The sequence below is a fragment of the Actinoplanes sp. NPDC023801 genome, assembly GCF_040639655.1.
Taxonomy (GTDB): Bacteria; Actinomycetota; Actinomycetes; order Mycobacteriales; family Micromonosporaceae; genus Actinoplanes.
The window spans coordinates 141,169-254,640 of sequence record NZ_JBFAAI010000008.1; the positions used below are offsets into that span (position 1 = coordinate 141,169).

The 113,472-nt window shown below is 69.7% G+C and carries 108 protein-coding genes, 4 tRNA genes and 1 pseudogene (2 of these 113 cut by a window edge); 25 read left to right on the forward strand and 88 right to left on the reverse strand.

Features of this window, described 5'->3' with window-relative positions; genetic code table 11:
- From rpsC to AB0G04_RS17385, 30 genes are all read right to left on the reverse strand, one after another.
- Window positions 1-551 carry the 5' portion of a 30S ribosomal protein S3 gene (rpsC, locus tag AB0G04_RS17240; protein ID WP_360983078.1) on the reverse strand. 310 nt of this gene lie to the left of the window's left edge, so the window shows 551 of its 861 coding nt (coding positions 1-551); the start codon lies at window positions 549-551; its stop codon lies beyond the left edge, outside the window.
- On the reverse strand, window positions 551-994 hold the full coding sequence (rplV, locus tag AB0G04_RS17245) for a 50S ribosomal protein L22 (protein WP_360983080.1): 444 nt from the start codon (window positions 992-994) through the stop codon (window positions 551-553). Before rplV ends, rpsC begins: the two co-directional genes overlap by 1 nt.
- 37 nt (window positions 995-1,031) lie before the next feature.
- Entirely contained in the window at window positions 1,032-1,313 is a 282-nt protein-coding gene (gene rpsS / locus AB0G04_RS17250) for a 30S ribosomal protein S19 (RefSeq protein ID WP_014687760.1), read from the reverse strand.
- Between the two features lie 13 nt (window positions 1,314-1,326).
- A complete protein-coding gene (gene rplB, locus AB0G04_RS17255) occupies window positions 1,327-2,166 on the reverse strand; it encodes a 50S ribosomal protein L2 (RefSeq protein ID WP_093618759.1) in 840 nt (279 codons plus the stop codon).
- A 14-nt stretch (window positions 2,167-2,180) separates the two neighbouring features.
- On the reverse strand, window positions 2,181-2,483 hold the full coding sequence (gene rplW / locus AB0G04_RS17260) for a 50S ribosomal protein L23 (protein WP_106315557.1): 303 nt from the start codon (window positions 2,481-2,483) through the stop codon (window positions 2,181-2,183).
- Window positions 2,480-3,127, reverse strand: a complete 648-nt coding sequence (gene rplD, locus AB0G04_RS17265; RefSeq protein WP_360983083.1) for a 50S ribosomal protein L4 — start codon at window positions 3,125-3,127, stop codon at window positions 2,480-2,482. Before rplD ends, rplW begins: the two co-directional genes overlap by 4 nt.
- Entirely contained in the window at window positions 3,124-3,783 is a 660-nt protein-coding gene (rplC, locus tag AB0G04_RS17270; protein WP_360983085.1) for a 50S ribosomal protein L3, read from the reverse strand. The genes rplD and rplC overlap by 4 nt, the downstream gene beginning before the upstream one ends.
- Window positions 3,784-3,793: 10 nt before the next feature.
- A complete protein-coding gene (rpsJ, locus tag AB0G04_RS17275) occupies window positions 3,794-4,102 on the reverse strand; it encodes a 30S ribosomal protein S10 (RefSeq protein ID WP_007073037.1) in 309 nt (102 codons plus the stop codon).
- Between the two features lie 342 nt (window positions 4,103-4,444).
- Window positions 4,445-5,638 carry an elongation factor Tu gene (tuf, locus tag AB0G04_RS17280; protein WP_093618762.1) on the reverse strand — a complete coding sequence of 398 codons (1,194 nt, stop codon included), beginning with the start codon at window positions 5,636-5,638 and terminating at the stop codon, window positions 4,445-4,447.
- Between the two features lie 118 nt (window positions 5,639-5,756).
- Window positions 5,757-7,853, reverse strand: a complete 2,097-nt coding sequence (gene fusA / locus AB0G04_RS17285; protein ID WP_360983087.1) for an elongation factor G — start codon at window positions 7,851-7,853, stop codon at window positions 5,757-5,759.
- Between the two features lie 84 nt (window positions 7,854-7,937).
- Complete coding sequence (rpsG, locus tag AB0G04_RS17290) at window positions 7,938-8,408, reverse strand: 30S ribosomal protein S7 (protein ID WP_360983089.1); 471 nt, start codon at window positions 8,406-8,408, stop codon at window positions 7,938-7,940.
- 1 nt (window position 8,409) lies between these two features.
- Window positions 8,410-8,784: a 30S ribosomal protein S12 gene (rpsL, locus tag AB0G04_RS17295; RefSeq protein ID WP_014440718.1), complete on the reverse strand. Its 375-nt coding sequence runs from the start codon at window positions 8,782-8,784 to the stop codon at window positions 8,410-8,412.
- A 429-nt stretch (window positions 8,785-9,213) separates the two neighbouring features.
- Window positions 9,214-9,732 (reverse strand): hypothetical protein, encoded by a 519-nt coding sequence (locus tag AB0G04_RS17300; protein WP_360983091.1) that lies wholly within the window; start codon window positions 9,730-9,732, stop codon window positions 9,214-9,216.
- 63 nt (window positions 9,733-9,795) lie between these two features.
- The gene (locus tag AB0G04_RS17305; protein WP_360983346.1) at window positions 9,796-10,107 is read right to left on the reverse strand and encodes a hypothetical protein; all 312 of its coding nucleotides are present in this window, start codon (window positions 10,105-10,107) and stop codon (window positions 9,796-9,798) included.
- Between the two features lie 99 nt (window positions 10,108-10,206).
- Window positions 10,207-14,100 carry a DNA-directed RNA polymerase subunit beta' gene (locus tag AB0G04_RS17310; RefSeq protein WP_360983093.1) on the reverse strand — a complete coding sequence of 1,298 codons (3,894 nt, stop codon included), beginning with the start codon at window positions 14,098-14,100 and terminating at the stop codon, window positions 10,207-10,209.
- 92 nt (window positions 14,101-14,192) lie between these two features.
- The gene (locus tag AB0G04_RS17315; RefSeq protein WP_360983095.1) at window positions 14,193-17,633 is read right to left on the reverse strand and encodes a DNA-directed RNA polymerase subunit beta; all 3,441 of its coding nucleotides are present in this window, start codon (window positions 17,631-17,633) and stop codon (window positions 14,193-14,195) included.
- A gap of 599 nt (window positions 17,634-18,232) precedes the next feature.
- Complete coding sequence (gene rplL, locus AB0G04_RS17320; protein ID WP_360983097.1) at window positions 18,233-18,616, reverse strand: 50S ribosomal protein L7/L12; 384 nt, start codon at window positions 18,614-18,616, stop codon at window positions 18,233-18,235.
- 50 nt (window positions 18,617-18,666) lie between these two features.
- The gene (gene rplJ, locus AB0G04_RS17325; RefSeq protein WP_360983099.1) at window positions 18,667-19,212 is read right to left on the reverse strand and encodes a 50S ribosomal protein L10; all 546 of its coding nucleotides are present in this window, start codon (window positions 19,210-19,212) and stop codon (window positions 18,667-18,669) included.
- A 299-nt stretch (window positions 19,213-19,511) separates the two neighbouring features.
- The gene (locus AB0G04_RS17330) at window positions 19,512-20,210 is read right to left on the reverse strand and encodes a hypothetical protein (RefSeq protein WP_360983101.1); all 699 of its coding nucleotides are present in this window, start codon (window positions 20,208-20,210) and stop codon (window positions 19,512-19,514) included.
- A complete protein-coding gene (locus tag AB0G04_RS17335; protein WP_360983103.1) occupies window positions 20,207-21,151 on the reverse strand; it encodes an ATP-binding cassette domain-containing protein in 945 nt (314 codons plus the stop codon). Before AB0G04_RS17335 ends, AB0G04_RS17330 begins: the two co-directional genes overlap by 4 nt.
- A 93-nt stretch (window positions 21,152-21,244) precedes the next feature.
- A complete protein-coding gene (rplA, locus tag AB0G04_RS17340; RefSeq protein ID WP_360983105.1) occupies window positions 21,245-21,961 on the reverse strand; it encodes a 50S ribosomal protein L1 in 717 nt (238 codons plus the stop codon).
- Window positions 21,962-22,119: 158 nt separating this feature from the next.
- Window positions 22,120-22,830: a transcription termination/antitermination protein NusG gene (gene nusG / locus AB0G04_RS17345; protein ID WP_360983108.1), complete on the reverse strand. Its 711-nt coding sequence runs from the start codon at window positions 22,828-22,830 to the stop codon at window positions 22,120-22,122.
- Between the two features lie 61 nt (window positions 22,831-22,891).
- The gene (gene secE / locus AB0G04_RS17350) at window positions 22,892-23,257 is read right to left on the reverse strand and encodes a preprotein translocase subunit SecE (protein ID WP_360983110.1); all 366 of its coding nucleotides are present in this window, start codon (window positions 23,255-23,257) and stop codon (window positions 22,892-22,894) included.
- Window positions 23,258-23,365: 108 nt separating this feature from the next.
- Window positions 23,366-23,438 (reverse strand) — tRNA-Trp (locus AB0G04_RS17355).
- A gap of 81 nt (window positions 23,439-23,519) precedes the next feature.
- Window positions 23,520-23,915, reverse strand: a complete 396-nt coding sequence (locus AB0G04_RS17360) for a MaoC/PaaZ C-terminal domain-containing protein (RefSeq protein WP_360983112.1) — start codon at window positions 23,913-23,915, stop codon at window positions 23,520-23,522.
- Window positions 23,915-24,361 carry a MaoC family dehydratase N-terminal domain-containing protein gene (locus AB0G04_RS17365; RefSeq protein ID WP_360983114.1) on the reverse strand — a complete coding sequence of 149 codons (447 nt, stop codon included), beginning with the start codon at window positions 24,359-24,361 and terminating at the stop codon, window positions 23,915-23,917. The genes AB0G04_RS17360 and AB0G04_RS17365 overlap by 1 nt, the downstream gene beginning before the upstream one ends.
- 134 nt (window positions 24,362-24,495) lie before the next feature.
- Window positions 24,496-24,663: a 50S ribosomal protein L33 gene (gene rpmG / locus AB0G04_RS17370; protein ID WP_014687739.1), complete on the reverse strand. Its 168-nt coding sequence runs from the start codon at window positions 24,661-24,663 to the stop codon at window positions 24,496-24,498.
- Between the two features lie 109 nt (window positions 24,664-24,772).
- Window positions 24,773-24,845: transfer RNA gene (locus tag AB0G04_RS17375), tRNA-Met, on the reverse strand.
- A 48-nt stretch (window positions 24,846-24,893) separates the two neighbouring features.
- Window positions 24,894-24,966: transfer RNA gene (locus tag AB0G04_RS17380), tRNA-Thr, on the reverse strand.
- Between the two features lie 93 nt (window positions 24,967-25,059).
- Window positions 25,060-27,588 carry a bifunctional diguanylate cyclase/phosphodiesterase gene (locus tag AB0G04_RS17385; protein WP_360983116.1) on the reverse strand — a complete coding sequence of 843 codons (2,529 nt, stop codon included), beginning with the start codon at window positions 27,586-27,588 and terminating at the stop codon, window positions 25,060-25,062.
- A gap of 458 nt (window positions 27,589-28,046) precedes the next feature.
- Between AB0G04_RS17385 and AB0G04_RS17390 the strand changes: the two genes are divergently transcribed.
- On the forward strand, window positions 28,047-28,370 hold the full coding sequence (locus AB0G04_RS17390; protein ID WP_360983118.1) for a hypothetical protein: 324 nt from the start codon (window positions 28,047-28,049) through the stop codon (window positions 28,368-28,370).
- A 1-nt stretch (window position 28,371) separates the two neighbouring features.
- Here AB0G04_RS17390 and AB0G04_RS17395 read toward each other — a convergent pair whose 3' ends face one another.
- The 3 genes from AB0G04_RS17395 to AB0G04_RS17405 form a co-directional block, all read right to left on the reverse strand.
- Entirely contained in the window at window positions 28,372-29,187 is an 816-nt protein-coding gene (locus tag AB0G04_RS17395; RefSeq protein WP_360983120.1) for a sulfurtransferase, read from the reverse strand.
- A 95-nt stretch (window positions 29,188-29,282) separates the two neighbouring features.
- Complete coding sequence (locus AB0G04_RS17400; RefSeq protein ID WP_360983122.1) at window positions 29,283-29,576, reverse strand: hypothetical protein; 294 nt, start codon at window positions 29,574-29,576, stop codon at window positions 29,283-29,285.
- A gap of 85 nt (window positions 29,577-29,661) precedes the next feature.
- Window positions 29,662-30,153, reverse strand: a complete 492-nt coding sequence (locus AB0G04_RS17405; protein ID WP_360983124.1) for a YajQ family cyclic di-GMP-binding protein — start codon at window positions 30,151-30,153, stop codon at window positions 29,662-29,664.
- 147 nt (window positions 30,154-30,300) lie between these two features.
- On the opposite strand from AB0G04_RS17405, the gene AB0G04_RS17410 reads away from it, so the two are divergent.
- Together AB0G04_RS17410 and AB0G04_RS17415 are read left to right on the forward strand one after the other, a co-directional pair.
- Window positions 30,301-30,384, forward strand: a tRNA-Tyr gene (locus tag AB0G04_RS17410).
- 463 nt (window positions 30,385-30,847) lie between these two features.
- Window positions 30,848-31,405 carry a Uma2 family endonuclease gene (locus tag AB0G04_RS17415; RefSeq protein ID WP_360983348.1) on the forward strand — a complete coding sequence of 186 codons (558 nt, stop codon included), beginning with the start codon at window positions 30,848-30,850 and terminating at the stop codon, window positions 31,403-31,405.
- Between the two features lie 71 nt (window positions 31,406-31,476).
- Here the strand turns inward: AB0G04_RS17415 and AB0G04_RS17420 are convergent, their stop codons facing one another.
- The 16 genes from AB0G04_RS17420 to AB0G04_RS17495 form a co-directional block, all read right to left on the reverse strand.
- On the reverse strand, window positions 31,477-31,842 hold the full coding sequence (locus AB0G04_RS17420) for a hypothetical protein (RefSeq protein WP_360983126.1): 366 nt from the start codon (window positions 31,840-31,842) through the stop codon (window positions 31,477-31,479).
- Between the two features lie 69 nt (window positions 31,843-31,911).
- A complete protein-coding gene (locus AB0G04_RS17425) occupies window positions 31,912-32,166 on the reverse strand; it encodes a hypothetical protein (protein ID WP_360983128.1) in 255 nt (84 codons plus the stop codon).
- Between the two features lie 102 nt (window positions 32,167-32,268).
- A complete protein-coding gene (locus AB0G04_RS17430; protein WP_360983130.1) occupies window positions 32,269-32,715 on the reverse strand; it encodes a hypothetical protein in 447 nt (148 codons plus the stop codon).
- A 76-nt stretch (window positions 32,716-32,791) separates the two neighbouring features.
- Window positions 32,792-33,163 carry a hypothetical protein gene (locus AB0G04_RS17435; protein ID WP_360983132.1) on the reverse strand — a complete coding sequence of 124 codons (372 nt, stop codon included), beginning with the start codon at window positions 33,161-33,163 and terminating at the stop codon, window positions 32,792-32,794.
- A gap of 5 nt (window positions 33,164-33,168) precedes the next feature.
- Window positions 33,169-33,843, reverse strand: a complete 675-nt coding sequence (locus tag AB0G04_RS17440) for an MOSC domain-containing protein (protein ID WP_360983134.1) — start codon at window positions 33,841-33,843, stop codon at window positions 33,169-33,171.
- Window positions 33,840-34,682, reverse strand: coding sequence for a GNAT family N-acetyltransferase (locus tag AB0G04_RS17445; RefSeq protein ID WP_360983136.1), 843 nt, complete (start codon window positions 34,680-34,682; stop codon window positions 33,840-33,842). The genes AB0G04_RS17440 and AB0G04_RS17445 overlap by 4 nt, the downstream gene beginning before the upstream one ends.
- On the reverse strand, window positions 34,679-35,689 hold the full coding sequence (locus AB0G04_RS17450) for an LLM class flavin-dependent oxidoreductase (RefSeq protein WP_360983138.1): 1,011 nt from the start codon (window positions 35,687-35,689) through the stop codon (window positions 34,679-34,681). The genes AB0G04_RS17445 and AB0G04_RS17450 overlap by 4 nt, the downstream gene beginning before the upstream one ends.
- The gene (locus AB0G04_RS17455) at window positions 35,686-36,099 is read right to left on the reverse strand and encodes a DUF1707 domain-containing protein (protein WP_360983140.1); all 414 of its coding nucleotides are present in this window, start codon (window positions 36,097-36,099) and stop codon (window positions 35,686-35,688) included. Before AB0G04_RS17455 ends, AB0G04_RS17450 begins: the two co-directional genes overlap by 4 nt.
- A 49-nt stretch (window positions 36,100-36,148) precedes the next feature.
- Window positions 36,149-37,405 carry an MFS transporter gene (locus AB0G04_RS17460; RefSeq protein ID WP_360983142.1) on the reverse strand — a complete coding sequence of 419 codons (1,257 nt, stop codon included), beginning with the start codon at window positions 37,403-37,405 and terminating at the stop codon, window positions 36,149-36,151.
- A 103-nt stretch (window positions 37,406-37,508) separates the two neighbouring features.
- Window positions 37,509-38,375, reverse strand: a complete 867-nt coding sequence (htpX, locus tag AB0G04_RS17465; RefSeq protein WP_360983350.1) for a zinc metalloprotease HtpX — start codon at window positions 38,373-38,375, stop codon at window positions 37,509-37,511.
- 552 nt (window positions 38,376-38,927) lie between these two features.
- Entirely contained in the window at window positions 38,928-40,547 is a 1,620-nt protein-coding gene (locus tag AB0G04_RS17470; protein WP_360983144.1) for a proton-conducting transporter membrane subunit, read from the reverse strand.
- A gap of 67 nt (window positions 40,548-40,614) precedes the next feature.
- Window positions 40,615-42,165 (reverse strand): NADH-quinone oxidoreductase subunit M, encoded by a 1,551-nt coding sequence (locus tag AB0G04_RS17475; RefSeq protein WP_360983146.1) that lies wholly within the window; start codon window positions 42,163-42,165, stop codon window positions 40,615-40,617.
- Window positions 42,165-44,096: an NADH-quinone oxidoreductase subunit L gene (locus AB0G04_RS17480; RefSeq protein WP_360983148.1), complete on the reverse strand. Its 1,932-nt coding sequence runs from the start codon at window positions 44,094-44,096 to the stop codon at window positions 42,165-42,167. The genes AB0G04_RS17475 and AB0G04_RS17480 overlap by 1 nt, the downstream gene beginning before the upstream one ends.
- Window positions 44,093-44,464 carry an NADH-quinone oxidoreductase subunit NuoK gene (nuoK, locus tag AB0G04_RS17485; RefSeq protein WP_360983150.1) on the reverse strand — a complete coding sequence of 124 codons (372 nt, stop codon included), beginning with the start codon at window positions 44,462-44,464 and terminating at the stop codon, window positions 44,093-44,095. The genes AB0G04_RS17480 and nuoK overlap by 4 nt, the downstream gene beginning before the upstream one ends.
- Entirely contained in the window at window positions 44,464-45,000 is a 537-nt protein-coding gene (locus AB0G04_RS17490) for an NADH-quinone oxidoreductase subunit J (protein ID WP_360983152.1), read from the reverse strand. The genes nuoK and AB0G04_RS17490 overlap by 1 nt, the downstream gene beginning before the upstream one ends.
- Complete coding sequence (locus AB0G04_RS17495; protein ID WP_360983154.1) at window positions 44,997-45,602, reverse strand: 4Fe-4S binding protein; 606 nt, start codon at window positions 45,600-45,602, stop codon at window positions 44,997-44,999. The genes AB0G04_RS17490 and AB0G04_RS17495 overlap by 4 nt, the downstream gene beginning before the upstream one ends.
- Before the next feature lie 106 nt (window positions 45,603-45,708).
- Here AB0G04_RS17495 and AB0G04_RS17500 point away from each other — a divergent pair, with 106 nt between their 5' ends.
- Entirely contained in the window at window positions 45,709-45,867 is a 159-nt protein-coding gene (locus AB0G04_RS17500; protein WP_360983156.1) for a hypothetical protein, read from the forward strand.
- A gap of 108 nt (window positions 45,868-45,975) precedes the next feature.
- On the opposite strand, the gene nuoH is transcribed toward AB0G04_RS17500, so the two are convergent.
- Both nuoH and AB0G04_RS17510 read right to left on the reverse strand, forming a co-directional pair.
- Window positions 45,976-46,932, reverse strand: a complete 957-nt coding sequence (nuoH, locus tag AB0G04_RS17505) for an NADH-quinone oxidoreductase subunit NuoH (RefSeq protein WP_360983158.1) — start codon at window positions 46,930-46,932, stop codon at window positions 45,976-45,978.
- Window positions 46,932-47,642: an NADH-quinone oxidoreductase subunit C gene (locus tag AB0G04_RS17510; protein ID WP_360983160.1), complete on the reverse strand. Its 711-nt coding sequence runs from the start codon at window positions 47,640-47,642 to the stop codon at window positions 46,932-46,934. Before AB0G04_RS17510 ends, nuoH begins: the two co-directional genes overlap by 1 nt.
- Window positions 47,643-47,700: 58 nt before the next feature.
- On the opposite strand from AB0G04_RS17510, the gene AB0G04_RS17515 reads away from it, so the two are divergent.
- Together AB0G04_RS17515 and AB0G04_RS17520 are read left to right on the forward strand one after the other, a co-directional pair.
- Window positions 47,701-48,231: a sigma-70 family RNA polymerase sigma factor gene (locus AB0G04_RS17515; RefSeq protein ID WP_360983352.1), complete on the forward strand. Its 531-nt coding sequence runs from the start codon at window positions 47,701-47,703 to the stop codon at window positions 48,229-48,231.
- Window positions 48,228-49,226 carry a hypothetical protein gene (locus AB0G04_RS17520; RefSeq protein ID WP_360983162.1) on the forward strand — a complete coding sequence of 333 codons (999 nt, stop codon included), beginning with the start codon at window positions 48,228-48,230 and terminating at the stop codon, window positions 49,224-49,226. Before AB0G04_RS17515 ends, AB0G04_RS17520 begins: the two co-directional genes overlap by 4 nt.
- Before the next feature lies 1 nt (window position 49,227).
- Here AB0G04_RS17520 and AB0G04_RS17525 read toward each other — a convergent pair whose 3' ends face one another.
- Window positions 49,228-50,517 (reverse strand): DUF2252 domain-containing protein, encoded by a 1,290-nt coding sequence (locus tag AB0G04_RS17525; RefSeq protein ID WP_360983164.1) that lies wholly within the window; start codon window positions 50,515-50,517, stop codon window positions 49,228-49,230.
- Between the two features lie 49 nt (window positions 50,518-50,566).
- Between AB0G04_RS17525 and hemC the strand changes: the two genes are divergently transcribed.
- A complete protein-coding gene (gene hemC, locus AB0G04_RS17530; protein ID WP_360983166.1) occupies window positions 50,567-51,487 on the forward strand; it encodes a hydroxymethylbilane synthase in 921 nt (306 codons plus the stop codon).
- A 56-nt stretch (window positions 51,488-51,543) separates the two neighbouring features.
- On the opposite strand, the gene AB0G04_RS17535 is transcribed toward hemC, so the two are convergent.
- From AB0G04_RS17535 to AB0G04_RS17555, 5 genes are all read right to left on the reverse strand, one after another.
- Window positions 51,544-52,839 carry a vanadium-dependent haloperoxidase gene (locus tag AB0G04_RS17535; RefSeq protein WP_360983168.1) on the reverse strand — a complete coding sequence of 432 codons (1,296 nt, stop codon included), beginning with the start codon at window positions 52,837-52,839 and terminating at the stop codon, window positions 51,544-51,546.
- A gap of 121 nt (window positions 52,840-52,960) precedes the next feature.
- Complete coding sequence (locus tag AB0G04_RS17540; RefSeq protein ID WP_360983170.1) at window positions 52,961-53,497, reverse strand: NADH-quinone oxidoreductase subunit B family protein; 537 nt, start codon at window positions 53,495-53,497, stop codon at window positions 52,961-52,963.
- 4 nt (window positions 53,498-53,501) lie between these two features.
- On the reverse strand, window positions 53,502-54,647 hold the full coding sequence (locus AB0G04_RS17545) for a Fic family protein (protein WP_360983172.1): 1,146 nt from the start codon (window positions 54,645-54,647) through the stop codon (window positions 53,502-53,504).
- A gap of 194 nt (window positions 54,648-54,841) precedes the next feature.
- Entirely contained in the window at window positions 54,842-56,254 is a 1,413-nt protein-coding gene (locus AB0G04_RS17550; RefSeq protein ID WP_360983175.1) for an aminotransferase class V-fold PLP-dependent enzyme, read from the reverse strand.
- Between the two features lie 10 nt (window positions 56,255-56,264).
- Window positions 56,265-57,659 (reverse strand): MFS transporter, encoded by a 1,395-nt coding sequence (locus AB0G04_RS17555; RefSeq protein ID WP_360983177.1) that lies wholly within the window; start codon window positions 57,657-57,659, stop codon window positions 56,265-56,267.
- 49 nt (window positions 57,660-57,708) lie between these two features.
- Between AB0G04_RS17555 and AB0G04_RS17560 the strand changes: the two genes are divergently transcribed.
- Window positions 57,709-59,100 (forward strand): gamma-glutamyltransferase, encoded by a 1,392-nt coding sequence (locus AB0G04_RS17560; RefSeq protein ID WP_360983179.1) that lies wholly within the window; start codon window positions 57,709-57,711, stop codon window positions 59,098-59,100.
- 1 nt (window position 59,101) lies between these two features.
- On the opposite strand, the gene AB0G04_RS17565 is transcribed toward AB0G04_RS17560, so the two are convergent.
- The gene (locus AB0G04_RS17565; RefSeq protein WP_360983181.1) at window positions 59,102-60,025 is read right to left on the reverse strand and encodes an NAD-dependent epimerase/dehydratase family protein; all 924 of its coding nucleotides are present in this window, start codon (window positions 60,023-60,025) and stop codon (window positions 59,102-59,104) included.
- Window positions 60,026-60,135: 110 nt separating this feature from the next.
- On the opposite strand from AB0G04_RS17565, the gene AB0G04_RS17570 reads away from it, so the two are divergent.
- Window positions 60,136-60,819: a TetR/AcrR family transcriptional regulator gene (locus AB0G04_RS17570; protein WP_360983183.1), complete on the forward strand. Its 684-nt coding sequence runs from the start codon at window positions 60,136-60,138 to the stop codon at window positions 60,817-60,819.
- Here AB0G04_RS17570 and AB0G04_RS17575 read toward each other — a convergent pair.
- Window positions 60,809-61,120, reverse strand: coding sequence for an MGMT family protein (locus AB0G04_RS17575; RefSeq protein WP_360983185.1), 312 nt, complete (start codon window positions 61,118-61,120; stop codon window positions 60,809-60,811). The genes AB0G04_RS17570 and AB0G04_RS17575 overlap by 11 nt on opposite strands.
- Window positions 61,121-61,182: 62 nt before the next feature.
- Between AB0G04_RS17575 and proB the strand changes: the two genes are divergently transcribed.
- Window positions 61,183-62,295 (forward strand): glutamate 5-kinase, encoded by a 1,113-nt coding sequence (proB, locus tag AB0G04_RS17580; RefSeq protein ID WP_360983355.1) that lies wholly within the window; start codon window positions 61,183-61,185, stop codon window positions 62,293-62,295.
- 12 nt (window positions 62,296-62,307) lie between these two features.
- Window positions 62,308-63,549 (forward strand): glutamate-5-semialdehyde dehydrogenase, encoded by a 1,242-nt coding sequence (locus AB0G04_RS17585; protein ID WP_360983187.1) that lies wholly within the window; start codon window positions 62,308-62,310, stop codon window positions 63,547-63,549.
- Window positions 63,550-63,564: 15 nt separating this feature from the next.
- On the opposite strand, the gene AB0G04_RS17590 is transcribed toward AB0G04_RS17585, so the two are convergent.
- The 9 genes from AB0G04_RS17590 to AB0G04_RS17630 all read right to left on the reverse strand — a co-directional run bounded on the left by AB0G04_RS17590 (window position 63,565) and on the right by AB0G04_RS17630 (window position 74,149).
- Window positions 63,565-64,830: a hypothetical protein gene (locus AB0G04_RS17590; RefSeq protein ID WP_360983189.1), complete on the reverse strand. Its 1,266-nt coding sequence runs from the start codon at window positions 64,828-64,830 to the stop codon at window positions 63,565-63,567.
- A complete protein-coding gene (locus AB0G04_RS17595; RefSeq protein ID WP_360983191.1) occupies window positions 64,827-65,300 on the reverse strand; it encodes a hypothetical protein in 474 nt (157 codons plus the stop codon). Before AB0G04_RS17595 ends, AB0G04_RS17590 begins: the two co-directional genes overlap by 4 nt.
- A gap of 62 nt (window positions 65,301-65,362) precedes the next feature.
- A complete protein-coding gene (locus tag AB0G04_RS17600; protein WP_360983193.1) occupies window positions 65,363-65,836 on the reverse strand; it encodes a hypothetical protein in 474 nt (157 codons plus the stop codon).
- Between the two features lie 240 nt (window positions 65,837-66,076).
- Complete coding sequence (locus AB0G04_RS17605; protein ID WP_360983195.1) at window positions 66,077-66,880, reverse strand: squalene--hopene cyclase; 804 nt, start codon at window positions 66,878-66,880, stop codon at window positions 66,077-66,079.
- Window positions 66,881-66,967: 87 nt separating this feature from the next.
- Window positions 66,968-68,149 (reverse strand): adenylyltransferase/sulfurtransferase MoeZ, encoded by a 1,182-nt coding sequence (moeZ, locus tag AB0G04_RS17610; RefSeq protein ID WP_360983197.1) that lies wholly within the window; start codon window positions 68,147-68,149, stop codon window positions 66,968-66,970.
- 110 nt (window positions 68,150-68,259) lie between these two features.
- Window positions 68,260-70,329, reverse strand: coding sequence for a DUF3152 domain-containing protein (locus AB0G04_RS17615; protein WP_360983199.1), 2,070 nt, complete (start codon window positions 70,327-70,329; stop codon window positions 68,260-68,262).
- Between the two features lie 78 nt (window positions 70,330-70,407).
- The gene (locus tag AB0G04_RS17620; RefSeq protein WP_360983201.1) at window positions 70,408-71,307 is read right to left on the reverse strand and encodes a DUF3152 domain-containing protein; all 900 of its coding nucleotides are present in this window, start codon (window positions 71,305-71,307) and stop codon (window positions 70,408-70,410) included.
- Window positions 71,308-71,495: 188 nt separating this feature from the next.
- Entirely contained in the window at window positions 71,496-72,455 is a 960-nt protein-coding gene (locus tag AB0G04_RS17625; protein WP_360983203.1) for an alpha/beta hydrolase, read from the reverse strand.
- On the reverse strand, window positions 72,455-74,149 hold the full coding sequence (locus AB0G04_RS17630) for a Daple (protein ID WP_360983205.1): 1,695 nt from the start codon (window positions 74,147-74,149) through the stop codon (window positions 72,455-72,457). Before AB0G04_RS17630 ends, AB0G04_RS17625 begins: the two co-directional genes overlap by 1 nt.
- Window positions 74,150-74,449: 300 nt before the next feature.
- On the opposite strand from AB0G04_RS17630, the gene AB0G04_RS17635 reads away from it, so the two are divergent.
- The 3 genes and pseudogenes from AB0G04_RS17635 to AB0G04_RS17645 form a co-directional block, all read left to right on the forward strand.
- Window positions 74,450-75,109, forward strand: coding sequence for a TetR/AcrR family transcriptional regulator (locus tag AB0G04_RS17635; RefSeq protein ID WP_043531207.1), 660 nt, complete (start codon window positions 74,450-74,452; stop codon window positions 75,107-75,109).
- Window positions 75,110-75,149: 40 nt separating this feature from the next.
- Window positions 75,150-75,374, forward strand: a complete 225-nt coding sequence (locus AB0G04_RS17640; protein ID WP_360983207.1) for a DUF3107 domain-containing protein — start codon at window positions 75,150-75,152, stop codon at window positions 75,372-75,374.
- Between the two features lie 239 nt (window positions 75,375-75,613).
- Window positions 75,614-77,092 (forward strand): annotated as a pseudogene (locus AB0G04_RS17645) (DEAD/DEAH box helicase); the annotation flags it as partial.
- A gap of 633 nt (window positions 77,093-77,725) precedes the next feature.
- Here AB0G04_RS17645 and AB0G04_RS17650 read toward each other — a convergent pair.
- Window positions 77,726-78,358 (reverse strand): biliverdin-producing heme oxygenase, encoded by a 633-nt coding sequence (locus tag AB0G04_RS17650; protein ID WP_360983209.1) that lies wholly within the window; start codon window positions 78,356-78,358, stop codon window positions 77,726-77,728.
- A 103-nt stretch (window positions 78,359-78,461) separates the two neighbouring features.
- On the opposite strand from AB0G04_RS17650, the gene AB0G04_RS17655 reads away from it, so the two are divergent.
- On the forward strand, window positions 78,462-79,598 hold the full coding sequence (locus tag AB0G04_RS17655; protein ID WP_360983211.1) for an SAM-dependent methyltransferase: 1,137 nt from the start codon (window positions 78,462-78,464) through the stop codon (window positions 79,596-79,598).
- On the opposite strand, the gene AB0G04_RS17660 is transcribed toward AB0G04_RS17655, so the two are convergent.
- Complete coding sequence (locus AB0G04_RS17660; RefSeq protein ID WP_360983212.1) at window positions 79,591-80,562, reverse strand: hypothetical protein; 972 nt, start codon at window positions 80,560-80,562, stop codon at window positions 79,591-79,593. The genes AB0G04_RS17655 and AB0G04_RS17660 overlap by 8 nt on opposite strands.
- A complete protein-coding gene (locus AB0G04_RS17665; protein ID WP_360983215.1) occupies window positions 80,555-80,767 on the reverse strand; it encodes a heavy metal-associated domain-containing protein in 213 nt (70 codons plus the stop codon). Before AB0G04_RS17665 ends, AB0G04_RS17660 begins: the two co-directional genes overlap by 8 nt.
- Before the next feature lie 97 nt (window positions 80,768-80,864).
- Between AB0G04_RS17665 and AB0G04_RS17670 the strand changes: the two genes are divergently transcribed.
- The 3 genes from AB0G04_RS17670 to AB0G04_RS17680 all read left to right on the forward strand — a co-directional run bounded on the left by AB0G04_RS17670 (window position 80,865) and on the right by AB0G04_RS17680 (window position 83,346).
- Entirely contained in the window at window positions 80,865-81,596 is a 732-nt protein-coding gene (locus tag AB0G04_RS17670) for a hypothetical protein (RefSeq protein ID WP_360983217.1), read from the forward strand.
- Window positions 81,593-82,759 carry a nucleotidyl transferase AbiEii/AbiGii toxin family protein gene (locus AB0G04_RS17675; protein WP_360983219.1) on the forward strand — a complete coding sequence of 389 codons (1,167 nt, stop codon included), beginning with the start codon at window positions 81,593-81,595 and terminating at the stop codon, window positions 82,757-82,759. Before AB0G04_RS17670 ends, AB0G04_RS17675 begins: the two co-directional genes overlap by 4 nt.
- A gap of 125 nt (window positions 82,760-82,884) precedes the next feature.
- On the forward strand, window positions 82,885-83,346 hold the full coding sequence (locus tag AB0G04_RS17680; protein WP_360983221.1) for a GNAT family N-acetyltransferase: 462 nt from the start codon (window positions 82,885-82,887) through the stop codon (window positions 83,344-83,346).
- A gap of 361 nt (window positions 83,347-83,707) precedes the next feature.
- Here the strand turns inward: AB0G04_RS17680 and AB0G04_RS17685 are convergent, their stop codons facing one another.
- Window positions 83,708-85,876, reverse strand: coding sequence for a DEAD/DEAH box helicase (locus tag AB0G04_RS17685; protein ID WP_360983223.1), 2,169 nt, complete (start codon window positions 85,874-85,876; stop codon window positions 83,708-83,710).
- A 592-nt stretch (window positions 85,877-86,468) separates the two neighbouring features.
- On the opposite strand from AB0G04_RS17685, the gene AB0G04_RS17690 reads away from it, so the two are divergent.
- A complete protein-coding gene (locus AB0G04_RS17690; RefSeq protein WP_360983225.1) occupies window positions 86,469-86,867 on the forward strand; it encodes a hypothetical protein in 399 nt (132 codons plus the stop codon).
- A 214-nt stretch (window positions 86,868-87,081) separates the two neighbouring features.
- On the opposite strand, the gene AB0G04_RS17695 is transcribed toward AB0G04_RS17690, so the two are convergent.
- From AB0G04_RS17695 to AB0G04_RS17740, 10 genes are all read right to left on the reverse strand, one after another.
- Complete coding sequence (locus AB0G04_RS17695) at window positions 87,082-87,807, reverse strand: SDR family oxidoreductase (RefSeq protein WP_360983227.1); 726 nt, start codon at window positions 87,805-87,807, stop codon at window positions 87,082-87,084.
- A 123-nt stretch (window positions 87,808-87,930) separates the two neighbouring features.
- Complete coding sequence (locus AB0G04_RS17700) at window positions 87,931-89,739, reverse strand: protein kinase (protein WP_360983229.1); 1,809 nt, start codon at window positions 89,737-89,739, stop codon at window positions 87,931-87,933.
- A gap of 220 nt (window positions 89,740-89,959) precedes the next feature.
- Window positions 89,960-91,453 (reverse strand): fused MFS/spermidine synthase, encoded by a 1,494-nt coding sequence (locus AB0G04_RS17705; protein WP_360983231.1) that lies wholly within the window; start codon window positions 91,451-91,453, stop codon window positions 89,960-89,962.
- A 42-nt stretch (window positions 91,454-91,495) separates the two neighbouring features.
- Entirely contained in the window at window positions 91,496-92,503 is a 1,008-nt protein-coding gene (locus AB0G04_RS17710; RefSeq protein ID WP_360983234.1) for a hypothetical protein, read from the reverse strand.
- 64 nt (window positions 92,504-92,567) lie between these two features.
- On the reverse strand, window positions 92,568-93,341 hold the full coding sequence (locus tag AB0G04_RS17715; RefSeq protein WP_360983236.1) for an SDR family oxidoreductase: 774 nt from the start codon (window positions 93,339-93,341) through the stop codon (window positions 92,568-92,570).
- Between the two features lie 33 nt (window positions 93,342-93,374).
- The gene (locus AB0G04_RS17720) at window positions 93,375-94,202 is read right to left on the reverse strand and encodes an inositol monophosphatase family protein (protein WP_360983238.1); all 828 of its coding nucleotides are present in this window, start codon (window positions 94,200-94,202) and stop codon (window positions 93,375-93,377) included.
- A complete protein-coding gene (locus AB0G04_RS17725; RefSeq protein WP_360983357.1) occupies window positions 94,195-94,641 on the reverse strand; it encodes a response regulator in 447 nt (148 codons plus the stop codon). Before AB0G04_RS17725 ends, AB0G04_RS17720 begins: the two co-directional genes overlap by 8 nt.
- Window positions 94,642-94,643: 2 nt before the next feature.
- A complete protein-coding gene (locus tag AB0G04_RS17730; protein ID WP_360983240.1) occupies window positions 94,644-96,242 on the reverse strand; it encodes an ATP-binding protein in 1,599 nt (532 codons plus the stop codon).
- Window positions 96,239-97,438, reverse strand: a complete 1,200-nt coding sequence (locus AB0G04_RS17735; RefSeq protein WP_360983242.1) for a SpoIIE family protein phosphatase — start codon at window positions 97,436-97,438, stop codon at window positions 96,239-96,241. Before AB0G04_RS17735 ends, AB0G04_RS17730 begins: the two co-directional genes overlap by 4 nt.
- A 127-nt stretch (window positions 97,439-97,565) precedes the next feature.
- Complete coding sequence (locus AB0G04_RS17740; RefSeq protein ID WP_360983244.1) at window positions 97,566-97,910, reverse strand: hypothetical protein; 345 nt, start codon at window positions 97,908-97,910, stop codon at window positions 97,566-97,568.
- Between the two features lie 76 nt (window positions 97,911-97,986).
- On the opposite strand from AB0G04_RS17740, the gene AB0G04_RS17745 reads away from it, so the two are divergent.
- On the forward strand, window positions 97,987-100,299 hold the full coding sequence (locus tag AB0G04_RS17745) for a M28 family peptidase (protein WP_360983246.1): 2,313 nt from the start codon (window positions 97,987-97,989) through the stop codon (window positions 100,297-100,299).
- A gap of 12 nt (window positions 100,300-100,311) precedes the next feature.
- On the opposite strand, the gene AB0G04_RS17750 is transcribed toward AB0G04_RS17745, so the two are convergent.
- From AB0G04_RS17750 to AB0G04_RS17760, 3 genes are all read right to left on the reverse strand, one after another.
- Window positions 100,312-100,599 (reverse strand): Smr/MutS family protein, encoded by a 288-nt coding sequence (locus AB0G04_RS17750; protein ID WP_360983248.1) that lies wholly within the window; start codon window positions 100,597-100,599, stop codon window positions 100,312-100,314.
- A gap of 11 nt (window positions 100,600-100,610) precedes the next feature.
- Window positions 100,611-100,982, reverse strand: a complete 372-nt coding sequence (locus tag AB0G04_RS17755) for a tetratricopeptide repeat protein (RefSeq protein ID WP_360983250.1) — start codon at window positions 100,980-100,982, stop codon at window positions 100,611-100,613.
- A 123-nt stretch (window positions 100,983-101,105) separates the two neighbouring features.
- Window positions 101,106-101,330, reverse strand: a complete 225-nt coding sequence (locus AB0G04_RS17760) for a hypothetical protein (RefSeq protein WP_360983252.1) — start codon at window positions 101,328-101,330, stop codon at window positions 101,106-101,108.
- Between the two features lie 261 nt (window positions 101,331-101,591).
- On the opposite strand from AB0G04_RS17760, the gene AB0G04_RS17765 reads away from it, so the two are divergent.
- The 4 genes from AB0G04_RS17765 (at window position 101,592) to AB0G04_RS17780 (ending at window position 105,760) form a co-directional block, all read left to right on the forward strand.
- A complete protein-coding gene (locus AB0G04_RS17765) occupies window positions 101,592-102,329 on the forward strand; it encodes a response regulator transcription factor (protein WP_360983254.1) in 738 nt (245 codons plus the stop codon).
- Window position 102,330: 1 nt separating this feature from the next.
- Window positions 102,331-103,911: a HAMP domain-containing sensor histidine kinase gene (locus AB0G04_RS17770; protein ID WP_360983255.1), complete on the forward strand. Its 1,581-nt coding sequence runs from the start codon at window positions 102,331-102,333 to the stop codon at window positions 103,909-103,911.
- A gap of 200 nt (window positions 103,912-104,111) precedes the next feature.
- Window positions 104,112-105,176, forward strand: a complete 1,065-nt coding sequence (locus AB0G04_RS17775; RefSeq protein WP_360983257.1) for a 3-deoxy-7-phosphoheptulonate synthase — start codon at window positions 104,112-104,114, stop codon at window positions 105,174-105,176.
- A gap of 227 nt (window positions 105,177-105,403) precedes the next feature.
- On the forward strand, window positions 105,404-105,760 hold the full coding sequence (locus tag AB0G04_RS17780) for a DUF3040 domain-containing protein (protein ID WP_360983259.1): 357 nt from the start codon (window positions 105,404-105,406) through the stop codon (window positions 105,758-105,760).
- Between the two features lie 60 nt (window positions 105,761-105,820).
- Here AB0G04_RS17780 and AB0G04_RS17785 read toward each other — a convergent pair whose 3' ends face one another.
- From AB0G04_RS17785 to AB0G04_RS17795, 3 genes are all read right to left on the reverse strand, one after another.
- Window positions 105,821-106,420: a hypothetical protein gene (locus tag AB0G04_RS17785; RefSeq protein ID WP_360983261.1), complete on the reverse strand. Its 600-nt coding sequence runs from the start codon at window positions 106,418-106,420 to the stop codon at window positions 105,821-105,823.
- Between the two features lie 208 nt (window positions 106,421-106,628).
- A complete protein-coding gene (locus tag AB0G04_RS17790; RefSeq protein WP_360983263.1) occupies window positions 106,629-107,840 on the reverse strand; it encodes a vanadium-dependent haloperoxidase in 1,212 nt (403 codons plus the stop codon).
- A 148-nt stretch (window positions 107,841-107,988) separates the two neighbouring features.
- Window positions 107,989-112,833, reverse strand: coding sequence for an ExeM/NucH family extracellular endonuclease (locus AB0G04_RS17795; protein WP_360983265.1), 4,845 nt, complete (start codon window positions 112,831-112,833; stop codon window positions 107,989-107,991).
- A 447-nt stretch (window positions 112,834-113,280) separates the two neighbouring features.
- Between AB0G04_RS17795 and AB0G04_RS17800 the strand changes: the two genes are divergently transcribed.
- A protein-coding gene (locus AB0G04_RS17800) for a D-alanine--D-alanine ligase family protein (RefSeq protein ID WP_360983267.1) crosses the window boundary here: on the forward strand, window positions 113,281-113,472 show its start. It continues 873 nt past the right edge of the window; 192 of the gene's 1,065 nt are visible here — the first part of the coding sequence; the start codon lies at window positions 113,281-113,283; its stop codon lies beyond the right edge, outside the window.

Consider the following 113,472-nt stretch of genomic DNA (forward strand, 5'->3'; position numbering starts at 1 on the left):
TACTCGATGTTGGCGCGCAGCGTGTGCAGCGGAACGCGACCCTCACGGTAGAACTCCGTGCGGCTCATCTCCGCGCCGCCGAGACGGCCGGAGACCTGCACACGGATGCCCTTGCAGATCGGGTTCTTCATGGCCGACTGCATGGCCTTGCGCATCGCGCGGCGGAAGCTGACCCGGGAGGACAGCTGCTCCGCGACGCCCTGCGCGACCAGCTGAGCGTCCGACTCGGGGCTCTTCACCTCGAGGATGTTCAGCTGGACCTGCTTGCCGGTGAGCTTCTCGAGCTCGCCACGGATCCGGTCGGCCTCCGCGCCCTTACGGCCGATGACGATGCCCGGCCGGGCGGTGTGGATGTCGACACGTACCCGGTCACGGGTCCGCTCGATGTCCACCTTGGAGATGCCGGCGCGCTCGAGGCCCTTGGACATCATGCGGCGGATCTTGACGTCCTCGCCGATGTAGTCCTTGTAGAGCTTGTCCGCGAACCAGCGGCTCTTCCAGTCGGTGGAGATGCCGAGACGGAACCCGGTGGGGTGAACCTTCTGACCCATTACTCGGCACCCTCCGTGCTCTGGGACTCGGCCTTCGGCGCGGCCTTCTTGGCCGTTGCCTTCTTCGCCGGGCGGGCCGTCTGGACCGCCTCGACCGCGATGGTGATGTGGCTGGTGCGCTTGCGGATCCGGTACGCCCGGCCCTGCGCCCGCGGACGGAACCGCTTGAGCGTCGGGCCCTCGTCGACGTACGCCTCGCTCACGAGCAGGGCGTCGGGGTCGAGCCGCTCGTTGTTCTCAGCGTTCGCGATCGCGCTGGCAAGCACCTTGTAAACCGGCTCGCTGGCACCCTGCGGCGCGAACTGCAGAACGACCAGCGCCTCCTTCGCGGGCAGACCACGAACGAGGTTGATCACCCGGCGCGCCTTGTTCGGCGAGATGCGCACGTGTCGCGCAACCGCCCGCGCGCCCGGAAGCACCGGAGCGTCGCCCTTAACTGGCATCGCTGTAGCTCCTAATTCCTCTGATACGTGAATCTGCTTAGCGACGACGGCTCTTGCGGTCGTCCTTCTCGTGACCCTTGAACGTACGGGTCAGAGCGAACTCGCCGAGCTTGTGCCCGACCATCGCCTCGGTGACGAAGACCGGGACGTGCTTGCGGCCGTCGTGCACGGCGATCGTGTGCCCAAGCATGTCCGGGATGATCGTCGAGCGGCGCGACCAGGTCTTGATGACGTTCTTCGAGTTCTTCTCGTTCTGAACTTCCACCTTCTTGAGCAGGTGGTCGTCGACGAACGGGCCCTTCTTCAGGCTGCGAGGCATCTTTTAACTCCCGTTACCCGCGCTTGCGGGTGGCGTAGCGGCGGCGAACGATCAGCTTGTCGCTCTCCTGGCCCTTGCGGCGGGTACGGCCCTCCGGCTTACCAGCCGGGTTGACCGGGTGACGACCACCGGAGGTCTTACCCTCACCACCACCGTGCGGGTGGTCGACAGGGTTCATGGCGACACCACGGACGGTCGGGCGCTTGCCCTTCCACCGCATACGGCCGGCTTTACCCCAGTTGATGTTCGACTGCTCGGCGTTGCCGATCTCGCCGACCGTCGCGCGGCAGCGGATGTCGACACGACGGATTTCACCGGAGGGCATACGCAGCGTGGCGTAGGCACCCTCACGGCCGAGCAGCTGGATACCGACGCCGGCCGAGCGGGCCAGCTTGGCACCACCGCCGGGACGAAGCTCCACACCGTGGACCGTCGTACCGACCGGGATGTTGCGCAGGGGAAGGTTGTTCCCCGGCTTGATGTCCGCGCCCACGCCCGACTCGACGCGGTCGCCCTGCTTCAGGTCCTTCGGCGCGAGGATGTAGCGCTTCTCACCGTCGGCGTAGTGCAGCAGAGCGATGCGCGAGGTGCGGTTGGGGTCGTACTCGATGTGAGCGACCTTGGCCGGCACGCCGTCCTTGTCGTTCCGCTTGAAGTCGATGAGCCGGTACTGACGCTTGTGGCCACCGCCCTGGTGCCGCGTGGTGATGCGGCCGTGGACGTTGCGACCACCCTTCTTGGGCAGCGGTACCAGCAGAGACTTCTCCGGAGTCGACCGGGTGATCTCGGCGAAGTCGGCGACGCTCGAGCCGCGACGGCCCGGCGTGGTCGGCTTGTACTTACGGATTGCCATGATTCACAAACCCCTTAGCTGACCGGGCCGCCGAAGGCCTCGATACGGTCACCGTCAGCCAGCTTCACCATCGCGCGCTTGGTGGCCTTGCGCTGCCCCCAGCCACTGCGGGTGCGCTTGCGCTTGCCCTCACGGTTGGCCGTGTTCACGGTCAGCACGCGGACGTTGAAGATCTGCTGGATCGCGATCTTGATCTGGGTCTTGTTCGCGTCCGGACGGACCTCGAACGTGTACCAGTTCTGGTCGAGAACGCTGTAGCTCTTCTCGGAGACCACCGGGGCGACGATGATGTCGCGCGGGTCGGCGATCGTGCTCACTTGTCGCCCTCCTCGGACTTCTCGGCCCCGCCCAGGAACTCGTCGAGCGCGACCTTCGTGAAGACCACCTCGTCGGCGACCAGCACGTCATAGGTGTTGAGCTGGCCGGCCTCGATGAGGTGCACGGTCGGCTCGTTCCGCAGCGACACCCAGTTCAGCTCGTCCTGGCTGTCCAGAACGACCAGAACCTTGGTGGTCTGGGCGACCTTGCGCAGCGTCGCGACGGCGGCCTTGGTCGACGGCTTCTCGCCGGTGACGAAGGACTCGACGACGAACACGCGGCCGTCACGGGCCCGGTCGGAGAGGGCGCCACGCAGAGCGGCGGCCTTCATCTTCTTGGGGGTCCGCTGGCTGTAGTCGCGCGGCACGGGACCGTGCACGACGCCACCACCGGTGAACTGCGGCGCGCGGATCGAGCCCTGACGGGCGCGACCGGTGCCCTTCTGCTTGTACGGCTTCTTGCCGCCACCGGCGACCTCGCCGCGCGTCTTGGTCTTGTGCGTGCCCTGACGGGCCGCGGCCAGCTGCGCTACGACGACCTGGTGCATCAGCGGGATGTTCGCCTGGACGTCGAAGACGTTGGCGGGCAGGTCGACCGAGCCGGCCTTGGCGCCCTCAGCGTTGATCACGTCAACCGAGCTCACTTGGCACCGCCCTTCACGGTCTTCTTCGCCGCGGTACGGACAAGGATCAGCCCACCCTTGGGGCCGGGCACCGCGCCGCGGACAAGGATCAGGTTGCGCTCGGTGTCGACGGCCTGGATGACCAGGTTCTGCACGGTGAAGCGCTTGCCACCCATGCGACCGGCCATCTTCTGGCCCTTAAAGACACGGCCCGGAGTGGCGCAGGCGCCGATCGAGCCGGGCGAGCGGTGCTTGCGCTCGACACCGTGGCTGGCGCGCAGACCGTGGAAGCCGTGCCGCTTCATGACACCGGCGAAGCCCTTGCCCTTGGTCTTACCGGTCACGTCGATCGGCTGGCCGACCGCGAACGTGTCAACGGTGACTTCCTGGCCGAGCTCGTACTCGCTCGCGTCAACGGTGCGCAGCTCGACGATGTGGCGGCGCGGCGAAACGCCGGCCTTGGCGAACTGGCCGCTCTCCGGCTGGTTCACCTTCCGCGGGTCGATCGCGCCGTACGCCAGCTGGACAGCCGCGTAGCCGTCCTTCTCATGGGTGCGGACCTGGGTCACGACGCACGGGCCGGCCTGCACCACGGTTACCGGGACGACCTTGTTGTTGTCCCAGACCTGGGTCATGCCGAGCTTGGCGCCCAGGATCCCCTTAACTTGCCTGTCCATTGTCCGGTCCCTACAGCTTGATCTCGATGTCGACGCCAGCCGGCAGGTCGAGGCGCATGAGCGAGTCGACCGTCTTCGGAGTCGGGTCGATGATGTCGATCAGACGCTTGTGCGTGCGCATCTCGAAGTGCTCGCGCGAGTCCTTGTACTTGTGCGGCGAACGGATCACGCAGAAACGGTTGATCTCCGTGGGCAGCGGCACCGGGCCCGCGACCTGCGCCCCGGTACGCGTCACCGTCTCGACGATCTTCCGCGCCGAGGAGTCGACGACCTCGTGGTCATAGGCCTTGAGCCGGATGCGGATCTTCTGTCCCGCCATGGTGGCTTCTGTTTCCTTCTCTCGATGCCGCTACCTGCGGAAGCGGGTAACCTCCGCATGCCCGCAGGACGGTTGGTCCTGCGTTGTCCGACCCCCGCGGTCGGGCGTGTCGCGCCTCCGGGCCGATGGAGCCCAGGCAGAGTGCAAGCACTCCAGTCGATCACGGGGATCTGTGGTGTCGGGCGGCAAACGGAACACACCCGGACACCCGGCGAGGGTGGGTAACCATAGAGCAGTGCTAGCTGCCAACGGCTACCCACCCCGCGCGGACGCAACCTGACTAGTATGCCGGATTGAATCCGGCATTACCAATCGGGGTCACCTGAGGGTCGAAACCCTCATTCACTTGTTGATCTTCGTGACCGTTCCGGCGCCGACGGTGCGGCCACCCTCACGGATCGCGAACTTCAGGCCCTGCTCCATGGCGATCGGCTGGATCAGCTTCACGGACATGGAGGTGGAGTCGCCGGGCATGACCATCTCGGTGCCCTCGGGCAGCGTGACGACGCCGGTGACGTCCGTGGTACGGAAGTAGAACTGCGGCCGGTAGTTCTGGAAGAACGGGGTGTGCCGGCCACCCTCCTCCTTCGAGAGGATGTAGACCTGGCCCTCGAACTCCGTGTGGGGAGTCGTGGTGCCCGGCTTCACGACGACCATGCCGCGCTCGACGTCCTCGCGCTTGATGCCGCGGAGCAGCAGACCGACGTTCTCACCCGCGCGGGCCTCGTCGAGCAGCTTGCGGAACATCTCGATGCCGGTGCAGACGGTCTTGGTCGACTTCTCGCGGATACCGACGATCTCGACCTCCTCGTTCGGCTTGAGGATGCCGCGCTCGGCGCGACCGGTCACCACGGTGCCACGGCCGGTGATCGTGAAGACGTCCTCGATCGGCATGAGGAACGGCTTCTCGGTCTCACGCTCGGGCTGCGGGATCGCGGTGTCGACCGCGTTCATCAGCTCGAGGAGCTTGCCGGTCCACTCCGGGTCGCCCTCGAGCGCCTTGAGCGCCGACACGCGCACGACCGGCAGGTCGTCGCCCGGGAACTCGTAGGTGCTGAGCAGCTCGCGGACCTCGAGCTCGACGAGCTCCAGGAGCTCCTCGTCCTCGACCATGTCGCTCTTGTTCAGGGCGACGACGATGTACGGAACGCCGACCTGGCGGGCCAGGAGGACGTGCTCCTTGGTCTGCGGCATCGGGCCGTCGGTGGCGGCCACGACCAGGATCGCGCCGTCCATCTGGGCGGCACCGGTGATCATGTTCTTGATGTAGTCGGCGTGGCCGGGGCAGTCCACGTGCGCGTAGTGACGCGCCGCGGTCTGGTACTCGACGTGCGCGATCGAGATCGTGATGCCGCGGGCCTTCTCCTCCGGCGCCTTGTCGATCTCGTCGAACGGGGTGTACGGGTTCAGGTCCGGGAACTCGTCGTGCAGGACCTTCGTGATGGCCGCAGTCAGCGTCGTCTTACCGTGGTCGATGTGACCAATGGTGCCGATGTTGACGTGCGGCTTAGTCCGCTCGAACTTCGCCTTCGCCACTGGTGTCCTCCTGTGGACTGATCATTACTTTTCGCCCGGCACGCCGATAAGGCGCTCAGGACTCTGTCGACTGCCAGTGCACGTGCGGTCCTCGACGGACCGCACGTGCCTCAACGCGTCAGGCGCCGGTGGCCTTAGCGATGATCTCCTTAGCCACGTTCGCGGGAACCTCGGCGTAGGAGTCGAACAGCATGCTGTAGCTCGCCCGGCCCGCAGTCTTCGACCGGAGGTCGCCGACGTAGCCGAACATCTCCGAGAGCGGAACCAGAGCCTTGACGACGCGGGCGCCGGAGCGCTCCTCCATCGACTGGATCAGGCCGCGGCGGGAGTTGAGGTCGCCGATGACGTCACCCATGTTGTCCTCAGGGGTGGTGACCTCAACGGCCATCATCGGCTCCAGCAGCGCGGGGTCGGCCTTGCGGGCCACTTCCTTCATCGCCATGGAGCCGGCGATCTTGAACGCCATCTCGGACGAGTCGACCTCGTGGTACTGACCGTCGACCAGCGTGAACTTCACGCCGACGAGCGGGTAGCCGGCGAGGACGCCGTACTGGAGGGAGTCCTGCGCGCCCGCGTCCACCGAAGGGATGAACTCCTTGGGGATGCGACCACCGGACACGGCGTTCACGAACTCGTATGTGGGGCCGTCAGCCTCGAGCGACAGCGGCTCGACGTTGACGACGACCTTCGCGTACTGGCCCGAGCCACCGGTCTGCTTCTTGTGGACGTACGTGTGCTTCTCCACGGTGCCGCGGATCGTCTCACGGTACGCCACCTGCGGCTTGCCGATGTTCGCCTCGACGTTGAACTCGCGCCGCATGCGGTCGACGAGGATGTCGAGGTGGAGCTCGCCCATGCCGGCGATGATGGTCTGCCCGGTCTCCTCGTCGTTGAAGACGCGGAAGGTCGGGTCCTCCTCGGCCAGACGCTGGATCGCGGTGCCCAGCTTCTCCTGGTCCGACTTGGTCTTCGGTTCGATGGCGACCTGGATGACCGGCTCCGGGAAGGTCATCGACTCCAGGATGACCGGGTTCGCCGGGTCGCTGAGCGTGTCGCCGGTGGTGGTCTGCTTGAGACCCTGCACCGCGATGATGTCGCCGGCCTGCGCCGTCGACCGCTCCTCACGCTTGTTCGCGTGCATCTGGTAGATCTTGCCGATCCGCTCCTTCCGGTCCTTGGTGGAGTTGACCACCTGGGAACCGGAGTCGAGCGTGCCGGAGTAGACCCGTACATAGGTCAGCTTGCCGAGGTGCTTGTCCGTCTGAATCTTGAACGCCAGACCCGAGAAGGGCTCGTCGTTCGACGGCTTGCGGAGCATCGGCGTCTCGCCGTCGGTGGCCGTGCCCTCGATCGCCGGAACGTCCAGCGGCGACGGCAGGAAGTCGACGACCGCGTCGAGCATGGGCTGAACGCCCTTGTTTTTGAACGCGGAGCCGCACAGGACCGGGTTGGCCTTGCTGGCGATCGTGGCGCGCCGGATGGCGGCCCGGATCTCGTCGATCGAGACCTCTTCGCCTTCGAGGTACTTCTCCATCACGGCGTCGTCGACGTCGGCAAGCGTCTCGATCAGCTTCTCGCGCCACTCGTTCGCGGAGTCGACCAGGTCGGCCGGGATCTCCTCGATCGCGTAGTCCTCACCCTTCTGGGTCTCCCCGCGCCAGGTGAGCGCCTTCATCTCGATCAGGTCGACGACGCCGATGTGGTCGCCCTCGAGCCCGATCGGGATCTGCAGCACGAGCGGCGTGGCGTTCAGCCGGTCGATCATCATCTGCACGCAGCGGAAGAAGTCCGCACCGGTCCGGTCGAGCTTGTTGACGAAGCACATCCGGGGAACGTGGTACTTGTCCGCCTGACGCCAGACGTTCTCGGTCTGCGGCTCTACGCCGGCGACGCCGTCGTAAACCGCGACCGCACCGTCGAGCACGCGCAGCGACCGCTCGACCTCGACCGTGAAGTCGACGTGGCCGGGCGTGTCGATGATCTGGATCGTGTAGCCCTTCCACTCGCACTTCGTGGCGGCGGAGGTGATGGTGATACCGCGTTCCTGCTCCTGCTCCATCCAGTCCATGACGGCGGCGCCCTCGTGGACCTCACCGATCTTGTACGTGATGCCGGTGTAGAACAGGATCCGCTCGGTCGTCGTGGTCTTACCAGCGTCGATGTGCGCCATGATGCCGATGTTGCGAACCTTGGCGAGCGCGTCTGCGGCGGCCACTTCCATCCCTACTTTTCTTCGTCGTCGTCTCTAGGACCGGTACGAATGCCTTGGCCCGGCGAATGCCGGGCCCTCAGCAGGGTCTTACCAGCGGTAGTGCGCGAAGGCCTTGTTGGACTCCGCCATCTTGTGGGTGTCCTCGCGACGCTTCACAGCGGCACCGAGGCCGTTGCTGGCGTCGAGCAGCTCGTTCTGCAGCCGCTCGATCATGGTCTTCTCGCGGCGGGCCTTGGAGTACTGGACCAGCCAGCGCAGACCGAGGGTGGTCTGACGCGGGGTGCGGACCTCGACCGGAACCTGGTAGGTCGCGCCACCGACGCGGCGGCTGCGGACCTCGAGGGTCGGCTTCACGTTGTCCATGGCGCGCTTCAGGATGACCACGGGGTCGGTGCCGCTCTTCTCGCGGGCACCTTCCAGGGCTCCGTACACGATGCGCTCGGCGAGCTGACGCTTGCCGCCGGTGAGGATCTTGTTGACCAGCTGCGTTACCAGCGGGGAGTTGTACACCGGGTCTGCGACCACAGGGTGGCGCGGAGCGGGTCCCTTACGCGGCATGTCAGCTCTTCTCCTTCTTCGCGCCATAACGGCTGCGGGCCTGCTTGCGGTTGCGGACACCCTGGGTGTCAAGCGAACCGCGGACGATCTTGTAGCGGACGCCCGGAAGGTCCTTCACTCGACCGCCACGCACGAGCACGATCGAGTGCTCCTGCAGGTTGTGGCCGACGCCCGGGATGTACGCCGTCACCTCGATCTGGCTGCTCAGCTTCACACGAGCGACCTTGCGCAGCGCAGAGTTGGGCTTCTTGGGGGTAGTGGTGTACACGCGCGTGCACACGCCGCGCCGCTGAGGGCTTCCCTTCAGCGCCGGCGTCTTCGTCTTGCTCGTCTTCGCCTGGCGGCCCTTGCGGACCAGCTGCTGGATCGTGGGCACCGGGTTTCTCCGCTCCCTTCGGCCGCTTCCTGTTTACGGCCGCACCGTGTATTTCTGCCTCTGTGTGCGAGCTCTCCCCGGTGGGGAGTGTCCCGCACCCGCGGTCGGGCGTGTCGTCCGGCTCACGGTCCCATCACGCGTGAAGGTTCACGCGCTCCGGATGTTGTCTGTGTGAACAGGGCCCTTCACCGAGCCCTGCCCGTCGTGGTGCTCTAACCCGTCGCACGTTCCGAAACGGGTGCACGCACGAGTTGCCCGGGCGAGCCCGGGCACGAGGGGAAAGACTACCCACCATGCGCACCCAGGTCAAAATGAGCCCAGGCTCCCACGATGGACATCTCCGTATACCAGTGTACCGGGTACTCCTGCGTGCCATCCTCGCGGTGCCAGATCTCAGCTCCGGACCCCCCGCCGAAGGGCTCCGGAGGCTCACGACAACTGCAACGCCAGCCCCAGTCCGAGCGACAGCAGCGCCAGTGCGGCACCGGCGATACCACAGACAATCCCGCCGGTTGCCAGCCCACGGCCGGTGAAGCGGACGCGGCCCGGCTGCGGAGGCCGCGAGATCTGCCGCCGGCCGATCAACCCGGCGGTCACTGCGCCGGCGCAGGCCAGCACGCTGAGCAGGGTGAACGCTCCGGCAATCCAGCCGCCCCACCCGTCCTCGGCCCCGGTCAGGCCGAAGCAGAGAGCCGCCAGAGCGACGAGGATCGCACCGATCCCGGCGACCAGCGAACCGATGGCCGGACCCGACGTGATCGGAGCCACCTGCAGGTGCACCAGACCGAACCCCGTGCCGGTCACCTGGTCGACCCGCTCCGGCTGCCAGCCCGTGGCGGGCCGCGGCGGAGGCGGGGGCCCATAACCGTAGGACGGCGGCGGGGCGCCGTACTGAACCGGTGGTGGGCCGTACGGCGGTGGGTACGGCGAACCCGGGGGTTGCGTCATACGAAAAGCATGTCACCCGTACGGGCCCGATTGCAGCCCGCCCCGGCGACCACCGTAACCGGCTCAGTCGGTACCGGGGGCGAAATCCTGGCCGGGCGCCGCCGCCAGGTGCAGAAGCCCGGCGATCAGCAACACCACCAGTGCGCCGACGGCCAGCACCAGACCTGCCCAGGCCAGCCCGCGCCCCCGCCGGATCCATGCCGACCCGGACAGATAGCCGCCCGCCGCATACGCCTCACGCGCTGCCTGACGGGCCAAAAGCAACGCCAGCGTGGCAGGGATCACCCCACCGATCAGTGGGCCGGTGAGCAGTCCCACGAGACCGAGGGCGAAGACGGCCCGCGCCTTCGTCGACGGCACCGGTTCCGGGTCCATCGGGTGGCGGGTGGGCACGGCGGGAAGAGTCACCAACCCATCTTAGGAACGCCCATGGGGCGGCCGCGCAATGCGCGACCGCCCCATGTGGAGAAACCCTTAGCGGTACGACCCGAAGTCGAAGTCGTCCAGCGGCACGGCCTGCCCGCTGGCCGGCCCGAAGCCGTAGTCGGTCTCCGGGTACCCGGTCATCGAGTACACCTTGGCCTTGGCCTCCTCGGTCGGCTCGACCCGGATGTTGCGGTACTTGGAGATACCGGTACCGGCCGGGATGAGCTTACCGATGATGACGTTCTCCTTGAGGCCCACCAGCGAGTCGCTGCGCGAGTTGATCGCAGCGTCGGTGAGCACCCGGGTGGTCTCCTGGAAGGAGGCCGCCGAGAGCCAGGAGTCGGTCGCCAGCGAGGCCTTGGTGATACCCATCAGCACCGGACGACCGGCGGCGGGCTCACCACCCTCGCCGACGAGCCGGCGGTTCTCCGACTCGAAGAGCGCCCGGTCGACCAGGATTCCCGGAAGGAACTCGGTCGCGCCGGAGTCGATGACCGTCACCCGCTTGAGCATCTGGCGGATGATGATCTCGATGTGCTTGTCGTGGATGAGCACACCCTGCGAGCGGTAGACCTCCTGGACCTCACTGGTCAGGTGGACCTGGACCGCGCGCGGGCCCATGATGCGCAGCAGCTCGTGCGGGTCGATGGTGCCCTCGGTGAGCTTCTCGCCGACGCCGACGTGGCCGCCGTCCGGGATGCGCAGCTTGACGCGCTTGGAGATCTTGTCGTACACGATCTCCTCGCTGCCGTCGTCCGGCACCACGATGATCTTCCGCGAGCGCTCGCCGTCCTCGATCCGCACGCGTCCCGGGGTGTCGGCGATGGGCGCCTTGCCCTTGGGCACACGGGCCTCGAAGATTTCCTGGACACGCGGCAGACCCTGGGTGATGTCCTCACCCGCGACACCACCGGTGTGGAAGGTACGCATCGTCAGCTGCGTGCCGGGCTCACCGATCGACTGGGCCGCGATGATGCCGACCGCCTCGCCGATGTCGACCGCCTTGCCGGTCGGCAGCGAACGGCCGTAACAGGCCGCGCACACGCCGAGCTTCGACTCACAGGTCAGCACGCTGCGCACCCGGACCGTCTCGACGCCGGCCGCTACGAGCGCGTCCACCATGATCGAGTTGAGGTCGTCGCCACGCGACGCCACGCGGTTGCCGTTGGCGTCGTCGATGTTGTCGGCCAGCGTCCGGGCGTGCACGCCGGTCTCGGCGTGCACGTGCACGACCAGCTTGCCGTCGACCCGCTCGGGGTCGGTGACCGCCATCGGGATCGCGCGCTCGGTGCCGCAGTCCTCCTCGCGGATGATGACGTCCTGCGAGACGTCCACCAGACGACGGGTCAGGTAACCCGAGTCGGCGGTACGCAGCGCGGTGTCGGCAAGACCCTTACGAGCACCGTGCGTGGAGATGAAGTACTCCAGAACGGTCAGACCCTCGCGGTACGACGAGGTGATCGGCCGCGGGATGATCTCACCCTTGGGGTTGGCCACCAGACCACGGATCGCGGCGATCTGCCGGAGCTGGAGGAGGTTACCGCGAGCGCCGGAGTTGATCATGACCCAGAGCGGGTTCTCCTGCGGCAGCGCGGTCTCCATCTCCTTGGAGATCTCGTTGGTCGCCTTGGTCCAGATGTCGATGAGCTCGCTACGGCGCTCCTCGGACGTGATCAGACCACGCTGGTACTGCTTGTCGATCTGGTCGGCCTCGCCCTGGTAGCGAGCGAGGATCTCCGGCTTGCGCGGCGGGGCGATGACGTCGCCCATACCGATCGTCACACCGGACCAGGTGGCCCAGTGGAAGCCGGCCTCCTTGAGCGCGTCCAGGGTCGCGGCCAGGGCGACCTTGGGGAAGCGCTCGGCGAGGTCGTTGACGATCGCCGACAGCTGACCCTTGCGGATCTCGTAGTTGACGTACCGGTAGCCCGGGGGCAGCGTCTCGTTGAAGATGACGCGGCCCAGGGTGGTCTCGACCAGCACCGGGTCACCCTCGACCCAGTCCTCCGCCGGCACCCAGGTCTCACCCTTGGCACCGTTGTCGACACCGACGACCTCACGCAGCCGGATCCTCACCGGAGCCTGCAGGTGCAGTTCGCCCGCGTCGAACGCCATCCGCGCCTCGGCGTCGGAGCTGAACACCCGGCCCTCGCCCTTGGCACCGGGCGTCATGTGGGTCAGGTAGTACAGACCGATGACCATGTCCTGGGTGGGCATGGTGACCGGCTTGCCGTCAGCCGGCTTGAGGATGTTGTTCGACGACAGCATCAGGATCCGGGCCTCGGCCTGGGCCTCGGCCGACAGCGGCACGTGGACCGCCATCTGGTCACCGTCGAAGTCCGCGTTGAACGCGGTGCAGACGAGCGGGTGGATCTGGATCGCCTTGCCCTCGACCAGCTGCGGCTCGAAGGCCTGGATGCCGAGACGGTGCAAAGTCGGAGCACGGTTCAGCAGAACCGGGTGCTCGGAGATGACCTCTTCGAGGACGTCCCACACGACCGGGCGCTGACGCTCGACCATCCGCTTGGCGGACTTGATGTTCTGCGCGTGGTTCAGGTCGACCAGGCGCTTCATCACGAACGGCTTGAACAGCTCCAGCGCCATCTGCTTCGGCAGGCCGCACTGGTGCAGCTTGAGCCGGGGGCCGACGACGATGACGGAACGACCGGAGTAGTCCACGCGCTTGCCGAGCAGGTTCTGACGGAACCGGCCCTGCTTGCCCTTGAGCATGTCGGAGAGCGACTTCAGCGGGCGGTTACCCGGACCGGTGACCGGCCGGCCACGGCGGCCGTTGTCGAACAGCGCGTCGACGGCCTCCTGGAGCATCCGCTTCTCGTTGTTCACGATGATCTCGGGGGCACCGAGGTCGATCAGACGCTTAAGGCGGTTGTTCCGGTTGATGACCCGGCGGTACAGGTCGTTCAGGTCGGAGGTCGCGAAACGGCCACCGTCGAGCTGCACCATCGGGCGCAGGTCCGGCGGGATGACCGGAACGCAGTCCAGGACCATGCCGAGCGGCGAGTTGCGGGTGTTCAGGAACGCCGCGACGACCTTGAGCCGCTTGAGCGCCCGGATCTTCCGCTGGCCCTTGCCGCTACGGATGATCTCCCGGAGGTTCTCCGCCTCGGCGTCCAGATCCATGTTCTGGAGCAGCGCCTTGATGGCCTCGGCACCCATGCCGCCGGTGAAGTACTCACCGAAGCGGTCACGCAGCTCGCGGTAGAGCAGCTCGTCGGTGACCAGCTGCTTCGAGTCGAGCTTGCGGAAGGTGTCGAGCACCTCGTCGAGGCGGTCGATCTCACGCTGCGCCTTGTCCCGGATCTGGCGCATCTCGCGCTCGCCGGCTTCCTTGACCTTGCGGCGCACGTCGGCCTTGGCACCCTCGGCCTCGAGCTCGGCGAGGTCCTGCTCCAGCTTGGCGGCCCGCTTCTCGATCTCGGAGTCACGGCCGTTCTCGGACTGGCGCTTCTCGGCGAAGATCTCGTTCTCGATGGTGGACATGTCACGGTGACGCGACTCGGCGTCAACGCTCGTGATCACGTACGAGGCGAAGTAGATGATCTTCTCGAGGTCCTTGGGAGCCAGGTCGAGCAGATAGCCCAGCCGGCTCGGGACGCCCTTGAAGTACCAGATGTGCGTGACGGAAGCGGCCAGCTCGATGTGGCCCATGCGCTCACGCCGGACCTTGGAACGGGTCACCTCGACGCCACAGCGCTCACAGATGATGCCCTTGAACCGGACACGCTTGTACTTACCGCAGTAGCACTCCCAGTCCCGCTGCGGACCGAAGATCTTCTCGCAGAAGAGTCCGTCCTTCTCGGGCTTGAGGGTGCGGTAGTTGATCGTCTCGGGCTTCTTGACCTCGCCGTGCGACCACTGCCGAATGTCGTCAGCGGTAGCAAGGCCGATGCGCAACTCGTCGAAGAAGTTGACGTCGAGCACTTGGACTATCCCTCGTGTTTCGTTGCTCGGGTGAATTCAAGGCCGGCGGGTGCGGCCCCGGTACTCCTCACGAAGTCCCGGGGCCGCTTCCGTCAGATCTCTTCGACGCTGCTGACGCCCTCGTTCGGGCGCCGGGACAGGTCGATACCGAGTTCCTCCGCGGCCCGGAAGACCTCGTCGTCGGTCTCACGCATCTCAAGAGCAACACCGTCGCTGGACAGCACCTCGACGTTCAGGCACAGCGACTGGAGCTCCTTGAGAAGCACCTTGAACGACTCCGGGATTCCCGGCTCCGGGATGTTCTCGCCCTTGACGATGGCCTCGTAGACCTTCACTCGGCCGAGGACGTCGTCGGACTTGATGGTGAGCAGTTCCTGCAGCGCGTAAGCGGCGCCGTAGGCCTGCATGGCCCAGCACTCCATCTCGCCGAACCGCTGGCCACCGAACTGGGCCTTACCACCCAGAGGCTGCTGCGTGATCATCGAGTACGGACCGGTCGACCGAGCGTGGATCTTGTCGTCGACCAGGTGGTTCAGCTTCAGGATGTAGACGTAGCCGACCGAGATCGGGTCCGGCAGCGGCTCACCGGAGCGACCGTCGAACAGCTGCGCCTTGCCGTCGCCGTTGACCAGCCGCTTACCGTCGCGGTTGACAAGCGTCGACTCGAGCAGACCCTTGATCTCCTCCTCCTGGGCACCGTCGAAGACCGGGGTCGCGACGTTGCTGTCAGCAGGGGACTCGTGGGCGTCGATCGAGCGGAGCTGACGCTTCCAAGCCTCGTCCTCGCCGTCGACCGACCAGCCGGTCTTGGCGATCCACCCGAGGTGGGTCTCCAGAACCTGGCCGATGTTCATACGCGACGGCACACCGAGCGGGTTGAGCACGATGTCGACGGGGGTGCCGTCCTCGAGGAACGGCATGTCCTCGACCGGCAGGATCTTGGAGATGACGCCCTTGTTGCCGTGGCGGCCGGCGAGCTTGTCACCGTCCTGGATCTTCCGCTTCTGGGCGACGTACACCCGGACCAGCTCGTTCACGCCGGGGGGCAGCTCGTCGCCGTCCTCGCGGGAGAACGTCCGGACACCGATGACGGTGCCGGTCTCGCCGTGCGGAACCTTCAGCGAGGTGTCCCGGACCTCCCGGGCCTTCTCACCGAAGATGGCGCGCAGCAGGCGCTCCTCCGGGGTCAGCTCGGTCTCACCCTTGGGCGTGACCTTGCCGACCAGGATGTCGCCGGGGACGACCTCGGCACCGATCCGGATGATGCCGCGCTCGTCCAGGTCGGCCAGCATCTCTTCGCTGACGTTCGGGATGTCGCGGGTGATCTCTTCCGGGCCGAGCTTGGTGTCACGGGCGTCGACCTCGTGCTCCTCGATGTGGATCGAGGTGAGGACGTCCTGCTGCACGAGGCGCTGCGACAGGATGATCGCGTCCTCGTAGTTGTGGCCTTCCCAGCACATGAACGCGACGAGCAGGTTGCGCCCGAGCGCCATCTCGCCCTCGTCGGTGCAGGGACCGTCGGCGATGACCTGGCCGGCCTCGACGCGGTCACCCTCGAAGACGACCGGCTTCTGGTTGACGCAGGAGCCGGCGTTGCTGCGGCGGAACTTGTGCAGCAGGTAGGTCCGGCGGTGGCCGTCGTCCTGGTGCACCGTCACGTAGTCGGCGCACAGGTCCTCGACCACACCGGAGACCTCGGCGACGACCACGTCACCGGCGTCGACCGCGGCGCGGTACTCCATACCGGTACCGACGAGCGGCGACTCGGCCTTGACCAGCGGCACGGCCTGACGCTGCATGTTCGCGCCCATGAGGGCACGGTTGGCGTCGTCGTGCTCGAGGAAGGGGATCATCGCGGTCGCGACGGAGGTCATCTGCCGCGGCGAGACGTCCATGTAGTCGACCTCGGTGCCGGGCACGTAGTCGACCTCACCGCCCTTACGGCGGACCAGGACGCGGTCCTCGGCGAAGGTGTTGTCACTCGACAACACAGCGTTCGCCTGGGCCTTGATGAACCGGTCTTCCTCGTCAGCGGTGAGGTAGTGCACCTCGTCGGTGACGACACCGTTGACGACCTTCCGGTACGGCGTCTCGATGAAGCCGAACGGGTTGACCCGCGCGAACGTCGAGAGCGCACCGATCAGGCCGATGTTCGGGCCTTCCGGAGTCTCGATCGGGCACATCCGGCCGTAGTGGGACGGGTGCACGTCGCGGACCTCGAAGCCGGCCCGCTCACGGCTCAGACCACCCGGGCCGAGCGCCGACAGGCGGCGACGGTGGGTCAGACCCGCGAGCGGGTTGGTCTGGTCCATGAACTGCGACAGCTGCGAGGTGCCGAAGAACTCCTTGATCGCGGCCACGACCGGCCGGATGTTGATCAGGGTCTGCGGCGTGATCGCCTCGACGTCCTGGGTCGTCATCCGCTCGCGGACGACGCGCTCCATCCGGGACAGGCCGACGCGGACCTGGTTCTGGATGAGCTCGCCGACCGTACGCAGACGCCGGTTGCCGAAGTGGTCGATGTCGTCCGCTTCGTAACCGTCCTCACCGGCGTGCAGCCGGCAGAGGTAGTCGACGGTCTTGACGATGTCTTCCTCGGAGAGCGTGCCCCGGACGATCGGGACGTCGATCTCGAGCTTCTTGTTGAACTTGTAACGGCCGACCTTGGCGACGTCGTACCTCTTCGGGTTGAAGAAGAGGTTGTCGAGCAGGGTCTGCGCGTTCTCGCGCGTCGGCGGCTCGCCAGGGCGCAGCTTGCGGTAGATGTCTAGCAGGGCCTCGTCCTGCCCGGCGATGTGGTCCTTCTCCAGCGTCGTCATGAGCAGCTCGGACCAGCCGAACCGCTCACGGATCTGGTCGGCGGACCAACCGATCGCCTTGAGCAGGACCGTGACGGCCTGCCGGCGCTTGCGGTCGATACGGACGCCGACCGTGTCGCGCTTGTCGATGTCGAACTCCAGCCAGGCACCCCGGCTCGGGATGACCTTGACGCTGGTGAGGTCGCGGTCGGAGGTCTTGTCCGGCTCCTTGGTGAAGTACACGCCCGGCGAACGGACGAGCTGACTCACCACGACCCGCTCGGTGCCGTTGATGACGAACGTCCCCTTGGGGGTCATCATCGGGAAGTCACCCATGAACACGGTCTGGCTCTTGATCTCGCCAGTGGTGTTGTTGGTGAACTCCGCGGTCACGAACAGCGGGGCACAGTAGGTCAGGTCCTTCTCCTTGCACTCCTCGATCGAGGCCTTGACCTCGTCGAAGCGCGGAGATGAGAAGGACAGCGACATGGTGCCGGAGAAGTCCTCAATGGGACTGATCTCTTCGAGGATCTCTGCGAGGCCCGAGTTGGCGTGCGGGTCGTCCGTCGTCCGGGCCTGCCAAGACTCGTTGCCGACCAGCCAGTCGAACGAGTCCGTCTGGAGGGCAAGGAGGTTGGGGACCTCTAGCTGCTCGGTGATCCGGCCGAAAGAGACCCGGCGGGGTGCGTAAGCGCTCGACGTACGGCTGGTCTTCGCAGGGCGGGAAGCTGCCAAGATGCGTCCTTCCGAGGACCGGTGCTGCTATGCGGCTGAGTTGCTGGTGCAACTGGTCTGCGTGCACTCCAATGAGCCCCCAAGAGAGTTATCCACATGGATATCTCAGTCGAAGGCAAGGCAGAAGGCAGCGCAAACTAGCAGTGTAGCCGCTCGGCTAACCGCTGTCCAGCCCCACACCTGAGGTGGCCTGCGGAACGTGTCCCCGCCGCCGCTGACCTGCGCATCCGCGGTCAGTGCCGTGACGGGGCCGCTCAGATACGCGGCGTTTCCTCTGGTGCCGGTCCGACGGGTATCGGTGGTGAACCACCGTTACCCATAGGGCGGCTGTCGCAAGCGCGGAAACTTGCTGATGTCAGCGTGCCTGCCCGCCGACACACAGTCAAGGGCTGTGCCGCGGGTCGGACAGCCGCGGTCATCCGCCTGACGCACCAAACGGACCATAACGCATGGTTCGCGAGCTTTGACAGCCTTTGCCGTGCCAGCCGATGACACTCCACGAGGGACGCCATGAGCTGCCCGGACAACATCAGGAACGACGACGGCGGAGACCCGTAACGGGCCTCCGCCATCGAAGCAGAACGCTGTGGAGCGTCAGATCACTTGAGGGTGACCTTCGCGCCTTCGCCCTCGAGCTTGGCCTTGGCGGCCTCGGCCTTCTCCTTGTTGACACCCTCGAGGATCGCCTTGGGGGCGGACTCGACGGCGTCCTTGGCCTCCTTGAGGCCCAGGCCGGTCAGCTCACGCACGACCTTGATGACCTGGATCTTCTTGCCACCGTCGCCCTCGAGGACAACGTCGAAGGAGTCCTTCTCAGCCTCGGGCTCGGCGGCAGCGCCACCGGCGGCCGGGCCGGCGATCGCGACGGGAGCGGCAGCCTTGACGTCGAAGACGTCCTCGAACTGCTTCACGAACTCGGAGAGCTCGATGAGGGTCATCTCCTTGAAGGCCTCGAGCAGGTCTTCGGTGCTGATCTTCGCCATGGTGGCAACCTTTCCTAAGAACTTTTGACGTTTAACGGTTCACGCGAGGCTCAGGCCTCAGCGGAACCGGCCTGCTCGCGCTGCGCCCGCAGAGCCTCGACCGTGCGCACCGTCTTGGTGAGGGGCGCCTGGAACGTGGCAGCGGCCTTGCTGAGGTTCGCCTTCATGGCGCCGGCCAGCTTGGCCAGCAGCACCTCACGGGACTCGAGGTCAGCAAGCTTGTTGACATCGTCCGCCGTGATGGCCTTGCCCTCGAAGACACCGCCCTTGATGACGAGAACGGGGTGAGCCTTGGCGAAGGCACGAAGGCCCTTGGCCGCCTCGACCACATCACCGTTCACGAAGGCGAGCGCGGTAGGACCGGTGAACAGCGCGTCGAGACCCTCGATACCCGCGTCAGCCGCGGCACGCTTCGCGAGCGTGTTCTTGGCGACGGTGTACTTGTTCTCGCCGCCCAGCGACCGCCGGAGCTCAGTGAGCTCCTTAACGGTGAGGCCGCGGTATTCGGTCAACACGGTGGCTCCCGACGCACGGAAGTTGTCCGTGAGTTCGGCCACAGCCGAAGCCTTGTCGGCCCGGACCGGCTTGTCCGCCATGTCCCTCCTCTCTCAGTGCTTCAGCCACTGGTCGAGAGGGTCCGCAAAAGAAAAAGCAAAACGCCCCGGCGCAGGGGCACGGGGCGGATTTCAAAACGCGCGCACGGACGCGGCTTAAATCTCACGAACCGTTCTCCCCTGCACGGGTCGCCCGCTTTCAGCGGGACCTTCGGCCGCGGCATTCGGCGTGACGACGAATGCTGCGGCGACCAGCGGTCTATGGGTGGAACTTCGAGATGTCAGCGTACGCGGACGAGCCGTCGAAGCCAAATCGGCCCGCTCCCGTCCGTTTCGGGAGGTCAGGATCGCCCTCGGCGCAGACGGGCGTAACCGGCCAGGACCACCCCGGCCCACAGCAGTGTCCAGCCGGTGAGCAGGACCAGCGTGCCCGTCGTCGGCGCCACCCGTCCGCCGAGCGCACGGGCCGTCGCCATCACCGGCGGGACCAGCCACGGAGCTATCGAACCGCTCAGACCCAACACGATCGCCAGGATCGACCCGCTGACCAGGACAGCCACCCCGGGCAGCACTCGCCTGGTCACCGAACGGGCGGCCACGGCGCCGAGCGCCATCGCAGCGAGCGCCGACAGGATGTGCGCAAGAACACCCAGGAGCACTCCCGCCGCCAGGCTCGGCTCCAGCGATCCCGGTCTCGGGCCCTCGATCGCACCGAACACCCACGGAGTCAGCATCGCCAGCACGCAGACCACCGCCGCGACGAAGGTGGCCGCCAGCAGCCCGGCGACGGCCTCCCGGACCGGGCCCACGGCCAGGCGGGCCAGCCGGCGCTGGGCATCGGGCTCGGTGTCCAGCAGCAGCTTCGTGAGCCAGGCCAGGATCGGGAAGAGACAGACGGCGGAATACCCGTAAGCGGACGAGGCTGACGACCGGCCACCGCCGTAGAGGACGGAGAGGACCGCCAGCAGAGCGATCAGCGGGGCGGCCGCCCGCCCGCCGCGCAGAAAGCCGGCCAGCCGCATCCGGATCAGCGCGGTCATCGCTCCTCCCCTTTCCCGGGTACGCGTGACGCGCTCTCGGACCGGGCCGCGTGCTTCTCCCGTACCGCAGCGGGCCGGGGCTCTCGGACCCCGGTGACCCGGTGACCGGCCGCACGCAGCCGGTCCACCGCGGAGGCCGCCTCGTTCCGGCGCACCGCCACCTCGATCACCACCTCGTCCTCGCCGATCCCGCTCCCCGCGCCGGAGAGGGCGAGATCCGCGCCGGCCCCGGCGCCCGTATCGGGGAGGGCGAGACTTGTGCCGGCCTCGGTCCCTACGGCCGCGCCGGAGAGGGCGAGATTCGCTGGGGAGGTGCGGCGGGGCTCCGTGGCGGGATCGGGCGGGGAGATGTGCACGGTGCCGTCCGCGACCGTCCAGTGCAGGGCGCCGGGCAGGTTCGCGATCTCACCCCGGTGGTCGCTGACCAGCACCGCTCCCCCGCCCGCTGTCACCTCGGCGACGATCTGCGGGATCAGCACCCGGGACGGGGCGTCGAGACCTTCCCACGGCTCGTCGAGAACCAGCAGGCCGGGCGGGGCGAGCAACGCCTGCGCAAGGCCGACCTTCTGGGCGGTGCCCTTGGAGAGCTCCGGCAGCGGGGTACCGGCGTGCCCCGCCAGGCCGAGCAGCTCGATCCACCGGTCGGCGGCACCGGCGGGCAGGCCACGGATCTCGGCCATCGAACGCAGGTAGCCGAGGGTGGTGAAAGGCTGGGCGGCCGGGAAGCGCTCCGGGACCCAGCCGATCACGGCCGGGCGGTCCCTGATCTCGCCGCCGGTCGGCCGGAGCACGCCCGCGGCCAGCTGGAGCAGCGTGGACTTGCCGGCGCCGTTGCGGCCGAGGACGACGATCGTGCGGCCCGGTTCGACGGTGGCGCCGACGTCGTGCAGCGTCCACGGAGCTCGGCGGGCGTACCGGAACCGGACCTTGTCGAAACGCACGGCCGACAGCCTGCCACAGACCTCGCCGGCAACGCAGGCCCGGAAATACGACGAACCCCCGGGGAAGTCCCCGGGGGTTCGTCGGACTGAATGTCAGGCGCCGGCCTCGCCGCGCAGGTTCTTGTGCACGTTCGGGTCGATCTGGATGCCCGGGCCCATCGTGGTGGCGACGGTGACCTTCTTCAGGTACTTGCCCTTGGCCGCCGACGGCTTGGCCCGCAGGATCTCGTCCAGCACGGCGGCGTAGTTGTCGATCAGCTGCTCCGGCGCGAACGACGACTTGCCGATGATCACGTGCAGGTTGGAGTGCTTGTCCACCCGGAAGGTGATCTTGCCGCCCTTGATCTCGTTGACGGCCTTGGTCACGTCCATGGTGACGGTGCCGGTCTTCGGGTTCGGCATGAGGCCACGCGGGCCGAGGATCCGGGCGATCCGGCCGATCTTGGCCATCTGGTCCGGCGTCGCGATCGCGGCGTCGAAGTCCAGCCAGCCACCCTGGATCCGGGCGACGAGCTCGTCGGTACCGACCTCGTCGGCGCCGGCCGCGACGGCCTCCTCGGCCTTCGCGCCCTGGGCGAACACGATGACGCGGGCGGTCTTACCGGTGCCGTGCGGCAGGTTGACCGTGCCACGGACCATCTGGTCGGCCTTACGCGGGTCGACACCGAGGCGCATCGCGACCTCGACGGTGGCGTCGAACTTGACCGGGTTGGTCTCCTTGACGAGGGCGATCGCGTCCTTCGGCTCGTAGAGCTTCGCGACGTCGATCTTCTCTACAGCGGCGCGGTACGCCTTGCTGCGCTGTGCCATTTCTCTTTACTCCTGTGGTAGATGGCGGGGCCACATGACGCGCTTTCGGCGCGCGGCCCCTCCCACTGACATCGCCGGGGTTCCGGCGATCAGATCTTGGTGACCCGGGTCCGGGATCCGAGGCTCAGATCCTGATGACCTGGCCTCGGAAGCGGGATTCAGATCTTGGTGACCTGGTTGAAGTTGAGCTCCACCGGGGTCTCCCGGCCGAAGATCGACACCAGGACCTTGAGCTTCTGCTGGTCGGCGTTGATCTCGCTGATCGAGGCCGGAAGCGAGGCGAACGCGCCGTCGGTCACCGTGACCGAGTCGCCAACCTCGAAGTCGAGAACCTTGACCTCGGGCTTCGTCTTCTTCTCCTCGGCCTGCACGGCCGGGGCCAGCCACTTCAGCACCTCGTCGAGGGAGAGCGGCGCCGGCCGGTCGACCCGGTCGGTGGCACCGACGAAGCCGGTCACGCCGGGGGTGTTGCGCACACAGGAGTAGGACTCCGGGGTCAGGTCCATCCGGACCAGGATGTAGCCCGGGAAGACCTTGGCCTGCACCTGGTTGCGCTTGCCGTTCTTGACCTCGACCTCTTCGCGGGTCGGCACCTCGACCTGGAAGATGAACTCCTCCATGTCGAGGCTGGTGATCCGGGTCTCGAGGTTGGTCTTGACCTTGTTCTCGTAACCCGCGTAGGAGTGCACCACGTACCAGTCGCCGGGCGCGTACCGCAGCTTCTGCCGCAGCTCCTTGACGGGGTCGTACTCCTCGTCAGCCTCGGGCGCCTGGGCCACGGCCGGAGCGGCCGCCTCTACCGACTCGTCGGTGTCCAGCGACGACTGCTCGTCAGCAAACTGCGCGGTCTCGTCGTCGTACTCAGGCACGCTCGCTCACTTCCAAATAAGGTCTTTTGGTTCAGGATCGCCGGGCCTCAGCCGCGCAGGACTAGCCCAGCGCCCAGAGGATCGCCTTACCGAACCCGTAGTCCAGACCGGCCACCAGAGCCGTCATGACCACCACGAAGACGATGACCACACCGGTGTAGGTCAGGAGCTCCTTGCGCGTCGGCCAGATGACCTTGCGGAGCTCGCTGGTGACCTCACGGAAGAAACCACCGATCCGGCCGATCGGGCCCCGGCCGGACTTCTTGGGCCTCGGGCTCTCGTCCTTGGTGCGCTCCGCGAGGGCGGTCCCACCGCCCGCGCTCACCAGCGCGTCGTCATCATCCGGAACGTCGTCACCGGCGGCAGCGTCGGCGAGCAGCTCGTCGTCGCCCGGGACGTCGTCACCGGGCCGGTCCTTCTCGGCCACTTCGCCCTACTTCCGTCGTCGGTGGTTCTGGATGTTCCTTTCAGAACCCGACCGGGAGCGGAAGCTGTGCGGACCGCGCACCGGCCGGGCACGTCGAGGAGGGTTGCGCAGGGGTGACAGGACTTGAACCTGCAGCCTGCGGTTTTGGAGACCGCTGCTCTGCCAATTGAGCTACACCCCTTCGCGGGACCTGTCGCCTCGCGACTTCAGTGCCCCACGGCGCACCAGTGTACGGGTACGCCCGGCGTTATCCCAACCCGGGTTACCGCTTCCTGACTAGCGCCTGTGCCATGGACAGTACCTTGTCGCCGTTGCATGTCGCAGTCAGGCTCAGTCGAGTGTGTCCCTCGTCGGTGACCTCCTTGACCGCCGCGGACACCACGACCTCGGTGCCCTCGTCGGTGTCGGGTACCGGGACGGGACGGCTGAAACGCACGCTGAACTCGATGACCGCGTCCGCGGCACCGGCCCACGCGGTGACCGCGCGGCCCACGAGGGCCATCGTGAACATGCCGTGCGCGATGACGCCGGGCAGCCCGACATCGGTCGCGATCCGCTCACTCCAGTGAATCGGGTTGAAGTCGCCCGAGGCGCCCGCGTAGCGGATCAGATCGGCCCGGGTCACCCGGAAGGTCTGCGGCTCCAGCTCTGCGGTCATCAGCCCTCTCCTCGCACCACGAGTTTCGACCAGACGGTCACGACCGGTTCGCCGGCCTCGGTCGTCACGTCGGTGCGGGTGGTGAGGAACTCGTGCCCGCCCCGGCTGGTGATGTCCTCGACCGTGTTGACGCACACCAGGGCGTCACCGGCCACGACCGGCCGGCTGTAGACGAACCGCTGGTCGCCGTGGACGACCCGGCTGTAGTCGACGCCGAGCGCGGGGTCGGCGACGACCTGACGGCTGGCCGGCATCGTGATCGCGACCGGGAAGGTGGGCGGGGCCACCACATCGGCGTATCCGAGGGCCCGGGCGGCTTCCGGGTCGTGGTACTCAGCGTCGGTGGCGCCGATCGCCCGGGCGAACTCCCGGATCTTCTCGCGGCCGACCAGGTATGGCTCGGTGGGCGGCCAGCTGCGGCCGACGAAGGACTGGTCAAGAGGCATGTCCACAAACTACCGGTCCTGAGGCCCGCAGTAATAGCACTGTCAGTGCAGAAATATTTCGCATGCCGCCGGCACAGCAAAACGCCGCCCGGACTGATCCGGGCGGCGTTCTGGAAAGCTCGTGTTGCGAGTGCTCAGCGCGTCTCGCGGTGCAGGGTGTGCTTCCCGTCGCGCGGGCAGAACTTCTTCAGCTCCACACGGTCGGGGTCGTTGCGCCGGTTCTTCTTGGTGATGTAGTTCCGGTCCTTGCACTCCGTGCACGCCAAAGTGATCTTCGGACGGACGTCGGTCGCCTTGGCCACGGCGGGGTGCCTTCCTGCTAACGGTTTCTATCTGACGACGAACCAGCGTAGACGCTCGGTCCGCCGCTTCGCAAAGTGGGCCCCGGGTGAGGTCCACAGGAAAGTTGAGTAGCGGTGGCCGGACTTGAACCGGCGACACAGCGATTATGAGCCGCTTGCTCTGCCATCTGAGCTACACCGCCGAGCCAGGTTTACTGTCCAGCGCCAGGCAGGCGGAACGAACCCGGTAGAGCCCCCTTACGGAATCGAACCGTAGACCTTCTCCTTACCATGGAGACGCTCTGCCGACTGAGCTAAGGGGGCTTGCTTGCGATCACTCGCTCGCTTGCAGGAGTAAGACTACACGGCCCCGGAGAAGGGGTGAAATCAGTACCCCCCTTCCCAGGAAACTGCAGCTCAGATCACCGCTCGCAGCCGCCGGACCTCTCCGGTGGGAGTGGACTCGGGCTCAGTTTGAGCGTTCAGCCACGCCTCCAGGCGCTCGAACGGCAGCGGGCGACTGAACAGGTAACCCTGGCCGAGTTCGCAGCCCATCTCCTCGAGCAGCTCGAGCGTCAGCTCACTCTCCACACCCTCGGCCACGACGGTGAGCCCGAACTCACGGGACAGTCCGATCACGGCCCGGACGATCGCGAGATCACCGGAGTCGGTCGCCATGCCCTGCACGAAGCTGTCGTCGATCTTCACCTCGTGCACCGGCCACTGCCGCAGATAGGCGAGCGAGGAGGCGCCGGTGCCGAAGTCGTCGACGCTCAGGCGCACACCGAGATCGCGCAGCCGGTAGAGCGACGGCAGAACCCGCTCGATGTCACTGAGCATGCCCGGCTCGGAGATCTCGAAGGTCACCAGGCCGGGATCCACACCGTGCTCCTCCAGCAACTCCCGGACCAGCTCCGGGAAGCGGGAGTCGAGCAGTATCCGCGCCGACAGGTTCACCGCGATGGCCAGCGGCCGGTCCGCGTCGGCCCAGGCGCGGCACCGGCGCAACCCTGCCACCAGCACCGACTCGGTCAGCTGGGCGAGCTGGCCGGTGTGCTCGGCGACCGCCACGAAGTCCTCCGGGGCGACCTCGCCGTGTGCCGGGTGCACCCAGCGGGCCAGGCACTCGACACCGACCACGTGCCGGTCGGCGAGCGTCACCTTGGGCTGGAAGTAGACCTCCAGCTGGTCGTTGTCGAGAGCCCGGCGCAGGTCGGCGGCGATACCGAGACGGCGCACCGCACGGGACTCCAGGGCCGGGTGGAAGGGCTGCACGCCGTACGGCAGGACCTTGGCGGCGTTGGCGGCCAGCTCGGCCCGCTGCAGCAGAGCCTCCGGATCGGCGCCGTGATCGGGATAGACCGAGACGCCGACGGCTGTGTTCACGTCGAGTGTGAGGGAACCCACCGCCATCGGGCCGCGCAGCCGCTCCCGCATCCGGGTGGCGATCTCGATGGTGGCGTCGATGCTCGGCGCCCGCAGGGTGACCACGAACTCGTCGCCGCCGATCCGGCCGACCAGGGCACCCGGGTCGGCGATGCCCCGGATCCGGTCGGCGGTCTCGACCAGCAGCTTGTCGCCGGCCGCGTGACCCATCGACTCGTTCACGTTCCGCTGGCCGTCGACGTCGAAGAGCATGATCGCGACGACCTCGTCCTCGGCCCGGACCGTCACCGACTCGGCCAGCGCGTCGATCACCCGGCGGCGGTTCGGCAGGCCGGTCAGCCGGTCGTGGTACGCGTCGTAACGCAACCGGTCGACGAGCCGCGAGTTCTCCACGGCGACCGCGGCGTGTGCGGCGATCGTCTCGAGAACCTGCACGTCAGCCTCACGGAAGGTACGGTTGTCGCCGAGCCGGTTGGCCACCTCCAGGGCGCCGATCGTCGCCTGGCCCGACCGCAGCGGGACGACGATGACGTCCTTGAGCTTGGCCGCCCGCAGACCGGACCGCAGGTTCTCGGTGCCGGCGAAACGGCTGCCGACCGCGGTGGCAGCCTGCTTCTCCAGGGCGTGGGCGCGCACCTCTTCCGGGGTGGGCGAGATGTCCAGCAGGCCGCGGTGCTCGACCCGGGCGGTGAGCAGGACCTCCGGATGCCGGCCCTGCGGGGCGAGCCAGAGGGTGGCGTATTCCGACTGCATGAGCGCGCGCACCCGGCCGAGCAGCACGTCGGGCAGGCCGCTGCGGCTGCTCTCGTCGCGCATCGCCTGGGTGAGCTCGTAGACGTCGGCGAGGGTCTTGTGGCGGCGGAAGAACTCCGCGTAGGACCGGAGGATCATGACCAGGGCGGCGACCAGGATCGACAGCAGCAGCGCGGTCCAGGGCGTGGCCTCCAGAGCGACCAGGAAGACCAGGCCGACCACGATGTTGATGCCGGTGACGACCAGGGCGGACAGGCCCGCGCGCAGCGCGTCGCGGCCGGTCCGCAGACCCTGCACCAGGCTCAGCACGCCGACCAGGCTGAGCAGCTCGACGATGGCGACGGTCCCGGCGCCGAGAGCGAGAATGCCCCAGGTGCCGGGGCCGGCGCCGCGGACGGTCGGCAGGGCGGCGATCACCAGCAGCGCCGCCGAGTTGGCGGCAGCCGACTTTGCGGTGTTGAACCACATCTTCGCCGGCTGGGCCCGGGACCACAGTTGCTGAGCGAGGATCGCACCACCCACCACCAGGATGACCATCACCGGTGGGAGGTAGAAGAGAGCCAGCACCAGCGGAACGTCGGTGATGGCGACGAGGAAGGTGGTACGCCAGATGACGATGTTGAAGACATCGCGGTAGGCGAGGAGGTAGATGACGAAGAAGAGCAGCCCGGCGGGCCACTGCTTGAACCAGTCGGTGTCCTGCAGCCAGAACGCGGTGGAGCAGATGATCGCGAAGATGGCCAGCGGATAGGTGATGAGCCATGCCCGTTGCGCGGTGGATCGTCTCGCCACGGGACGCATGACCATCGAGCTTCCTCTCCAGCCGGCGCGACCCGCCTGGCGCGTTAGCGCAATCGGGGAATCAAGCCCATTCGAAGTTCAACGTGTTCTGGACCGCGGCGGTCGCCTCATCCGCCGCGAAGGCCCCGGTGCTCGCGCCACCGACTGCGACGACGAACACGAAAACCAAGCCAGCTAGGCGACTCAGCTTCCTTGCGGACATAGCTCGCTCCTCAAGAAGGGGAAACTCGTAGCAGATGGGGGTCACATGATGGTGCCACACCAGGTGTGCGACAGGGAGCGTTCATCGGCGGGTCGTGGCGGCGCTCCGTCAAATCCTGGCCGAACGGTTGAGCGGGGCATCATGCCGCCTCCCGAAAAATTGATGGCTTTATGAGCGATTTAGGGGGAGATGTGAGGCCAATTCGCGACAGCAGCGTCAGGATGTCTTGACGTCAAGTTTTCCTGACGAAACACTGATCGGTATGACCACGCCGGACGAGTTGGAACAGCGGCACACGCTCATCACGGCGACGAACCGGTACGACGCACTCCGGATGCGGGACGCCCTCGCGGCCATGGACCCGGAGAAGGAGACCGCCCTCTCCCCCGACGAGATCCTCGAGATGCTCGCGCTCAGTGAGGTGATCATCCGCAAAGCGGGGTACGGGCGGCAGGCCACGATCCGCTCAGCCCGCGCTTCGGGTGCCTCCTGGACCCGGATCGGCGGCGCCCTCGGAACCACCAAGCAGGCCGCCTGGGAATCGCACCAGCGCTGGATCGACGAACAGGGAAGACCGCCCGACTAGATCAGCCGCCGGTCGCCGCGGGACGGTCGGTGTGGCTGTACTGCGACCACGAACCCGGGAACAGACGGCCGGCACCCAGGCCGGCGTGCTCCAGGGCGATCAGGTTGTGGCAGGCCGTCACACCGGAACCGCAGTACGAGATCACATCGCCGGAACCGTCCACGCCGACCGCGGCGAACCGCTCCCGCAACTCCGCGACCAGCAGGAACCGGCCCTCGGCGTCCACGTTGCCCCGGCACGGCAGGTTACGGGCGCCCGGAATGTGACCCGGCCGCGGATCCACCGGCTCCGAGTCACCACGGAACCGGGCCGGGTCACGCGCGTCCAGCACCACACCTTCCGCGGCCTCAGCGGATCGAGCGGTCTCGGCAAGTGAAGCGAGCCGGCCGGACGGCCACGGGCGGGCCGTGAACGACCCGGCCGGGCGGTCAGGGACCTCAGTGGTCAACTCGTCCGGCCAAGCGGCCAGACCACCGTCCAGCAACGCCGCGTCGTGTCCGATCGCCCGGAGCATCCAGACCAGTCTCGACGCCACCACTCCGCCCGCGTCATCGTACGCAATAATTTGATCTTGATCGTTGATGCCCGCCGCCGCCATCGCCGCCGCGAAGACCTCCGGATCGGGAAGCGGATGCCGGCCCCCGGCCGGCGACGCCGGACTCGCCAGCGCGGTGTCCAGATCGATGAAGACCGCACCCGGCAGGTGTCCCCGCTCGTAGGCCGCCCGGCCCGAACGACCGTCCAGATACCACCGGACGTCGGCGAGCACCACAGGCCGATCCCGGATATAGGAGACGTCCACCACCGGGTCGATCACCACAGCCCCTTACCTGACACCGAAACCGATGAGGACCATGCCGGTCCCGGCGTCGACGGTACGCCCGTCAGGAGGGCCACGCACGGCAGCCACGGTCAATCGCGATGCTCGGTGTGGCTCACCCGCCGATGGGGCCCCGGCCGGAACCAGACGCCCGCCACCGCGACAAGACCTATCGACAGTACGGCTGCGGTCATCGCGGCCACATCAGTCAGCCACGTCCCCACCGCGAACATCAACACGGCCACACCGCACAACAGGTGGTAGAGGCCCGCCTCACGAGGCGTGCGGAAGGAACGCGCCAACAGAGCCGGAACGCGGCCGGTGACCAGCATCCGCACCCCGAACACCGCCAGCACCAACCCGACCAGGGCCGTCGCCGTGCTCATCGGCCCAGTGTGCGCCACATCGGTCACCGGCGAACCGGAAACGGCGGGACCGGCCCCGGAACACGGGGCCGCCACCGTGATACGCCTAGCGGTAGTTCGTGAACTGCAGCGCGACGCCGAAATCATCCGCCTTGAGCAGCGTGATCACGGCCTGCAGGTCATCCCGCTTCTTACCGGTGACCCGCAGCTGGTCGCCCTGGATCTGCGCCTGCACACCCTTCGGCCCCTCGTCACGGATCTTCTTGCTGATCGCCTTGGCCTTGTCGGTCTCGATCCCCTCGACCACCTTCAGATCGATCTTGTACGTCTTGCCGGACTGCCGCGGCTCCCCGGCGTCCAGCGACTTCAACGAGATGCTGCGCTTGACGAGCTTCTCCTTGAAGACGTCCAGAGCGGCGGCCGCCCGCTCCTCGGTCTCCGAAGTGATCGTGAACGCCTCACCCGACTTGGCGAGCGTCGTCCCCGTCCCCCGGAAGTCGAACCGGGTCGCGAGCTCCTTCTCCGCCTGGTTGAAAGCGTTGTCGACCTCCTGCCGGTCGACCTTGCTCACGATGTCGAACGACGGGTTGGCTGCCATGATCAGACTCCTGCGGCTGGATGCTTGTCGATGCGAACGGCGGGCCTTCACGGACCCGCGACATGCCGACCGTACCCGGTTGTTGATGCGGTCCGCGCTACGGCTATTCTTATGTCCGCCGCCGCGGGAAACCGCGGTGGTTGCCCAGGCGGGTTGCCCGAGCGGCCAATGGGAGCGGACTGTAAATCCGTCGCGAAAGCTACAGAGGTTCGAATCCTCTACCCGCCACCACAGGCACGAAGAAGCCCTTCACCCAGCGGAAACGCCGGTGAGGGGCTTCTCTCGTTGGTCCCGGCGCGTCTTACTCGGGCCGCTTGGTCTCGCTGTTCGTGTCGTATCCGTGTCGGCGATCAGCCCGCGTCCTGGGTGGCTTCTCCGCCATTCCCAGAGCGCTTCGACTCTCTGGCGGGATGCCTCGTCCTGGCTGTAGGTGCACTTCGCGTACCCCGTTTGAGGACGTGGGCGGTGATTCTGACGACCGCGAGAGGCGGCGCAAGAGACCGCGAATGTGATGTTCCGGGCTGACTCCGCTTGTGTAGGCGCCAGACGAATCGGCCGGTGTCAAGCCGCTTCTGATCAGCAGCGCTGGGCCCAGCCGGCGAGGCGATCTCGTATTTCGAGGGACGCTGTGCCGCCTGAGGTGCCGTACCGTGGGAGGAAGTTCTTCCTTGTGATCCTGGGAGTGACGTCGTCGATGAGCGTGGGAGTGGTTGACCACGTCGGTCCATGGACCGAGGACGAGTATTTCGCGCTCGGTGAGACGACGGACCGGATCGAGCTGATCGATGGCAGCCTGGTGGTGAGCCCCGCGCCGAGCATGAGCCATCAGCGCCTCTCCCGCCGTCTGGCGAACGCGCTGGAGGAAGGCGCCGAGCCGGCTGGGCTCTTTGTGTACGAGGCGATCAACGTTCGGTTGCACACCGGCCGCATCGTGATTCCCGACCTGGTCGTCGTGGACGTGGACGAGGACGACGTCACCACGGATGCCAGCCGGGTACTCCTGGTCGGCGAGATCGTGTCGCCGAGCAACGCTGCCATGGATCGCGTGCTCAAGATGCAGCTCTACGCTGCTGCCAGCATCGGGTGGCACCTCCTGGTCGAGCACGAGGCGCCGGACCTACTGACTCTGCGGCTCAACCGCCTCGATGGCCAGCACTACCTCGAGGAAGCCGTCGTGAAGACCGGCGCGAGCCTGACCGCCGAGCGACCGTTCCGGTTCGACCTCGATACCCGGTCTCTCGTTCGTCGCTGACAGGTACAGCCGTCGACAGCGCCGGTCACTCAGGTTGCCGGGTCACCGCCATGATGTCTCGGCGCCGGCCGTTACTTGTCGGTGAAGTCGTCTGATGGTGCGCGGTTGCGCAGCCGGACCACGTCTCGGATCAGCATTCCGTTCATCAGTGCTGCTGCGTCGAAGGCGTCCAGCTGGTACTTCGTCCGGATGGCTCGCTTGGTCTTCTCCAGCGGCAGTACGGAACTCCACCCGAGCGCCACGCCCATGGACATGGCAACGAAGGCCACCGCGAACAGGGGTACCGCCACGGCTTCGGGGAAGCGAAGTAGCGCCAGAAGGAAGATCAGAATTCCTGACAGTACGGACAGGGAGATCATCCGTAGGCCCCAGACCGCGCGACGGTACGCCGGCGTCGCACGCAGACGGTTCCGATCCTCTATCGCGATCTCTGCCACGAGAACAAGCTATCCATGCCGTTCAACGTGCCCTTACATCGCGTGGGCGGAATCCGTCGGCGGGGTAGGTCAGTAGCCGGGGGTGCCGCCGGCGGCGTGGCGGGCCTCAGCCTCGGCGGGGGTGTCGGCGTAGCCGGGGTAGGCGACTGTGGCGGTCTCGAAGTAGTGGCCGCTCTCGTCGTCCGGGTCGTCGTCTGCGAATGGGCGCCACAACGACAGACCGGCCAGTTCCGGGTTCGCCGCAAGGAACAGTTCGTTTGCGGCGTACAAGGTGCCTTTCTCGTACTCGGTCAATGGGGTGTGGTTGTTGATCTGTTTCAGCACCTCGTCGGCCGGAAGGTGGAATACGTCGATTCCCCGGAAGTGGATGGTGTCGTGTTCGCGGGAGCGCCAGACCTCGATGACGTCTCCAGTTCCATCGGGCGATCATCGCAGGGCCAGGCCACGCCGGAGGCCCCGGACCATGCGGCGGGAGGCGTTGCGGCACGTCGCCAGGGTTTCGATCTCCTGGACGGTCAGTTCGGGGCGACGGGCAAGGGCCAGAGCAGCGGCGTACGGGCGTTCACCCGGCCGATTCAGCGACGACCTCGTCTCGCGCAGGACCCGGAGCAGGGTGGAACGGTCGGCGTTCGGGTGGCGGGCCGTGGCCGCGAGGATGTGGTTGCGGGTCCAGCAGTTCAGGTCGTCGACCCGGATGGTCGCCAGGGTGGCGGCGTCGGCGCGCGGTGAGTCGGCTACCGCGCTGCGGACGAAGTTGTACGGGCTGGCCGCCAGCAATCGCAGGATGTCCTGGCCGGCCCTCGGGTCGCCGACGAGTGCCAGGTAGTCGGCGGGGCTACGGGCCGGCGGCAGCAGGTCGTCGAAGGTGGCCACTCGGCAGGCTCCGTCTCGGGTCGCGGCGAGGTCAGCGGATGCGGTCCGGCAGGGCCTTCGGATGCGGTCCGGGCAGTCAGCGGATGCGGTCCGGCAAGGCCTTCAGCTGCTCGGCCGGGTCGAAGTTCTCGGAGCGGGCGGCCGGGTCGTGCCATCGGTGGCCGCCTTCGGCCCACGCTTTCCGGGCCCGCCGACTGCCGGCGAGGGTGGCGTCCGCATAGCCGAATTCGGTGCCGCAACAGACGCAGAACCCGAACGACGGGTCGGTGCCGGCCGGGCCCCACGGCCAGTCGGCGGGTGGCTGGTCGCGGTAGTCGAAGCCGCAGACCAGGCACAGGCTGGGACAGTCGGGGCGAGCAGCCCTCTCCGTCGAGTCCGGCAGCCCGGCCGGGGTCGGCAGCCCGGCCGGGTCCGGGGCGCCGGTAATCTCGGGACGGTCGGCGCGCATGCGGGTCAGCCGGCCGTGCGGGCCAGACGCTTCTCGATGTCGGTACGCATCTCCAGAGGGAGGGCATCGGCCACAAGGATGCGGGCCAGGTTCTCCGGGGTGTGCATGTAGATGCCGAACGCCTCCGACACGGTCAGACCGTGCCCGGGTCGTTCGATCACGTCGATGCGGTCGCCGGGGCTGATCTCGCCCTCCCGCAGGATGCGCAGATAGGCGCCGGTGCGGTTGGAGGCGGAGAACCGTTTGATCCAGCGGGGTTCGGCCATCTTGTGCTGGAACGTGGCGCACGGGATCCGGCCGAAGGTGATCTCCAGGATCACCTGGTCGCCGATCTGCCAGCGCTCGCCCATCACGGCGTTGTAGAGGTCGATGCCCTCGGTGGTCAGGTTCTCACCGAACAGGCCGTGCGTCAGGTCGCGGCCCAGCTCTGCCGACCACCAGGCGTAGTCCTCGGCGGCGTACGCGTACACCGCCTGATCGTCGCCGCCGTGGTGCTTCACGTCGCCGATGTAGTCGCCCACCAGACCGCTGTGCAGGCCGGTCGTCTTCGGGCCGGGGCGGCGGGCCGTGACCGGGTGATCAACCGGGACCTTGCCGATGCCGGTGTCCAGGCCTGAGCCCTTCGCCGGGTTCGGCACGGCACGGCCCACGTTCAAGGAGAGAACGATTCCGCTGGTCATCGGGAGAATTGCACCACCGCTCGGTCTTCGATCGGCCGGTAGCCCAGCCGGGGGTAAAGGGCGTTACTGGTCGGGTTCGCCAGGTCGGTGAAGAGGACCACGTCACTCGCGCCCGCGTCCAGCGCATTTCGGGTCGCGGCGCTGGTCGCGGCGCCGCCGAAACCCTGCCGGCGGTGCTCGGGCGGAGTCCAGACGTACTGCACCCGCACCATCCCGGCCTCGGGCCGGGTGTAGGCGGCCATCGACACCGGAACACCGCCGGACTCCCAGAGGGTGATGCCGCCGTGGGCCATGCGGTCGTCGACGAGCGCGCCGAGATCTTCGGGTTCCTCGCCGATGTACTCGTGGAAGCTGCGGAACCAACTGATCAGAAGCGGACGGTCGGCGGTTGTCGCGAGTCGGTCGGTGCCGGATGGCCACGGGTCCGGCGGGGTGAGTGCCGCCAACTGGAACAGGCGGGTCCGCATGCCGTGGGCGACGGTGCCGCCGTGCCGCGCCAGCCACGCGCCGGTGAACGCGGGGACATCGGCAGCCAGCAGGTTCGCCGCGGTCAGCGGGTGCGGGCCCAGGGCGGTGACCAGTTCGGGGACGGCCTCCGGAGGCACCTCGGTCAGCGTCAGCGGGTAGGGCGGGGTCTGCAGCAGCGCACCCGCGACCTCACCCGACTCCGTCGTCCACCAACCCAGGATCGGATCGCTCTGCCCGTACGCATGAGGGCCTCTCGACCGCAAGGTGCCGGCCACCGTGAGCAGAACGGTGTGCCGGACCGGCGACGAACGCAGGAAATCTCCGGCGTTCCCGGCGAAAGCCGCGACGTCGGAGGTGAGGTGCCAGGTCACCGTGACCACGCTTTCGCGATGCGGGCGAGGCTGTCGACGCGTGTCGCCGGGTCGTGCACGGCTCCGGCGAGCATCAGCTCGTCGGCGCCGGTCCGGGCCACGAGAGCGTCCAGGGCGGCGACCACCTCCTCGGCGGTGCCCGCGTACTGCGTGCCGGGCAACGACTCCAGCACCGAGCGATCCAGATCGGACAGTTTCCGCTGCGCTGCCGCCTCGGGGGACACCAGTGGGCCCAGGTGGCCGGTGCGCAGGCTGAGCGCCATGACGCGGCTGGGACCGGCCAGAAACTGCGCCTCCTCGGTCGTCGACGCGGCCAGCACCGAGGCGCTGACCATCGCCCACGGCCGGGTGCAGCGGGCCGACGGCTGGAACCCGTCCCGGTAGAGGCGCAACGCGCCGTCCACATCGGAGCTGATGGCGAAGTGGTACGCGAAGCAGAACGGCAGTCCGAGTGCGGCCGCGAGCTGCGCGCCGTAGGTGGAGGAGCCGAGAATCCACACCTCCGGGAACGACTCCGCGGCCGGGGTGGCGCTCAGCCGGTCGGCCGGGATCCGGTCGTCGCCAAGCAGGCCGAGCAGCGTCTTCAGGTGCTCCGGGAAATTCTCCACCGTCAGGTACGGCGAGACGCCGCGCAGTGCTGCGGCGGTCGCCTGGTCGGTGCCCGGCGCCCGGCCGATGCCCAGGTCGATCCGGCCCGGATAGAGGGCCTCCAGCAGAGCGAACTGTTCGGCCACCACGAAGGGCATGTGGTTCGGCAGCATCACGCCGCCGGAACCGACCCGGATGTCACGGGTGTGCGCGGCCACCGCGCCGATCAGCACCGGCGGAGAGGTCGACGCGACGGCCGGCATGTTGTGGTGCTCGGCCACCCAGAAGCGCGAGTAACCCAGCTGGTCGGCGGCCCGGGCGACCTCGATGGTGCCGCGCAGCGCGTCGGCGCTGGTGTACCCCTCGCGGACGGTGGCCAGGTCGAGCACGGAGAGCGGGACGCGGTTCGGTGCGGTCATGCCTCTTCCTGGTTCCGATTCCGGATCTTCTGCACTCCCACGGTCACCGCGCCGAGGGCGGCGCCCGGCACCAGCAGCCAGATCGGCCACGGGTGGACGAGCTCCCCGATGGAGAGCGTGACCAGGACGTAGATGACGACGTTGACCGCCGCGATCGCGCCCCAGATGGTCCAGAGAACGATCAGCGCGGTCGGCAGTCGCGGCTTCTCCCCCGGACGCAGCCGCGGCCGGGGCAGATCCTGAACGAGGACGCGGAGTTCGGCATGGGTCCGGGCGGCATAGGCGGCGCCGATGCGTTCGTCGTACTCGTGGAGGGACAGGCGGCCCTCGTCAAGTGCGAACTTCAGCCGGTCGGCGATCCGCTGGCGGTCCGAGTCCGCCGCCCGCATGCTTTCCACCTCTTTGGACATCGCCGCCCCCTCGACTGAACGCCTCGAGCCAGGCTATCCCGGCGAAGGCTCAGACGAGTTCCGTCGCGAGCCGTTCGGCGGCGTGCCGGTCGGCACGTGCCATCGAACCCTCCGGGATCGCGGCGACCGCGGCCGCCACCAGCAGCACGGCGGACGCGAACACGAACGCCCAGGGCAGACCACCCGGCTGGTCGACGATCACACCGGCCAGGGCACCGCCGGCCGCGCTGCCGGTGACCGACACGGTGACCATCCAGGTGTACGCCTCGTTCAGCATCCCGCCCGGGGCGATCCGGCCGACCAGGCTGGTCTCCACGGTCAGCGCCGGCGCGATGGTCGCGCCCCCCAGCACCAGGGCCGCGCCGAGCCACAGCGGGCCCGGCATGAAGGCGAGCACCAGGAAACTGAGCGACACCGCAGCCAGCAGCCAGGCGAACTGGCGGGTCAGGGCCATCGCCGGCCGGCGCGTCCCGAACCAGATGCCGCCGACCACGCTGCCGATGCCCCAGACGCCCAGGAGCACCCCGCCGAGCGCCTCGCCGCCGCCGTGCTGAGCCGCATAGGCGGGGACGATCACGCCGGCCGCGCCGAACGAGGTGCCCAGGGCCGTGACGCAGAGCAGCAGCGGCGGGAACCCGGCCACCCGCAACGGACCCAGACCCTTCGCGGCCGTCACCGGGTCGTGAGCGCCGCGACCGCGCATCACCGGGAGCCGGGCGATCCACGCCGTCCCGGCGAAGGTCACCACGGCAGCGCTGATCAGTGCGGACGCCGGCTCAGCGGTGATCACCATGAACGCCGCGACAAGCATCGGACCGAGCACGAAGACCAGCTCGAACAGCGACGTCTCGGCGGCGATCGCGGCCGACCGCAGCTCGTGCCGGCCGGTATCCGGCGCGGTCATGTCCGTCCAGGCCCGGCGGACCGCCGCGGTCAGCGGCGGGTAGGTCGCGCCGGCCGCCGCGGACGCCACGAAGATCCACTCAAGGGCGTCCGCACCGCCCCGGGCCGCCAGCAGCAGGCCGGCCAGGGCCAGCGGGTGCAGCACCGCGGTGGCCAGCAAGATCGGGCCGGCTCCGATGCGGTCCGCGAGCCGGCCGGCGATCGGGCTCAACGCGGCGCCGGCCAGCGCGAACACACCACCGGCGAGACCGGCGGCCGCATAGCGGCCGGTGGCCTGCTCGACCAGCAGCAGCAGTGCCAGCGGGGTCATCCCGATACCCAGGCGGGCCGTGATCCCGACAACCAGCAGCACCTTCGCGCCGGGCAACTGCCACACGCCCAGGTACTGACGTAATGCGGTCAAGAGAGGGCCTCCGGCTGCCAGGACGGTAACGAGCGGAACGCCCTTCGAGGCTAACGTCGGCAGCCCGGAGGATCACCCGGATAACGGGCCGGTGTCAGCGACGTCACCGGTGCCGGGTCAGGGCCGCGTGCTCGTGCAACCGGCGGACCCGCTCCTGCATCGGCGGGTGCGTGGAGAACAACGCGGCCAGGCCGCCACCCGCGAACGGGTTGGCGATCATCAGATGGGCGGCACTTGTCAAGCGGCCGTCGGCGGGCAGGGGGGCTCCGGCCGTACCGTGATGGATCTTCTCCAAGGCACTCACCAGCGCGAGGGGATCGCCGGTCAGCGTGGCGCCGGAGGCGTCCGCCTGGAACTCCCGGTTCCGGCTGATCGCCAGCTGGATGATCGACGCGGCGAGCGGGCCGAGGATCATCATGAGCAGCAGGCCGGCCGGGTTCGGGCCGTCCTCGTCGTCGCCGCCGAACGGCAGGAAGAACGCCAGGTTCGCGAGCATCGTGATGATGCCGGCCAGGCCCGCGGCGACACTCGAGATCAGGATGTCGCGGTTGTAGACATGAGACAGTTCGTGACCGATCACCGCCCGCATCTCGCGCGGCTCCAGCATGTTCAGGATGCCGGTCGTCACCGCGACGGCGGCGTGCTCCGGGTTGCGACCGGTTGCGAACGCGTTCGGCTGCCTCGCGGGCGAGACGTACAGCCGCGGCATCGGCTGACCGGCCGTCGTGGCGAGCTCACGCACGATCGCGTACAGCCCGGGCAGCTCCGCCTCGGTGACCGGACGGGCTCCCATCGCGCGCAGGGCGATGCGGTCGGAGTAGAAGTAGCTGACGGTGTTCGCCGCCAGCGAGATGAACACGGCGAGCACCAGACCGGCGCCGCCTCCCAACCAGTAACCCACGGCCAGGATGAGGCCGGTGAGCAGACCCAGCAGGGCGGCCGTTCTGAGGCCGTTGTGGTGGCTGGACAACTTGCACTCCTTCGGCTTGCGGGGTTCGTGACCCGCATTCCAAGGAACATCGGCATCCTTCGTGTTCATCCGGATGCTCGCTGTGACTTCACTGAAACCCATCGGTGCGTACGGGGTAGGCGCCCGGCAACCGCAACCACGCGTACCGGGGCCACACCGCGACGTTCCCGCGGCGCCGGGCCCCGACGCGGGCCGCCAGGGCTGAGGCGGCCGCCGGGGCTGGGGCGGCCGGTCACCGGGCCGTCCGTGATCCCGCTGTCCCGGCCAGAAACCAGCGCTGTATCCCGAGCGCCGATGCAGCGCTCAGCTCTGGCCGGACCCTGGCGGCCAGAAAGCAGCGCTCGGGTCTGGCCAGACCGTGGGCGGCCAGAAAGCAGCGCTGTATCCCGAGCGCCGATGCAGCGCTGGGGTCTGGCCGGACCCCGGGCGGCCAGAAAGCAGTGCTGTATCCCGAGCGCTGATGCGGCGCTGGGGTCTGGCCGGATCCTGGCGGCCAGAAAGCAGCGCTGTTTCCCGAGCGCTGATGCGGTGCTGGGGTCTGGCCGGGGTGGGTCAGGTCAGGGCGTTGAAGAGGAGCTGCGGGGCGAAGCCGAGGATGACGGCTACCAGCGCGGCCACCAGCAGGGCGGCGGTGATCGGGCGGGCCACCAGGTGCCGGGGGTGGGTGGCGTCGTAGACCAGCCCGGGGTCGGCCACCGGTATGCCGGGGTGGCTGGGGACGGTGTAGAGCAGCGCTGCCACCCGGACGTAGTAGGCCAGGGCGATCACGGCATTGACGACCACTACGACGGCCAGCCAGATCCAGCCCTCGTTCACCAGCGCTCCGACCACCGTCACCTTGGCGAACAGACCCGCCAGTCCCGGAGGAAGACCGGCCAGCCCGGCCATGGCCAGTACGAACGCGGCACCGAGCCAGGGGTGGCGGCGGGCCGCGCCACGGTAGTCGTCGAGGGTTCCCCCGTCCACGTCGGCGAGGCTCGCGGCGGAATGCGTGTTCCCGGCGGCCGGACCGGCAACGGCGCCCGGGATGCTGGCGGCAATCGGGGCGCCCGGGGTGCCGGCGGCAACCGGGGAGATCGGGGTTCCGGCGGCAGCCGGGGAGATCGGAGCGGCGGCGGGGATCACGGGCTGGGCTGGGCGGAGGGCTACGACGACGCCGAAGGCGATCAGTTCGAGGATGACGAAGAAGGCGGCGTAGGCGAGGGCCGCGACAACGCCGGCGGCACCCATGGCGAGGGCGGCCAGGATGTAACCGGCCTGCGCGACCGAGGACCAGGCGAGCAGGCGGACCATGCGGGTCTGCCGGAGGGCGACCAGGTTGCCGACGGTCATCGTGAGCAGTGCCAGGGCCGACATGACCGCGCCGGCGTCGAGGCGGGACACCACGGCGGCCAGGGCCAGGACGCCGCCCAGCTTCGAGGCGGTGGACAGGTAGGCGGCGATCGGGATGGGTGCGCCGTCGTACGTGGCCGGTGCCCAGGCGTGCAGCGGAACGGCGGCGACCTTGAAGGCCAGGCCGATCACCAGGAGGGCGGTGCCCACACCGGCCAGCGCGGCGAACGGGGCCGGGGCGGCGGCGAGCAGACTCAGGTGCAGGATCCCGGTGGCGGCGTGGTACAGGGCGATACCGAGCAGGGCGATCGCCGTGGAGATGACGCTGATCAGGAAGAACGTGACGGCGGACTGGGCCGGGCGGCTGGTCGGGATCTCGGCGGGCGCGAACCGGCGGAGGCCGACCAGGACGTACAGCGGGAGGGTGAGGGTCTCCAGGCCGACGATCAGGGTGAGCAGGTCACCGGCGTAGGCGACGGTCACACCACCGGTCATCGAGCAGGCGAGCAGGAAACAGAACTCGCCGGCCGGGGCCGTTCCGATCCGCAGTGACGGCTCGGACAGGCCCAGCACGCCGGCGGTGAGGCCGGCGAAGAGGGCGGTGGCCACCGCGGCCGGCCAGGCCGGCACCCAGGAGCAGCCGCCGGCGGCGCAGAACGTCGGATCCCACGCGCCGACGGCGAGCGCGCAGGCGCCGGTGGCGAGCGCGCCGAGCACGGTCGCCCAGACGGTCACCGCCCGCCGGCCGACGAGCAGGTCAGCCAGCAGCGCGAGGACGGCGGTGCCGGCGGCCGCGTAGAGCGGCAGCAGAGCGATGTGATCGACGGCCTGGCTTCTCACCGGTGGACCCCTCCCGGTTCGGCGGCCACGACGAGCGGACCAGCGGCCGGGGGCGGGAAGGCTGTGGTCACGGCTGCACTCCCAGCAGAGTGATCAGAGGCTGGACGGTGTCGCCCAGGACCAGGGCCGGCGCGACGCCCACGGCCAGGGTCAGGAGCACGAGTGGCGCCCAGGCCAGCCATTCGACGCCGGACAGCACCGGGGGCAGGGTGTGCGCCTCCGGGGTGGCGGGGCCGTGGGTGACCCGGCGCAGCAGGCGGAGGAAGTACGCGGCGGTCAGGGCGCCGCCGATCGCGGCGACGACGGCCAGGGTGAGCCAGAGGGGGCCGCCGCGCTGGACGGCGGCCACCACCGCGAACGCCTCGCCCCAGAAGCCGGCCAGACCGGGCAGCCCGAGGGAGGCGATCGCGGCGAAGCCGAGCAGGCCGGCCAGACGCGGGGCGGTCTCCCGCAGGCCGCTCAACTGGTTGAGCGAGCCGGTGCCGGCACTGTCCTTGATCGCGCCGACCAGGAAGAACAGCAGGCCGGTGATCAGGCCGTGAGCGATGTTGCCGACCAGCGCGGCCTGGATACCGGTGACCGAGAGGGTGGCGATGCCGAGCAGGACGAAGCCCATGTGACCGACGCTGGAGTAGGCGATCAGGCGTTTCAGCTCGGTCTGGCGCAGACAGATCAGCGCGCCCGCGATGATCGCGACGGTGGCGAGGATGCCGAGGACCGGGGCGGCCCAGGCCGCGCCGTCGGGTGCGACGCCGACGCCGACGCGGATCAGGCCGTAGGTGCCCATCTTCAGCAGCACGCCGGCCAGGATCACCGATCCGACGGTGGGCGCCTCGGTGTGTGCGTCGGGAAGCCACGTGTGCAGCGGCCACAGCGGGGCCTTCACCGCGAACGCGACGGCCAGCAGGGCGAACACGACGCACTGGGTGGTCCGGGTCAGCTCGCTGGCGCCGGTCAGGGTGACCAGGTCGCCGGTGCCGGCCTTCGTCACGACGATCATGACGCCGAGCAGCAGCAGGACCGATCCGGCCAGGGTGTAGAGGACGAACTTCCGGGCCGCGGCCCGCCGGTTAGCGCCGCCCCAGCCGGCGATCACGGCGTACATCGGGAGGAGGACGACCTCGAAGAAGAGGAAGAACAGGATCAGGTCGAAGGCCAGGAAGGTGCCGAGGACACCCAGTTCCAGGGTCAGCAGCAACGCGGCCAGGGCGCGGCCGGAGCCGCCCGCCGGGACCTTCTTGACCGTGTACGCGCAGCACAGGACCGTGAGCAGGCCGGTGAGCACGACGAGCGGGTACGACACGCCGTCCACGCCGATGTGGAACTCGAGCCCGAGAGACCGTACCCACGGGAGGTCGAGTTCGGCCCAGAGCAGCATCGGCAGACCGTCGCCGGACCTGTACGCGAACCAGCCGAACTCGTTCGGACGGGCGAAGAGGAGCGCGACCGAGAGCAGGAGGGTGACCGTGGCGAAGCCGGTGGCGACGATCCGGGCCGCCCGGTCGCGGGCCGCCGGGAACATCGCCACCGCGATGGCGCCCAGCGCCGGGACGAGGAGCAGCGCGACGAGCAGGATCTGCGGAACGGACCAGGCGGGTTCCACGTAGTCGCGGTACATCAGTAGACCCCCAGCCAGGCGATCATGCCGAGCAGCAGCGCGGTGGCGCAGACCGCGATCGCGGCGGCCGGCAGCGGGAGCCGGTGCGCCTCGTTGAGCGCGTCGCCGGCCCGGGTGGTGCTGGCTCCGGTGCCCATCACGGCGGCGTCGACGATCCGGGTGTCCCCGGCGGTCGCGAGCCGGGCCAGTGCCTCGGCGGGGCGGACCACGAGCTGGTGCTGGACGTCGTCGAGCCGGAAACCGGCGGCCAGGAACGGCCCGGCCCGGCCCAGCGCGAGTGCCGGATCGGCGCCGGGTACCGCCCGCCACAGCCACCAGGCGGTGCCGGCACCGGTCGCGAGCAGCAGCATCGGCAGGGCGACGGCCACGCCGAGGTGCGGGTCGTCGAGTTCGAGGGCGGTGCGGAAGCCGGGGGCGAACGCGGCCAGGCCGAGCAGGGCGGCCGGGATCGCGAGCAGGACGAGTGGCCAGCGCATCGGTCCGGGCGGGTCGTGCGGGGCGGCCGGGACCTGATAGCGGGCGTCGTCGAAGCCGACCTCCCAGGCCGGGCCGTACGGGCCGTGGGCGCGGGACGGGCCGAAGAACGCGCGCAGGAACAGGCGGGTGGCGTACCAGGCGGTGATGCCGACGGAGAGCAGTGCGGCCAGCCAGACCAGCCAGCCGGCCCAGACCGGGGCGGTCTCGCCGCCCTCGGTCGCGTGGGCGGCGGCGGTCAGCACGTTCTCCTTGGACCAGAAGCCGGACAGCGGCGGCAGTCCGGCGAGCGCGCCGAGCCCGATCGCGAACGACCAGAAGGTGACCGGCATGTGCGGGCGCAGGCCGCCCATCCGGGACAGCAGGTTGGTGCCGACGGCGTGGATCACCGCGCCCGCCGCGAGGAACAGCAGGGCCTTGAACGCGGCGTGGGTGAGCAGGTGGAACAGTGCGGCGGCGGGCGAGCCGACGGCCAGCGCGCCGGTCATGTAACCGATCTGCGAGACGGTCGACCAGGCCAGGACCCGTTTCAGGTCGTCCTGAGCGGTGGCCGACAGGGCACCTAGCACGATGGTGATCGAGGCCATCACGGCGAGCACGGCGAGCGCGACCGGCGACTGGTCGTAGAGGCCGTACAGCCGGAAGACGACGTAGACGCCGGCCGCGACCATGGTGGCCGCGTGGATCAGTGCCGAGATCGGGGTGGGACCGGCCATCGCGTCCGGCAGCCAGGTGTGCAGCGGGAACTGGGCGCTCTTGCCGGCCACCCCGGCCAGGATCAGCAGCAGCGCGGCGGTCAGCGTGCCGGGCGGGTAGTCGTGGGTGAGGACGTCGCCGAGGTAGGTGCTCCGCGCCTCGGTGATCAGGACGGCGATGCCGAGCAGGAAGCCGATGTCGCCGATCCGGGTGACCAGGAACGCCTTCACCGCGGCGGCGGGCGCCTCGGGCAGCCGCCGGTCGTGGCCGATCAGCAGGTAGGAGCAGGCGCCCATCACCTCCCAGCCGATCAGCATCAGGATCAGGTCGCTGCTGGTGACGACCAGGAGCATCGCGCCGGTGAAGAGGCTGACCTGGGCGGCGTACGGGGCGTAACGGGGATCGTCGTGCAGGTAGGTGATCGAGTAGATCTGCACGCACAGGGCGACCACGGTCACGGCCAGCGCCACATAGGCGGCCGCCGCGTCCACCAGGGTGCTGAACCGCACCTCCAGATCGCCGAGGATCGCCAGGGTGAGACCGGTGTCCCACGGGTCGGACATCGGGTCGGCCGACGGCTGCGCCGGGTCGAGAACCAGACGGAACGCGAGCAGCAACGCCACCGCGGCGCCGAGGACGCCGAGGCCCGCGGCGATCCGCCTGCGGGTTCCGTCACCGTCGCCCGACGGCAGGAGAAGACCGAGCAGACCCGCGATCAGCGGTACGAGGGGAAGCAGCGGCCCGGCAACGTCGATGCTCACCCGGCCACCCGTTCCTCGTCGTCGTCCAGCCGCACCTCGTCGACCACGACCGCCTTACGCATCCGGTAGTACTGCAGGATGATCGCCAGCCCGACGCCCACCTCGGCGGCGGCCAGCACGATCACGAACAGGGCCAGCACACCGCCGCTGCCCGGGGTGGCCGCACCGGGCCGGGCCCACGACTCGACCACCACGCCGGTGAGCGCGGGCCGCAGCGAGACGTCCGCGGTGACCAGGATCAGGTTGACCGCGTTCAGCATCAGCTCGACGGCCATCAGCACCAGGATCGCGTTGCGCCGGCGCAGGACGCCGTAGACACCGAGACCGAAGAGCAGGGCACCGACGACGTACGGGATGACGACGTGCATCAGCCGCGCACCTCCGGCTCGTCCGCGGCCGCCTCGACCCGGGCGCCGATGTCCGGCCGGGACAGCACGATTGCACCGACCAGGGCGGACAGCAGCAGGATCGAGATCACCTCGAACGGCAGCACCCAGGCTCCGAAGATCTGCTCGCCGAGCCGCTCGGCGGTGCCCGGCTCCGGCTCGGGGTAGGTCACCCAGCGGAACGCGTCGGCGAACAACGCGGCCAGGCCCAGGCCGGCACCGCCGCCGATCAGGGCGGCGGGCAGGGCCGGACGGTCCAGGTCGGTGGAGGGGCCGATCGGGGCGCGGGTCAGCATCACCGCGAACAGCAGCAGCACGACCACCGCGCCGACGTACACCAGGATCTGCACCCAGGCGACCAGCTCGGCGCCGAGAACGAGGTAGAGGCCGGCGATCGCGCCCAGGCTCACGACCAGGTAGAGGCCGGAACGGACCAGGTGGGAACTGGTCACGACCAGGACACCGGACCCGACGGCGAGGGCGCCGAGTGCCAGCAGCAGCACGTCGGCGACGGTCACGACTCCGCCTCGGGGGTGGGTGCGGGCGTCGGGCGTACGACAGCGGGTCTTGCGGTTTTCGCGGCGGTGGCCGCGCCCGGACCGGCTGCCTTGCGTGCCGCGGTGGCCTCCTCCTTGGAAGGTTCGCCGAGCACATCGTGCGCCGGTGGCGGTGGCACGGTGCGCATCCACTCGCCGAGCCGGTCCTTGTCGTGCAGCAGGGAGAGGACGTCGGTCTCGGCGTACTCGAACTCGGGCGCCCAGTGCAGCGCGTCGAACGGGCACACCTCGATGCAGATACCGCAGTACATGCAGAGGGCGAAGTCGATGTCGAACTTGTCCAGCACGTTGCGCTGGCGGGCGCGCGCGGCGCCGGGGACGACGACCTCCTCCTTGTGCGAGTCGATGTAGATGCACCAGTCCGGGCACTCCCGGGCGCAGAGCATGCAGACCGTGCAGTTCTCCTCGGACAGCGCGATCACCCCGCGGGAGCGCGGTGGCAGATCGGGCTGCACGTCCGGGTACTGCTGGGTGGTGGTTCGCCGCGTCAAGGTCTTCAGCGTTACGGCGAGCCCGTCGAGCAGGCCCTTGCCGGGCATCTGGCGCTCACCGTTCTCACTCACAAGGGACCATCCTGCCCGGTTGAGAGGGTCGGCGCGACCTCACCCCCGGAGCGTTCTCCGGTACGGTGAACGAACGGGATGAGCGACCCCGTTCTGGAGGCTCCCGATGACCGCTGCGATGAGCGTCATTCCGCCGGCGGATGGCTGGACCGTTGCCGACCTTGACGCCTTGCCCGAGGACGGCGTACGCCGCGAACTGATCGATGGAGTCCTTCACGTGTCCCCCTCTCCGTCGCCGGCTCATCAGGCATTGGTGATCTCCTGAGGATGGCGTCTATCAGCCGACGGGGACGTTCGACGACGATGACGTGATTCGGCTCGACGAGCCGTGGCCCATCGAGGTCCCGGTGCGCACGATCCGGCCACGCAACCTCTAGAGCAGGGACTTCACGGCGACGGTCAGGACCAGCTGGGCCAGCGAGACCGGGACCAGGATCAGCCAGCAGAAGCGCTGGAGCTGGTCCTCGCGCATGCGGGGGAACGTGACCCGCAGCCAGATGATCACGAAGGACAGCGCGCCGATCTTCAGCAGCGTCCACAGCCAGCCGAGCTGCTCCTCCATCGGGCCGTGCCAGCCACCCAGGAACAGCACCGTGGTCAGCGCCGCGATCACCACGATGCCGACGTACTCGGCGAGCAGGAAGAACGCGAACCGCAGGCCCGTGTACTCGGTCATGTAGCCGAACACCAGCTCCGAGTCGGCGATCGGCATGTCGAACGGCGGTCGGCGGATCTCGGCGAGGCCCGCGATGAAGAAGACCAGCGCGGCCGGGGCCTGCCAGATCAGCCACCACGGCTGCCACGCCTCGACGATGCCGGACAGGCTCAGCGTGCCGGCCGCCATCGCGACACTCGCCGCCGCCAGCACCAGCGGAAGCTCGTAACCGAGCAGCTGGGCGGCGCCGCGAACACCGCCGAGGAGGCTGTACTTGTTGGCCGAGGCCCAGGCCGACATCAGCACCGCGATGACACCGATACCGAGGACCGCCAATACCAGGAACAGGCCGATGTCGAGGCTCTGCGCGACCAGGCCGGGGCCGAGCGGGATGGTCAGGATGACCACGAGGTACGGGAAGAGGGCGACGATCGGGGCCAGCCGGAAGACGGTCCGGTCGGCGTCGCGCGGTGTGACGTCCTCCTTCTGGACGAACTTCACCCCGTCGGCGACGAGCTGGGCCCAGCCGTGGAAGGCACCGGCGTACATCGGGCCGACCCGGCCCTGCATGTGCGCCATCACCTTGTGCTCGGCCTGGCCGATGACCAGCGGCAGCACCAGGAAAGCGGCCATCACGGCAACAACCCGGACGAGAAGGTCCAGCCAGATCGGCATCAGGAGGTCTCCCCCTCGGTCCGCGGCGGCCGTGCGGGCCGCGCCGGGCGCTCACCTGCCGGGCGCACCGGGCGTTCCCGGCGGGCCGGTGTCTCCGGTGGGGGCACCTTCCCCTTGAGCGGGCCCCACTCGTTCGGATCGGGGACGCCGGGCGGGCGCACCGAGGCCCGCTTGGCCGCCCCGCCCTCCGACTCGCCCGGCTCCTTGGCGCCCGGCCACGGCTTCGCCACCCGGGAGGCCAGCACGAAATCCTTGCGCAGCGGGTGCCCCTCGAACTCCGGCGGCAGCAGCAGCGGACGCAGATCGGGGTGGCGGGCGAACGTGATGCCGAACATCTCGAACGTCTCCCGCTCATGCCACGCGGCACCGGGATAGAGGTCCACCAGCGACTCCACCTCCGGCTCCTCGCGCGACACCCGGGTGCGGAGCAGGACACCGTGCCGGCGGCGGGTCGACCATAGGTGGGCGATCACCGAGAAGCCGCCGTCCAGCTCGTCCACCGCGGAGAGCCAGTCGAAGAAGTCGCAGCCCAGCGCACCGGCGTCGCGGGCCGCCTCGGCCGCGAACCACCAGCGGGCGACCGGCACGTCGACCACGGCACGGGCATGGCCGGGACCGCCACCGGAAACCTCGGCGGTCACGGTGCCCTTCTCCGGATCGTCGGTCACCATCAGGTGGACCAGGCGTTCACCGACCTCTTCGGGCGTCATGCAGGCCATCCTATGGTTTGCGGACGCGGTGCAACGTTTCGCCGGGCAGCCGCGTGTAGTGCTCGTGACCGCCACAGCCGCACCGGAGACGCCCATCACGGACGATGCCGCTCCACCCAGCTTCGACGAGGTGTACGCCGCGAGCTACACGGACCTCGCCGTGCAGTTGTACGCGTACTTCGGCGACCGGCAGGAAGCCCAGGACGTCGCCCAGGAGGCGTTCTGCCGGGCGCTGACCCGATGGAACACCATCGCCCGCTACGACGACCCGGTCGCCTGGATCCGGCGGGTCGCCTGGAACCTCGCCGTGAGCCGGTGGCGCCGGGCCCGTACCGCGCTGAACTTCTTGCGTAAACAGCGGCCCGACGAACCACGGACCGAAGGGCCCAGTCCCGAGCGCGTCGCCCTGATCGCCGCGCTCAGCACCCTGCCACCGGCTCAGCGCCGGGCCATCGTGCTGCACTACCTGGCCGACCTGCCGGTCGCCGAGATCGCCCGGCGGGAACGGGTCGCCGAAGTAACCGTCCGGTCCCACCTTCACCGCGGGCGGGCCGCGCTCGCCGTACAGCTGCACGGGGGTGCGTCGTGAGCACAGACCAGTTGAAGGACCTCTTCGAAGGACTACGCGAGGAAGCGGTGCCGACGATCCGGCCGCCGGGGGCCGCTGCCGCGCGCAAGACGGTACGGCGGCGCCGGAACACCAAGGCCGTGCTCTCGGCCGCCGCCGCGGTGCTGGCCGTCACCGGCGGGGTCGCGGTGTTCGAACGACGGTCCAGCCCTCCCCCGGTGGTCGCCTCCCCCACCGTCTCCACCACCAGCGCGCCGGTGGTGACCGATCCGAAGGAACTGGCGAAGGTCGCCCAGCGCGCACTCACCGGTGCGAACCCAGCGGTCGACGTCGCCGTGCCGGTCGAGGCCGGTTACCGCAAGGAACACGGCATCTTCCTGGGTGACCTGACCCTGCAGGCGGCCTGTGCCGGGCCCGGGCGGTTCGAGCTGACCGTCGACGGGCAGGAGAACCGGAAGACCGAGTGGCGGCTGGTCAAGAAGATGTGGGTGCAGTGCTCCGCCGAACCCGTCCCGGTGAGCACCACGTTCGCCATGACGTCGCCGTATTCGTATTACCGGTTCCGGCTCGCCAACGTCGTCACCAACGCCGTCAACAACGGGAAGTCCGGATTCGCCTACCGGGTCACCAGCAACACCGGCGTGCCGATCCGTGGCGACAGCAGCCACCAGGAAATCTTCAACACCGACCGGCGGCTGGATCTCTCGGGACGCCGGGTCAGGAGTGCGGCATCCGGACGGATCAGGGTGTCTCCACCGACGTTCGAACTGGCGCCCCAGCTCAGGACCGGGCGGTACACGCTCGTCGCGAAATGCGCCGGCACCGGTACCGCTCTCTTCGTGGTACGCCAGGGCGGAAAGGTCGTCACCGACTTCCGGGTGCCGTGCGCCTGGCCGGCCGGGCCCCAGCGTGAGGTGGCGCTGGGCCGGCTCGACAGGACGGCGACCGTGCACACCGGCTACGAATCCACGACGCCGGCGGACGCCCTGATCACTTACGCCCTGGCCGAGGAGTAGGTCACAGGCCGGGGAGGCGGCCGTTGCGGAAGACGTCGACGAAGTCCTGGTGGTCCTCGCGGGTCTGGTCACCGTACTTGTGCGCGAACTCGACCAGATGCTGGACGAAACCGGCCTCGTCCTTGTCGACGACCGCGACGATCGCCTCCTCGGTGGAGAAGTCGACCAGATCGTGACTGGACTCGTCGTCGGCGACCGAATGCATCCGGGCCACCGCACGACCCAGGTCGGCGATCACACCGGACAGTTCCTCCGGCTCGTTCACGTCGGCCCAGTCGAGGTCGGCGGCGTACGGCGACACCTCCGCCACCAGCTGCCCCACCCCGTTCAGCTCGGTGAACCCCAGCCACGGGTCGGCGTGCGCCTGCAGGGCCCGCTGCGACTCGGCGGTCCGGTGACCCTGATGCCTGAAGTAGCCGCGGACCCGCTCGTCGTCGATCCACCGCGCCACGGCCGGGACCTGTGCCTGCTTCATGTAGATGACCACGTCGTTCTCCAGGGCCTCGGTGTGCCCCTCGAGCAGCAGGTTGTACGACGGCAGGCCGGCCGAGCCGATGCCCACGCCCTTACGCAGCTTGATGTCCTTGATACGCAGCGAGATCGGACGGGACGCCTCCGGGAGTGTGCCCAGGTAACGGTCGAACGCCTCGCAGACCTGCGCGCGGGTGGCGGCGTCGACCTCGTAGACCCCGTCGCCGAGCGAGAACCGGCGCTCGTAGTCGTCGATCGTCGTCTGCTGGCCGAGCAGGTCGACGCGGGTGTTGAGCCGGGCCTCCTGCAGCACCCGGCGCAGCACACCGGTCGCGTTCTCCAGGGTGATCGACCCGATCGCGTCGTCGCCGCCGTGCGCGATCGCCCGCAACTCGGTCAGGTACGACTGCGCGAACTCGGTCACCAGCGTGGTGATGGCACCGTCGGACAGCGCCTTCGAGTAGCCGATCAGCGCCACGCTCGCCGAGAACCTCTTCAGGTCCCAGCTGTACGGGCCGACGTACGCCTCGTCGAAGTCGTTGACGTTGAACACCAGGCGGCCGGACGAGTTCATGTAGGTGCCGAAGTTCTCGGCGTGCAGGTCCCCGTGGATCCAGACCCGGCTGGTCCGGTCGTCGAGGAAGCTCTCGTCGCGGTAGTCGCCGCTCAGGTCGGCGTAGAAGAGTGAGGCGCTGCCGCGGTAGAAGGCGAACGGTGACGCCGCCATCTTCCTGAACTTGCGCCGGAAGGCAGCCGGGTCGAGCGCCATCAGCTCGCCGAACTCGCGGGTCAGTACGTCGATGATGAAGTCGGCCCTCATCCGGGTCACGGTACTCATGGTGAGCATGCCTGCGGTTACCCTTTCCGCTATGTCCGCTTCACGCCTGCTGCGTATCGGCACCCGCTCCTCCCCCATGGCACTGGCCCAGGTCGAACGGGTCCGCCGGATGCTCGCCGAACGGCGGCCCGAGGTGACCGTCGAGATCGTGCCCCTGACCACCAGCGGCGACCGCTGGCAGGGCGCGCTGTCCGAGCTTGGCGGCAAGGGCGCGTTCACCAAGGAGGTCGACCAGGCGCTGATCGACGGGCGGGCCGACCTGGCCGTGCACTGTGTCAAGGACGTGCCCGGCGACCGGCCCGCACCGGCCGGGACCGTGTTCGCCGCCTACCTGTCACGCGACGACGTCCGGGACTGTCTGGTGGACCCGGCGGGACGGCGTATCGAGGATCTGCCGCCCGGCACGACGGTGGGGACCTCGGCCGTACGCCGGATCGCCCAGCTGGCCCTGCACTACCCGCACCTGACCGCCGTGCCGATCCGCGGGAACGCCAATTCCCGTCTGGCCAAACTCGACGCCGGGGAGTACGACGTGCTCCTGCTCGCCGTCTCCGGCCTGCACCGGATCGGGATGCCGGAGCGGATCACCCACCCGATCGGCGTGGACACCTTCGTGCCGGCGGTCGGCTCCGGGACGCTGGTGCTGCAGTGCCGGCAGGACGACGAGCCGGCTCTCGAGATCGCCGGTGCGCTCGCTGACCGCCGCGCCGGGCGGGAGACCGAGGCCGAGCGCACGCTGCTGCACATCCTTCAGGGCAGCTGCCATTCGCCGATCGGCGGTCATGCGCGAACCGAACCCGACGGGCGGCTCAGCCTGCGCGCGCGGGTGATCAGTCTGGACGGCAAGACGGTCCTGGACGCTCATGAGTGGGCGTCCGATCCCGTCGTTCTCGGTACCTCGGTGGCGGCGTCCCTGCTGCGTCAGGGCGCGCGGGACGTCCTCACCGGCTGATCGGGCCCGCGCCCGCACCGTCACCGCCTCACCGTCACCGCCTTACCGCGACCGCCTCACCGCCTTGCCGGGCGGCCGAAGCCGTGGAGCACCTCACCGGTGACTGCCGTGCCCAGCCGGTCGCCGAGGACGGCGGCGGCGCGGTAGTGCACGCCCGCCCAGACGCGGGCCGGCTGCACCTCGGCCTGCGCCTTCCGCAAGCTGGTGAAGTGGCGGGTGGTGCCGGAGTCCGGGCTGTAGGCGTGGAACGGCAGATCGTCGCGGCCGAAGAAGGAGCGGAGACTGACCATCGTCGCCGACGTGTAGCAGGCGTGCCCGGACGGCCACTCGGCCGACGGAGCGGTCGCCCGCAGCGGCTGCCAGGACGGGTCGGCCGTGGTCGCCGGATTGCCGTCGGCGCCGGCCAGCGGGATCGCGGTGACCGGACGCCAGAAGCTCCAGCGCCGTTTCTGCTGATAACAGGAGATCAACGCGTCGACGGTGGCCATGTCGGTCTGCGCGAACAGGCGGGCCGTCTCCAGGTTGCCGAGCCGCTGGTTCGTGGCCAGCACCCGGCGGAACTGCCACTCCACCATGTTGAAGTCGTCCCACCAGGTCGCCGCCTCGGTCTGCGCCGGGGTCCGGACCGTGCTGGCAGCCGAGCCCAGAACCTTCACCTCGTTCAGCTGGCGGGCGTAAGCGGCGCTGGTCAGGGCCGGCGGGCCGGGCACCCGATAACGGCTCGGGTCGCGGATCACGAACGGCTTGAGGAACGCGTACCAGGCGCCGCTCTGCACGAAGTTCGGCGGCGTCAGCCGGTACTCCCCCGGTGCGGTGCCGACCGGCCAGGTGACGCTGGCGTCGAACGCACCGTCGGCGCGGCGGTCCTCGATCATCGCGGCCGCGGTCGCCTCACCGACGGCGATGCCTCCGCGCTTCGCCCGGCCCTCCGGGATACGGGCGAGCTCCGCGGCGTAGCGGGCCTGGAGTGCGTCGGCCTGGGCCGGGAAGAGCGACAGCAGGACGTGGTGGGCCGCTGCCGCCACGGCGGCCGGGACGGAGTCACCCCGGCGGGCCCGAGGGGCGGTCAGATATGGCTCGTACGGGGTGCCGGCGATCGCGTTCACCGCGTCGTAGACGGCGCCCTGCACCATCGCGAAGCTCCGGGACGCGGCGTTCGGTGACTGTCGCGCCACGTCGTAGATGGTGGTCTGCGCATGGACGTGCCAGGCGACGACCGCGTTCGGTGTCGCCGCGCCGGCCCGAGCGGCGGGTGGCGCCAGCACCGATGGCGTGGTCAGCGTGAGTGCCGTCGCGACGACCACGGCGAGCGCTCTGCGGAAGGTTGCCGACGTGCGGGAACGACGTGCCATTGAATCCCCCGGTGGGCTGGGTCCCTCGTGTCACACGAACGGCCATCAGCTTCGATCGGGGTCGATCCCAGCGCAATGCTTTGACGGACTTCCGCCCGAGGCATTCACGCCCGTGGATTGATCAGGCAGGCTGGGTGTCCGGTGGTCGCACCAGTGGGGCGGTCAGCGTCAGCGGGTCGGGCCGGCTCACACCGCCGAGGCCGGACTGCTCGGCGGCGATCTTCTCCTGCAGCCGCAGGATGCCGTGCAGCAGCGCCTCCGGACGGGGCGGGCAGCCCGGCACGTAGACGTCCACCGGGATGATCTGGTCGACACCCTTGGTGACCGAATACGAATCCCAGTAGGGCCCGCCGCAGTTGGAGCAGGAGCCAAACGAGATCACGTACTTCGGCTCGGGCATCTGGTCATACAGCCGCTTGATCGCCGGAGCCATCTTGTCCGTGACGGTGCCCGAGACGACCATGAGGTCGGCCTGCCGGGGCCCGTGCGCGAACGGGATCACCCCGAGGCGCATGAAGTCATGACGCGCCATGCTGGACGCGATGAACTCGATGGCGCAGCACGCCAGCCCGAAATTGAACACCCAAAGGGAGTAGCGGCGCCCCCAGTTCAGCACGAACCGGATGGGTTCCCCGAGCACACCTGGCAGACCGGCCATCCGGTCAACCTAACGCATCCGGGTACGGCTCGGTCAGGGTCACCGGCTTGCGCGCCACCTCCAGGACACGCTCGGGGAAGCTCGGCCCCTCGGTGTAGTAGCGGGCGCGGGTGCGGCCGACGGGCTCCAGCAGCCCGGCGGCGACCAGGTCGCGCAGATCGCGTTGCGCCTGCTGCAGGCTCAAACCCTCGGCGTGCTCGTAGTGGGCCCGCCGGAGCCGCCTCTGCACCGCGACGTCATGCAGGGCGGAGACCACCCGCTCGTCCAGCCCTACCTTGCTCACGAACGGCAGGAGCAGTTCCCACACCGTGGCCGATCGGTCCACCCGGCTCTGGACCACCTGCGCCTGCTGGTGATAGGCGACGAGGTTGAACCTGATCCAGCTCGAGACGTCCTGGTCCGGCCGGTATCGGGAACCGCGGCGCTGAAGTTCGTCATAGTAGTTCCAGGTGTTCCGCGAGCGGCCGAGCCACGCCTCGATCGACGAGAACTCCGGAGCGAGCACTCCCTCCCGAGCGATCATCAAGGTCTGCAGCGATCGCGACATCCGGCCGTTGCCGTCCGGCCACGGATGGATGGACACCAGATGCAGGTGTGCCATGGCCGCGCGGATCAGAGGGTGATCGGTGTAGTCGGCGTTGAGCCAGTCCATCAGGTCGTCCATCAGTGCCGGCACCTCGGCCACGTCGGGAGCCGTGTAGGCGGCGATCTCCGGAGCCGAGGGGTCGGTGACGTAGACGGCACCGCGTCGCCACTGGCCGGCGACCTTGTTCCGGGTGTGACGGTGCCCCTGCAGCATCCAGTGCAGCGCGTTCAGCAGGCCCTTGCTGTACTCGAAATCGGGGGCGTCGTGCAGGGTCTGCACGTACGTCATCATCCGTTGATAGGCGAGGGTCTCCTCCCGGTTCTCGTCGGAGACGTCGACGTCCTTCTCGCCCTCCATCAGATCCTGGACGTCGATGGTCGAGACCCGGAAACCCTCGATGGAGTTCGACGCCGCCACCGCGTCCGCCGTCAGGAACTTGCGCAGGCCGAGGATCCACTTCGCGGGGTTGGCCTGCACCTGATGACGAAGGTTCTCGCGCATCTCGTCGACCCGGCCGAGCACTTCGAAGTCAGCGCCGGTCAGTTCGGGGGTTGGGTACAGCATCGGGTAATCGTATGACGCAATCATAACTTCATGACGTCACCCAGACAGTGGTATTCGGGGAACCGGGGAAGCGCGCGGCGCCACATGCGGGTGCCACATATCTCCACGCTCCGCGGAGCGCCAGCTCGGACCGGCCGCTGCAGGCGGCCCAGGAGGTCGCTGCAGGCGGCTCAGGAAGGTCGCTCCAATTGAGCTCAGGAAGGTCGCTGGAGGAGACTCAGGAAGCCGGTCAGCAGAGCCTCACGCAGAGCCGGCGGTGCGGCGTTCAGGATCGAGTTGACCGTGGCCATCTTGGTGAAGTCGCCGCCGGCCAGCCCGAGACCATCGGCAAGCGAGGCGATCAGCTCCGGCGTGATCATCTCGGGGGTCAGGGGTGGCAGCGGAGGCAGGTCGACCGGGCCCCGGGCCTTCGCTGCCGCGACGGCCTCGGCCAGATCGGCGGCGAAGTCCGGGGCGGTGGCGTGCACGGCCGCGGTCACCGTGAGGTGGATGGTCGGCGGCAGGTCCTCGAACGCCATCTGCGGCTGGGTGTGCCAGCCCCGGGCAGCCAGCTCGTCGGCAAGGACGAAGAGGTCGGCGCCGTCGGAGGCCAGGCAGACCACGCTGGTGCCGGCCGGTGCGTAGAGCCGCACCCCGTCGGTGGCCTCGACCGCTGCGGCGAGGACCGCCACCGACTCGCGGGTCCGGCGGGCGAGCTCCAGATAACCGGTGTCACCGATGGAACGCAGGGTGGCGTAGGCGGCGGCGATCGGGCCGCCCGAGCGGGTCGACGAGATCACCGGGTTGATCATGGTGTAGCCGGGCCAGCCGGCATACGTGAAGTACTGCGGGCGGCGCAGCTCCTCGGAGGCGTGCAGCAGGATCGACACGCCCTTCGGCGCATACGCGTATTTGTGCAGGTCGACCGAGATGCTCGTGACGCCGGGCACGGAGAGGTCGAAGCCGGGCAGGTCGGCGCCGAGACGCCGCAGGTAGGGCAGGATCCAGCCGCCGAAGCAGGCGTCCACGTGGAACCGGATGCCGCGCTCGGCGGCGATCGCGGCGATCTCCGGGATCGGGTCGACCACACCGTGCGCGTAACTCGGGGCGGACGCCGCGATCAGCACCGTGTCGGGGGTGATCGCCGCGGCCATCGCCTGCGGGTCGGCCGTGAGGCCGCGCACCGGCACGGTGTCCAGCTCGACCCTCAGGTAGTGCGCCGCCTTCGCGAATGCGGCGTGCGCGGTGGCCGGGACGACAAGCCGGGGTGACCGGATCGCCGGGTGGGCGTCGCGCGCCGCCTTGACCGCCAGGATCAGGGACTCGGTGCCGCCGCTGGTGACGCTGCCGACCGTCGCCGGACCACCACCGAGCAGCCTGGCGGCCGCGCCGACCAGTGCGTTTTCCATCGCGAGCAGGGACGGGAAAGCGGTCGGGTCCAGGCCGTTGACGTGGGCGGAGACGGCGTGGGCGGCGCGGGCCAGCTCGTCGAGGCCGTCGAGGGCGGGGTCGTAGACGTAGGCGAAGAGTCGTCCGCCGTGCGTGGGCAGGTCGCCGCCCCGCAGCTCACGCAGCTCGGCGAGGATCTGCTCGCCCGGGACGCCCTTCTCCGGCAGCGCATCGATCATGCCCGGGACGCTACTCCTTCTCCGGAGTACGGCCCTCGGTTGTCCACACTGATGGGTTGTCCACAGGCTCGCCGGCAACGGGAGGGCGGTCGTCGTAACGTCGCAGCGCCAGCACGGCCACCCCGACCAGCAGGGCCGGCACGACCGTGAAGCCGAGCAGCACCCCGAGCCGGGCCGTGTCACTCTGCACGGCCGACTCGCCGGTGACCGACGAGACATAGCCGAAGACCTGGAGGAGCAATGCGTAGATGCCGGGGCCGAGCGCCAGGCCGAGGGTCTCCCCCGCGGTCCACAGGCCGGTGAAGACGCCGGCCTGCCTGCGGCCGGTGCGTTCGGTGTCGTGGGCGATGCAGTCCGGCAGCATCGCCATGGCGAAGACCTGCTGGCCGGCGTAACCGGCACCGACCACGGCGACGATCAGATAGACCGCGACCGCCGGCAGCACCGGGGCGGTGAGCAGCGCCAGGGCGCCGGCCGTGAACAGCAGCGAGGCGGCGATCAGGGAGACCAGCTTGCCGTGCCGCCGCCCGACGGCCGTCCAGAGCGGCATCACCAGCAGTGCGGGGCCGACGAATGCGGCGAACAGGAAGGTCGCGCCGGACTTCTGGACGAGGATGTGGTCGGCGAAGTACTTGACGCCGGCCAGCATGGTGCCGATGCCGGCGGCCTGCACGACCCAGCAGATCAGCAGGGCGCGGAACGGGGCGTTGCCACCGGCTACGCGCAGCTGAGCCCGGAGGGACGGCTCGGATTCACCCGCGGTCCGGTAGGCGGCTTTACGCGTACCGAGGAAGGTGGCGAGCGTGCCCACGACGATGAGCCCGCCGATGAAGGCGCCGGACCACCGGTGTCCTTCCCGGCCGCCGCCGGTGAGCTCGACGACCAGCGGCGCGAGGGCGCCGGAAACGAGGATGGCCAGGGCCAGGACGGCGACCCGCCAGGTCATCAGCCGGGTGCGCTCGGCGTAGCCGTCGGTGAGTTCGGCGGGCATCGCGACGTAGGGCACCTGGAAGAACGCGAAGGCGGTGGCGGCGGCGAGGAAGGCCACCGCGACGTATGCACCGGAGGCCACGCCGCTCGGGAAGGGGGCCGCGAAGATCGCCGCGAAGAGCACGCCCAGGACGAGTCCGGCGATCAACAGGAAGGGCCGCCGTGAGCCACGCCGGTCGGAGATCCGGCCGGCCACCGGGTTGACCAGGACATCCCACGCCTTCGGCAGCAGAACCAGCAGGCCGGCCACACCGGCGGCCACACCGAGCGTGTCGGTCAGATAAGGCAGAAGAAGCAAACCGGGCACCGTGCCGAAAGCTCCGGTTACCAACGAGCCAAGCGCATATCCAGCCAAAACGCCGCGCGGAAGAACACTCGTCGGAGTTACCACGGGAGGGGGACCACCGGTCGTCATCGACGCGCATCGTAACCATGATCGGGCTGCTCCGCCTACGCTCGGCCGCATGAAAAGCGTTGCGGCCGGCGTCGCCGCCAGTCATCCGGCGACCGCTCGCACCGGGCTGCGAATCCTGCAGGCCGGAGGCACCGCGGCCGACGCGGCGGTGGGCGCCGTACTCGCCTGCTGTGTCGCGGAGACGGTCTACACGGGGCTCGGTGGCGGCGGCTTCGCCACCTACTTCGACGCCGGCACCCGCGAGGTCACGTGTCTCGACTTCTTCGTGGCGGTGCCGGGCCTGGACGGTGATCGGAAAGCGTCACCCATGGTGGCGGTGGACGTGTTCTTCGGCGGGCTGCCACAGGTCTACTCGATCGGCGGTGCCAGCGTGGCCGTGCCCGGGGTGCCGGCCGGCCTCGGGGAGGTGCATCGCCGGTGGGGACGAATGCCCTGGCCGGAGGTGGTGGCGCCGGCCGCCGGCCTGGCACGGACCGGGGTGCTGCTGCCGGCGGCGCACGCCCGCACGCTGGAGTCGTGTGCGCCGGCGCTCGCCTACGGTGAGGGGGCCGCGCTCTATCAGCCTGGTGGACGGCTGCTGCAGGGTGACGAGCTGCTCTACCACCCCGGGCTGGCCACCGCGATGGACGCGCTGGCCGAGGAGGGGCCATCGGTCTTCTACACCGGCGCGTACGGCAAGGTGCTCGTCGACACGGTGCGGGAAGCCGGCGGCACGATCGGCCCGGTGGACCTGCGCTCCTACCGCGTCGAGTCGGTGCCCGTGGCGCAGGCTCCGCTGGCCGGCTACCGGGTGCACGCCCGGCACGATCTGAACCGCACCGTCGACACGATCGGCGGGCTGCCCACCGACCTGGCCCGGCCGGCACGCGCGCCGGGAGTGGCGACCGCCCTGCTCAACCGGGGTCAGCAGCGACTCGGGGACACCACCAACGTGTCGGTGGTCGACGCCGAGGGCAACGCCTGCGTGATCACCACGACGCTCGGGCTGGGCGCCGGGGTGTGGCTGCCGGGGCTCGGCATCAACCTGAATTCGATGCTCGGCGAGGGTGAGCTGCTCACCGACGACATGGCGCCGGGACGGCGGATGTCGTCCTACATGTGCCCGCTCGTGGTGACCGCTCCGGACGGTGGCCTGGCCGTCGCGGCGGGCTCGGCCGGTGCCTCCCGGATTCGCACCGCACTCGTCGACACACTCTTCGGGGTGCTCGTCGACGGGCTGAGCGTGCCGGAGGCGGTCGCCCGGCCCCGCTTCCACGTGGTCGAGGACACGGTGCACGCCGAAGCCGGGTACCCGGCCGCGGAACTGTCCGCACTTGCCGCCGCGGGATGGCGGATCGTCGAGTGGCCGGAGATCACCCACTACTTCGGGGGCGTCACCGCCGTGGGCCGGGCCGGTGCGGCCGGCGACCCGCGGCGCGGCGGCGTGGGACTGCTGCTGTGAATCACATGGTGCGGGCGGCGGTGACCGCGGCGGACGCGGCGGTCTCCCGCAGCGGGACCTCGAGATCGGTGGCAGTGAGCCCGAAGGTGCGCTCGGTCAGCGACGAGTCGAGAACGAACGGGGCGTAGAACTGGTAGTCCATCTCGGCCATCTCGCGAGCCATCGGCACCACCACGCCGGCCGCGCGCATGACGAACCGCGGCATTCCGCGCACCTTGAGGCGGGGTCGGCCGGTCAGGTCGCAGTAACGGTCAGCCAGCTCGCGGATGGAGATCGGCGCCGGTGACGGCACGTGCCAGGCCCGGCCCCAGGCCCGCTCGTCGCGCGCCAGCTCGACCAGGGTGCGGGCCATGTCGCCGGTGTACGTGAAGGTGTGCGGGGCGTCGATGTCGGCCGGGCCCCAGGCGGTGCGGCCCTTGTCGAGGGCGGGCAGCAGGACGCTCGAGAAGATGCCGACGGCTCCGGCGCCGAGGTAGTCGGAGGCCCGGGCCTCGATCGTGCGGACGCCGCCGGCCAGGGCGTCCTCCCACATTCTGATGCGGACGCGGCCCTTGCGGCCGGTCGCGGCGAGGGGCGTGCTCTCGGTCATCAGGCCGCCGGGCTGGGGGCCGTATCCGTACAGGTTGCCGGTGATGGCGTACACCGCGCTCGCCGACTTGGCGGCGGCGATCATCGCGTCGTTCATCGGGAACCACTTCTCGGTCCACTCGGTGTACTTCGGGTTCGCGCAGTTGTAGACGACCTCGGCGCCGTCGGCCAGTTCGGTGAGGCGACGGGCGTCGGCGGCGTCCGCGGCGACCCGCTCGATCAGCGGATGCTCGGGGCCACTTCCACTGCGCGTGACGATCCGGACCCGCTCACCGCGCTCGGCGAGCAGGCCGGCGACGCTGGAGCCGATCGGGCCGGAGCCGATGACGAGATGCATGGCGTTCTCCTCGCTCACATTTGAGAGCACCGCTCTCTGTTGAGGACAACGATCGCACGTCTTTCGTCGGCGTGCAAGAGCGGTGCTCTCGTTATGGCACACTGGTCCGCATGAGCGCCGCCAACCTGCGAGCCCGCCTACGGGCCGAGATGACCGAAGAGATCAAGGCGGTGGCGAAACGTCACCTGGCCACCGACGGGGCGAACCTGTCACTACGGGCTGTCGCCCGCGACCTCGGGATGGCCTCGTCCGCGGTCTACCGGTACTTCGCGAGCCGGGACGAGCTGCTCACCGCGCTGATCATCGACGCGTACGACGCCGTTGGTGACGCCGCCGAACGGGCGGCGGCCGGGCGGGAGACAGCGCTGGAGAAGTGGCTGGCGGCCGGCCACGCGGCACGGGACTGGGCGATCGCCAACCCGCACGAGTGGGCGCTCATCTACGGCAGTCCGGTGCCCGGCTATGCCGCGCCCCGGGACACCGTGGACTCCGCGACGCGGATCATGCTCCTGCTCGGAGCGATCATCGCCGAGGCCGACCGGGCCGGCGAGATCGCCGAGCGGGCACCCCTGACCGGCCGTTTCGCGGAGGAGCTCGCGGCGGTCGCCGGCGCCTATCTCCCCCACCTGACGGCCCGCGTCATCGCCGACACCATCGCGGCGTTCTTCCAGATCTGCGGTGCCATCAGCTTCGAACTCTTCGGGCAGCTCAACAACACGGTCGAGGACGACCGGCGGGGCTTCTTCGAGTATCAGCTGCGGGCCGCGGGCCGGCTCGCCGGGCTCACCGGATAGCCGGCATCCAACCGGCCTCGGCCATCAGCACCCGGTCACCGCGCATCGGCACGCCCTCCGCCAGCAGCAGCGCCTTGGCCCGCACCTCGTGACCGGGTGGCAGCCGGCCGCCGCCGCTGCACACCCGGTGCCAGGGGACGCCGGCACCGTGCAGGGACATGATCCGGCCGACCTGCCGGGGCGAGTTGCGGCCGGACCGGTCGGCCAGTGCGTCGGCGATCGCGCCGTACGACATCACCCGGCCCGGTGGAATGCTCTCCACCAGGGTCAGGACCTCTTCGACGTACTCCTGCGGTGTCACAACCCGCCACGATATGGGATGTGACAACGATCGACAGCGGCCTGCCGAGCACAATGGGCCAGGTGCGGGAAGTGGTTACCGGTGCGCGCCGGATCGTGGTCAAGGTGGGGTCGTCCTCGCTGACCACCGCGGCGGGCGGCATCGACGAGCAACGGATCGACGCCCTGGTCGACGTGCTGGGCACGCTGGCGACCGGCGGGCGTGAGGTGGTTCTCGTCTCCAGCGGTGCGATCGCCGCCGGACTCGCCCCGCTCCAGCTGCGCCGGCGGCCACGTGACCTGGCGACCCAGCAGGCCGCCGCCTCGGTCGGTCAGGGACTGCTGATCGCCCGGTACACGGCCGGTTTCGCCCGCCACGGGCTGACCGTCGGGCAGGTGCTGCTCACCGTCGACGACGTGACCCGCCGGGTGCACTACCGCAACGCGTATCGCACGCTGCGCAAACTGCTCGACCTCGGTGCGCTGCCGATCGTCAACGAGAACGACACGGTCGCCACCGAGGAGATCCGGTTCGGTGACAACGACCGGCTGGCCGCGCTCGTCGCCGCCCTGGCCGACGCCGACCTGCTGGTGCTGCTCTCCGACGTGGACGCGCTCTACACCGGCAACCCGTCCGATCCGTCGTCGGTGAAGATCCCGCTGGTGCGGGAGAACAGCGACCTCTCCGCGGTGGAGATCGGCACGGCCGGCAAGGCGGGCGTCGGCACCGGTGGCATGGTCACCAAGGTCGAGGCGGCCCGGATCGCGACCGGGTTCGGCATCCCGGTCGTGCTCACCGCCGCCCCGCTGGCCGGTGCGGCGCTCGCCGGCGAGGAGGTCGGCACCCTGTTCGAGGCGGCCGAGTCCCGGCCCGCCGCCCGGCTCTTCTGGCTGGCCCACGCCACGGCCCCGCGCGGCCGGCTGCACCTCGACGAGGGCGCGGTCGCGGCCGTGGTGGCCCGGCGCAAATCGCTGCTGCCGGCCGGCATCACGGCCGTCGACGGTTCCTTCGCCGCCGGCGATCCGGTGGATCTGGTCGAAGCCGGCTCCGGTACGCCCGTCGCGCGCGGCCTGGTCAACTACGACGCGGTCGAACTGCCGGCCCTGCTGGGACGGTCCACCCCGGAGTTGGCCGCGGCGCTCGGGCCGGGATATGAACGTGAGGTCGTCCACCGCGACGATCTGGTGCTCCTCTAGAGAGGTTTCGTCATGAGTGTGCTGGAGCAGGCCGCCGCCGCCCGGGTCGCCTCGTTCGATCTGGCCTCGGCGACACGGGCCGAGAAGGATGCGGCCCTTCTGCTGATGGCCGACCGCCTGGTCGAGCGGACCGACGACATCGTCCACGCGAACGGCGTCGACGTGGCGAACGCCCGGGAGAACGGCACGTCCGAGGCGATGATCGACCGGTTGGCCCTGACGCCGGAGCGGATCGTCGCGATGGCCGACGGTCTGCGCCAGCTCGCCGCCCTGCCGGACCCGGTCGGTGACGTGGTACGCGGTTCGACCCTGGCCAACGGCTTGGAGCTGCGGCAGGTCCGGGTGCCGTTCGGTGTGGTCGGCATGATCTACGAAGGCCGCCCCAACGTCACCGTCGACGCCGCCGGCATCTGTCTCAAGAGCGGCAACGCGGCCCTCTTGCGCGGCTCCGGCTCGGCGTTCTCGTCGAACGCGGCGATCGTCTCGGTGCTGCGCAAGGCGGTCGCCGACGCGGGTCTGCCGGCCAACACGATCCAGCTCCTCGACGCCACCACCCGCGACTCGGTCAAGGAGCTCATGCGCGCCCGCGGTCTCGTCGACGTGCTGATCCCGCGTGGTGGTGCCTCGCTGATCAGGACGGTGGTCGAGCAGTCCACGGTGCCGGTGATCGAGACGGGGGTCGGTAACTGCCACGTCTACGTGGACGCCGCCGCCGACCTGGAGAAGGCCCTGGCCGTCACGGTCAACTCGAAGACGCAGCGCTACTCCACCTGCAACACCGCCGAGTCGCTGCTGGTGCACGTCGAGATCGCGGATACGTTCCTGCCGCTCCTGCTCCCGGAGCTGCGGGAACGCGGCGTCACCGTGCACGGCGACGCGCGCGTGGCGAGCTACAGCGACGCGGTGGTCGCCGCCACCGACGAGGATTGGGGCGCGGAATACCTGTCCCCCGACATCGCGGTGGCCGTCGTCGACTCCCTGGACGACGCTCTGGATCACATCCGCCAATGGGGTACCGGTCACACCGAGGCCATCGTCAGCGAGTCGACGACCGCGACCCGGCGTTTCGTGGCCGGGGTGGACGCCGCCGCTGTGATGGTGAACGCCTCGACCCGGTTCACCGACGGCGGGGAGTTCGGGTTCGGCGCGGAGATCGGCATCAGCACTCAGAAGCTGCATGCGCGCGGGCCGATGGGACTGCCGGAACTGACCTCCACGAAGTACGTCGTCACCGGCAACGGCCACACCCGCTGAGCCGCGGGTACCCCCTCAGAACTGCAGGTGCGGATTCCCCGGTTCGCTGACCGTCGCCGCGACGACATGGTTGCCGTGGAGATCCGTGCCGCCCTCCGCCGCGGTCCAGGACAGCGCGCTCCGGAGGGTGGGTTGGGACTGCCCGTTGCGTGGCGCAGAGGCGGTGAAGGTGATCCTGAGGCCGTCGGTCGCGGAGTAGCTCATCGACGCGTTCACCGTCTGTGAGCTGCTCTGCAGGTAACCACGTGCACCGAGGACCATCGAACCGATCGGCAGGGCGGTCGTACCGTCGAGGACGCGGAGGACGTCCGGGCTGTTGCCGCTCTGCTGGGTCATCTCGACCTTGACCGCGATCGGGGAGCCGTTGAAACGGCTGAGGATCGATGCCGGATCGATCGTCTCGCTGTAGGTGAGCGTGAACGAGTCGCCGGCGTCGATCGTGCCGATCGTGCCCGTGGCGGCGTTGGCGGTGCGGACGCCGCCGGGTTCCGGCCGCTTGGCGTCCACGGTGAACGTGCTTGTCGACTCACTGCTCCGGTTGCCGCTGTCGCTGGCCACGACCCGCACGGTGTAGTCGGAGTCGGCCGGCGGGAAATTGCTGAACGGGAACGCGATCTCCCAGGTGTCCAGGCTTCCGGTGACCGTGACGAACTGCTCGGTGGTGGCGGCGAAGGCACTGCCGTTCCAATAGCCGCCGTCCGCCCGCCGGAGGCTGACCCGGACGCCGGTGAGCGTGCTGCCGCTGGACGCGGTGGCGGTGCCACAGATACCGGGGCAGGTCCTGGCCCAGCTGTTCGGTCCGTACTTCCGCCCGCTGACCGGGAAGGTGGTCGCGCCGGTGCCCGGTGTCACGGCGGTGTGCACCGATACGGCCGACCGGGCGCTCGGAGCTCCGGTCCAGGAACCCTGGACGGCCCGTACGGCGTACTGCCAGGTGCCGTCGGGAACGCCAGTCTCGGTACAGCCTGTCGCGGCGAGCGTTCCGGAGCAGCCGTCACCCACTACGGCGGCGGTGTCGGTGCCGGCCGCGTACCGGACGACCCGATAACCGGCCACCGGACGGCCGGTGCGAACTTCCGCGGCCGGCCAGTCCACCCTCACCGAGGATCCGGTGGCGTCGGCCGTCACGCCGTGGACGATCGGCATCCGGCCGGCCTTGGCCAGTGCGGCACCGGAACCGGCCAGGTGCCAGCTCGCCCGCGCCACGCCGGGGGTGGTGAACAGCAGCCCGGCGGCCAGGCCCGCGGCGGTCAGGACGGAGGCGGAACGCGGCATTGTCATTTCGGGGCCTTCCGCGCACCGGCGCTCAGCCGCAAGGTGAAGGTCACGCCCTGACAGGCGTCGGAAACTCCGGCGGCCGGCATCCAGATCGGCAGGTACCCGAGCTTCGCCTGCTGACCGGCGGGGATGCGAGCCGGTAGGGCCGGACTGCCGGCGTAACGACCCACGGTCAGGTTGGTGTAGGCGACCTTGCAGCTCTTCCGGGAGGTCGAGGCGAGCTGCCCGGACGCCGCGGTCACCATGATCGGGAACTTGTACGGGTTGCGCACCGCCACCTGGATCTCCCGTTTGACGCCCGGGTAGAGGCCACTGACGGAGGTGCCGGTGACGCCGGGGCCGCCGGACTGCGCGACCAGGGTGATGTCCACGGGGAGTTCGCCGGTGTCGGCCGGGCCGGTGTTCAGCGCGGCCAGCGCGGCCCCGGCGAGCAGGACCACCGAGGCGGCGATCGTGAGCGGCATGAGCCGCATCGGCATTCCTTCCCATGAACGAGGTCGGCCGGGGACGGCGCCCGCCCCCGGCCGGACGGCGACTACGGCTGCTTCGGCGTGCTCGTGGCGGTGAGGCTGACCGGGAACGTGAACGTGGCGTCCTGGCAGCTGTTGTCCGAGCTGTCACCCATGGTCACCGCGTCGGTGAGCGTGACCACGACCGAGTCACCGGCGCCGATGTACTGGGTGAGCGACTTCGTGGCGAGCGCGACGGCGCTGTTCACGGCGGTGCAGCCCGCACCCGCGACGGTCACGGTGCCGTTCGGGGCGATCTGGGTGACCATGACCGGGAACTGGTTCGGGTTCGTGATGCTGATCTTGGCGTCGGCCTTGCCACCCGGGTAGAGGACGCCGTCGACCGTGACGGCGGTGCCCGTCACACCCTGCGACGTGCCGGCCTTGGCGCTCACGGTGCCGGTGCCGTTGGCGGTCCAGGCGGCGTAGGCGGCACCGGCACCCACGGTGACGGCGAGTGCGGTACCGACGATGACAGCGCGCTTGACGGACGTACGCATGAATCTGGCTCCTCGAAGAAATTCTGGATCTTCGTAGGCGCCGGTTTCGCTACTGACTCCCCGCCGGACTGGAGCGACCACCATCATCGCCCAGCGGATCTTCGTCTCGCCTCGGCCCCATCGGGGTCTGAAGCAATATTGCGGCACATGTCCGTCTTAGGCCAATAGCCCTAAATGCTGTGGCTCGGTTGCCTTTTGGGCCGACTCGGGTGCCACCCGGTTGCAGGTCTTGACAGGCCGTCAGCGAAATGCCCGCAATGCCGTCAACGTGGTGTTCACGTCGAACAACGGGCCCTCGTTGCTGTCCCACCCGCCGTCGCCGCGCTGCGTCTCGCCGAGCCGCTTCCACGCGCTGCGCAGCAGCCAGTCGTCACCGAGGTTGACCCGTCGCAATGCGGCCGCCATCGACGCCACGTCCGCCGGCGACATGTCCGGCAGGCGGTCGCCGAGAACCTGCTGCACCCGGGCCGACTCGTAGAAGAACTGCTGCTGGTGCAGCAACCCGGCGGCATGCCACCCGGCGGCAAGGAACGACGGCCAGGTGCCGTCCGGCCGGATCTGGGTCACGACCCAGCCCGCCGCCGAACGCAGCACCTCGCTCCACGGCGACCGGGTCTGATGGGGGTCGATCTCGACGGCCGCCGCGGTGAGCCAGAAACCGGCGACCGACGTGAGGTAGAGGGTGGCCTCGGGATCGCCGGGCAGCGCCCACGCGGGGGCCTCACCGGCCAGGGACTCGTGCTCCTGCCAGGTGCCGTCGCCGCGCTGCGCGCTCGCCAGCCACTGCAGGGCCTGCACACCCACCTGGCTGTTCAAGGCCCCGATGCCGTCGAGTTCGGCGAGACGGAAACACGTGGCGTCGATCGAGGGGATGGCACCCTCGGCGGAGGCGGGCCAGCCGCCCTCGAGCATCTGGCCGGCCGCGATCCGCTCCGCCGCCTCGGGCGGGGCGGGCTGCCCGGTCCGGAGGTGCGACAACCGCGCCCGCTCCACCAGATCACCATGGGCGACCACGTAACCGATCGCGGCATCTATATCGATCACGGTGACGACGGTACCGGCCGAAGCTGTGTATCGCAGGTCCCTTCCATCCGGGGCGTCACCCGAAGGTGACTCCCCGGACGAAAAGGGTCAGTACGACGGCAGGGACGGATCAATCGTGTTGACCCACGACACGATGCCGCCCTGGACGTGCACGGCGTCCTTGAAGCCGGCCGCCTTGAGCGCGGCGAGAGCCTCGGCCGAACGCACACCCGACTTGCAGTGCAGAACGATCTGCTTGTCCTGGGGGAACTTCGACAACGCCTCGCCCGAGAGGATCTCGCCCTTCGGGATCAGCACCGCGCCGGGGATCCGGTTGATCTCCCACTCGGCGGGCTCGCGGACGTCGGCCAGGAAGATGTCCTTGCCGCTGTCCTGCCAGTCCTTGAGCTCGCGGACGGTGATCGTGGAGCCGTGCACCGCCTCCTGCGCCTCCTCGGAGACCGCGCCGCAGAAGTCCTCGTAGTCCTCGAGGAGATCAGTGACGGTCGGGTTCTCACCGCAGAGCGCGCAGTTCGGGTCCTTCCGCACCTTGATCTTGCGGTATTCCATCTCCAGGGCGTCGTAGACCATCAGGCGCCCGACCAGCGGCTCACCGATACCGGTGATCAGCTTGATCGCCTCGTTGACCTGGATCGAACCGATCGACGCGCAGAGCACACCGAGCACGCCGCCCTCGGCGCAGCTCGGGACCATGCCGGGCGGCGGCGGCTCCGGGTAGAGGCAGCGGTAGCAGGGACCGTGCTCCTCCCAGAAGACCGAAGCCTGGCCGTCGAAGCGATAGATCGAGCCCCAGACGTACGGCTTACCGAGCAGCACCGCGGCGTCGTTGACCATGTAGCGGGTCGCGAAGTTGTCGGTGCCGTCGACGATCAGGTCGTACTGGCTGAAGATCTCCTTGACGTTGTCCCGGTCCAGCGCGGTGTTGTGGATGACCACGTTCACCAGCGGGTTGACCTCGGCGATGCTGCGGGCCGCGGACTCGGCCTTGGGCGTGCCGACGTCCGAGACGCCATGGATGATCTGACGCTGGAGGTTGGATTCGTCGACGGTGTCGAAGTCGATGATGCCGAGCGTGCCCACGCCGGCCGCGGCCAGATAGAGCAGGGTCGGCGAGCCGAGGCCGCCCGCGCCGACCGCGAGCACCTTCGCGTTCTTGAGCCGCTTCTGTCCGTCCATCCCGACATCGGGGATGATCAGGTGACGCGAATAGCGGCGGATCTCGTCGACGCTCAGCTCAGCGGCCGGCTCGACGAGCGGGGGCAGAGCCACAGTTCACTCCCCGGGGTTCGGTGGTAAGGATCGCCGCCCATTGTTGCTCGATTCGCAGGCGCGGTTCCATGACGTTGGACACGGGCCCGACATGCGGGATCGCGGAATATTCACGCTACCGGTTCACCGGCGTACCGCTCGCCGTCCAGATAGGGCCACGGGTTCGGCGTACAACCCTTGAGCCCGAGAGTCTGCTGCATCATCACCGGAGCCGGTTCGCCCTTGCCGGGGCACGCCTCGTGCCCGTGCCCGAACTCGTGGCCGACCTCATGGTTGATCGTGTACCGCCGGTACATCTCGAGCTCGCCCTCGTAGTCGGGCACCGCGTCGGCCCAGCGGTCGGCGTTGATGATGACCTGGCCGGAGACCCGGCACGACGTGTAACCCTCGGTGTCCAGCCCGCCGCTCGCGCACATCCGTTCCGACGTCTTCGCCGAGGCCAGGTAGATGGTGAAGTCGAAATCACCGGACTTCGGCACCCGGCGCAACCGCAGCCGCCCGTCGTGGATCCAGCTCCGCTCGTCGCCCAGGGTCTCGTCGACGGCCTCGGCGAACTCACCGGCCGACGTGTCCTCGACGACCTTCTCGACCGCCACCCGGAAGCGGTACAACCGGCCCCCACTGCCCAGTGCCGGGCCGCGGTCCTTCGCGTACCCGAACTCACCGGCCTTTCCCTTCGGCGCCGATTCGTCCTCGTCCTCGTCCTCGCCCCCGGTCTTCTGCGGCTCGGCCGCCGTCTGCGGCATCTGCGGCACCGGCCCGGCCGCCGGCCCGACACCGGCCGGTTCGGCGGCGCGTTGTGCGGCGTCGCGCCCGGGTGCGAGCGGCCGCTCGTCGTCGCGCAGTTCATGCCCGGCGATCAAAATCAGAACCACGAGCAGGATGTACGCCAGGAGCATCAGCCGACGGCGCCGCCGGACGCGCCGGGCACCGGCCGTCTCGGAGACGGCGTGCCGTGCCTGGCCGGCGGACCGTGCGTGGGCCGGCACGTAGTCGTTCTCGGCGTGGGTCAGCACCGACGGCAGGAAGTCGGACTCCGGCTCCTCTTCCGGGAAGATCTCGACCGGCCGGGGGCGCGGTGTGACCGCTTCCGGCTCGGGGTCGAGCTCGGCCACGGGCGCCGGCGCCGGCTCCTCGGGCCGCGGCGGTACCGGCGCCGGGACGTAGATGTTCTCGGTGAGATTCCGTTCCAGCATCGACTTCGGCGGCCAGAGGTTGTCCGGCAGTTCGGCCGGCAGCCGCACGCTCGGCGGAAGTCCGATGGGCCGGTTCATCGTCCGCGGGTACTCGTCGTAACCGGTACCCGGTCCGGGAGCGGCCACCGCCTGCTCGCCGGCGTGCACGGCGGGCGGCTCCACGCCGAGCCAGCCGTTCTCCGGCGACAGCCCGTCCCAGTGGTCCGGCTGGGAACGGACGTCCCCGGGTGGGCGGGAGCCGAGTGACGTACGGCCGGCAATGCCCGGCCCCGTACCGGAGCGGGTGGACCGTCGCCCGCCGACGGCGCGCGGGTTCACGAAGGAGCCCGGCGCAGCAAGCGGGTCGTCGCCGGCCGGAGCGGGCGGTGGCGGCTCCACCGGACGGGGCGTCGAGGCGGCCAGGCGCTCCGCGGCCAGTTCGAAGATGCCCCGGGTCATCTCGCGTGCCGGGGCGGGTGGATCGGGACTCTCCGGCCCGCTGAGGGCAGGCGTGGCGGGCTCCGGGTCCGGGACGGCCCGGCGCGTACGTGAACCGGTCACCCGCCGGGCCGGCGGCCCCTCGGCCGGTGTGGTCCTCGCGGTGCTCCGCCGGCGGGCCTGCGGCTCCTCCGGAACCGGCTCCACCGGCGCGGTGGCCGTCTTACGGGCCGGGGCACGGCCGGTGGCGGTCCGCGCCGAGGTCGACTTGACCGCGGCCGGTTTCGCCGGCGGCTCGGCGGTCTCCGCGGCGGGCGTCGACTTCTTGCCGGCCGGTTTGCGGGCGGGTTCGTCGGCGGCACTCTTGCGGTTCCGGCGAGCGGGCTCGGCCGGGGCGGTCACCGGGGCACGGCCCGTGGTGGTGGTCGCCGCGACGGTGCGCCGCCGGGGCGACGTGGCCGCGGGGGTACCGGAGGCGGCCGCGGTCTCGGCGCGGGAGCGCTCGGCTCGGCCGCGCCGGTCGGGTCCGGCGTCCGGGTCAACGGGGCCATTTGTCGCGTTTGCCATAGCAAGCGCCAGCCTGCCACGACTCCCCGCGTGTCACAGGACTTTCGGATTTCCGTACCGGATGAGCGGAAGCAGAGCTCAGAGCCGTGGGCCGGAAAGGTCCCGGCCGTGGTGCCGGGGCCAGGAGAACGGGACGCAGCCACGCAGAGTCAGCGTCTGCTGCACCATCACCGGCGCCGGGCCACCGGCTTTCGGGCACCCCTCGTGCCGGTGCCCGAGCTCGTGGCCGACCTCGTGGTTGATCACGTACTGCCGGTAGACGGCGAGGTCGGCCCTCGCCTCCAGATAGGGCCGGGCCGACATCCGCCAGCGGTCCAGGTTGATGATCGCCTTGCCGACGGCCCGGCACGACGTGAACGGCACCCCGTTGATCCGGATGCCGGTGCCGCCCCGCTCGCACATGCGGCCCGCGGTCTCCCGGGTCGCCAGGTAGACGGTGAAATCGGCCGGGTCGGCGCCGGCCACCATCTGCATCCGGACGCGCCCGCTGCCGACCCAGCTCCGCTCGTCGGACAGGATGGCGCGGACCTGGGCGGCGAACGCGGTGACGTCCTCGCCGCTGCCCTTCTCCACGGCCACCTTGAACCGGCGGACCGTGCCGCCGGTGCCGGCGATCGGGCCGCGCTCGTTCGCGAACGCGAAGTCACCGGAGCCTTTGACCGGCACATCGCCGGGAAGCTTCAGCACGCCCTCGGCCGGGAACGGTGAGGCGGGTGTCGGGGTGGGCGAAGCCGGCGCGGGGACGCCCAGCGGTGTGGTGGGAATCGCGGACGGCGCCGGGGCCGGGATCAGGGCCGACGGTGAGGCCGCGGCGGCCGCGTTGCCGGGCGGACCGCTCGCCGTGCCGAACGGGCGGCCGACCGCCACCACGGTGAACAGCACCACCGTTGCGGCCAGCACCACCAGCCACGCCTGACGCCACCGGTCTCCCGGTGCGAGAGATCGCGGCTCGGTCACGGGGCTGGGCGGGGAGATCATGGGCCTCCAGACTCGCACGAAACCGCCCACAGCTCCCAGCGCGGTAGCGGCTTGTGCGCTTTGCTACACCGTGCAACCCGGCGGCTCAGCCGGACGTCACGCCTCGCCGCACCGTGCAACCCGGGCGGCTCGCAATCCGGGCGGCTCAGCCGGACATCACGCCTCGCTGCACCGTGCAACCCGGCGGCTCAGCCGGACGTCACGCCGACCTCGTCGAGGAGACCCACGACGGCACGGGCCACCAGCCGGGGGACCTCCATCTGGGCGACGTGACCGACGCCCGGAAGGATGAGCAGGCGGCTGTCCGGGACGACGCGGGCGACCTGGGCCGGCACCCGCGGATCGACGAGCCGGTCGTTGAGACCCCCGATGACCAGGGTGGGCGCCTGGATCCGGGCGGCCAGCCGCCACTGGGAGTTGACGCCCGGCAGGTAGGCGCGGAGGAAACTGCCCACCAGGCCGCGCAGCGTGCCGAGGTAGGCCTTCGGATAGTGCGCGACCGTGTAGCGGAGCTGGATCTCCTCCATCGCCTCGGCACGGCGCTGCGGGTGCACCTTCGACGTGTCACCGAAACAGGCGGCCAGCACCTGCTCGGCCATCTGCTCGGCGGTGATCCGCGTGAGCGCCCACGCCATCAGGCGCTCGGCGCCCGGCATCGCCAGCAACGGCAGGACCGGGCCCTGCGCGGTGCGGCGCGGATTCAGGAACGGCATGGCCGGGGAGATCAGCGTGAGGGTACGGACCAGATCGGGCCGCAGGGCCGCCACCCGGACCGAGATCGACCCGCCGAGCGAGTTGCCGATCAGGTGGACCGGGCCACGGCCGGCGCTCTCCAGGTAGTCGACGAGCGTCGCCGCGAAGGCGGCGATCGAATACCGCGGGCTGGGGTCGCTGTATCCGAAACCGGGCAGGTCCACGGCCTGGCCGTCGAGCCGGTCGGCGAGCAGGCCGGCCAGATCGGTGAAGTTCTGCGACGAGCCGCCGAGACCGTGCACGTAGACGGCGGGCTCGGCCCCCGGGCTCTGTCCCGGCGTGTCCCGCACGTGCAACATCGAGCCGCCGACCATGACTTGCCGCGCGGGCCACGGTGGTGGAATCTCACCCTCCGGCAACAGCGCGCTGTCGTCGGCCAGATTTGCGCCCTTCATCAGGCCAAGAGTGCCTCAAGCCGCCGGTTGACCGCGGACAGTGTGGCGCGGACCATGGCGTGCCGGTCGTCACCTGTCACCACGGCCGAGCCGGCCAGCTGCTCGACCCAGCCGCCGCCGCACGACAGCAGCAGCACGACCACGGCGACCTGCATCGGCCCGAAGGAGACCGCGGCCGCGTGCTCGACGAAGCACCGGGCCGGACCCTCCTGGTGCTGCGAGGTGGAGAGCAGCTCGTCGACCGCACCGGCGGTGGCCGTCGCGCAGAGACGCAACAGGTAGCCGTCGACGGCCGGGCCGGTCGCGACACCGGAGGCGCTCCGTCCACCGGCACGCAGGCGGACCTCCACTGTGGCGTCCGCACCGAACGTGTTGACGTGCACGTTCTCGATGATCACGCGAGGGCCCGGGTTGTCGCCCGGGTCCAGCGGGCGCGGCTTGGAGGCGTCGGCCGGGACCAGCGCGGCACCGGCGTTGACCATCTGCGGCCGGGGCTCGGCCGGGGGCACCGCGACGGGCTGTGGCAGCGCGGACACCGGCGCCACCGAGACCGGAGCGGACGTGGGAGCCGAGGACACCGGCGCGGGGGCGACCGGGCTGGAAACGGGGCTCGAGACCGGGGCGACGGGCACCGAGGCACGGGCGGGACGGGTCGGCTGGCTCGGCAGCAGCGGTGTGCCGCGCGGCGACGAGACCGGCGCGCTGGACGGCCGGAACGCGGCCGGCGCGTCACCGGGCATCGCCGCGTCCAGGCCCATCCGTTCCTGCAGCAGACGGGCCACCTGGCGGCTCACCTCGGCCGCGTCGGCGCCGTCGGCGAGGTCGAGCCGCAGACTGTGGGCGCCGGCCGGCGTGGCCCGCAGCGAGGCGTCGCGGACTCCGGGCACCTCACGGACCGCGCCCAGGATGTCCTGGACGTCGAAACCCTCCTGGCGCTCCTGGGCGGGTACGACGTCACCGCGGCGCAGGTGCGTCGCGATGCGGGCCAGAGCTGGCGCTTCGGCCGACGGTTCCACGGAGGGCGGCTCCGGAACTCTCGGGACGTCCGGCTGGGCCGGGACGCGCTGCGGCAGTGTCCCGCTCGTGTCGTCGCCGGTCTCGGCGTCACCGGCGTCCGGGCCGGCGAAACCGGAGCCCGCGCCGGGCGGGGCGTAGGTCGGTGTGGCTTCGGGCACCGGGTCGTACGGCCGGCGCGCGAATCCCGGAGGATCGTACGCCGAAGTTTCGCCCGCCGGCCCGTCCAGCTGCGGCAGACCCTGGGCCAGGGTGTCGGTGACCAGCGCGTGCCGTGACCGGCCCGGCTCGCCGGAGGCCGGGGCGACCGGGGGCGGGGCCACGGGGGGCGGAGCGACCGGCGGCGGGCCCTGGACCGGCTCGGGCACCCAGTCCGGGCGCGGAGCCGGCACGGTCGGCCGCGGGCGGTAGGCGTCGTCGAGGTCGCCCTCGTAGGGGTACGGAGGGGCGCTGCTCGGGGTCTGCGTGACCGGGGGGCGGCGGTGACTGCCGAGGATGTCGGCGAGCCTGCTCCGCTCGGCGGACCACGCTTCAGGTGACCCGGACGGGGGATTCTCGGAACCCGGTGCCGGTGCGGGGACCCCGGACGCGGGTGCGGCCCCGAAGGGACGTTCCGCCGGGAACTGCTGCCTGCCGAAGGTCCGCCCGTCGGACGGCCGCCGCCAAGGTGGCGTGTCCACTCCCTGCTCCAATGCCGCTCCCGTACCGGACCACGGACTTTCGTCGTTCGTCCAGCCGTTCACCCGTGTGCGGTCCTGCGAATCGGCCCCGTTGCCACCCGCTGAGGCTCCCGTGTCTCCGGAATGCCCTGATTCATCCACCGCGTGCTCCTCGCTCGCCCCCGCTGAGGCTACCGTGTCGTTGCAGTGGCGATAAGTTGCAGCGTCGCGACAATTGCCCGCACGACCGCGACATGCGCCGATCCGGGCAAACCGAGACGACAGACCGCGGGGACCCGACCCCCCTGGAGGTTCACAGAAATGACCGCTGCGTCCGGCGGGCCACAGACCGCTCGACCCACCCGCCTGCCCCGTTCGGCGCGACGCAAGCAGTTGCTGGCCGCCGCGCAGCAGATCTTCGTCGCGCACGGCTACCACGCCGCCGCGATGGACGACATCGCGGAACGGGCCGGCGTCTCGAAGCCCGTTCTCTACCAGCACTTCCCCGGCAAGCTGGAGCTTTACCTGGCCCTGCTGGACACGCACTGCGACGCGATAATCGCCAAGGTGCGCGGGGCCATGCAGGCGTCTCCCGACAACAAGGAACGCGTGAAGGGCGCCGTCCGGGCGTACTTCGATTTCATGGATCACGAGAGCGAGGCGTTCCGGCTCGTCTTCGAGTCGGACCTGCGCAACGACCCCCAGGTCCGCCAGCGGGTCGAGCGGGTCGAGCAGGGCTGCATCGCCGCTGTGACGGACACCATCATCTCGGACACCGGACTGCGTCCGGACCAGGCCGAGCTGCTCGCCTCCGGTCTCGCCGGAGCGGCCGGACAGGCTGCGCAGTTCTGGCTCGCCAACGGTCGTCGTACGCCCAAAGCTGAAGCCGAAGCGCTCGTAGCTGCGCTGATCTGGCGCGGGATCGCCAGCTTCCCCCTGCAGGGCGGCTCAACGGCCGGAATGGCACCGGAAATCGGATAACCTTTCGGTCGGGTAGACGGATCTTTTTAGGAGGGGCCCCGTGGAGGTCAAGATCGGCGTGCAGCATTCGCCGCGTGAGCTGGTGCTCGAAAGCGCCCAGACCCCGGCGGAGGTCGAGCAGCTGGTGTCCGAGGCCCTCGCCAAGGACGGCATCCTGTCGCTGACCGATGAGAAGGGCCGCAAGGTGATCATCCCGGTCGCCAAGCTGGCCTACGTGGAGATCGCCGAGGCGTCGCACCGCCCGTTCGGCTTCACCACGCGCTGAGGTTCCGGCGAGCTGGGTTTTCGGCAACGGGAGGGCGCCCTGATCTCAGGGCTCCCTCCCGTAACTCTCTCTGGGCGAGTCTGCTACCAGGTCAGGTAGAGTGGCCTGTGTCGTCGTCGATCTGTCAAGTCGACGACCCCGCGTGTGGCCCGCTTTCGAGCGTGCGGCCCGCGCCTACACGAGAACCGCGCCCAAAGACTTCCGACGGGCGCACCACGAGAGGGCACCCGTAAAACTTCATGACCGACAATGAGCAAGCTCTAGTACCCGTCACCAGTCGTGCTCCGGTTCGTCCCGACAGCCCCACTTTCGCCGAGCTGGGCGTCCGGGCGGAGACCGTCGAGGCCCTCGCCAAGGCCGGCATCACGCACGCCTTCGCGATCCAGGAGTACGCCCTGCCCATCGCGCTGCGGGGCACCGACCTGATCGGTCAGGCACCGACCGGCACCGGCAAGACCCTCGGCTTCGGCCTGCCCCTGCTCGAGCGCGTCACCGCCCCCAGCGAGGGCGCCGACGGCCAGCCGCAGGCCCTGATCGTCGTCCCGACCCGTGAGCTGGGCCTGCAGGTGGCCCGCGACCTCGCCGCTGCGGGCAGCACCCGGGGTGTCCGCGTCCTGCCGATCTACGGCGGAGTGGCGTACGAGCCTCAGGTCGAGGTTCTCAAGAAGGGCGTCGAGATCCTGGTCGGCACCCCCGGCCGCCTGCTCGACCTGTGCAAGCAGAAGATGCTCAAGCTGGGCTCGGTCAAGGCCCTGGTGCTCGACGAGGCCGACCGGATGCTCGACCTGGGCTTCCTGGAGGACGTCGAGAAGATCCTGGCGATGATCCCGGCGAAGCGGCAGACGATGCTGTTCTCGGCCACCATGCCGGACCCGATCGTGGCCCTGTCCCGCCGGTTCCTGCACAATCCGGTCACGATCCACGCCGGGCACACCACCGAGAGCGGCCCGTCCCCGCTCACCAAGCAGGTCGTGTACCGCACCCACCCGATGAACAAGCTCGAGATGGTCGCGCGCATCCTGCAGGCCAAGGACCGCAGCCTCACGATGATCTTCACGCGCACCAAGCGGGCCGCCGACCGGGTCGCCGAGGACCTCGACTTCCGTGGTTTCGCGGTCGCGGCCGTGCACGGCGACCTGGGCCAGGGTGCCCGCGAGCGTGCGCTCCGGGCGTTCCGCAGCGGCAAGATCGACGTGCTGGTGGCGACCGACGTCGCGGCCCGTGGTCTCGACGTCTCCGGCGTCACCCACGTGATCAACTACGACTGCCCGGAAGACCCGGAGACCTACACGCACCGCATCGGCCGCACCGGCCGGGCCGGCGCCACCGGTTCCGCGATCACCTTCGTGGACTGGGAGGACATGCCGCGCTGGGTGCTCATCGACAAGTCGCTGGGCCTCAGCATGCCGGAGCCGCCGGAGACGTACCACACGAGTCCCGCGCTCTACGCCGACCTGGACATCCCCTCCGACATCTCGGGCACCCTGCCGACCGCCTCCCGCAGCCGGGCCGGGCTCTCCGCCGAGATCGAGGAAGACCTCGGTAGCGTCGGGCGACGCGGACGCGGCAGCCGGGATCGAGGCGACCGGAACGACCGCGGCGGGCGAAGCCGTGGCCGGAGTGGGGACAGCGGCCCGTCGGCCACCGGTCCGGCGCCCGAGACCACCTCGCCCAGCGAGACGGCCGAGCGGACCCAACGGCAGCGCCGCCGCCGCCGGGTCGTCGAGGACGGACCCGGTGCACCGGAGACCGCGGCCCCGGTGTCGGCGGAGCCTTCGGACGTACTCTCGTCTGAGGAAACCGCACCGCGCTCCCGGACCCGCCGTCGCCGGAGCACCGCTGCCGTGGTCGTCCCGTCCGACGACGCCGCTCCGGCGGCGGAAGCCACCGTGGCCGCTCCGGCGGCCGAGGGGACCGCGACCGCTCCGGCGGCCGTCGCTCCGGCGGCCGAAGGGATCCTGGCCGCTCCGGCGGTCGTGGAGACCGTGACCGCACCGGCCGACGAGGCACCGGCCGCCGCGCCGCGCCGCCGTCGCCGCACCACCGCGACACCGCCCGTCACCTCCGGGGATGCCGCTCCGGCTGCCTCTGCGGATGCTGCTCCGGCTTCCTCCGTGGAGGCCGCTCCGGCTTCGGATGCTGCTCCGGCTTCGGATGCCGCTCCGGCTTCCTCGGCGGAGACCGCCGCCGCACCGCGCCGTCGCCGCCGCCGCACCACGGGCGCGGCCGAGGCCGACCTGTCCGGCGGTTCCGAGGCCGGCGTGGGCACCACCGCCGACGCCTGATCCACGACGGCAACTGATCCACATGACCGATGACGCGGGACCGGAGAACCGGTCCCGCGTTCTCCGTCAGGTCCAGTTGTCGCGCAGCTCGGCCAGCAGATCCATGTTGAGCCGGTACGCGGTGGCCACCTCGGCGAGGAAGGCATCCTGCTGCCGCCGGGCCCACGGGACGGCGTTGAGCCGATCCCGGTACCGGGCGCGGAACAGTGGTGGATCGATCCCCTCGAAGACGAAGAAGCGGAACCCGTCCCGGCGGAATCCGTACGCCTCGACGACGGCCTGCCGCAGCCACTGCCCTCCGGAGAGGTCCGCGAGATAGCGGGTGCAGTGATGTGCCACATACTCGGTGACCCGGCCGAACGCCGCGCTGCGGATCCGGGTGCAGTAGGTGGTGGTGGCCGGCAGCGCGGTGATCCGGGTCTGCCAGCGCGAGCCGAAGAGGAACCGCAGGTCGGACTCGAGTGCCGGCACCCGGAACAGTTCCGGGTATACGAACGGCCGGGCCATCGGGTCGTCGGCCATCGCCGCCGAGGCCAGCTCCAGCGACTCGTAGATGAACCAGTACTGGCTCAGCAGCTCGGCGTACGCGGCGAGCGGCAGCCGTCCGGCCGCGAGGCTGGCGACGAACGGGCTCGGCAACGCTCCGGAACGCTCCTCGCGGGTGGTCTCCCGCAGACGGTCGGAGAGCAGAGTGGACATCGCGGCGGCACCTCGTCTTCGCTACGGCACCGACCAACTTAACCGCGAGAGGCGCGATCCACGACCCCTCGGGGCCATCCGGACCGCCGGGCAGAATGGGACCATGCCAGAACCGCTCGAAACAGTCCTCGCCGAGGTGCGTGAGCTACTCCTCGCACCGGGCCTCACCCGGGCCGTCGCAGCCGGCCGTCGCCGCGGGCACGTCCCGTCGGTGACCCGCGCGCAGCTACGCCCGGTGACCCTGAAGCAGGGACGGCGGTTGCAGATCGTCACCGACGACGGGGCCCGGCCGTTCACCCGTAACGTCGACGACGCCGACGCGGCCGAGGCCGTCGACGCGCTGCTGGCCGAGCCGTTCGGCAACTGGCACGTGGAGACCGACTCGGCGACCGTGCAGGTCCGGGTGACGAAGAAGGGCGACGCCCAGGTGCACCGGTCCGCCGCGGTCGCTGCGCCGCGGGCCCCGGAGACGCACGACCGGGCCAAGCAGTGGCTGCTCGACCCGGGAGACCCGCTGTTCACGGTGGTCGGCGGCACCGCGGCGAAACGCCGCCAGATCGACGCCTTCCTGCGGGCGCTCGCCGCGACCCTCCCCGACGATCTCCCGACGCCGCTGCGCGTCGTCGACCTGGGCTGCGGCAATGCCTACCTGACCTTCGCCGCCTATCGATACCTGGCCGGGCGGGGCGTTGCGGTCCAGGTGGTCGGGGTCGACGTCCGCGAGGATCAGCGGGTACGCAACAGCGCGGTCGCCGCCGAACTCGGCTGCTCCACCGACGTAACCTTCGTGGCCGGCACCATCGAGGACGCTCAGCTGCCGTTCGAGCCCGACCTGGTGCTCGCGCTGCACGCCTGCGACACGGCCACCGACCAGGCCCTGGCCCGGGCCGTCGAGTGGGAGGCCCGGTGGGTGCTGGCCGCGCCCTGCTGCCACCACGACATCGCGGCACAACTCAAAGTGTCGGGTGCGCCGTCGCCGTACGCGGAGGTGACCAGGCACGCCATCCTGCGGGAACGGTTCGCCGACGTGCTCACCGACTCGCTGCGCGCCGCCCTGCTGCGCCTGCACGGATACCGGGTGGACGTTGTCGAGTTCATCGACTCGGCCCACACCCCGCGCAACCTGATGCTGCGTGCCCGACGGACCGGTGCCCGGCCCACCGGCGAGCAGCAAGCCGAGTACGACTCCCTGACCGGCCAGTGGGGGGTCACTCCGGCCCTGGCGAAGATGCTCAGCTGACGACGACCGTCCAGGCCGCCGTGGACACCTTCCCGGCGACCTGGAAGTCGAAGAACATCCGGTACGTGCCGCGGCTCGGGGCGGCCAGCCAGAACTTGACCTTGCCGTCGACCGGTTGCTTCTCCGGGTGCACGTGGACGTATCCGAGATCACCCTGCCGGAGCACGACCAGATGGCCGTAGGCACCGAGGTACGGCTCGGGCGTCACCGGCCGCCCTGCCCCGTCGGTGACCGTCATCAGCAGGGGCTGAGTCGACTCGGTGGCGGGCGTTCCCTCGTACCCCACCGTGAAATCGCCGGTGGTCGCCGACCGGACCGGATCGGGCACGGTGACCGGCGTGTAGGCCCCCGCGACCGTCAGGTCGTGTCCCAGCGTGGCGGCGATCTCGACGCCACCGACCAGCGCGGTGAAATCGGCGAACATGCGGTGGACGCCGGGCTCGGCCAGCGTGAGATCGACACTCCATGTGCCGTCCGGCGCCATCACCGGGTGTAGATGCTGAAAACCGGTCAGGTCACGCCTTGCGACGATCAGGTGCAGTTGCTTCTCGTGCACGACCGAGTAGGTGGTGATCGGCGCCCCACCCGGCCCGCTGATCGTGAACTCGAGCTTCTGTGGTTTGCCCGCCTCGAACAGTGTGGTGAGCGGCGTCACGGTGAGACCACCGCCACTCAGCGAGAGCCCGCCGACCGGGGCGCCGGTGCCGCCCGCGCCCACCGGGGCGGTGACACCGTGCGTGTGCGGCTGACTCTCGTCGAACGGGCTCGCCGACGGGGTGGACTGGGGAGTCGCGGCCGCCGGAGCGCCCGTCCCGCTGTTCAGACGGCCGAGACCGTAGCCGGCAAAAAGCACGACAATCAGCAGGGCCCCGATCGCGGCGAACCGGAAACCCGGGGTCGCCGGAGTCGCCCCATCCGCCTTCGAAAGTCCGAAAACCGGCTCCTCGGGCTCCTGGTCAGGCATCCGCGAGCTCGTAGCCGGCCTCGTCGACCGCCGCACGCACCGCCTCGTCGGAGAGAGGAGCGTCACTGGTCACCGTCACACCGCCGGAAGCGAGATCGACCTCCACGCCGGTGACTCCCGGCACAGCCGAGAGCTCCTGGGTGACCGACTGGACGCAGTGCGAGCAGGTCATGCCCTTCACGGTGAAAGTGCTGGTCACGGCCACAATAGGATCCCCTCAGCCCGGTCTGACTCATTGGTGAGCCTACCCGCCGCCCTCCCGGCCGATCCGGGATGTCGTACCTCGCGGTTAGCGTGCCGGGGTGAGCCGATACGAGATCCATCTGACGGTGTCCGCCGACGCCTCCGACGACCAGCTCCGGTCGTGGGCGACGAGCCGAGGCGTCAAATACACCCGGATCGTGCTCGAGCGCGGACAACACGCCAGCCAGCCGATGCTGAGCTGGCTATCCGACGGCACCCCGGCCTCCGCCGAGGCCGGTGCCCGGCGCACTGCCGCCGAACTCCGGTCGTCCGGTTTTACGGTCACGCGCCTCAAGGTGGAGGCCGCCGCCTCCGGTGACGAGGCGCCGAAGACCACGGCCGAGGCCGGCCTGCAGCCGGACCGCTACTTCGAGCATCACATCAAGCTGCTGCTCAACCCCGGGACAGACCTTGATCTGGTACGCGCGATCGCCGCGCGATACGACGGCCATCTGTCCCGGAACGCCCGGCGCGTGCGCGACGACGGTGTCCAGGAGCGGTTCGTGACGCAGCGCTGCTACCGGATCGGGCGGGCCGAGGCGGCTGCCGAGCTGGCGCGCCTGCTCGACGCTCTGACGGCCCCCGATGTGCCCTCGCCCTCCGCTTTATCCGCACCTCCTTCCACCGCGCCCTCGCACGTTGTTGGGCCCTCGCACGCCGCCGCGTCCTCGCACGCTGTTGGGCCCTCGCGCGTCGTTGCTTCCGGGGAGGGGTGGCTCGTCGCCGAGGTCGAGGAGGAGTGGGTGCTGGTCGACGACAACCCCGGCCTGGACGCGGGCTGGTTCGGATGAACGCTCATCGGGCCGCCCTCGACCATGTACTGACGTTGATCGCCGAGTCACGGTTCGCCGAGTGGCTGGTGCTGCGCGGCAGCATGACGATGCCGGCCTGGGTCGGCGACGCGGCCCGGCCGCCGGGCGACCTCGACTGGGTGGTCCGTTCGCCGTCGTTGACACCGCTGGACGATCTTGATCCGTATCCGTACTTCAACCGCCTCGCTCCCGTACAGCAGTGGCCGGAAGCCGCACACGGCGCCGTCCGCAACGAGATCTGGGAGTTCGAGGAGTTCGACACGGGTGGCCGGCAGGCCCGCCTGCCACCGGAGGGCCTGCACTGGGTGCCGGCCGCCGGCCTGGACAGTTTCGGCGAGGAACTGTGGGACGACCAGTTCGTGAGTCTCATCCGCCGGAACCCGCGCACCTCCGACGGCATCCAATTCGACGCCGATTCGATCGACTGCCGTCAGGACTGGGATTACGCGGAGTACGAACCGGGTGGCGAGAACGGCCGCCTCCGCTTCGCTCTCCCCTGGAAGTCACCGACCGGTGAGGAAGGCACGGTCCAGGTCGACCTGTCCTTCGGCGAACCCATGCCGGACACCCCGGTGTGCACCGCCGTGCCCCGGGCCGGGGGCCTGCCACCACTCGGACTGTGGACGGCCACCGCCCCGCTCTCGCTGGCCTGGAAACTGCATTGGCTCGCCGCCGACCAGCAGACACACGGAGAGTCGGCGATGAAGGATGTCTACGACGCCGTGCTCCTGGGCGAACTGGACGGCATGCGGCTGCGTCCCCGGCTACGTCGCTTGGCACTGGGCGCCGGCTCCTCGCCCGTGCGGGCCCTGCAGCCGTACCGCGACTCGGCGCCGGTCCGCACCTCCGCATCACCCGGTGATGGCCCGGCATCGCCGCCCGCTTACCGGAACGGGCCGAGCCCATTGGGGCAACCGCTCGACCCGGCATCGCCGCCCGCCTCCCGGAACGGGGCGAACCCGTTGGGGCAACCGCTCGACCCGGCATCGCCGGCCGACCCTCAGATGGGGCCGTACCCGTTGGCGCGACTGCTCCATCCCGCCGGGATCCGTCGGTGGGCGGTGTCCGGCACGGTTGCCGGCGCAGGCGATCCGGCGACCTGGCTGTCCCGCCTGGCGGCCGTGGCCACCACCCTGCTGTAGCCCCCCGTTACCGGTCACCGGCCGTCCCACCAGGTACAGCGAGCTGACCTTCCCCCAAGGCGCCCGGCGGCCGCTGTGGCACCATGCGACCGGCCCCTTACGGATACATGACGAAGGAGCAGCTGATGGAAGACCTGGCACGCGATGGGTACGCACTGACGGCGGACCCGAAACGCGTCGACTTCACCAGGGTGCACCGGTGGCTCGCCGACGAGTCCTACTGGGCGGCCGGTCGCTCGTACGACCTGGTGGCCCGGTCGATCGACGGTTCCCTCCCCTACTCGGTCTTCACCGCCGACGGTTCCGAGCAGGTGGCCTTCGCCCGCGCGGTGACCGACGGCGCGACTTTCGCCTGGATCTGCGACGTCTTCGTGGATCAGCATCACCGGGGTCGCGGCCTGGGTAAATGGGTGGTCGACACCATCGTCGCCGACCTCTCCGACCGTGGAATCCAGCGTTTCCTCCTGGCTACTCGCGACGCCCACGAGGTCTACCGTCGTTCCGGCTTCGAGAATCTGGCCGGCGCCCAGCGGTTCATGGAGATCGACCGCCGCCCCACCCGGAACGCCATCCTCGGCGCATCCTGACCGCCCGCTCCCGGGCACCGGACACGCCGCGGGCCGTGAGCCGTGGCCAGAAAGCCGTGGCCGGCCGTGAGCCGTGAGCCGGGTCCATAGAACGTGCGCCGTGGCTGGCGGGCCGTTAGCCGTGGCCGGCGGGCAGTGAGCCGTGAGCCGGGGGCCCATAGGCAGTGAGCCGTGGCCGGCGGGCAGTGAACCCGGGCCGTGAGCCGGGGCCATAGGCCGTGGGCCACGGGCCGCCGAGGTGCGGCCGCGGCTTGTAGGCAGCGGCCGCAGGCTTTGAAGCCGCCGGGCCCAGAAGGCCCGGGCTCGAATGGGCAGCGATCGCGGACCTCATGGGCGGCGGCAGCGGGCTACCCGCGAGGAGTCAGCCCGCGACGGCAAGGGTCAGCGGGAGAACACCTGGGGCGCCGGCACGGCGAAGAGCCCGACCGGCCAGCGCGAGTGTCCACCCGGAGTCGGCGAGGTCGTCGACCAGCAGGACCGGACCGGCCAACTGGGACAACTCGGCCGCCAGCGGCGCCGGAACCACGAAGGCGTCGTGCAGGGCCCTGACCCGCTGCGCACTGTTTCCCCGATGTGCGCCGGTCGTGAGGCCGCCGAGAGATTCGGCCGGCTCAAGACTGCCCAGCATCGGAAGCCGGCCCACCGTGGCGATGTGCTCCGCCAGGCTGTGGATAAGTTGTGGATGACGCTGTGAACAAACCGCCGCGACGGCAGCGGGACGCTCCTTCCAAGCGTCGTCTCCCCTGGCCCAGGCCTTGAGTACCTCGATCACGGCGGCGGCCAGGTCGTCCGGGAGCGGGGCGTCCGGAGACTCCGGCGAAACTGCGGCGCGCAGCCGGTTGCCCCAGCCGAGGTCCGAGAGGCGGCCGACGGCTCGGCCCGGTTCGATCTGCTCGGCGGGCGCGATCCGCCCCTTGAGCGTGAGGCCGACGGCAGCCAGGCCGGTGGGCCACATCTTCTTCGGGGCGATCTCCGTGCCGGGGCGCCCCAGGAAGGCATCAGCCGCGGCCAGCGAGACCGCCGACACCTCGGCATCGAACAGGGAGCCGGCACAGTTGTCGCAACGGCCGCACGGAACCGCCTCGGGGTCGTCGAGGCATCGGCGGAGGAACTCCATCCGGCAGGTCGAGGTCACCGCGTACTCGATCATGGTTTTCTGCTCCGCCTCGCGTGCCTCGGCGACACGCCGGAGCCTGGCCTCGTCATAGGTCCACGGCTCACCGGTGGCCAGCCAGCCGCCGCGTGTCCGGCGCACCGCGCCGTCGACGTCGAGGACCTTGAGCATCAGTTCCAGTCTGGTGCGCCGGAGATCGACCAGCGGCTCCAGCGCTTGAGTGGACATCGGCTGGTCCGCGGAGAGCCTGGACAGCACCGCACGCACCTGGTCCTCCGGAGGAAAGGCGAGAGAGGCGAAATAACGCCAGATCGCGGCGTCCTCCGGCCCCGGCAGCAGAACCACTTCGGCGTGCTCGACCGCACGGCCGGCCCGGCCGACCTGCTGGTAGTAGGCGATCGGCGAGGGCGGTGCGCCGAGGTGCACGACAAATCCGAGGTCGGGCTTGTCGAACCCCATACCGAGGGCCGATGTCGCCACCAGCGCCTTGATCTTGTTGGTCAGCAGGTCCTGCTCCGCCGCGCGGCGCTCCGCGTCCTCCACCTGTCCGGTGTAGGAGGCCACCTCGAACCCGCGGGAGCGCAGGAAGTCGGCGGTTTCGGTGGCTGCGGCGACGGTAAGGGTGTACACGATGCCGGATCCCGGCAGCCGCTCCAGGTTGTCGGCCAGCCAGGCGAGGCGATGAGCCGGATTCTCCAGGCGCAGGGCGGCCAGGCGCAGCGAGTCACGCTCGAGCGGGCCGCGCAGGACGAGGGCGTCACCGAGCTGATCGGCGACGTCGGCGGTCACCCGGGCGTTGGCGGTGGCGGTGGTGGCGAGCACCGGGGTACGCGCGGGAAGCCCCGCTAGGAATGTGCGCAGACGCCGGTAGTCGGGGCGGAAGTCGTGACCCCAGTCGGAGACGCAGTGCGCCTCGTCGACCACGAGCAGTCCGGTGCTCCCGGCGAGCCCGGGCAGCACGTTGTCACGGAAGTCGGGGTTGTTCAGCCGCTCCGGGCTGATCAGGAGAACATCGACCTCACCGGCCCGGATCTCCTGCTCGATCAGCGACCACTCGTCAAGGTTCGCCGAGTTGATGGTGCGGGCCTGAATACCTGCACGTGCCGCCGAATCGACCTGGTTACGCATGAGGGCCAGCAGAGGCGACACGATGACCGTCGGACCGGCCGGTGGGTCACCGGGCTCGGCCGTGACCCCGGATCGGAGCAGCGCCGTGGCCACGAAGTAGACCGCCGACTTTCCCCAGCCAGTGCGCTGCACACAGAGCACGCGCCGCCGGTCCACGGTGAGGGCCTCGATCGCCCGCCACTGGTCCTCACGGAGAACGGCGTGCTCCCCGGCGAGCCGCCGTAGCACCTCCTCGGCCCGCTCCCGTACCACCGCTCGTTCGGCTGCCGTTCGCGTCGTATCAGTCACCCGGCATGTCTATCAGCCCGCGCCGGCCCGCCCGGAGTTATCCACACTCGGGAGTTGTCCACAGGCCGGCGGAACGATTCGAGCGGCCGGAGACGCAGATCGGCCATGCTCCCTCCGTCCAGCGGGATCGGAGTCCGGGAGGTCGATGTGCAAGCGTCATACAGGTGGACGGCTCGACGATCCGGACCTCGGACCGGTGGCAAACCGGCCGCACGCACCGTTCCGGCGCGAAACGGCGTCAGGCCCGCGGAGGCCGGACCACGGCCACCACCATGCGGGCCGGTCGCTGACCGGCCCTACAGAGCGGCCGCCCTCCTGGCTACAGGTCAGCGGTCGCACTCCGGATCGGTGGCACCCCGGTCCGGTGGCAGTCGCCATCCGGACGGGTGGCAGCCGGGCGGGTGCCACCCCGGACGGGCGGCAACCCGGCAACCGGGGTGGCACTCGGGGCGGCTCTCCCTCGCGACGGCCAGCACTCCGCTGAGGTCGCGGCACCAGCTACTTCCCCGCATGAGCGATGCCGGGCGCACCGAGGTGGAAGCCTTCGGCGAACCCGGCGAACTGCCGCCACATGAATGGAACGCTCAGGAACATGACCAAGACGATCGCTGAGAAGCTGCTGATCAAGCCGAACTCGACCGTGTGGCTGAACGAACCGGCCCGGCTCCCGCTGCTCACACCGATGCCGGAGGGGGTACGGGAGACCGGCACCCTGGCCACCGCAAGCACCGCCGTGGTGTTCGTCGAGGACGCGGACGGTGTACGCGACCAGCTGGAACAACATCGCGCCGACCTCGACAAGCCCGCGGCGTTCTGGATCGCCTATCCGAAGGGCAACAAGGCCGATGTCAATCGGGACTCGCTCTGGCAGATCGTCGCCGATTTCGACATGCGCCCGTGCGGGCAGGTCGCGATCGACGAACGGTGGTCGGGCCTGCGATTCCGCGCCAACCGGCCTGGCGAGGGCCCCTTCACCGGCGGCGCGGAATGAGCCCGTCGAAGTGCCGGCGCCACGCCCCCGGCGGCGCGGAAACAGCCCGTCGAAGTGCCGGCGCCACGCCCCCGGCGGCGCGGAAACAGCCCGTCGAAGTGCCGGCGCCACGCCACCGGCGGCGCGGGAATGAGCCCGGGCCGACTCCCCGCGCCGTTTCAACCGCGGGGCGCAACGGGGCCGGCCGCATCCCCGGACGGTGTCGTCGGCGGGATCAGCGGCCGAGGACGGAGCCGCCGTTGACGTTGATGATCTGGCCGGTCACGAAGCCGCCGCCCGGGCCGACCAGCCACCGGATCGCTTCGGCGATGTCGTCCGGAGTGCCGGCACGCTTCAGAACGCTGGCATCGACGCGCTTCTGGTGGCCCTCCGGAGTCATACGGCCGGCGAAGAACTCGCTGTCGGTCACATATCCGGGGGCGATGACATTCGCCGTGATGCCCTCAGCGCCGAGTGACGTGGCCAGGTCCAGTCCATAGCCGTGCAGGGCCGCCTTGGCCGCGGAGTAGGGGCCACCGCCGCCTCGCTGGGCCGCGATCGAGCTGGTCAGGATGATTTTGCCGCCGGGACGGCGCAGATGCGGAAGGAGGGCTGTGGTCATCAGAACCGCGGAGAGGACGTTCGAGTCGAGATTCGCCCGCCAGCGGCCGGCCACCTCGGCGAGGGTGCTGTCGTCGCCGCCGATGTACGCCCCGGCGTTGTTGACCAGCACGTCGAGGGGGCGGCCGGCCACAGCCTCGACCACGGCCGGAACCTGGGCCGGATCGGTCACGTCGGCGCTCACCGCAGTGGCCTGCGGACCGATCCACTTCACCGCGTCGGCGAGCACCTCGGCGCGGCGGCCCACGATGATCACGTCGAAGCCCTCGCCGGCGAGCATGCCGGCCGTCGCCCTGCCGATCCCGGTTCCGCCGCCGGTCACCACTGCGAGTCTTGTCATGGCTTCGACCCTATCGACGGATCAGTCGCCCGGTAGGCCAAGTCGTCCCCAGTCAGCTGGCTTCGCCGTGCGCTGCCTGCAAGAGGGTCGGCGGGTGCGGCGGGTTCCGGACGGAAGAGCGGTTCACAGTGCCTGCAAGGAGCCCGTCGATCGGTTGGAAACGGACAGCCGCCGACCAGGGTGAGACGTTCCGGTACGACCGTCCGACGTGCCGGCAGCAGCACCCGCACGGCTCTCGGCCTGCCGGGTGCCGGCAGCACCAGGACGGCTCTCGGCGTGATCGGTGCCGGCGGCCGGACGGCTGCCGGCACGGCTGGAGCCGGTGCGGGTGGTACCGCCCAGCACCTCGGCGCGACACGGCCGGCCGTTGAGGGCGAAGGCGAGGGGCAACGGGTTCCGGTCGCGGTATCCGCCGTGCAGAGTCACCGCACGGGAGCGGCCACGGCCGTTCACCACTACGTGACGGCCCTCCTGAGCTACCGCTCTGGGTGTGGCTGCGAGGCGCTGCGTGCCGGGGTAGGCGAACTCGACCCGCCAGTCGGACGTCTCGGAGGTCGTCACGCTGAGCCGGGCCTCGAAGTGCGAGCCCGAGTCCCGGCGGATCTGATAGCGGACGGTGCAGCGAGCCCGGTCCGAGCCGGCGGCCGCGGTTCCGGCACCTGACCCGTGACTCGCGCCGGCCACGGTTGTCCCGGTGCGATCGTGGTCGACGGCCTGGCGCTGGGCGGTCCAGCTCACTGCCGTCGCGGTGAGCAGGGTCAGGGTGGCCAGGGCGGCGATCGCGGGCATCCGGGTACGGCCACCCTGGAGGTGCCGCGCGGAGAGCACATCAACACGGCGACGACCGGCGATGAAGAGACCACCGCCCAGCGGGCGAACGGCACCCAGGTGCAGGACTGATCCGAGGCGGAGGCCGGCTCGTAGACGTACGGTCGTAAGCGCGTTCGCGGGGCGATCAAGGCAGGCACGCACCACCCGCCGCAAGCCCGTGCTTCTTCCCGGGGACGCCGGTACCGAAGCGACCGCCCTCGCTGCCGGCACCGCAAGAGGTTCGCCGGCCCGTAGCGGCGGGATGATCGGGCGCACCCCGACGGTTGCGGCGAGGGCTCTGGCAACCTCGGCGGCGTCGGGCCGGTCGGGCGGCTGTTTCGCCAGGCAACGCAGACACAGATCGGCGACGGCGGCCGGCATTCCGGCCAGCTCCGGGATCGGGTCGGGGTCGGCGTACAGATGGGCGCGCAGAGCTTCGGCGGTGTTCGCGGCGGGCCACGGCATCCGGCCGGTGAGGGCACGGTAGAGCAGCAGGCCGAGGCCGTACACGTCGGTGGCCGGTGAGACCACCGCACCGCTGAGGCGTTCCGGGGCCAGATATGCCGGAGTGCCGAGCAGACTGCCGTCGGCGGCGGCGTCCCGCTGGCCCACGACGGCGGAGATCCCGAAGTCGACGATCTTGGCGCCGGAGCCGGTCAGCATCACGTTCGCCGGGGTGATGTCGCGATGTACCAGACCGCGTGCGTGGGCGGTGGCCAGCGCGGATGCGATCTCGGCGGCGATCATGACGGCTTCCCGCCAGTCGAGGGAACCCTGCCTGCCGAGCCTGGCTCCGATGGACTCGCCGTCGTTCAGCTCCATCACCACATACGGAACGGTCAGCCGGTCCGAGATCGGGGCCTCGCCGAAGTCGTGGATGCCGGTGATGTGCGGATGGCAGAGGCGGGCCGCGGCCAGCGCCTCCTGGCGGAGCCGGTCCCGGAACGTACGGTCCTCGGCGAGCCGGGGCGAGAGGACCTTCACCGCGACGTCGCGACCGAGGATCTCGTCGTAGCCCCGCCAGACGACCGACATGCCGCCGGTTCCCAGCTTCTCGACCAGGCGGTACCGGCCGGCGAGACGGAGCGAGCCAGCCTGACCGTTTCGCTCCGTACGCCCCATGCGCCGATTCTCGCCCGAGGGGCTCATCGCCCGTTGCCGCACTCCGAAACCCATCCGAAACCGTGCCCGGACAGGCCGGGCAACAACGAAGAACGGCCGGGGAACAGCGAAGAACAGTCGGCGAGGACGGAAGAACCCGGACTGCCGACAGCGATGTGAACCAGAAAGGCAGGACGGCAGGCGGAAAACACCAGCCGGCGAGGACGGCGGGCGGAAGAGGTCAGCCGGCGAGGAGCTGGTCGACGGGGGCGTAGTCGTCGGTGAGGACGCGGGCGTCGTCGATGAAGGCCGCCAGTTCGGGGCCGGCCAGCAGGCTTGCGGGGGCCTTGAGTGCACCGAGCAACGGCCGCACCGCGTCGAGCGGCAGTGGGGACTCGGAGGCGAGGATGACGAAGTTGGAGCCGCGTTCGCCCGCGATGGCGTCCGGTGGAGCGATCAGCGCGACGTGCGGGAACGCGGCGGCGACGGTGGCCAGTTCGGCGCGGATGAAGCGGTTCGGCGGGTAGTCGATCACGTTCTGGGCGTAGACGCCGCCGGGGCGCAGGACCCGGGCGACGTCCGCGGCCATCTCGCGCGTGGCCAGGTGCCAGGGGACCACCAGGTGTCCGAAGGCGTCGCCGACGATGAGGTCTGCGGAGCCGGCCGGGCGGGCGGCCAGGCGGACTCGGGCGTCGCCGACCTCGACGCGCAGGTCGGGACCGGGTTTCAGGCCGAGGCTCCGCCGGTCCAGGTCGACGAGGCCGCCGTCGAGTTCGAGGACCAGCTGGTTGCTGCCGGGACGGGTGGCGCGCAGGTAGTTGGGCACGGTGAAACCGCCGCCGCCCAGGTGCACGGCGTCGACCGGGCTTCCGGCAGGGGCCAGTACGTCAGCGACCGCACCGATCCACTGGACGTACTCGAATTCGAGGTGGGCGGGGTCGTTCAGATCGACATACGAGTGCCTCGCCGAGTTGAGCACCAGGGTGCGCCCGCCGTCCCTGGCCGGGTCGTCGACGACGGTCGCGCAGTGGTAGGCGGTCTCCACGTCGCATGGGGTGGGTGCGGCGGTACCGAGGCCGGCGCCGACGAGGCCGACCACGGCCAGTGAGGCCCGCATCCGGGACGTGCCGGGCAGTTCGCGGCGCATCCACCAGCCGAGCGCTCCGCCGGCGAGGGCCAGCAGCACGGCCAGGCTCAGGATGATCACGCTACTCGGCATGGCCGCGACGAAGACGAAACCGGTCACCAGGGTGGCGGTGATCGCGCCGAGGGTGCCGATGCTCGACAGCCGGCCGACCACGGAACCGGCCTGCCGCAGGTCGGCGAGCTGCAGTTTCACTACCATCGGCGGGATCGTGGAGAGCACCAGGGCGGGCAGGAAGATGGCCAGGGCGGCCAGCAGGAGCACGGCGGGGGCGGCACCGCCGCGCAGCAGCTCACCACCCCAGCGGACCAGCGGCAGGGTGACGGCCGTGCCGATGGCGCCGAGGATCAGTGCCGGCGCGAGGAGGGTGCGCGGGTCGAAACGGTCGGCGAGGCGCCCGCCGATCCAGGCCCCGTAGGCGATGGCGGCCAGTGCGACGCCGATGACCGAGCTGCTGACCTGGAGGGTCACCCCTACGTACGGGCCGACCAGCCGTAGCGCGACGATCTCCAGAACGAGGACTGCTCCACTGGCTCCGAAGGCCAGAGCGGTGGCCAGGGCCGATGGCAGGGCGCGCGGCTTCGTCTCCACGCCGGGATGGTACCGGCGTCAAGCTGCGAGTTCGCTGAAGCTCTAGAGCATGGAGAGGTGTACGTGGTTGGTGTGCACCGCCGCCGGGCCGCCACTGGCGCTGTAGGCACGCCAGCCGGTACTCGGTTGCCAGATCTGCCGGTACCAGATCACGTACATCACACCGAGTTTGTCGGCGTTCTTGACGTAGAAGGCGGCGAGCCGGTCACCGTACGTCTTGTCGCCCCCGGTGGCCGCCGCGTTCTCGAAACCGCCCGCCGCGGCCGAATGGTCGCAGGCCCGGCCCTTCGGGTGTTCGCCGGATGCGCGCTGGCTGAAGCAGACCGTGTACCGCTTGAAGCCGGCCGCCTCCGCCTGCTGGAAGGCGTGCAGCGTGCGCGGGGTGATGCAGCCGTCCGACGTCGGGTCCTTGACGGTGCAGGACTCCTTCGGCCATGAGCCGTCGGAGTTGCGGGGCGCCGGTTTCGCGGCGGCCGAGTTCGGGTCGACGAAACCGCCGGCCGCGCCACCGCCGACCTCGGCGAGGGCCACCTCGGCTTCCCGCTTCTTCTTGGCCATCACGTTGACCTGGCGCTGCTGCTCCTGGATCTCGGCTTCCAGGGCGGTCTTGGCCTTCTTGCCGGTCTCGACCTGCTCGCGGTACTCGGCGAGGGTGCCGCTGTCCATCCTGGCCAGCGCGTCGAGGCTCTCCAGGCGTTCCATGAAGTTGTTCGGCGAGGCGCTGCTGAGCAGCAGGTTGATGGTGTTGACCCGGCCCATCTGGTAGACGCGGCCGGCGACCTCGTTGACCTGGGTGGTCAGGGCGGCCGCATTGGTCTCCGAGTTCTTCAGGGCCTCGGTGAGCTGTTTCTGCCGCTTCTTGGAGTTGGCCAGCTTGGTCTTCGCCGTGTCGTACCCCTTGGCGGCGCTTTCCAGCGCCGCGCGCAGCTTCTTGCTGCCGCCCTCGGGGTCGGCGGCAGCCGGGGACGCGGGCGCGACGAGCACCAGCGCGAAGGCTGCCGCGAGGAACGCGAGAAAGGCGGTGCACCGGCGCGGAAAACTGGCCGCCACAGATAACCTCCAAGTCGTGAGCGCCGGTACTTTACCGTGTCGGAGCAGGCGAAAGGGAGATCGATCAGGTGGCCGAGTATCCACCGTCGACGAAGAGCGTCTGTCCGGTGACCGCCTGGCTCGCATCACTCGCCAAAAAGACGACACACCCGGCAAAATCTGCCGGGATACCGTTGCGACCGATCATCGTACGTCCCGCGTGCGCCGCCACTTTCGTGGGATCGGCGAAAACGGGCTCGGTGAGGGGCGTGTGCACAACTCCGGGCGCGATCGCGTTGCTGGTCACGCCGTGCCTGGACCAGGCCTCGGCCTGGGAGCGGGTGAGCCCGACCAGCCCGGCCTTGGCGGCACCGTAGGCCCCGCTGTTGCCGTAGGCGCGGAACGCCTGCTGGGAGACGACGTTGATGATCCGGCCGCGGCCGCGCCGTGCCATCGCCGGAGCGAACGCCTGCCCGAGCAGGAACGGCGCTGTCAGGTTGGCGGCGAGGGTGACGTCCCAGACGTCGTCGCTGAGCTCGTCGAGCGGCGGGCGCAGGTTGACGGCCGCCGAGTTGACCAGGACGTCCGGTTCGCCGTACCCATCAATGATCTTGGTGATGACCGCCTTGACAGCCTCGCGCCCGGCGAGATCCGCGGAGATCGCGTCCGCCTCGGCGCCGTGCCCGCGCAACTCGGCGACCACCTCGGCCATCGGTCCCTCACGCCGGGCCACCACGAGCACCCGGGCTCCGGCGCGCCCCAGGGCCAGCGCCATCGCGCGCCCGATGCCGGAGCTGCCCCCGGTCACCACCGCCAGCCGTCCGCGCAGCCCGAACAGATCATCGAGGTACGACGTCATGCCCGAACCCTAACGCCGTGGCGTGCCGGACGATCACCCGGCGTCGGGCGCACCGGACGGGAAGAGGGTGGAGTGCACGCTGTGCCAGATGTCCTCGTTCGCGGCGGCCAGCAGGCCTCGCTGATTCCCGGTCGGCCGGTGCTCGGTGCCGTCGAGGTGGCGCACCACCCCACCGGCCTCGCGGACGATCAGGGCGCCCGGTACGTGGTCCCACGGCAGGATCCGCCAGAACATCGCGAACTGCTGCTCGTCGACGGCGATCGCCGGGTACTCGTATCCCGCGCAGTGCCGCCCCGTGGTGTGACCGCCCAGCCGTCCGGCGTTGGCGTGCACCTGTTCGCGCAGGTCGTCCGGGAAGTACTTGTGGGCGATCACGCCGTGCAGCCCGGCCGCGCCCGGGTCGTCGGTGCGTGCCTTGATCCGCTCGCCGTCGCGGTAGGCGCCGGCACCCAGCTCGGCGACGGTGAGGCGGTCGGCGACCACGTCGAGGATCCACGCGGCCGTCGTCTCACCGTCACGGACCAGCGCGACCATGACGCAGAACGGGGTCCGGCCGGAGGCGAAGTTGTTGGTGCCGTCGACCGGGTCGACCACCCAGACCGAGCCGCTGCCACCGAGCCGGTCACCCACGCTGGGATCGGCCGCGACCGCCTCCTCACCGACCACGACCGAGCCGGGCAGCAGCGCGGTCAGCCCTCGGGTCAGTGCCCGCTCGGACTCCTGGTCGGCGATGGTGACCAGATCACCCGGTGCCTTCTGGTGCACCTCGTCGGCGGACAGCCGCCGGAAACGCGGCAGCACCACGGTGTGGGCCACCTCACGGACCAGCTCGGCGACCTGGTCGAGAACCCGATCAGGCACGCGGCGGCAACTTCACGACGCTGACGAAGAACTCGTCGATCTGCCGTATCACGGCGATGAACCGCTCGAAGTCGACCGGTTTGGTCACGTACGCGTTGGCGTGCAGCTGGTAGCTGCGCAGGATGTCCTCGTCGGCGGACGAGGTGGTGAGCACCACGACCGGGATGCGGCCCAGATCGTCGTCCTTCTTGATCTCGGCGAGCACCTCGCGGCCGTCGCGCTTCGGCAGGTTGAGGTCGAGGAGGATCAGGTCGGGCCGGACCGCCTCCGAGTACTGTCCCTCGCGCCGCAGGTAGGCGAGGGCCTCGGCGCCGTCGGAGACGACGTTCAGCCGGTTGCGGACCTTGTGTTCCTCGAACGCCTCCTGCGTCATCAGCACGTCGCCGGGATCGTCCTCGACCAGCAGCACCTCGATCGGGGTGCCGTTCGCCCGTTCCATGCTCACGCGGTGGCCTCCTCAGTCTCGGCCGGATCCGGCTCCTCGGCACCCGGTAGCACCGGAAGGGTGAACCAGATCGACGCGCCCTCGGGCACATCGACGTCCAGCCAGATCCGACCGCCATGGTATTCGACGATCTTCTTGACGATCGCGAGTCCGATGCCGGTCCCCTCGTAGGCGTCACGCGCGTGCAACCGCTGGAAGATCACGAAGACCTTGTCGGCGAACTCGGCCTCGATCCCGATGCCGTTGTCGCGTACGTTGATGCGCCATTCCCGGTCCTCCCGGGACGCGCTGATCGTGATGACCGGCGGCACGTCCGGGCGGCGGAACTTGAGCGAGTTGCCGACCAGGTTCACGAACAGTGTGGTGAGCAGCGGTTCCTCACCCTCCACCGTGGGCAGATCGGACCAGTTGACCTCGGCCTGGTCCCCGGCACGCGCCTCCAGCTGGGACTGCACGTCACCGAGGACCTTGTTGAGGTCGACGTCGGTGAACCCGGTGGTGAGCCGGCCGATCCGGGAGAACGCGAGCAGGTCGTTGATGAGCCGCTGCATGCGCTGGGCTCCGTCGACCGCGAAGCTGATGTACTGGTCGGCGCGTTCGTCCAGCTCGCCGGCGTACCGGCGCTGCAGCAGCTGGCAGAAGCTGGCCACCTTGCGCAGCGGCTCCTGCAGGTCGTGCGAGGCGACGTAGGCGAACTGCTCCAAATCGCGATTGGACCGCGTGAGTTCCTCGGCCTGCGACTGGAGCTGCTGGTTGATCCACTCGACCTGCTGGCGCGCGCCGCGTACCTCGCGCAGCTCGCTGGCGATCTGCTGACGCATCCGGTCCACGTCCTCGGCGAGCCCGATGAGATCCGGTGAGCCGTACGAGCTGGTGTCGATGTGCCGGTCGTAGTCCCCTGCCGCCACCTGCCGCACCTGGTCGGCCAGGTGGGTGATCGGACGGCTGACCAGCCGGTCCAGCAGGATCAGCAGCAGCACGCCGGTGACCAGGATGACGATCGCCGCGGCGATCTCGACGGCCACCAGGTTGCCGCTGGAACTCTGGGCCGCCGCCGCAGAAGCGTCGCGCAGCGCACGGATGTCCCGGTGCAGCGTGTCGGCTGCCCCCCGGATCCGGTCGAACTCGCGCGTGTCGATAGCTTCGATCCGCTGCTGGGCCGCCTGGGTACCTTGGGTGCGAACCGTCTCCAGGATCGGCTCCGCCACATCGGCCCGCCACTTCGCGGCGAGCTGCTCGACCTGGGCGAGGGAGGCGCGGACCTGCCGGTCTCCGGGCCGCAGCAGGCTCCTGATCTCGGCGATCCGCTGCTGCTCGGCCACGATGCCGTTCTCGTACGGCGCCAGGTTCCTCAGCTTCCCGGTGATGGCATAGCCCCGGACGCCGGTCTCCTGGTCGACGAGCGCTGTGCTCAGGTCCTGCCCGGCCACGCGCATCGGGCCGCCCCGGTCGAGAACGTCGTCAACCGCGTTGTTCGCGTCGGCCGCCGCGATGGCGGCGATTACGCCGAGGCCGCCGAGCAGCAGACCGGCGGCGAGGCAGAGTGCGAAGATCCGTCCGCGGAGCGTCCAGCCGCGGGTGCTGAACCGGCTCACCGGCCACCGCCCCGCGAGATCAGCAGCATCGCGACGTCGTCGGCGAGCGGGCCGCCGTTGTCCCGGTCGGCACGCGACACCAGCCACTGCGGCAGCTCGGGCAGCGGCAGTTCACGGGCGTCCGGCTCGTCGAGGAGTTTGCACAGGCCGTCAACGTCGAGTCGTTCCTGGCCCGCGCCGGTCCGTCCCTCGATCAATCCGTCCGTGTACATCAACAGGGACCAGTCATGTCCGTTGAACTCCAACTCGGTCGCCGGGGTGGGTGTGGGACGTACCCCCAGCACGATCCCGGTACGCACGGCGACCGGCGCGGCCCGTCCGCCGGAGAGGACCAGCGGCGGCGGGTGGCCGGCCACCCGCACGGTGGCCCGGTTGGCCGGCAGGTCGACGACCGCCGACGCGACCGTGGCGAAGACCTCGCGGGCTTTGCGCTCCGACATCAGCACCTGCTCGAGCGAGGACAAGATATGGTCCTCGGGCACCCCGGCGAGCACCAGTGCACGCCAGGCGACCCGGAGCTCGACCCCGAGAGCCGCCTCGTCCACACCGTGCCCGCACACGTCACCGACGATCACGTGGAGCCGGTCGTCGCCGACCTGCACCACGTCGTAGAAGTCACCGCCGAGCACGCCCATGGCCCGGCCGGAACGGTAGAACGGCTCCACGGCCAGCCCGAAGTCGTCCCGCTTGAGCGGTTTCGGCAGCAGGCCCCGCTCCAGCCGGGCGGACTCGGCCTCCCGGAGCTCCGCCTCGCGCAACCGGCGGGCGTTCTCGTCGGCGCGTTTCCGCTCGACCGCGTACCGCAGCGACCGGATCAGTAGAACCCCGTCGACCTGCCCCTTGACCAGGTAGTCCTGGGCACCCTCGGCGACCGCCTGCACGCCGAGGTGCTCGTCGGAACGCCCGGTCAGCACGCAGACGGCGGCACTGCCGGCGAGCGACAGCAGCTTCCGGAGCCCGTCGATGCCCTCGGCGTCCGGCAGGCCCAGGTCGAGAAGCACGCACTCGACGCCGGTGAGCAGCCCGCCGGCCTCACGCAGGCTGGTGGCGACGGTCAGGTCGAACGGCGCGCCGGCCTCGGTGAGGAGCTCACGGACGAGGAAGGCGTCACCCTCGTCGTCCTCGACGAGCAGGATCCGCAACCGTTCCAGCTGCTCAGTCGCGTATCTGCGGGGCGCGAGCGACCGCTCCGTCATTCCGATTCCCCACTCGACGCATAGGTGACCCGCAAATCGTGTACCACTCGGCTCCGCTGCACAACTTCCGTCATCCGCGCTTGCCTGTCGTGTTCTCCCGGTCCGTGCTCCACCGTGATCCAGTTGATCATGACGGGGGATCGTCACCGGCAGCGGCCACCCGGCGCGCGTGTTCGGCGATCACCTGTCCGAGGATGCCGTGCAGCTGCCCGCAGTCCCGGCAGTGCAGGTTCTCGTCGAGGTGCCGGCCCCCGCAGTTGCTGCAGTTGCCGCGGTCCTCCGGGTCCCGATAGGACTCGAGCGCCCGGCACATCGCCCGGATCACGTGGTCACTGAAGGTGAACACGTCCTCGCCGAACGCGGTGCGCACGCCGATGACGGCAACGGGATCCGCGTCCGGATGCGGGTTGTACGGCGACACCCGGTCGATGAACTCCGCGATGACGGCGGCTGGGTCAAGCGGCGTAGTCACGCGGACAACGCTATTGCACGCGCCAATGGATCTTCGGGCTACCCGCCGGGCGTGCCCGGACTGTTAGATGATGCCCATGCGTGACTCAGCTCTCACCCGGCCGGCTCGCCGAGGCCTCGCGGCCGCCGCTGTCCTGGCCTTTCTGACGCTGGCCGGGTTCGCCGGGATCCGGTCGATCCAGCCGCCGGCGGCGCGTGCGGAGACGGCGCCGGCGGGCGAGTTCAGTGCTGGAAGGGCTTTTCAGACGGTACGTACCATCGCGTCCACACCGCACCCGGCGGGAAGCGTGGCCAACGATCGGGTACGCGAGCACCTGATCTCGTCCTTGACCTCCCTGGGCCTTTCCCCCGAGGTGCAGGACGTGGTGTCCGAGCAGGGTGCCGGCCTGTCGTCGTCGGCGGGCGGCGCCGGGCTGGCCCGGGTCCGCAACGTGGTCACGGTGATCCCGGGCACGGCGTCGACCGGACGGGTGTTCCTGGTCGCGCACTACGACTCGGCACAGGTCGCGCCGGGCGCCAACGACGACGGCGCCGGCACGTCGACGATCCTGGAGACGGCACGGGCGCTGACCTCCGGCGAGCGGCCACGCAACGACATCGTGCTGGTACTGACCGACGCCGAGGAGGCCTGCCTGTGCGGGGCCAAGGCGTTCGTCGAGCAGCATCCGCTGGCCCGTGACGGCGGCGTGGTGCTGAACCTGGAGGCCCGCGGCAGCCGCGGTCCGGCGATCATGTTCGAGACGTCCACCGGCAACGCACGGCTGGTGGAGACGTACGCGAAGGTGCCGTACCCGGTCGGTACGTCGTTCGCGGTCGAGATCTACCGGTTGCTGCCGAACGACACCGACTTCACCCCGTTCCGGGAGTCCGACTCGTTCCAGGGGCTGAACACCGCCTACATCGACGGGGCGGCGGTCTATCACGCGCCGACCGACCGGCCCGAGACGATGGACCGGGACAGCCTGCAGCACCACGGCGACAACGCGCTGGCCCTGGCCCGCGAGTTCGGCGCCCTGGACCTGGGCGGGCTGCAGCGGGGCGGCGACGCGACGTACTTCCCCGTGCCGGGCCTGCTGGTGCGGTACCCGGGTGAGCTGGTGTGGCCGCTGGCGGTGCTCGCCCTGGTCGCGGTGGTCGCGCTGGGCTGGATGGTGCGGCGGCGCCTGTTCGCCGGGATCGCTCTGGCGGTGCTCCCGATCGTGGCCGCCCCGCTCCTGGCCCAGGGGTTGTGGGCGCTGCTGGTGCTGGTCCGGCCGGAGTACGGCGGGATGCCGATCGACCCGTACCGTCCGATGTGGTATCGCCAGGCGGTGATCGCCCTGGCCGTCGCCGTCGTCCTGCTCTGGTACGCCCTCCTGCGCCGCCGGATCGGACCGGCCGCCCTGGCCGTGGGCGGTCTCACGTGGCTCGCCGTGTTCGGGATCGTGCTGGCGGCGTTCACCCCCGGCGGCTCATACCTGGCCGCGCTGCCGGCTCTGGCCGTCGCGGTCTCCGCCCTGGTCGCGACCCGCGTCCGCCCCTGGCTCGCGGTGGCCGTCCTGATCGCCGGCGCCGTGGTTCCGGTGGTCGTCCTGCTGCCGACCGTGCTGATGCTCTTCCCGGCGCTCGGCATGCCGATGGCCGGGGTAGGCGCGTTCCTGACCGTGCTCCTCGGGCTGGCGCTGCTGCCGGTGATCGACCTGATTCATCCGGCGCCGAGTGGCGCCCGCGGCATGGAGGCGGCGCGGGACCGGCGGCGCGGCGCGCTGCCCGGCCTGGCCGCGGTCGTCGCGGTGATCGCCTGCACGGCGACCGGTCTGGCCGTCGACCGGTTCGACGAGGAGCATCCGTCGCTCACCCATCTGATGTACGCGCTGGACGCCGACAACGGCACGGCACGCTGGCTGAGCGAGGAGACCGAACCCCAGGAGTGGACCGCGTCGTACGTCTCCGGAACGCCGGTGGCAGTCACCGGCACACTTCCGGCGTTCGGTGCGGAGGAGCTGCTCACCGGTCCGGCACCGGCCGCGACGCTGCCGGCTCCCGCGCTGACCCTGCAGTCCGAGACCGTCACCGGCGACCAGCGGACCATGCGGCTGCTGCTCGACCCGCAGCGGACGGTCCGGTTCACCACGCTGCACGTGTCGGCCGAGGTCGTCTCGGCGTCGGTCGGCGGTCGTACGCTCGAGGGCGGACCGGCCGGATGGGGCATGGTCTTCCACGCGCCTCCGGAGACGGGCGTGGAGATCACCCTCACCGTCCGCCAGACCGGCCGTGTCACCTTCCGGGCCATGGACGGCAGCGACGACCTGTCAGCGGTGCCGGGGTTCCGGCCTCGGCCCGCCGGGGTCGGCGTCCTCGGTTCGCACAGCAGCGAGCTGGTCGCGGTCGCGAAGACCTACCAACTCTGACCTGTCGTACGCCTACCGGCCGCGGGCGCGTCCACGGCCGGTGGGCGTGTTGAACCGGAAGTGGATGAAGAGCCGGCCCCAGTTGTCGCCGTCCTTCTCCACCCGGTGGTAGAGCTGCTTGATCTCTTTCTGGTCCAGGAAGCGCAGAACCTTCTTCTTCAGGGCCCCGCTGCCCTTGCCGGGGATGATCTCGACGAGGGTGACCTTCTTCGCGATGGCCTCGTCGATGATCCCTCGCAGAGCGCGGTCGATCTCGTGACCCTTGTTGAAGATGTCGTGCAGGTCCAGCTTCAGCTTCACAATCGGAGACCCTACGCCGCGCTGTTCTTGCCGAGCCACGTCTCGACGCGGCGCAACGCCTCCTGGTAGTCGGTCTGCGTCTTCATGGCGGCGGCCAGCCTCAGGTGCGGCAGCGCCTCACGAAAACGGCCGGCCCTCTCCAGGGTCCGGCCGAGCACGTGGTGCGCGTAGTGATCCGACGGATCATGCTCGATCAGCACCCTGAGCTGGGTTTCTGCCCCGTTCAGCTGGGCCGAGTTGAAGTAGGCCCGCGCCAGTAGTTGCCGTACCGCGGTGTTGTGCGGCTCGGCCTCGACGATCGGCTCCAGCAGCCTGGCGGCGCCGAGGGGATCGCCCGTCTCGAAGAAGAAGGTGGCCCTGCGGTAGTCCTCGAGAAGATCCACGTGCCCGCTCCTCACGCTCGCGCCGTGACTTTGACCAACGCTTGCACAACAACGGCCGGACATCGAGTGTTCCGCGGATCGCGCTTGCCCGGCAAACGGGTGGAGCCCCGAGCCAGCCGGGGTTCAGCGGCGGAGCAACAGGAGGGCCAGGCCGCCGGTGAGCAGGTAGCCGCCGATCGCGGCGAGCAGCATCGGGCTCACGCCGTCGCCGGGCAGCTCGGGCGGGCCGCCGGCACTGTCCGCCCGGCGCGGCTCGAGATGCTCGGCCCGGACCGTCGACGCAGCCGGAAGCATCAATGACAGGACCAGGACGGAGAACACCGCCATGAACCGCCGCCCAAGCACCATAGATCCAGTATGTCGGCTTTGCCGCTCCTGTTGATCACGCCACTCCGTCCGCCCCATCCTCATGGATCTCATTGGCCTTGCCGAAGACCATGACGTCCGGGCACGTACGGGAGCGGTGCGCGGCTGTGGCGTACCGATGTCTCAGGCCCGTCGAGACAGCGGTGTGCGCCAGCCGGAACTCCCCGAGCCGCCGTGCCGGGTCACAGCGGGTACACAGGAAACGGAAAGCCGGCGCCGAGCGTCAGGCACCACAGTGGGGGCATGACGATGGCGAACGCAGAATCCGGCACCGAACTCCGGCGGCCCGACGGCACCCCGGTCCGGGTCCTCGTGGTGGACGACGAACCCACCCTGGCTGAGCTGCTCTCGATGGCCCTGCGTTACGAAGGGTGGGAGGTCCGCAGCGCCGGCGACGGCATGACCGCCGTCCGTACCGCGCGCGACTTCCGCCCCGACGCCGTCGTCCTCGACATGATGCTGCCCGACATCGACGGTCTCGAGGTGCTGCGCCGGCTGCGCGGCGAGGCCCCCGAGGTGCCGGTGCTGTTCCTCACCGCCAAGGACTCCGTGGAGGACCGGATCACCGGTCTCACCGCGGGCGGCGACGACTACGTCACCAAGCCGTTCAGCCTCGAAGAGGTGGTGGCCCGGCTGCGCGGGCTGATGCGGCGGACGGGGCACGCGCCGACGCGTACCGAGTCGCAGCTCGTCGTCGGCGATCTCACACTCGACGAGGACTCGCACGAGGTGCGCCGTGGCGGTGACCTCGTCACGCTCACCGCGACCGAGTTCGAACTGCTCCGCTACCTCATGCGCAACCCGCGGCGGGTACTCAGCAAGCCGCAGATCCTGGACCGCGTCTGGAACTACGACTTCGGCGGCCAGGCGAACGTGGTCGAGCTGTACATCTCGTACCTGCGCAAGAAGATCGACGCCGGCCGTGCGCCGATGATCCACACCATGCGCGGCGCCGGGTACGTCCTCAAACCGGCCGACTGAGATGAGTTCCGCCCCCCAGGCCCGTGGTTCCCGCCCCGTCCGCTGGCTCAGTCCCGCCGGCTGGTCGCTACGCGCCCGCATCGTCGCCACCATGATCGCGTTGCTCGCCGTGCTGGGCCTGGTCGTCGGCGTAACCGCCGAGCTCTACCTCTACAAATCCCTGCACCAGCAGATCGACGCGGACCTGGCCGATCTGGAGAAGCGGATGGGCGCGCCCGGCAAAGGCGGTTCCACCCGGCTGCTTCTCAGCCAGTCGCTGAAATACGGGCCGACCGGAGGTATGCCGCCCAAGTCCATCATCGTGGTGGTTCCCGCCTCCGGTGAGCCGGTCGGCGGCAAGGTGCTGCCCAAGGACGCCACCGTTTCGCCGGAGGAATACCGTCCCGGTGACACCACCTTCAAGGCACTCTCCCCCGAGGCGCTGACCACGCTGCGCACGGAGGTGCACGTGGGCGAGGAGATCGACGTCAATCTCGGCGCCGACTATCCCGAGTACCGGTTCATGTCCAAGACCGTCAACGGCGAGACCCTGTACCTCGGTCTCTCGCTGGCGAACGTCAACTCCACACTGCTCACGGTCGCGGCTTTCACCGGCTGCGTGATCCTCGGGTCGCTGCTGATCGCGGGCTGGGGTGGGGCGCTCATCGTCCGCCGTACTCTCAAGCCTCTTGATCGGGTGGCGGCAACCGCGACGCGCGTGTCCGAGCTGAAGCTCGACGCCGGTGAGGTACGGCTCGCGCAGCGGGTGCCCGAGTCCGACACCGATCCGCGCACCGAGGTCGGCCAGGTCGGCGCCGCCCTGAACCGGATGCTCGACCACGTCGGCAACGCCCTGGAGGCCCGGCACGCCTCCGAGATGCAGGTACGCCAGTTCGTCGCGGACGCCGGCCACGAACTGCGCACCCCGCTGGCGGCCATCCGCGGGTACGCCGAGTTGAGCCGCCGCAGCCGTCAGGTCGTCCCGGACGAGATCGCGCACGTGCTGACCCGGGTCGAGTCGGAGGCCAAGCGGATGACCGCCCTCGTCGAGGACCTGCTGCTGCTGGCCCGTCTGGACGCCGGCCGGCCGCTCGCCCAGGACCCGGTCGACCTGACCATGCTGGCCGTCGACGCCACGAGTGACGCGCACGCGGCCGGACCAGGTCACTACTGGCAGCTTGATCTGCCGGACGAGCCGGTCACCGTGGTCGGCGACGGCGCCCGGCTGCATCAGGTGGTGGCGAACCTGCTGGCCAACGCGCGGACCCACACACCGGAGGGTTCCACCGTGACGGTGAAGGTGGGTGCGGTGCCGAACGCCGCGGTGATCCAGGTGGTCGACAACGGTCCGGGCATCCAGCCGGACGTGGTGCCGCGGATCTTCGAACGGTTCGCCCGGGGGGACAGTTCGCGGTCGCGGGCGGCCGGCAGCACCGGCCTCGGGTTGTCGATCGTGCACGCCGTGGTCACCTCGCACCGCGGCAAGGTGGGTGTGCAGAGCCGTCCGGGCCGGACCGTCTTCACCGTGATGCTCCCGCTCGGGCCGCCGCCTGTCGTCCCAACAGCTGAACAGCGCCCGCAGATGCTGCATCCGGCGGCCTGATGTCGCTATGCTGGCGGGCATGTCTCAGACGTGGTCGTTCTATTGGTTTACGAGGCCGGCTCCCGCCGGTGCCTCGGCCATGACCGCATGACCTGAGACACCCGCCAGAGCCGGCTGAGGCAGCGACGACGTCGCTGCCTTTTTGTTTGCCCCGAGCAAACCGGCTCTGACCCAGGGCCGGTCGAAGGAGAGAAATCACCATGACCGCCCCAGAGGTGCAGCGCGTCCGTGACCAGCGGATCGAGAAGGTCGTACCGCTGATGAGCCCGGCCCTGCTCCACCACGAGCTGCCCCTGACCTCCGAGTTGCACGACACCGTGCTGGCCGGCCGTAAGCAGGTCGAGGATGTGCTGAACGGCCGAGATCAGCGGCTGATCGTGGTCGTCGGCCCCTGTTCGGTGCACGATCCGGAGGCTGCCGGCGAGTACGCCGACCGCCTCAAGCTGGAGGCCGAGCGGCTCAGCAAGGACCTGCTGATCGTGATGCGGGTGTACTTCGAGAAGCCGCGTTCCACGGTGGGCTGGAAGGGCCTGATCATGGACCCGGCCCTCGACGGCTCGGGTGACGTCGGCACCGGCCTGCGGATCGCTCGCAAGCTGCTGCTCGAGGTCGTCAAGCGGGGCCTGCCGGTGGCCGTGGAGTTCCTCGACCCGATCACTCCGCAGTACATCGCGGACACCGTGGCCTGGGGCGCGATCGGCGCCCGGACCGTCGAGTCGCAGGTGCACCGGCAGCTGTCGTCCGGACTGTCGATGCCGATCGGCATGAAGAACCGTCCCGACGGCAGTGTCTCGACCGCGGTCGACGCGATCCAGGCCGCCGAGGCGAAGCACGTCTTCCCCGGCATCGACTACTCGGGCACGCCGGCGATCCTGCACACGGCCGGCAACCCGGACTGCCATCTGGTGCTGCGTGGTGGCGGCGGCAAGCCGAACTACAGCGCCGAGCACGTGGAGTCGTCGCTGGCGCTGCTGCGCAAGGCGGGCCTGCCGGAGCGCCTGGTGATCGACTGCTCGCACGGCAACAGCGGCAAGGACCACAACCGGCAGCCGATCGTGGCCGAGGACATCGCGCAGCAGATGGAGTCCGGGCAGCGGGCGATCAGTGGCGTGATGCTGGAGAGTTTCCTGGAGCCGGGCCGGCAGGATCTGGGCGGCGAGCTGACGTACGGCCAGTCGGTCACCGACGCCTGCATGGGCTGGGAGGCGACCGTCAGCGTCCTGGAGAGGCTGGCCTCGGCCGCCGCCAAGCGCCGCGCCCTCTGAGCGGGTGGCCCTGTGGGTCCGATCGGGACCCACAGGGCCCGCACCATGCAGCCACCCAGAGTCACGCACCGCTCACGCCACGTATACGCCGTCATTGCTGATCAACCGGTCCGCTATACCCGATGTCGAGGAATTTCCACAGGTCTTGTTGTCCGGAACGGAACGGACCGAAAAATCGGCACACGGGGCTGTATCACAGCGGCAACCCAGAGGTAACAATGGGGACTGTGATCGAGATCGCTCCCGATCACTGCTTCACCGGCGAGGCGGACCGGAAGGTGGCGACCATGCTCAGCAAAGAGGACACCCGGCGGCTTGCTCAGCTCGAACGTCAGCTCAGGCGTGACGATCCCGACTTTGCGGCCCGGATGGGCGGCGGCAACTTCAGCGTGTCACCCACTGGTCGCCCTCCGCTTCCCCTGTTCGTCCTCGCTGCCGTGATCACCGTGGCCGCCGTCGTACTCGGCATGGTCGGCTGGTGGGTCGCCACGTCGATCGTCGCGACCTGGGCGGTGATCACGCTGTCCGCAGCCGTGTACCGGCTGCGCCGCCAGCGGGCCGAGCGGGCCTACCGCCACTCCTGAGGACCCAGCGGCTCGCCAGGAATAGCCGCCGGCTCGTCACGAGGAGCCGCCGGTGAACGTTCAGGAGCTGGCCGCGGCCTGGGACTCGAACAGCCGGACGATCCCGGCCAGGGCCCGGACCTGACGCAGGACAGCTTCCGGCTCGGTGGAGCGATGCTGCTCACGGCCGATGTCGACGATCGCGTCCGGGCGGACGCCGACCATGTGCAGCGGGCGGCGGAACTGCTGCGCCGCCGCCCACTCGACGAACGACCACGACGGCTGCGGAAGGTAGACGATCCATGCCGTGCCGGTCGCGCCGGTGCCCGGCCGCCGGAAGTCGAAGATCACGAACTCGAGGTCGTCGAGGAAACCGCTGAGCACCGCGTACGCCGGCTGGTCGCCGCCGAAGTCGGGGTTGTCGCGCCAGTCGGCGAGCAGGTCGGGGTCGACGTCGAGGAATCGCCAGCCGTGCCGCCGGGCCAGCTCGATCCGGTCGCCGACGCCGGTGGCCGGGCGGACCGAGCGGTCGGCGAAGAAGAGCAGCCACGCGGCCGCCACGGCGAGCAAGCCGCCGAGGACGAGGGCGAGCAGCGCGGCCGGTCCGGCTGCCGGTTCATCGATCGTACGGGCGACTCCACTGCCGTCACCGTAGGTAACACACTGGTTGCCTGCACGCATCTCGCTGGTACCGCATCCGGTGCCAGCACTGACAAAGAGGACGAAACCCAGAACGAGAATCGCGAGTCCGACGATGAAAACAATCCATGCAGATCGATTCGGCCGAGCGTTCATCCGTCCTCCCCGCGTACCGCCGGCGATCAATACACCGGTTACACCACGTCATACGGCCGGCGCGCGGGCACCGGCCGTATGACTGACCGAAACGTTATCCGGCAATCAACCTCCGGGAGTTCCGGAGGGTGTGACCGGCCACGTCCTTGCCGAGGTCGATGCCGGCCTCGCCCGCGATACGGGTGTGGATGCCGGACCAGACGCGGGCGTCCACGTTCTCCAGACTCGGCACCTTCCAGTCGGTGTAGGTACGCGTCACGCCAGGCGCGCTGGGACTGGGAATGGTGTACGGGCTACGCGCCTTCGGCCCGAACAGGGCGGTCAGGATCTGCTCGGCCGAACCGGAGTAGGTGTTGTGTCCGCTCGGGTAGTCCGGGTGCGCCGGCGTCGTGTGCAGCGGCAGCCAGTTCACGTCACCACCCGCCCGGATCGCGGTCACCGGACGCCAGAGCCGGTAGGCGTACTTGGCGTCGGAGGTGGCAATCTGTGTGTCCACCGAGGCCACATGGAACAGCGCGACGAGCCGGACCCGGTCGGCGAGCGAGCCGCGTGACTGCTCGACGGCGACCCGCAGGATCGGGGTGTACAGCACGAACGAGGAGCCGAGCCAGAACGTGGCGGTGTCGGTCTGCTCCGGCGTCCGAACCGTGCTGTCCGCCGCGCCGTACGCCTTGACCTCGGCGAGGTCACGCTGCTGACGGGCCGAACCGACGGCCGGCGGCGGGGCCGGACGGAACTGCTCGGCGCTGCGCAGGGCGAACGGCCGGGCCACGCGGTTGCCGTACTGGGTCGCGGGCGCGAAGGCGGGCGGGGTGGGCTGCCAGACGCCGGGCGCGGCGGCCGGGATCGGGTACGCCGTGTTCACCGAGGCCGGGTCGAGGCCGTCGCCGGTCCGCTCGGCGAGCAGGCGGGTGGCCGCCTGCCGGCCGGCGGCCAGTCCCTTGGACTTGGCGCCTCCGTCCGGGATGCCGCTCAGATCGGCGGCGAGCGCGGTGTCCACGGCGGCAGCCTGGGCCGGGATCAACGTGATCAGCGTCTGGTGGACCGCTCCGGCAAGGGCGGCGCGCTGGTAGGCGGCGTTCCGGGAGCCGTTCTGCGCCCGGGCTGCGGCCAGCCAGCCGATCGCCCAGGTACGGCTGTTGGTGACCTGGGTGGTGGCTCCACCGGCGGTCACCGCGGCGGCCGTGGTGTCGAACCAGGCGAGAACGGAGTTGGTGGAGGTGACGGCCGCGGCGGGTGCGGCCGTGCCGACGGCGGCCACGGCGACAGCGCTGAGCAGCACCGCACCGGCTCTCTTGACGAGCATCGCATACCCTTCAGTTCTATGGGAGATATATGCAATAGCCTGGTCGCCGACCGATGCCTGCGTCAACGTACGTCAATGAATTGTATTGATCCGGACAAGAAACGAGAGGGCTCCCGCCAGTGGCGGGAGCCCTCTCTACCTGCTGTTGTTACCTGGTGACGCGGGCGATGTGGACCCGGACCTTGGAGTCGTTGCCGACCTTGTCCTCAGCCCAGTAGCTGATCCGCAGCTTGCCCTTCTCGACACCGGTCAGCGCGACGCTCCAGCCACCCTTGGCGTCCGGTGCGGCGCTGAGCACCGCGGCCCGGGCCTCGGCGTCCCGCTCCGAGCTCGCCCTGGTCCATTTGCCGGCGGCGTAGTAGTACCACTTGCCGCCGCGCTCCTGAACCACCTTGACCTTTGCGGCGTCGACGCCGACCCCGAGGTCGATCGCCGAGCCGGTCAGCGTCTGCCAGGCCGACGCGTACTCCTCGTGACGCGGCTCGTTCAGCCGGATCTCCGGGGCCAGGAAGTCCGGCACCACGACGACGTGGCCGACCGTGACCGACTTGCCGGCACCGGCCGGGTTCACCGGGGTGACCTTGACCGTGAAGATGCCCGGCTTGGCGTACACGTGCGACACCGGCGCGGTCGCCGGAACCTTGACGGAGCTGCCGTCGCCCCAGTTCACCGTGAGCTCGGTGGCACCGGTGACACCGGCCGGCGTGAGGGCCACCGACTGCGTGGCCCAGATGGCGTTCCGGTCCAGCTTGTAGGTGCCGGCCTGCGCCGCCACCACGACCGTGGACGCCCCGTCGAAGGTGGCCGCACCACTGTTGCCGACCTCGTCGGTCAGCGTGACGGTCACCTTGAAGCTGCCCGCCGCGGCGTAGGTGTGCGTCGCGGTGGCCGTACCGGCCGGCAGGGTCTCGGCAGTGCTGCCGTCGCCCCAGTCGACGACCCGGGTGATCTTCGCGTTGTCGCTGACGTCGTCGTCGAGCGCCGACTCCGTGAGCGTCACCGTCTGGCCGGGCCAGATCGCAGCCGTGTTCAAGGCATAGGTGCCCGTCGGGGCGGCGGCGTCCAGCTTGCCGGCGATGGCACGCGGCGCCGGGTCGGCGGTGATCGGGGTGTTCTGGGCGAAGTAGTTCACCAGCATGGTCAGGTCGTTGTCACCGGTGGTGACCACGCCGACCTTGCTGACCAGCGACGGGAAGTTGTCCCCGCCACCGGCGAGGAACGAGTTGGTCGTCACCCGGTACTCGCCGTTCGGGTCGATGGTGACCCCGTTCAGCTTGATCGACGACGGGATGATCCGGCTGCCCTTCGGCTGGCTCGCGTCGAAGGAGTAGGTGAACCCCTTCGAGACACCCAGGTGCAGGTACGGCCGGGCCGCACCGTCCGGCTGCCACTGCTCCTCCAGCGCGCCCTTGATCTGCGAGCCCTTGAGGGTCCGCGTCACCACGTCGTTGGAGAACGGCTGCACCGCGAAGGCCTGCGAGTAGGTGATCGTGCCGTCGGTGCCGTACTTGAGGTCGGCCCGCAGACCACCCGGGTTCATGAAGGCGATCTGTGCGCCACCACGGCCCGCGTCCTTGGTCTGGTCCAGCTGGACGTCGGCGATGAAGTTGCCGAGGACCGACTCGGCGCCACGGTTCTCCGCGCCGGCGCTGGTGTAGGCCCGCAGGATGTCCGCGCTGATCTTGCCGAGCGGAGCCTTGCCGAGCTCGGTGGCGTTGGTCTTGGCCGCCGCCACGATGCCGGCGACCGTGCTGTTGGACGGGTAGCCGGCGACCGTGATCAGCTCGGCGGTGGAGGTGGTGACCTCACCGGTGGCCGGGTCGTAGGTCAGGCCGATCTTGCCGAGCTTCTCGCCGTAGTCCTCGGCCTGGACCACCGGCCGGGTCTTGCCGGGCACGCCGGGAACCGGCACCTGGAAGGCGTACGGCTGGTGGGTGTGACCGCTGACGATGGCGTCGATCTCGGCGCTCACCTTGGTGAACGGCCCGAAGACCGGGTCAGCCTGCAGGGCCTCGGCCGAGGTGATGTTCTCGGTGGAGGCGCCCTCGTGGGCGAGCAGCACCAGCACGTCGGCCTCACCGTTGGCGGCGTTGCCGTCGGACAGCTGCGCGGCCACGGCGTTCGCCTCGGCGATCGGGTCGCGGAACTCGACGCCGACGATGCCGTCCGGGTTGACCAGCGAGCCGGTCTGCTCGGTGACGACACCGATGTAGCCGACCTGCACGCCGCCCAGGGTCTGCACGTCGTAGCCGGGCAGCGCCCGCTTGCCGTCCTTGTAGACGTTCGCGCCCAGCAGCGGGAAGTCCGCCCGGTCGCTGACCCGGCCGGTCAGGTCGGCCAGGCCCAGGTCGAACTCGTGGTTGCCGACCGCCGAGACGGCCAGGCCACCCGCGTTCAGCACGTCGATCGTCGGGTTGTCCTTGTCGATCGCCGAGATGAACGTGGAGGCGCCGATGTTGTCACCGGCCGAGATCCACGCGGTGTTCGGGTTCGCGGCCCGCAGCTGGTCGACCAGCCCGACGAGCTGAGCGGCGCCACCGACGGGCTGGCCGCCCGCGGTGGACGGCGACTCGAGCCGGCCGTGGAAGTCGTTGATGTTGAGCAGCTGCAGGTTCACCGGACCGGTCAGGCCGGTCTCCACGCCGACGATCACCGGGTCGTGGTCGCTGGAACGGTACGGGCCGTTCTCGTAGAACGGCGCGTAGCCGTCGTACTGGAAGGCGATCTGCTCGACCGAGTTGATGTTCCAGATGTCGACCCCGGTGATCCGCTTCGCGAACTCGCCGGTGACCAGCGCGTGGTCCAGCGAACCGGACTCGCCGCCGAAGACGTACGACGACTTGCCCTCGGCGTGCGCGTCCGAGTAGCCCTTGTCGTAGAAGACCTGGAGCGGGTCCTCCTTGCCGTACGCGTTGAAGTCGCCGAGCAGGATCACCTTGTCGGTGCCGAGGCCCTCGACGAAGGTCGCCAGCGACTGCGCCTGCCGGATCCGGTCGCCGTTGTAGGCGCCCTGTCCGTCACCGGTGTCCGCGTTGTCGCCGGTCGGCGGGACCGAGGCGCTCTTGGACTTGAAGTGGTTGGCCACCACGGTGAAGTCGATGCTGCCCGACGTGAAGGTCTGGGCGATCGGCTCGCGGGCGTTGTCCCAGACCGTCTCGTCGTTGATGGACTTCGAGGCGCCCTTCGGCGTGACCGCGGCGGGCTTGAAGATGATCGCGCTGGTGATGACGTCCTGCTGGGCCGGGGCCGGCAGTTCGGCCGGCGACCGGACGTAGTCCCAGGTTCCCGCACCGTCAACCGCGTTCAGTTCACCGACCAGCGTCTTCAGTGCCAGCTGGGTCTCGGTGGCCTCGAAGCGGACCGAGTTCTCGATCTCCATGAGCGCGACCACGTCGGCGTCCAGGGCGCTGATCGCCGAGACGATCTTCGCTTCCTGCTTCTCCTTGGCCGCCTCGTCGAGCGCGCCACGCGCCTCGCCACCGAAGTGCACGAAGTAGTTCAGCACGTTGAAGCTGGCGACCTTGATGTCACCGCCGACGCCGGCCGGCGCGGGGGTCCGCGCGTTGGTGGCCTTGAACGTGGTGCGCGAGATCGCCGGGGTGGTCGCGTCGACCGGGGTCGACGGCTGCAGGCGCCACTCGCTGAAGCTGTAGCCCAGGACGCTCGGGCCGAACTTCTCCACGGTGTCGCCGACCCGGGTGGGCTCGGCCTTGGAGATGTACGGCGGGGCGACGCCGGCCGAGGCGAGGTTGGTGGTCCGGCCGTCGTCGAGCAGGATCCGGCCGGCCTTGTTGGCGGCCTTGAGCTGCAGGGCCGCGTCACTGCCGGGCCGGGCCACGTCGGTGGGGATCCGGGCCGGGGCGTTGCCGGCGGCCAGGACGATCTCGCCGTACCGGTTGGTGTTGTAGACGTCGGAGACGGTGTACGCGCCGACCGGGGCGACCAGCATGCCCTCGGCGGACTCCCGGGCCTCGTCGCTCAGCGGCAGGGCCAGCGCGACCGGGGCGGGCAGCGCGGCGCCGGTCGAGCAGACCTGCACATCGGCCTTCGTGCCGATGGTGATCTGGGTCAGCGCGTTGTACTCGCTCACCGTGCCGGTGACCCGGATCAGGTCGCCGATCGCGACCACCGGGTGGTTCGCGGCGGTCGGGGTCAGGTGGACGAAGATGCCGTCGGACGCGGTACCCGCGGTGACCGGGCGGTCGCCGCCGGTGCCGGCCGTCTGGAGGTAGACACCGTTGTAGCCACCGGTGCGGTGGTCGGCGGTGACGACGCCCTCGACGGTGACGACCGAGCCGGCCAGGCCGGTCGCCGTGCCGGTGCCCTGCACCTGGGCGATCGTGTGGGTGGCCGCCGTGGCGCATCCGGTGCCGGGCTCCTCCGGTTCCTCCGGCTCCTCCGGGGTGGTGGCGGTGTTCAGCTTGCCGAAGCTGTTCGCCGCCGCGGCCTGCCAGACACCGTTGACCTTCTGCAGCGAGTGACCGACAGGTGTGGTGTCCGGCTCGGACACCCCGATGTCGATGCTCGTGGCGCCCGCAGCGGGACCGTTGGTCGCGGTCAGGGCGCCCTCGTAGCTGAGGAACTCGGCGACCGAGCCGTCCGGCTTCACGAGCGCGACAGCGTCCGGCGAGCCGTTCTGCAGACCGTTGATGGTGTACGTCTGCACACCGGCGGCCGGGATGACGCCGCTGAGCGTGGTGATCGGCGTGTAGGTGGCGCCGTTACTGCCGTTGTAGAGGTAAAGCTGCCAGCCACTGAGGTCGTACCCGACGGGGGCCTCGATCTCAACGGCCTCGCCGCTGTCGGTGCCCGTGTTGTCGTAGTGGATCTCGCTGATGAACGGGGCGTCCGCGGCAGCGGAGACAGGGCCGGTGAGACTGAGGCCGAGCGTGGTCGCCAGGACAGCGGCACCCAGAGCACGGAGACCCGCAGGGGTTCTCGGTACGGGGCGGAAGCGTCCGGCGTCATCCACGCTGCGTATGTAGGAACGCATCGAGGTTGACCCTCCGAAGGAAGTTGATCCGCCGCAGCGTAGATATCGCTGGTGACGAATGATTCTCAGTAAGGTAACGGAAAGGCAATGACCGGCGGTCGGGAACGCGGATTTTCCCGCCGCATATTGTTCGCTTTTGTGCGGTAACTCAATCGCCAGCGGACCGGCAACCTTAGGGAAATGACGCTGACCAGCGACGATGCCATCAGCATCACGGGAAAGTCCGTCTTGTTCCCCAAACCACGGAAGCGACGTAAAGCCTGGATTGCGGCCTGAGCTGGGCTCACAGTCATGGTTTCGGGACTATTTCGCAACCACCGGCGGCGGAATCGATTCCGAAGCGAAGACCCGAGACCGCCTGAGGCTTTTGTCCGGTTAGCCGGAAATAAGGAAACCATAAGGGCATCCCTGACGATCACCGGATGGGCCATGCCGCAAGATGTCAGGATGCAGAGTTCCAAGGTACGGGCCGCGGTGATCTTCGGAGGCCGGAGCTCGGAGCACGAGGTGTCGTGCCGCTCGGCCGCGTCGGTGTTCCGTTTCCTCGACCGATCCCGGTACGAGGTCGTACCGATCCGCATCGCCCGGGACGGCCGCTGGCAGGTCGGGACGGACACCGGCCCGCAGACCGCAGACGCC

Bases quoted from the DNA above. Each gene is read 5' to 3' on its own strand.
- rplV (WP_360983080.1), bottom strand. From the start codon at position 994: ATGCCAGTTAAGGGCGACGCTCCGGTGCTTCCGGGCGCGCGGGCGGTT.
- rpsS (WP_014687760.1), bottom strand. From the start codon at position 1,313: ATGCCTCGCAGCCTGAAGAAGGGCCCGTTCGTCGACGACCACCTGCTC.
- rplB (WP_093618759.1), bottom strand. From the start codon at position 2,166: ATGGCAATCCGTAAGTACAAGCCGACCACGCCGGGCCGTCGCGGCTCG.
- rplC (WP_360983085.1), bottom strand. From the start codon at position 3,783: ATGGACAGGCAAGTTAAGGGGATCCTGGGCGCCAAGCTCGGCATGACC.
- rpsJ (WP_007073037.1), bottom strand. From the start codon at position 4,102: ATGGCGGGACAGAAGATCCGCATCCGGCTCAAGGCCTATGACCACGAG.
- rpsG (WP_360983089.1), bottom strand. From the start codon at position 8,408: ATGCCGCGTAAGGGACCCGCTCCGCGCCACCCTGTGGTCGCAGACCCG.
- AB0G04_RS17300 (WP_360983091.1), bottom strand. From the start codon at position 9,732: ATGACGCAACCCCCGGGTTCGCCGTACCCACCGCCGTACGGCCCACCA.
- AB0G04_RS17305 (WP_360983346.1), bottom strand. From the start codon at position 10,107: ATGGACCCGGAACCGGTGCCGTCGACGAAGGCGCGGGCCGTCTTCGCC.
- rplL (WP_360983097.1), bottom strand. From the start codon at position 18,616: ATGGCGAAGATCAGCACCGAAGACCTGCTCGAGGCCTTCAAGGAGATG.
- rplJ (WP_360983099.1), bottom strand. From the start codon at position 19,212: ATGGCGGACAAGCCGGTCCGGGCCGACAAGGCTTCGGCTGTGGCCGAA.
- AB0G04_RS17330 (WP_360983101.1), bottom strand. From the start codon at position 20,210: ATGACCGCGCTGATCCGGATGCGGCTGGCCGGCTTTCTGCGCGGCGGG.
- rplA (WP_360983105.1), bottom strand. From the start codon at position 21,961: ATGGCACAGCGCAGCAAGGCGTACCGCGCCGCTGTAGAGAAGATCGAC.
- AB0G04_RS17360 (WP_360983112.1), bottom strand. From the start codon at position 23,915: ATGACCGCAGAGCTGGAGCCGCAGACCTTCCGGGTGACCCGGGCCGAT.
- AB0G04_RS17365 (WP_360983114.1), bottom strand. From the start codon at position 24,361: ATGCCTCTTGACCAGTCCTTCGTCGGCCGCAGCTGGCCGCCCACCGAG.
- AB0G04_RS17385 (WP_360983116.1), bottom strand. From the start codon at position 27,588: ATGGTCATGCGTCCCGTGGCGAGACGATCCACCGCGCAACGGGCATGG.
- AB0G04_RS17390 (WP_360983118.1), top strand. From the start codon at position 28,047: ATGACCACGCCGGACGAGTTGGAACAGCGGCACACGCTCATCACGGCG.
- AB0G04_RS17400 (WP_360983122.1), bottom strand. From the start codon at position 29,576: ATGAGCACGGCGACGGCCCTGGTCGGGTTGGTGCTGGCGGTGTTCGGG.
- AB0G04_RS17405 (WP_360983124.1), bottom strand. From the start codon at position 30,153: ATGGCAGCCAACCCGTCGTTCGACATCGTGAGCAAGGTCGACCGGCAG.
- AB0G04_RS17415 (WP_360983348.1), top strand. From the start codon at position 30,848: ATGAGCGTGGGAGTGGTTGACCACGTCGGTCCATGGACCGAGGACGAG.
- AB0G04_RS17435 (WP_360983132.1), bottom strand. From the start codon at position 33,163: ATGCGCGCCGACCGTCCCGAGATTACCGGCGCCCCGGACCCGGCCGGG.
- AB0G04_RS17440 (WP_360983134.1), bottom strand. From the start codon at position 33,843: ATGACCAGCGGAATCGTTCTCTCCTTGAACGTGGGCCGTGCCGTGCCG.
- AB0G04_RS17450 (WP_360983138.1), bottom strand. From the start codon at position 35,689: ATGACCGCACCGAACCGCGTCCCGCTCTCCGTGCTCGACCTGGCCACC.
- AB0G04_RS17455 (WP_360983140.1), bottom strand. From the start codon at position 36,099: ATGTCCAAAGAGGTGGAAAGCATGCGGGCGGCGGACTCGGACCGCCAG.
- AB0G04_RS17475 (WP_360983146.1), bottom strand. From the start codon at position 42,165: ATGTACCGCGACTACGTGGAACCCGCCTGGTCCGTTCCGCAGATCCTG.
- nuoK (WP_360983150.1), bottom strand. From the start codon at position 44,464: ATGCACGTCGTCATCCCGTACGTCGTCGGTGCCCTGCTCTTCGGTCTC.
- AB0G04_RS17500 (WP_360983156.1), top strand. From the start codon at position 45,709: ATGACCGCTGCGATGAGCGTCATTCCGCCGGCGGATGGCTGGACCGTT.
- nuoH (WP_360983158.1), bottom strand. From the start codon at position 46,932: ATGCCGATCTGGCTGGACCTTCTCGTCCGGGTTGTTGCCGTGATGGCC.
- AB0G04_RS17510 (WP_360983160.1), bottom strand. From the start codon at position 47,642: ATGACGCCCGAAGAGGTCGGTGAACGCCTGGTCCACCTGATGGTGACC.
- AB0G04_RS17525 (WP_360983164.1), bottom strand. From the start codon at position 50,517: ATGAGGGCCGACTTCATCATCGACGTACTGACCCGCGAGTTCGGCGAG.
- hemC (WP_360983166.1), top strand. From the start codon at position 50,567: ATGTCCGCTTCACGCCTGCTGCGTATCGGCACCCGCTCCTCCCCCATG.
- AB0G04_RS17535 (WP_360983168.1), bottom strand. From the start codon at position 52,839: ATGGCACGTCGTTCCCGCACGTCGGCAACCTTCCGCAGAGCGCTCGCC.
- AB0G04_RS17540 (WP_360983170.1), bottom strand. From the start codon at position 53,497: ATGGCCGGTCTGCCAGGTGTGCTCGGGGAACCCATCCGGTTCGTGCTG.
- AB0G04_RS17545 (WP_360983172.1), bottom strand. From the start codon at position 54,647: ATGCTGTACCCAACCCCCGAACTGACCGGCGCTGACTTCGAAGTGCTC.
- AB0G04_RS17550 (WP_360983175.1), bottom strand. From the start codon at position 56,254: ATGATCGATGCGCTGCCGGAGAAGGGCGTCCCGGGCGAGCAGATCCTC.
- AB0G04_RS17555 (WP_360983177.1), bottom strand. From the start codon at position 57,659: ATGACGACCGGTGGTCCCCCTCCCGTGGTAACTCCGACGAGTGTTCTT.
- AB0G04_RS17560 (WP_360983179.1), top strand. From the start codon at position 57,709: ATGAAAAGCGTTGCGGCCGGCGTCGCCGCCAGTCATCCGGCGACCGCT.
- AB0G04_RS17565 (WP_360983181.1), bottom strand. From the start codon at position 60,025: ATGCATCTCGTCATCGGCTCCGGCCCGATCGGCTCCAGCGTCGCCGGC.
- AB0G04_RS17570 (WP_360983183.1), top strand. From the start codon at position 60,136: ATGAGCGCCGCCAACCTGCGAGCCCGCCTACGGGCCGAGATGACCGAA.
- AB0G04_RS17585 (WP_360983187.1), top strand. From the start codon at position 62,308: ATGAGTGTGCTGGAGCAGGCCGCCGCCGCCCGGGTCGCCTCGTTCGAT.
- AB0G04_RS17590 (WP_360983189.1), bottom strand. From the start codon at position 64,830: ATGACAATGCCGCGTTCCGCCTCCGTCCTGACCGCCGCGGGCCTGGCC.
- AB0G04_RS17595 (WP_360983191.1), bottom strand. From the start codon at position 65,300: ATGCGGCTCATGCCGCTCACGATCGCCGCCTCGGTGGTCCTGCTCGCC.
- AB0G04_RS17600 (WP_360983193.1), bottom strand. From the start codon at position 65,836: ATGCGTACGTCCGTCAAGCGCGCTGTCATCGTCGGTACCGCACTCGCC.
- AB0G04_RS17615 (WP_360983199.1), bottom strand. From the start codon at position 70,329: ATGGCAAACGCGACAAATGGCCCCGTTGACCCGGACGCCGGACCCGAC.
- AB0G04_RS17620 (WP_360983201.1), bottom strand. From the start codon at position 71,307: ATGATCTCCCCGCCCAGCCCCGTGACCGAGCCGCGATCTCTCGCACCG.
- AB0G04_RS17625 (WP_360983203.1), bottom strand. From the start codon at position 72,455: ATGAAGGGCGCAAATCTGGCCGACGACAGCGCGCTGTTGCCGGAGGGT.
- AB0G04_RS17635 (WP_043531207.1), top strand. From the start codon at position 74,450: ATGACCGCTGCGTCCGGCGGGCCACAGACCGCTCGACCCACCCGCCTG.
- AB0G04_RS17650 (WP_360983209.1), bottom strand. From the start codon at position 78,358: ATGTCCACTCTGCTCTCCGACCGTCTGCGGGAGACCACCCGCGAGGAG.
- AB0G04_RS17655 (WP_360983211.1), top strand. From the start codon at position 78,462: ATGCCAGAACCGCTCGAAACAGTCCTCGCCGAGGTGCGTGAGCTACTC.
- AB0G04_RS17660 (WP_360983212.1), bottom strand. From the start codon at position 80,562: ATGCCTGACCAGGAGCCCGAGGAGCCGGTTTTCGGACTTTCGAAGGCG.
- AB0G04_RS17675 (WP_360983219.1), top strand. From the start codon at position 81,593: ATGAACGCTCATCGGGCCGCCCTCGACCATGTACTGACGTTGATCGCC.
- AB0G04_RS17680 (WP_360983221.1), top strand. From the start codon at position 82,885: ATGGAAGACCTGGCACGCGATGGGTACGCACTGACGGCGGACCCGAAA.
- AB0G04_RS17690 (WP_360983225.1), top strand. From the start codon at position 86,469: ATGACCAAGACGATCGCTGAGAAGCTGCTGATCAAGCCGAACTCGACC.
- AB0G04_RS17695 (WP_360983227.1), bottom strand. From the start codon at position 87,807: ATGACAAGACTCGCAGTGGTGACCGGCGGCGGAACCGGGATCGGCAGG.
- AB0G04_RS17700 (WP_360983229.1), bottom strand. From the start codon at position 89,739: ATGGGGCGTACGGAGCGAAACGGTCAGGCTGGCTCGCTCCGTCTCGCC.
- AB0G04_RS17715 (WP_360983236.1), bottom strand. From the start codon at position 93,341: ATGACGTCGTACCTCGATGATCTGTTCGGGCTGCGCGGACGGCTGGCG.
- AB0G04_RS17725 (WP_360983357.1), bottom strand. From the start codon at position 94,641: ATGGAACGGGCGAACGGCACCCCGATCGAGGTGCTGCTGGTCGAGGAC.
- AB0G04_RS17735 (WP_360983242.1), bottom strand. From the start codon at position 97,438: ATGACGGAGCGGTCGCTCGCGCCCCGCAGATACGCGACTGAGCAGCTG.
- AB0G04_RS17745 (WP_360983246.1), top strand. From the start codon at position 97,987: ATGCGTGACTCAGCTCTCACCCGGCCGGCTCGCCGAGGCCTCGCGGCC.
- AB0G04_RS17760 (WP_360983252.1), bottom strand. From the start codon at position 101,330: ATGGTGCTTGGGCGGCGGTTCATGGCGGTGTTCTCCGTCCTGGTCCTG.
- AB0G04_RS17765 (WP_360983254.1), top strand. From the start codon at position 101,592: ATGACGATGGCGAACGCAGAATCCGGCACCGAACTCCGGCGGCCCGAC.
- AB0G04_RS17770 (WP_360983255.1), top strand. From the start codon at position 102,331: ATGAGTTCCGCCCCCCAGGCCCGTGGTTCCCGCCCCGTCCGCTGGCTC.
- AB0G04_RS17775 (WP_360983257.1), top strand. From the start codon at position 104,112: ATGACCGCCCCAGAGGTGCAGCGCGTCCGTGACCAGCGGATCGAGAAG.
- AB0G04_RS17785 (WP_360983261.1), bottom strand. From the start codon at position 106,420: ATGCGTGCAGGCAACCAGTGTGTTACCTACGGTGACGGCAGTGGAGTC.
- AB0G04_RS17790 (WP_360983263.1), bottom strand. From the start codon at position 107,840: ATGCTCGTCAAGAGAGCCGGTGCGGTGCTGCTCAGCGCTGTCGCCGTG.
- AB0G04_RS17795 (WP_360983265.1), bottom strand. From the start codon at position 112,833: ATGCGTTCCTACATACGCAGCGTGGATGACGCCGGACGCTTCCGCCCC.